The 111,983-nt window shown below is 66.6% G+C and carries 106 protein-coding genes, 3 pseudogenes and 1 riboswitch (2 of these 110 cut by a window edge); of the genes and pseudogenes, 37 read left to right on the plus strand and 72 right to left on the minus strand.

Going from position 1 to position 111,983, the window contains the following annotated elements:
* From ACT3UE_RS00585 to ACT3UE_RS00605, 5 genes are all read right to left on the minus strand, one after another.
* Positions 1-743, minus strand: the 5' portion of a protein-coding gene (locus ACT3UE_RS00585; RefSeq protein WP_444561121.1) for an aminotransferase class I/II-fold pyridoxal phosphate-dependent enzyme. 463 nt of this gene lie to the left of the window's left edge; the window shows 743 of its 1,206 coding nt (coding positions 1-743); its start codon is at positions 741-743; the stop codon falls past the left edge of the window.
* A complete protein-coding gene (locus tag ACT3UE_RS00590; RefSeq protein ID WP_444554762.1) occupies positions 740-1,579 on the minus strand; it encodes an oxygenase MpaB family protein in 840 nt (279 codons plus the stop codon). Before ACT3UE_RS00590 ends, ACT3UE_RS00585 begins: the two co-directional genes overlap by 4 nt.
* Before the next feature lie 81 nt (positions 1,580-1,660).
* Positions 1,661-2,923: a 23S rRNA (adenine(2503)-C(2))-methyltransferase RlmN gene (gene rlmN, locus ACT3UE_RS00595; protein WP_444554763.1), complete on the minus strand. Its 1,263-nt coding sequence runs from the start codon at positions 2,921-2,923 to the stop codon at positions 1,661-1,663.
* Positions 2,924-2,961: 38 nt separating this feature from the next.
* Positions 2,962-3,660, minus strand: coding sequence for a DedA family protein (locus ACT3UE_RS00600; RefSeq protein ID WP_444554764.1), 699 nt, complete (start codon positions 3,658-3,660; stop codon positions 2,962-2,964).
* A 101-nt stretch (positions 3,661-3,761) separates the two neighbouring features.
* Complete coding sequence (locus ACT3UE_RS00605; RefSeq protein ID WP_444566087.1) at positions 3,762-4,286, minus strand: universal stress protein; 525 nt, start codon at positions 4,284-4,286, stop codon at positions 3,762-3,764.
* A gap of 123 nt (positions 4,287-4,409) precedes the next feature.
* Between ACT3UE_RS00605 and ACT3UE_RS00610 the strand changes: the two genes are divergently transcribed.
* Positions 4,410-4,838 carry a pyrimidine dimer DNA glycosylase/endonuclease V gene (locus tag ACT3UE_RS00610; protein WP_444554766.1) on the plus strand — a complete coding sequence of 143 codons (429 nt, stop codon included), beginning with the start codon at positions 4,410-4,412 and terminating at the stop codon, positions 4,836-4,838.
* Positions 4,839-4,945: 107 nt separating this feature from the next.
* Here ACT3UE_RS00610 and ACT3UE_RS00615 read toward each other — a convergent pair whose 3' ends face one another.
* The 10 genes from ACT3UE_RS00615 to ACT3UE_RS00660 all read right to left on the minus strand — a co-directional run bounded on the left by ACT3UE_RS00615 (position 4,946) and on the right by ACT3UE_RS00660 (position 14,755).
* Complete coding sequence (locus ACT3UE_RS00615) at positions 4,946-5,347, minus strand: ectoine synthase (RefSeq protein WP_444554767.1); 402 nt, start codon at positions 5,345-5,347, stop codon at positions 4,946-4,948.
* A gap of 60 nt (positions 5,348-5,407) precedes the next feature.
* Positions 5,408-6,676, minus strand: a complete 1,269-nt coding sequence (gene ectB / locus ACT3UE_RS00620) for a diaminobutyrate--2-oxoglutarate transaminase (protein ID WP_444554768.1) — start codon at positions 6,674-6,676, stop codon at positions 5,408-5,410.
* Between the two features lie 90 nt (positions 6,677-6,766).
* On the minus strand, positions 6,767-7,315 hold the full coding sequence (gene ectA / locus ACT3UE_RS00625; RefSeq protein WP_444554769.1) for a diaminobutyrate acetyltransferase: 549 nt from the start codon (positions 7,313-7,315) through the stop codon (positions 6,767-6,769).
* 169 nt (positions 7,316-7,484) lie between these two features.
* Positions 7,485-8,696: a hypothetical protein gene (locus tag ACT3UE_RS00630; protein ID WP_444566088.1), complete on the minus strand. Its 1,212-nt coding sequence runs from the start codon at positions 8,694-8,696 to the stop codon at positions 7,485-7,487.
* Between the two features lie 121 nt (positions 8,697-8,817).
* A complete protein-coding gene (locus ACT3UE_RS00635) occupies positions 8,818-9,210 on the minus strand; it encodes a VOC family protein (protein WP_086996672.1) in 393 nt (130 codons plus the stop codon).
* A 305-nt stretch (positions 9,211-9,515) separates the two neighbouring features.
* On the minus strand, positions 9,516-9,920 hold the full coding sequence (locus ACT3UE_RS00640; protein WP_086996675.1) for a DUF779 domain-containing protein: 405 nt from the start codon (positions 9,918-9,920) through the stop codon (positions 9,516-9,518).
* A gap of 101 nt (positions 9,921-10,021) precedes the next feature.
* Complete coding sequence (gene adhP, locus ACT3UE_RS00645; protein ID WP_086996678.1) at positions 10,022-11,056, minus strand: alcohol dehydrogenase AdhP; 1,035 nt, start codon at positions 11,054-11,056, stop codon at positions 10,022-10,024.
* A gap of 88 nt (positions 11,057-11,144) precedes the next feature.
* Positions 11,145-12,668, minus strand: coding sequence for an acetaldehyde dehydrogenase ExaC (gene exaC, locus ACT3UE_RS00650; RefSeq protein ID WP_444554770.1), 1,524 nt, complete (start codon positions 12,666-12,668; stop codon positions 11,145-11,147).
* Positions 12,669-12,809: 141 nt separating this feature from the next.
* Complete coding sequence (locus ACT3UE_RS00655; protein WP_444554771.1) at positions 12,810-14,126, minus strand: GAF domain-containing protein; 1,317 nt, start codon at positions 14,124-14,126, stop codon at positions 12,810-12,812.
* A 146-nt stretch (positions 14,127-14,272) separates the two neighbouring features.
* Positions 14,273-14,755: a MarR family winged helix-turn-helix transcriptional regulator gene (locus tag ACT3UE_RS00660; protein ID WP_444554772.1), complete on the minus strand. Its 483-nt coding sequence runs from the start codon at positions 14,753-14,755 to the stop codon at positions 14,273-14,275.
* 164 nt (positions 14,756-14,919) lie between these two features.
* Here ACT3UE_RS00660 and ACT3UE_RS00665 point away from each other — a divergent pair, with 164 nt between their 5' ends.
* The 3 genes and pseudogenes from ACT3UE_RS00665 to ACT3UE_RS00675 all read left to right on the plus strand — a co-directional run bounded on the left by ACT3UE_RS00665 (position 14,920) and on the right by ACT3UE_RS00675 (position 16,815).
* On the plus strand, positions 14,920-15,657 hold the full coding sequence (locus ACT3UE_RS00665; RefSeq protein ID WP_444566089.1) for an MFS transporter: 738 nt from the start codon (positions 14,920-14,922) through the stop codon (positions 15,655-15,657).
* A 4-nt stretch (positions 15,658-15,661) separates the two neighbouring features.
* Positions 15,662-16,354, plus strand: a pseudogene (locus tag ACT3UE_RS00670) (MFS transporter); the annotation flags it as partial.
* A gap of 161 nt (positions 16,355-16,515) precedes the next feature.
* Positions 16,516-16,815, plus strand: a complete 300-nt coding sequence (locus ACT3UE_RS00675; protein WP_444554774.1) for a DUF4193 family protein — start codon at positions 16,516-16,518, stop codon at positions 16,813-16,815.
* A 61-nt stretch (positions 16,816-16,876) separates the two neighbouring features.
* Here the strand turns inward: ACT3UE_RS00675 and ACT3UE_RS00680 are convergent, their stop codons facing one another.
* Both ACT3UE_RS00680 and ACT3UE_RS00685 read right to left on the minus strand, forming a co-directional pair.
* Entirely contained in the window at positions 16,877-17,044 is a 168-nt protein-coding gene (locus ACT3UE_RS00680; protein ID WP_444554775.1) for a hypothetical protein, read from the minus strand.
* A gap of 83 nt (positions 17,045-17,127) precedes the next feature.
* On the minus strand, positions 17,128-18,276 hold the full coding sequence (locus ACT3UE_RS00685; protein ID WP_444554776.1) for a lipid II:glycine glycyltransferase FemX: 1,149 nt from the start codon (positions 18,274-18,276) through the stop codon (positions 17,128-17,130).
* A gap of 165 nt (positions 18,277-18,441) precedes the next feature.
* Between ACT3UE_RS00685 and ACT3UE_RS00690 the strand changes: the two genes are divergently transcribed.
* The 8 genes from ACT3UE_RS00690 (at position 18,442) to ACT3UE_RS00725 (ending at position 27,134) form a co-directional block, all read left to right on the plus strand.
* On the plus strand, positions 18,442-18,783 hold the full coding sequence (locus tag ACT3UE_RS00690) for a metal-sensitive transcriptional regulator (protein WP_444554777.1): 342 nt from the start codon (positions 18,442-18,444) through the stop codon (positions 18,781-18,783).
* A gap of 19 nt (positions 18,784-18,802) precedes the next feature.
* The gene (locus tag ACT3UE_RS00695; protein ID WP_444554778.1) at positions 18,803-19,024 is read left to right on the plus strand and encodes a heavy-metal-associated domain-containing protein; all 222 of its coding nucleotides are present in this window, start codon (positions 18,803-18,805) and stop codon (positions 19,022-19,024) included.
* Between the two features lie 24 nt (positions 19,025-19,048).
* Complete coding sequence (locus ACT3UE_RS00700) at positions 19,049-21,310, plus strand: heavy metal translocating P-type ATPase (protein ID WP_444566090.1); 2,262 nt, start codon at positions 19,049-19,051, stop codon at positions 21,308-21,310.
* A 112-nt stretch (positions 21,311-21,422) separates the two neighbouring features.
* On the plus strand, positions 21,423-21,929 hold the full coding sequence (locus ACT3UE_RS00705; RefSeq protein WP_444554780.1) for a MarR family winged helix-turn-helix transcriptional regulator: 507 nt from the start codon (positions 21,423-21,425) through the stop codon (positions 21,927-21,929).
* Positions 21,926-23,602: an MDR family MFS transporter gene (locus tag ACT3UE_RS00710; protein WP_444554781.1), complete on the plus strand. Its 1,677-nt coding sequence runs from the start codon at positions 21,926-21,928 to the stop codon at positions 23,600-23,602. Before ACT3UE_RS00705 ends, ACT3UE_RS00710 begins: the two co-directional genes overlap by 4 nt.
* A 25-nt stretch (positions 23,603-23,627) precedes the next feature.
* Positions 23,628-24,566 carry an NADP-dependent oxidoreductase gene (locus ACT3UE_RS00715; protein WP_444554782.1) on the plus strand — a complete coding sequence of 313 codons (939 nt, stop codon included), beginning with the start codon at positions 23,628-23,630 and terminating at the stop codon, positions 24,564-24,566.
* A 171-nt stretch (positions 24,567-24,737) separates the two neighbouring features.
* Positions 24,738-26,765 carry a choline BCCT transporter BetT gene (gene betT, locus ACT3UE_RS00720; RefSeq protein WP_444554783.1) on the plus strand — a complete coding sequence of 676 codons (2,028 nt, stop codon included), beginning with the start codon at positions 24,738-24,740 and terminating at the stop codon, positions 26,763-26,765.
* Positions 26,766-26,948: 183 nt separating this feature from the next.
* Positions 26,949-27,134: a hypothetical protein gene (locus ACT3UE_RS00725; RefSeq protein ID WP_444554784.1), complete on the plus strand. Its 186-nt coding sequence runs from the start codon at positions 26,949-26,951 to the stop codon at positions 27,132-27,134.
* A gap of 12 nt (positions 27,135-27,146) precedes the next feature.
* Here the strand turns inward: ACT3UE_RS00725 and ACT3UE_RS00730 are convergent, their stop codons facing one another.
* The 3 genes from ACT3UE_RS00730 to ACT3UE_RS00740 form a co-directional block, all read right to left on the minus strand.
* Positions 27,147-27,365 carry a hypothetical protein gene (locus ACT3UE_RS00730; protein WP_444554785.1) on the minus strand — a complete coding sequence of 73 codons (219 nt, stop codon included), beginning with the start codon at positions 27,363-27,365 and terminating at the stop codon, positions 27,147-27,149.
* Between the two features lie 192 nt (positions 27,366-27,557).
* Positions 27,558-28,394 carry a phosphosulfolactate synthase gene (locus ACT3UE_RS00735; protein ID WP_444554786.1) on the minus strand — a complete coding sequence of 279 codons (837 nt, stop codon included), beginning with the start codon at positions 28,392-28,394 and terminating at the stop codon, positions 27,558-27,560.
* Positions 28,391-29,812 (minus strand): MmgE/PrpD family protein, encoded by a 1,422-nt coding sequence (locus tag ACT3UE_RS00740; protein WP_444566091.1) that lies wholly within the window; start codon positions 29,810-29,812, stop codon positions 28,391-28,393. The genes ACT3UE_RS00735 and ACT3UE_RS00740 overlap by 4 nt, the downstream gene beginning before the upstream one ends.
* A 337-nt stretch (positions 29,813-30,149) precedes the next feature.
* On the opposite strand from ACT3UE_RS00740, the gene ilvA reads away from it, so the two are divergent.
* Positions 30,150-31,403 carry a threonine ammonia-lyase gene (gene ilvA / locus ACT3UE_RS00745; protein WP_444554788.1) on the plus strand — a complete coding sequence of 418 codons (1,254 nt, stop codon included), beginning with the start codon at positions 30,150-30,152 and terminating at the stop codon, positions 31,401-31,403.
* A 5-nt stretch (positions 31,404-31,408) separates the two neighbouring features.
* Here ilvA and ACT3UE_RS00750 read toward each other — a convergent pair whose 3' ends face one another.
* The 3 genes from ACT3UE_RS00750 to ACT3UE_RS00760 form a co-directional block, all read right to left on the minus strand.
* Positions 31,409-32,170, minus strand: a complete 762-nt coding sequence (locus tag ACT3UE_RS00750; RefSeq protein ID WP_444554789.1) for an IclR family transcriptional regulator — start codon at positions 32,168-32,170, stop codon at positions 31,409-31,411.
* Between the two features lie 92 nt (positions 32,171-32,262).
* Entirely contained in the window at positions 32,263-33,483 is a 1,221-nt protein-coding gene (locus tag ACT3UE_RS00755; RefSeq protein WP_444566092.1) for a glycine cleavage T C-terminal barrel domain-containing protein, read from the minus strand.
* Positions 33,484-33,671: 188 nt separating this feature from the next.
* On the minus strand, positions 33,672-34,616 hold the full coding sequence (locus tag ACT3UE_RS00760) for an EamA family transporter (RefSeq protein ID WP_444554791.1): 945 nt from the start codon (positions 34,614-34,616) through the stop codon (positions 33,672-33,674).
* A 131-nt stretch (positions 34,617-34,747) separates the two neighbouring features.
* Here ACT3UE_RS00760 and ACT3UE_RS00765 point away from each other — a divergent pair, with 131 nt between their 5' ends.
* Together ACT3UE_RS00765 and ACT3UE_RS00770 are read left to right on the plus strand one after the other, a co-directional pair.
* Complete coding sequence (locus tag ACT3UE_RS00765) at positions 34,748-35,296, plus strand: CGNR zinc finger domain-containing protein (RefSeq protein ID WP_444554792.1); 549 nt, start codon at positions 34,748-34,750, stop codon at positions 35,294-35,296.
* A 52-nt stretch (positions 35,297-35,348) separates the two neighbouring features.
* Entirely contained in the window at positions 35,349-35,681 is a 333-nt protein-coding gene (locus tag ACT3UE_RS00770; RefSeq protein WP_444554793.1) for a hypothetical protein, read from the plus strand.
* Between the two features lie 10 nt (positions 35,682-35,691).
* Here the strand turns inward: ACT3UE_RS00770 and ACT3UE_RS00775 are convergent, their stop codons facing one another.
* The 16 genes from ACT3UE_RS00775 to ACT3UE_RS00850 form a co-directional block, all read right to left on the minus strand.
* Positions 35,692-35,997, minus strand: a complete 306-nt coding sequence (locus ACT3UE_RS00775) for a hypothetical protein (RefSeq protein WP_444554794.1) — start codon at positions 35,995-35,997, stop codon at positions 35,692-35,694.
* A gap of 37 nt (positions 35,998-36,034) precedes the next feature.
* On the minus strand, positions 36,035-36,601 hold the full coding sequence (locus ACT3UE_RS00780) for a DUF308 domain-containing protein (RefSeq protein ID WP_444554795.1): 567 nt from the start codon (positions 36,599-36,601) through the stop codon (positions 36,035-36,037).
* Between the two features lie 81 nt (positions 36,602-36,682).
* Positions 36,683-38,065: an MATE family efflux transporter gene (locus ACT3UE_RS00785; RefSeq protein WP_444554796.1), complete on the minus strand. Its 1,383-nt coding sequence runs from the start codon at positions 38,063-38,065 to the stop codon at positions 36,683-36,685.
* On the minus strand, positions 38,058-39,302 hold the full coding sequence (locus ACT3UE_RS00790) for an MFS transporter (protein ID WP_444554797.1): 1,245 nt from the start codon (positions 39,300-39,302) through the stop codon (positions 38,058-38,060). The genes ACT3UE_RS00785 and ACT3UE_RS00790 overlap by 8 nt, the downstream gene beginning before the upstream one ends.
* The gene (locus ACT3UE_RS00795) at positions 39,299-40,078 is read right to left on the minus strand and encodes a lysostaphin resistance A-like protein (RefSeq protein ID WP_444554798.1); all 780 of its coding nucleotides are present in this window, start codon (positions 40,076-40,078) and stop codon (positions 39,299-39,301) included. The genes ACT3UE_RS00790 and ACT3UE_RS00795 overlap by 4 nt, the downstream gene beginning before the upstream one ends.
* Before the next feature lie 46 nt (positions 40,079-40,124).
* Positions 40,125-40,916 (minus strand): DeoR/GlpR family DNA-binding transcription regulator, encoded by a 792-nt coding sequence (locus ACT3UE_RS00800; RefSeq protein WP_444554799.1) that lies wholly within the window; start codon positions 40,914-40,916, stop codon positions 40,125-40,127.
* 7 nt (positions 40,917-40,923) lie between these two features.
* On the minus strand, positions 40,924-41,781 hold the full coding sequence (locus tag ACT3UE_RS00805; RefSeq protein ID WP_444554800.1) for a carbohydrate ABC transporter permease: 858 nt from the start codon (positions 41,779-41,781) through the stop codon (positions 40,924-40,926).
* A 3-nt stretch (positions 41,782-41,784) separates the two neighbouring features.
* Positions 41,785-42,744 carry a carbohydrate ABC transporter permease gene (locus tag ACT3UE_RS00810; RefSeq protein ID WP_444554801.1) on the minus strand — a complete coding sequence of 320 codons (960 nt, stop codon included), beginning with the start codon at positions 42,742-42,744 and terminating at the stop codon, positions 41,785-41,787.
* A gap of 124 nt (positions 42,745-42,868) precedes the next feature.
* Positions 42,869-44,122 carry an extracellular solute-binding protein gene (locus ACT3UE_RS00815; RefSeq protein ID WP_444554802.1) on the minus strand — a complete coding sequence of 418 codons (1,254 nt, stop codon included), beginning with the start codon at positions 44,120-44,122 and terminating at the stop codon, positions 42,869-42,871.
* Positions 44,123-44,315: 193 nt separating this feature from the next.
* Entirely contained in the window at positions 44,316-45,173 is an 858-nt protein-coding gene (locus ACT3UE_RS00820) for a class II fructose-bisphosphate aldolase (RefSeq protein ID WP_444554803.1), read from the minus strand.
* A 49-nt stretch (positions 45,174-45,222) separates the two neighbouring features.
* Positions 45,223-46,185: a 1-phosphofructokinase family hexose kinase gene (locus ACT3UE_RS00825; RefSeq protein WP_444554804.1), complete on the minus strand. Its 963-nt coding sequence runs from the start codon at positions 46,183-46,185 to the stop codon at positions 45,223-45,225.
* Positions 46,182-47,123 (minus strand): ROK family protein, encoded by a 942-nt coding sequence (locus ACT3UE_RS00830; RefSeq protein ID WP_444554805.1) that lies wholly within the window; start codon positions 47,121-47,123, stop codon positions 46,182-46,184. Before ACT3UE_RS00830 ends, ACT3UE_RS00825 begins: the two co-directional genes overlap by 4 nt.
* 29 nt (positions 47,124-47,152) lie before the next feature.
* Positions 47,153-48,061 (minus strand): SIS domain-containing protein, encoded by a 909-nt coding sequence (locus ACT3UE_RS00835; RefSeq protein WP_444554806.1) that lies wholly within the window; start codon positions 48,059-48,061, stop codon positions 47,153-47,155.
* A 126-nt stretch (positions 48,062-48,187) separates the two neighbouring features.
* Positions 48,188-48,853: a pentapeptide repeat-containing protein gene (locus ACT3UE_RS00840; RefSeq protein ID WP_444554807.1), complete on the minus strand. Its 666-nt coding sequence runs from the start codon at positions 48,851-48,853 to the stop codon at positions 48,188-48,190.
* Positions 48,854-48,876: 23 nt separating this feature from the next.
* Positions 48,877-50,898, minus strand: a complete 2,022-nt coding sequence (locus ACT3UE_RS00845) for an ABC transporter ATP-binding protein (protein ID WP_444561118.1) — start codon at positions 50,896-50,898, stop codon at positions 48,877-48,879.
* Entirely contained in the window at positions 50,899-52,632 is a 1,734-nt protein-coding gene (locus ACT3UE_RS00850) for an ABC transporter ATP-binding protein (RefSeq protein ID WP_444554809.1), read from the minus strand.
* A 220-nt stretch (positions 52,633-52,852) separates the two neighbouring features.
* Here ACT3UE_RS00850 and bcp point away from each other — a divergent pair, with 220 nt between their 5' ends.
* Together bcp and ACT3UE_RS00860 are read left to right on the plus strand one after the other, a co-directional pair.
* Positions 52,853-53,329 (plus strand): thioredoxin-dependent thiol peroxidase, encoded by a 477-nt coding sequence (gene bcp, locus ACT3UE_RS00855; protein ID WP_444561117.1) that lies wholly within the window; start codon positions 52,853-52,855, stop codon positions 53,327-53,329.
* A gap of 248 nt (positions 53,330-53,577) precedes the next feature.
* Positions 53,578-54,975 (plus strand): annotated as a pseudogene (locus tag ACT3UE_RS00860) (IS1380 family transposase).
* Positions 54,976-55,149: 174 nt separating this feature from the next.
* Here the strand turns inward: ACT3UE_RS00860 and ACT3UE_RS00865 are convergent.
* On the minus strand, positions 55,150-55,728 hold the full coding sequence (locus tag ACT3UE_RS00865) for an NADPH-dependent FMN reductase (protein ID WP_444554810.1): 579 nt from the start codon (positions 55,726-55,728) through the stop codon (positions 55,150-55,152).
* Between the two features lie 157 nt (positions 55,729-55,885).
* Here ACT3UE_RS00865 and ACT3UE_RS00870 point away from each other — a divergent pair, with 157 nt between their 5' ends.
* Entirely contained in the window at positions 55,886-56,140 is a 255-nt protein-coding gene (locus ACT3UE_RS00870) for a hypothetical protein (protein WP_444554811.1), read from the plus strand.
* A gap of 184 nt (positions 56,141-56,324) precedes the next feature.
* Here the strand turns inward: ACT3UE_RS00870 and allB are convergent, their stop codons facing one another.
* The 8 genes from allB to ACT3UE_RS00910 all read right to left on the minus strand — a co-directional run bounded on the left by allB (position 56,325) and on the right by ACT3UE_RS00910 (position 67,137).
* The gene (gene allB / locus ACT3UE_RS00875; protein WP_444554812.1) at positions 56,325-57,698 is read right to left on the minus strand and encodes an allantoinase AllB; all 1,374 of its coding nucleotides are present in this window, start codon (positions 57,696-57,698) and stop codon (positions 56,325-56,327) included.
* A gap of 195 nt (positions 57,699-57,893) precedes the next feature.
* The gene (gcl, locus tag ACT3UE_RS00880) at positions 57,894-59,699 is read right to left on the minus strand and encodes a glyoxylate carboligase (protein ID WP_444566093.1); all 1,806 of its coding nucleotides are present in this window, start codon (positions 59,697-59,699) and stop codon (positions 57,894-57,896) included.
* A 205-nt stretch (positions 59,700-59,904) separates the two neighbouring features.
* Positions 59,905-60,801 carry a 2-hydroxy-3-oxopropionate reductase gene (locus ACT3UE_RS00885; protein WP_444554814.1) on the minus strand — a complete coding sequence of 299 codons (897 nt, stop codon included), beginning with the start codon at positions 60,799-60,801 and terminating at the stop codon, positions 59,905-59,907.
* A gap of 42 nt (positions 60,802-60,843) precedes the next feature.
* Positions 60,844-61,635, minus strand: a complete 792-nt coding sequence (locus ACT3UE_RS00890; RefSeq protein WP_444554815.1) for a hydroxypyruvate isomerase family protein — start codon at positions 61,633-61,635, stop codon at positions 60,844-60,846.
* Positions 61,636-61,973: 338 nt separating this feature from the next.
* The gene (locus ACT3UE_RS00895) at positions 61,974-62,810 is read right to left on the minus strand and encodes a bifunctional allantoicase/(S)-ureidoglycine aminohydrolase (protein WP_444554816.1); all 837 of its coding nucleotides are present in this window, start codon (positions 62,808-62,810) and stop codon (positions 61,974-61,976) included.
* The gene (locus ACT3UE_RS00900; protein ID WP_444554817.1) at positions 62,803-64,116 is read right to left on the minus strand and encodes a DUF6986 family protein; all 1,314 of its coding nucleotides are present in this window, start codon (positions 64,114-64,116) and stop codon (positions 62,803-62,805) included. The genes ACT3UE_RS00895 and ACT3UE_RS00900 overlap by 8 nt, the downstream gene beginning before the upstream one ends.
* A complete protein-coding gene (aceB, locus tag ACT3UE_RS00905) occupies positions 64,113-65,738 on the minus strand; it encodes a malate synthase A (protein ID WP_444554818.1) in 1,626 nt (541 codons plus the stop codon). The genes ACT3UE_RS00900 and aceB overlap by 4 nt, the downstream gene beginning before the upstream one ends.
* Before the next feature lie 10 nt (positions 65,739-65,748).
* Positions 65,749-67,137 (minus strand): NAD-dependent malic enzyme, encoded by a 1,389-nt coding sequence (locus tag ACT3UE_RS00910; RefSeq protein ID WP_444554819.1) that lies wholly within the window; start codon positions 67,135-67,137, stop codon positions 65,749-65,751.
* 259 nt (positions 67,138-67,396) lie between these two features.
* Between ACT3UE_RS00910 and ACT3UE_RS00915 the strand changes: the two genes are divergently transcribed.
* Positions 67,397-68,161, plus strand: coding sequence for an IclR family transcriptional regulator (locus ACT3UE_RS00915; RefSeq protein ID WP_444554820.1), 765 nt, complete (start codon positions 67,397-67,399; stop codon positions 68,159-68,161).
* Between the two features lie 520 nt (positions 68,162-68,681).
* Here the strand turns inward: ACT3UE_RS00915 and ACT3UE_RS00920 are convergent.
* The 4 genes and pseudogenes from ACT3UE_RS00920 to uraD all read right to left on the minus strand — a co-directional run.
* A pseudogene (locus ACT3UE_RS00920) lies at positions 68,682-70,157 on the minus strand (nucleobase:cation symporter-2 family protein); the annotation flags it as partial.
* Between the two features lie 73 nt (positions 70,158-70,230).
* Positions 70,231-71,151: a factor-independent urate hydroxylase gene (pucL, locus tag ACT3UE_RS00925; protein ID WP_444554821.1), complete on the minus strand. Its 921-nt coding sequence runs from the start codon at positions 71,149-71,151 to the stop codon at positions 70,231-70,233.
* A gap of 2 nt (positions 71,152-71,153) precedes the next feature.
* Positions 71,154-71,510, minus strand: a complete 357-nt coding sequence (uraH, locus tag ACT3UE_RS00930; RefSeq protein ID WP_444554822.1) for a hydroxyisourate hydrolase — start codon at positions 71,508-71,510, stop codon at positions 71,154-71,156.
* Between the two features lie 68 nt (positions 71,511-71,578).
* Complete coding sequence (gene uraD / locus ACT3UE_RS00935; RefSeq protein ID WP_444554823.1) at positions 71,579-72,076, minus strand: 2-oxo-4-hydroxy-4-carboxy-5-ureidoimidazoline decarboxylase; 498 nt, start codon at positions 72,074-72,076, stop codon at positions 71,579-71,581.
* 338 nt (positions 72,077-72,414) lie between these two features.
* Here uraD and ACT3UE_RS00940 point away from each other — a divergent pair, with 338 nt between their 5' ends.
* A complete protein-coding gene (locus ACT3UE_RS00940; RefSeq protein ID WP_444554824.1) occupies positions 72,415-72,615 on the plus strand; it encodes a hypothetical protein in 201 nt (66 codons plus the stop codon).
* Positions 72,616-72,955: 340 nt separating this feature from the next.
* On the opposite strand, the gene aceE is transcribed toward ACT3UE_RS00940, so the two are convergent.
* On the minus strand, positions 72,956-75,643 hold the full coding sequence (gene aceE, locus ACT3UE_RS00945; RefSeq protein WP_444554825.1) for a pyruvate dehydrogenase (acetyl-transferring), homodimeric type: 2,688 nt from the start codon (positions 75,641-75,643) through the stop codon (positions 72,956-72,958).
* 208 nt (positions 75,644-75,851) lie between these two features.
* On the opposite strand from aceE, the gene ACT3UE_RS00950 reads away from it, so the two are divergent.
* From ACT3UE_RS00950 to ACT3UE_RS00965, 4 genes are read left to right on the plus strand one after another with little or no spacing between them, the layout of a single operon-like run.
* A complete protein-coding gene (locus ACT3UE_RS00950; protein ID WP_444554826.1) occupies positions 75,852-76,946 on the plus strand; it encodes an exo-alpha-sialidase in 1,095 nt (364 codons plus the stop codon).
* 5 nt (positions 76,947-76,951) lie between these two features.
* Positions 76,952-77,239, plus strand: a complete 288-nt coding sequence (locus tag ACT3UE_RS00955; RefSeq protein WP_444554827.1) for a MoaD/ThiS family protein — start codon at positions 76,952-76,954, stop codon at positions 77,237-77,239.
* Positions 77,240-77,297: 58 nt separating this feature from the next.
* Complete coding sequence (locus tag ACT3UE_RS00960; RefSeq protein ID WP_444554828.1) at positions 77,298-78,425, plus strand: tellurite resistance/C4-dicarboxylate transporter family protein; 1,128 nt, start codon at positions 77,298-77,300, stop codon at positions 78,423-78,425.
* Positions 78,422-79,420: a pirin family protein gene (locus ACT3UE_RS00965; protein ID WP_444554829.1), complete on the plus strand. Its 999-nt coding sequence runs from the start codon at positions 78,422-78,424 to the stop codon at positions 79,418-79,420. The genes ACT3UE_RS00960 and ACT3UE_RS00965 overlap by 4 nt, the downstream gene beginning before the upstream one ends.
* A gap of 26 nt (positions 79,421-79,446) precedes the next feature.
* On the opposite strand, the gene dnaB is transcribed toward ACT3UE_RS00965, so the two are convergent.
* Positions 79,447-80,778, minus strand: coding sequence for a replicative DNA helicase (gene dnaB / locus ACT3UE_RS00970; RefSeq protein ID WP_444554832.1), 1,332 nt, complete (start codon positions 80,776-80,778; stop codon positions 79,447-79,449).
* Positions 80,779-81,343: 565 nt separating this feature from the next.
* On the opposite strand from dnaB, the gene ACT3UE_RS00975 reads away from it, so the two are divergent.
* Entirely contained in the window at positions 81,344-81,766 is a 423-nt protein-coding gene (locus tag ACT3UE_RS00975) for a DUF1801 domain-containing protein (protein WP_444554830.1), read from the plus strand.
* Positions 81,767-81,846: 80 nt separating this feature from the next.
* Complete coding sequence (locus ACT3UE_RS00980) at positions 81,847-82,293, plus strand: hypothetical protein (protein ID WP_444566094.1); 447 nt, start codon at positions 81,847-81,849, stop codon at positions 82,291-82,293.
* A 19-nt stretch (positions 82,294-82,312) separates the two neighbouring features.
* On the opposite strand, the gene ACT3UE_RS00985 is transcribed toward ACT3UE_RS00980, so the two are convergent.
* The 14 genes from ACT3UE_RS00985 to ACT3UE_RS01050 all read right to left on the minus strand — a co-directional run bounded on the left by ACT3UE_RS00985 (position 82,313) and on the right by ACT3UE_RS01050 (position 94,289).
* Positions 82,313-82,819 carry a flavin reductase family protein gene (locus tag ACT3UE_RS00985; protein ID WP_444554428.1) on the minus strand — a complete coding sequence of 169 codons (507 nt, stop codon included), beginning with the start codon at positions 82,817-82,819 and terminating at the stop codon, positions 82,313-82,315.
* A gap of 52 nt (positions 82,820-82,871) precedes the next feature.
* A riboswitch (SAM riboswitch) is annotated at positions 82,872-82,986 on the minus strand.
* A 215-nt stretch (positions 82,987-83,201) separates the two neighbouring features.
* The gene (gene rplI / locus ACT3UE_RS00990) at positions 83,202-83,657 is read right to left on the minus strand and encodes a 50S ribosomal protein L9 (RefSeq protein WP_444554429.1); all 456 of its coding nucleotides are present in this window, start codon (positions 83,655-83,657) and stop codon (positions 83,202-83,204) included.
* A 14-nt stretch (positions 83,658-83,671) separates the two neighbouring features.
* Positions 83,672-83,911 carry a 30S ribosomal protein S18 gene (gene rpsR / locus ACT3UE_RS00995; RefSeq protein WP_007269381.1) on the minus strand — a complete coding sequence of 80 codons (240 nt, stop codon included), beginning with the start codon at positions 83,909-83,911 and terminating at the stop codon, positions 83,672-83,674.
* Positions 83,912-83,979: 68 nt separating this feature from the next.
* The gene (locus ACT3UE_RS01000; protein ID WP_444554430.1) at positions 83,980-84,555 is read right to left on the minus strand and encodes a single-stranded DNA-binding protein; all 576 of its coding nucleotides are present in this window, start codon (positions 84,553-84,555) and stop codon (positions 83,980-83,982) included.
* Between the two features lie 41 nt (positions 84,556-84,596).
* Complete coding sequence (gene rpsF / locus ACT3UE_RS01005; protein ID WP_444554431.1) at positions 84,597-84,902, minus strand: 30S ribosomal protein S6; 306 nt, start codon at positions 84,900-84,902, stop codon at positions 84,597-84,599.
* A 195-nt stretch (positions 84,903-85,097) separates the two neighbouring features.
* Positions 85,098-86,414: a M18 family aminopeptidase gene (locus tag ACT3UE_RS01010; RefSeq protein ID WP_444566095.1), complete on the minus strand. Its 1,317-nt coding sequence runs from the start codon at positions 86,412-86,414 to the stop codon at positions 85,098-85,100.
* Between the two features lie 31 nt (positions 86,415-86,445).
* The gene (locus ACT3UE_RS01015; RefSeq protein WP_086994940.1) at positions 86,446-86,631 is read right to left on the minus strand and encodes a hypothetical protein; all 186 of its coding nucleotides are present in this window, start codon (positions 86,629-86,631) and stop codon (positions 86,446-86,448) included.
* Positions 86,632-86,634: 3 nt separating this feature from the next.
* The gene (locus ACT3UE_RS01020; RefSeq protein WP_241895488.1) at positions 86,635-87,318 is read right to left on the minus strand and encodes a response regulator; all 684 of its coding nucleotides are present in this window, start codon (positions 87,316-87,318) and stop codon (positions 86,635-86,637) included.
* Positions 87,319-87,449: 131 nt separating this feature from the next.
* The gene (locus ACT3UE_RS01025) at positions 87,450-88,754 is read right to left on the minus strand and encodes a sensor histidine kinase (protein WP_444566096.1); all 1,305 of its coding nucleotides are present in this window, start codon (positions 88,752-88,754) and stop codon (positions 87,450-87,452) included.
* A 131-nt stretch (positions 88,755-88,885) separates the two neighbouring features.
* A complete protein-coding gene (locus tag ACT3UE_RS01030) occupies positions 88,886-89,743 on the minus strand; it encodes an ABC transporter permease (protein WP_443349052.1) in 858 nt (285 codons plus the stop codon).
* Positions 89,740-90,693: an ABC transporter ATP-binding protein gene (locus ACT3UE_RS01035; RefSeq protein WP_086994929.1), complete on the minus strand. Its 954-nt coding sequence runs from the start codon at positions 90,691-90,693 to the stop codon at positions 89,740-89,742. The genes ACT3UE_RS01030 and ACT3UE_RS01035 overlap by 4 nt, the downstream gene beginning before the upstream one ends.
* 127 nt (positions 90,694-90,820) lie before the next feature.
* A complete protein-coding gene (locus tag ACT3UE_RS01040; protein ID WP_086994991.1) occupies positions 90,821-91,456 on the minus strand; it encodes a response regulator in 636 nt (211 codons plus the stop codon).
* A complete protein-coding gene (locus tag ACT3UE_RS01045; protein WP_343251906.1) occupies positions 91,449-92,750 on the minus strand; it encodes a sensor histidine kinase in 1,302 nt (433 codons plus the stop codon). Before ACT3UE_RS01045 ends, ACT3UE_RS01040 begins: the two co-directional genes overlap by 8 nt.
* A gap of 9 nt (positions 92,751-92,759) precedes the next feature.
* Positions 92,760-94,289: a glycosyltransferase family 87 protein gene (locus ACT3UE_RS01050; RefSeq protein ID WP_096224542.1), complete on the minus strand. Its 1,530-nt coding sequence runs from the start codon at positions 94,287-94,289 to the stop codon at positions 92,760-92,762.
* A 118-nt stretch (positions 94,290-94,407) separates the two neighbouring features.
* Between ACT3UE_RS01050 and ACT3UE_RS01055 the strand changes: the two genes are divergently transcribed.
* The 7 genes from ACT3UE_RS01055 (at position 94,408) to ACT3UE_RS01085 (ending at position 102,471) form a co-directional block, all read left to right on the plus strand.
* A complete protein-coding gene (locus ACT3UE_RS01055; RefSeq protein ID WP_444566097.1) occupies positions 94,408-95,619 on the plus strand; it encodes a cytidylyltransferase domain-containing protein in 1,212 nt (403 codons plus the stop codon).
* A gap of 26 nt (positions 95,620-95,645) precedes the next feature.
* Entirely contained in the window at positions 95,646-96,542 is an 897-nt protein-coding gene (locus ACT3UE_RS01060; protein ID WP_444566098.1) for an N-acetylneuraminate synthase family protein, read from the plus strand.
* A 15-nt stretch (positions 96,543-96,557) separates the two neighbouring features.
* Positions 96,558-97,583 (plus strand): glycosyltransferase family 2 protein, encoded by a 1,026-nt coding sequence (locus ACT3UE_RS01065; protein WP_443349061.1) that lies wholly within the window; start codon positions 96,558-96,560, stop codon positions 97,581-97,583.
* Positions 97,580-98,989, plus strand: coding sequence for a polysialyltransferase family glycosyltransferase (locus ACT3UE_RS01070; RefSeq protein ID WP_444566099.1), 1,410 nt, complete (start codon positions 97,580-97,582; stop codon positions 98,987-98,989). Before ACT3UE_RS01065 ends, ACT3UE_RS01070 begins: the two co-directional genes overlap by 4 nt.
* Before the next feature lie 49 nt (positions 98,990-99,038).
* Positions 99,039-100,043: a hypothetical protein gene (locus ACT3UE_RS01075; protein ID WP_444566100.1), complete on the plus strand. Its 1,005-nt coding sequence runs from the start codon at positions 99,039-99,041 to the stop codon at positions 100,041-100,043.
* Positions 100,040-101,284 carry a DUF6716 putative glycosyltransferase gene (locus tag ACT3UE_RS01080; RefSeq protein ID WP_444566101.1) on the plus strand — a complete coding sequence of 415 codons (1,245 nt, stop codon included), beginning with the start codon at positions 100,040-100,042 and terminating at the stop codon, positions 101,282-101,284. Before ACT3UE_RS01075 ends, ACT3UE_RS01080 begins: the two co-directional genes overlap by 4 nt.
* 101 nt (positions 101,285-101,385) lie before the next feature.
* A complete protein-coding gene (locus ACT3UE_RS01085) occupies positions 101,386-102,471 on the plus strand; it encodes an inositol-3-phosphate synthase (RefSeq protein WP_444566102.1) in 1,086 nt (361 codons plus the stop codon).
* Between the two features lie 67 nt (positions 102,472-102,538).
* On the opposite strand, the gene ACT3UE_RS01090 is transcribed toward ACT3UE_RS01085, so the two are convergent.
* The 4 genes from ACT3UE_RS01090 to ACT3UE_RS01105 all read right to left on the minus strand — a co-directional run bounded on the left by ACT3UE_RS01090 (position 102,539) and on the right by ACT3UE_RS01105 (position 107,169).
* A complete protein-coding gene (locus ACT3UE_RS01090; protein WP_444566116.1) occupies positions 102,539-104,200 on the minus strand; it encodes a formate--tetrahydrofolate ligase in 1,662 nt (553 codons plus the stop codon).
* 404 nt (positions 104,201-104,604) lie between these two features.
* Positions 104,605-104,757: a hypothetical protein gene (locus ACT3UE_RS01095; protein ID WP_444554448.1), complete on the minus strand. Its 153-nt coding sequence runs from the start codon at positions 104,755-104,757 to the stop codon at positions 104,605-104,607.
* Between the two features lie 365 nt (positions 104,758-105,122).
* On the minus strand, positions 105,123-105,713 hold the full coding sequence (locus ACT3UE_RS01100; protein WP_444554449.1) for a histidine phosphatase family protein: 591 nt from the start codon (positions 105,711-105,713) through the stop codon (positions 105,123-105,125).
* Positions 105,706-107,169: a CCA tRNA nucleotidyltransferase gene (locus tag ACT3UE_RS01105; protein ID WP_444554450.1), complete on the minus strand. Its 1,464-nt coding sequence runs from the start codon at positions 107,167-107,169 to the stop codon at positions 105,706-105,708. Before ACT3UE_RS01105 ends, ACT3UE_RS01100 begins: the two co-directional genes overlap by 8 nt.
* Before the next feature lie 97 nt (positions 107,170-107,266).
* Between ACT3UE_RS01105 and ACT3UE_RS01110 the strand changes: the two genes are divergently transcribed.
* From ACT3UE_RS01110 to trxB, 4 genes are all read left to right on the plus strand, one after another.
* Entirely contained in the window at positions 107,267-107,794 is a 528-nt protein-coding gene (locus ACT3UE_RS01110; protein ID WP_444554451.1) for an NUDIX hydrolase, read from the plus strand.
* A complete protein-coding gene (gene murJ, locus ACT3UE_RS01115) occupies positions 107,784-109,487 on the plus strand; it encodes a murein biosynthesis integral membrane protein MurJ (protein WP_444566103.1) in 1,704 nt (567 codons plus the stop codon). Before ACT3UE_RS01110 ends, murJ begins: the two co-directional genes overlap by 11 nt.
* 98 nt (positions 109,488-109,585) lie before the next feature.
* Positions 109,586-111,214, plus strand: a complete 1,629-nt coding sequence (locus ACT3UE_RS01120; RefSeq protein ID WP_444554453.1) for an ABC transporter substrate-binding protein — start codon at positions 109,586-109,588, stop codon at positions 111,212-111,214.
* 114 nt (positions 111,215-111,328) lie between these two features.
* Positions 111,329-111,983 carry the 5' portion of a thioredoxin-disulfide reductase gene (trxB, locus tag ACT3UE_RS01125; RefSeq protein ID WP_444554454.1) on the plus strand. The gene runs 326 nt beyond the window's last position, so only the first 655 of its 981 coding nucleotides appear in the window; it begins with the start codon at positions 111,329-111,331; its stop codon lies beyond the right edge, outside the window.

The following is a 111,983-nucleotide window of genomic DNA, read 5'->3' on the forward strand; positions in this document are numbered from 1 at the left end:
ATGCCCCAGTATTTGGAGAAGCTGGAGATGACCACGCCGGTGCGCTCCAGTTCCCAGGCGCTCACACCCCGGACGTCGGGGTCGCCGGCGGCGGGGTAGGTGATCCCGTGGTAGATCTCGTCACTGACCAGCCGGGCCCCGTGGGCGGCACACCATTGCGTCAGTGCCGACAGTTCCTCCCGGGAGACCATGGTTCCGGTCGGGTTGGCCGGGGAGGCCAGCATCAGCCCCGAGAGCGGCCCGTGCTCGGCGACGGCCGCATCGAGCTGTTCGGGGGTGGGCTGGTACCGGGTCGCCGGACCGCAATCGAGTTCGACGACCTCGATGCCCAGGGTGCGCAGGATGTTCCGGTACGCCGGATACCCCGGCCGGGCCAGGGCGACCCGGTCCCCGGGGTTGAAGGCGGCCAGGAAGGTGAGCATGAACGCCCCGGAGGATCCGGTGGTCACCGCGACGTTGGCCGCCGGGACCTCGAGGCCGTACCAGCGCAGGTAGTGCCCGGCGATGGCCTGACGGAGTTCGGTGATGCCCAGGGCCGGGGTGTAGGTCAGCGGCATGGCCGAGGCGTGGATGGCCGCGGCCCGTGCCGAGACGTCCGATGGCGCCCCACCGCTGGGTTCACCGGCGCAGAGGGAGATGACGTCGCGCCCGGCGGCCCGCAGGTCGGCCACCCGGGAGAGGATGTCCATCACCTGGAAGGAGGGCACCTGGGCCCGGGAGGCAACGGTCAAGGGCTGGTTCATGGTGCTCCTTCGAGGTCGGGGGTGCCCGCGGCTGCTCCGTCGAGCCGGGTCAGGTAGTAGTGCATCGGGGCGTGGCGGATCCTGGCCGGAAGGCGGGGAAAGACCAGGGCGAGCCCTCGCATCAGGGCCCGGAAGACGGCGTCGTGCCCCGGCCCGTAGCGCAACCCGTAGGCGTGGCGCAGTTCGGGTGTCAGCAGGCCCGCGGTGAGGATCCTGGCCACGGGCATCGCCAGCCGGATCCAGGGCGGGGCGTTGTGGGCCTCCAGCAGGGCACGGCCCACCCGCATGGTGGTCCGATCCACCGTCAGCTCACCGGTCATGGCCTCCCAATAGGCGGCGAAATCGGCGCGGGTGGCCGGCCAGGCCCCTTCCGGGACGCGCAAGGCGGTGCCCAGCACCGAGTACCCGCGGTAGATCTTCTCGGCGGTATCGCCCGGTAACGGCCCGAAGACCGCCTCGTACACAATCATGGCCGAGTCGTAGAGGGTGGCGGCGACCCAGAGCTGGGAGTCCGGGTCATGGGCGTCGTAGGCTGGGTGGCTGCCGTCCGCGGCGGCCTCGGAATGCACGGGGGCGTGGACCCGCTCGACCCAGGTACGGGCGGCCTCGGCCTGGGCGTCGGTGCCGTTGGTGAGGGCGTAGATGTAGGTCAGGGTGCCGTGCAGCCGGGACAGGGGGTCCTGGACGAATCCCGAATGACGGGACACCCCGTGCCCGACCGGCGGGTAGGCCAGTTGCAGCAGGATGGCCCGGCCGGCCCCGGCCAGCATGACCGATTCGGGGGCCAGGTCCGCGATTGACTGTGGCCCGGTGGTGCCACGACTGAAGATCCCCATGACACCGATGCTAGTGCCATTTCACGGGCACGCGATGGCGGGGCCGCATTAGGCCACCGGTTCCTTCGTTCCGGCGCGGCCCTACTCCGAGGCGGCGAGCTGGCCGCAGGCGCCGTCGATCTCCTTGCCGCGGGTATCGCGCAACGTGGTGGGAATCCCGGCGTCGATCAGACGGTTGATGAACTCGTCGGTGATCTCCGGCTCCGAGGACGTCCAGACCGAACCCGGGGTGGGGTTCAGCGGGATCGGGTTCACGTGCACCCAACCGCGGCCGCGCTTATTGAGCTTCTTGGCCAGCAGATCCGCCCGCCAGGCGTGGTCGTTCATGTCCTTGATCAGCGCGTACTCGATCGACACCCGTCGCCCGGTGGCCTTGTAGTAGTTGTAGGCGGCGTCGATGGCCTCATCGGCCTTCCACCGCGAGTTCACCGGGATGAGCTCGTCACGCAGCTCGTCGTCGGGGGCGTGCAGGCTCAACGCGAAGGTGATCGGGATGTCCTCGGCGGCCAGCTTATTGATCGCCGGGACCAGCCCCACGGTGGAGATGGTGATGTTGCGTGCACTCATGCCCAGCCCCTCGGGGGCGTCGTTGATCATCCGGTGCACGGCGTTCATGACCCGCTTGTAGTTGGCCAGCGGCTCGCCCATGCCCATGAACACGATGTTGGTGACGCGTTCGGCGTCGTATCCTCCATCGCGGCGGCCGCCTCCGAGTCCGCCCTCGGCGATGACCCGGTTGGCCTGGACGATCTGGTCCAGGATCTCCGCGGCGGACATGTTCCGGGTCAGTCCGGCCTGGCCGGTGGCGCAGAAGGGGCAGTTCATGCCGCAACCGCATTGGCTGGAGACGCACAGGGTCACCCGGCCCGGATAGCGCATCAGCACGGATTCGACCAGGGAACCGTCGAAGAGCCGCCACAGGAACTTGACCGTGTCCCCGTTGTCGGTGGTCAAGCGCTTCACCTGGGTGAGCAGCGTCGGGAACATGGCGTCCACCAGTTCCTGGCGGCGTTCCTTGGGCAGATCGCTCATCTGCTCGGGGTCGGTGGTGTAGTGCTGGAAGTAGTGCACGGAGAGCTGCTTGGCCCGGAACTTCGGCAGACCGAGTTCGACGAGCTTGGCCTGGCGTTCGGCCAGCGTCAGATCGGCCAGGTGCACCGGCGGCTGGGAAACGCGCGCCTTGGACTTGAACTCCAGCTTCGGCCGGCCGTCGGGGGCCATGGCCTGGGTCCAGCCTTCTGCGGTGGGACGGACCTGGGCGCGGCCTTCCTGCCGGGCGCGGTTCTCCGACTGGCGGGAACGCTCGGTGGAATCGGGGGCTGCGGTCTCTTCAGGGGTACTCATTACACCCATTCTCCCATGCCCGTCCACCCGGCGCCCATTCAGGCCTCGGAGACCGGGTTTTCCGCGGGTGCTTCCTGCGCGGATGCGGCCCGTTTGACGGCACGACGACGGAGTTTCGATTTGCCCGCGACGGTGGGTGCGGGCAGGTTCCGGGTTTCCCACCAACTGATCACGTTGTTGATGGCCCGACCCAGGACCAGCGAGACGACGATGGCCAACAGCACGGCGACCTCGGTGGACAAACCGTCCCAGGCCCCGGACAGCAGGCCCACCCCGACGGAATACACCGACCAGAGGACCCCGGCAATGAGCGAATGCTGGAGGAAGACCCGCCAGGTGTGGGGAACCAAGGCGGAGCCGATGTTCATCGTCAACCGGCCCATGGGGATGAACCGCGAGGTCATCACCAGGGGAAGATCGTGGTCCTTGAGCCTATTGCGCGTCGCGGCCAGGGCCGCCTGCCAACGCCGTCCGGCCAGGATCCGCCAGTTCACGACGTCGAAGCGCACGGCCAACGCGTAGATCGCCGCGTCCCCGGCGATCGCGCCGACGAGCATGGAGGCGGCGAGCAGGAGGGGGTTCAGGGTGTCCGTTTGCGCGGCCAGGGCGCCCAACGCGACATACAGCGTCGTACTGGGCACCGGGGGGATCAGCGCGGACAGGGCCACCATCACCGCCCCGAAGAGATACACCCACGTCCCGTCGAGGGAACGCAGTCCCTCGCCTACTTCATTCACCGGTACTCCCTTGATTGCACGCCGTGGCTTCGCGGCCGAACAACGATCCTAGTGCAGTAGCCGTGGCGACCCGACCCCGCGGCGTCGCTCCGGGGCCCGGCTCAGGAAGCTTCCCACGGCAGCCGGGCGTCCGTGGCCACCGGGTGCAGTGGAACCACCAGGACCGGTCGATCCTGCCGGTGGGCCAGATGCACCGCCACGGATCCGCCCAGGAACTCACGAAAGCCCGAGCTGACGCCCGGCTCCCGCGTGCCGACGACGATCATCGCGGCCTCTTGTTCCGCGGCGAAGGCCGCCAGGGCCGTCGCCGTGTCCCCGACCAGGCAGCGCGTGGACCATTCCACGTCCAGCCCGCCCATGAGGCCTTCGATCCTGCGACGCACCTCGGGGTCGAAAGTGGGTTCGGCTGGTTCGTCGCTGTCCGGGTCGATCGGTGCGGACCACGTCGAGCCGTCGGCGCCGTTAACGGCATATCGGCTGGGATCCACGGTGGCAAACAGTGCCAACGCCCCATACTGCTGGGCGACCTCCGCCGCGGTCCGGATCAGTTCGTCCCGCGGCCGTGGAGGGACCCCGACGACGAGGCAGGCCCGGCGCGGGGACCCGGTGGATGGTGGCGTGCTCACGACGGTCCTCCAGTTCAGCGGATATGCTGCCCACTATCCCAGACCCGGGACAGCGCGTGAAGCGTTCCGGCCGCGTTGTGCGCCGGGAGGGCGGCCCCGGGGGGAATGTGGAACGATACTCTCATGCGACTCTGGTCCCTGCACCCCCGGTATCTGGATTCCAAGGGTCTGGTTGCCTGTTGGCGTGAAACCCTGCTGGCGCAAAAGGTCCTTGGCGGCGACACCGTTGGCTATCGGAACCACCCCCAATTGACGCGGTTCCGTGCCGGTGGCGACCCGATCTCCTTGATCGGCGCCTACCTCGAGGGCCTGGCGGCCGAGGCCGATTCCCGCGGCTACCGGTTCAACCGTGCCCTTGTCCTGGTCCCGCACGTCCCGGCCGGGCCGCTGCTGACGGTGACCGCCGGCCAGCTGGAGCACGAGCGCGACCACCTGCTGGCCAAACTGGCCGTCCGCGCGGTCGAGCTCAGGGGTTCGGTCCCCACGCCACCCGAGACGCATCGCCTTTTCTCAACGATTCCCGGCCCGATCGAACCGTGGGAGGTTCCGTAGCCGGCCGACCGGGTATCGCAGCGAGCTGCCGTGGGGCCGGTCCCGGACACGCAAAAGCGCGGCACACACCGAAGTGTGTACCGCGCTTCGCGGAAATCCGTCGGGACCTAGCCCTCGGCTGGATCCTCGACGACCAGCGGGTAGACGCCGTTCTCGTCGTGGACTTCGCGGCCGGTCACCGGCGGGTTGAAGACGCAGGCCATGCGCAGCTCGGTGGTGGCACGCACGGTGTGCTTCTCGTGGCCATCCAGCAGGTACATGGTGCCGTCGGCCAGGTCGTGGACCTCGCCGGTCACTTCGTTGGTCAGCGTTCCCTCGCCCTGCACGCAGTACACGGCTTCGATGTGGTTGGCGTAGTGGAACGTCGAGGTGGTTCCGGCGTAGATCACGGTGTCGTGGAAGGAGAAGCCGACTCCTTCGCGGGCCAGCACCATGCGGCGGCTGCGCCAGGTCTCCGACTTGATGTCGCGCTCGGTTTCGTTCAGGTCATCGCGGTTGATTACCTTCATCTGGTGTCCTCCTGGGGAAGTTGGGGAAAAGTCGGGGTGGTTATCGGGGTGCTGCGGAGCCTAGGCCGAGGCCAGGGCCGGCTGTCCGGTCACGGTGCGCACGGCGTTGCCGAGCACGGTCAGCCCGCGCTGCAGCTCTTCGGCGGTGATGGTCAGCGGCGGCATGATCTTCAGGACCTCGTCCTCCGAGCCGGAGGTCTCCACGAGGAGGCCGTTGGCGAAGGATTCGGCGGCGACCTTCGTGGCGATGGAGTGGTCCGGGAAGACGACGCCGGAGAGCAGGCCACGGCCGCGCAGTTCCGCGCCGTCGACCAGGGCGACGATCTCGGCCAGGCCATCACGCAGTGCGGTGACGGTGCCGGCGAGCTCGTTCTGGAAGTCGCCGGTGGCCCAGTACTTCTTCAGTGCGGCGGTCGCGGTGACGAAGGCCGGGTTGTTGCCACGGAAGGTGCCGTTGTGCTCGCCCGGGCCCCAGATGTCGAGTTCGCGCTTGAACAAGGTCAGCGCCATGGGCATGCCGTAGCCGGAGATCGACTTGGAGATGCACACGATGTCCGGCTCGATGCCGGCTTCCTCGAAGCTGAAGAACGTGCCCGTACGGCCGCAACCGGCCTGGACGTCGTCGACGATCAGCAGGACGTCGTGGCGCTTGAGCAGCGCGGCGAGGCTGCGCAGCCATTCGGCGCGGGCGGCGCGCAGGCCACCTTCGCCCTGGACGGTCTCCACGATGACGGCGGCGGGCTTGTCGACGCCCGAGCTGCTGTCTTCGAGCAGGTGCTCGAGCCAGACGAAGTCGGCCTGTTCGCCTTCGAGGTAGCCGTCGAAGGGGATCCGCGAGCTGTTGGCCAGCGGGACGCCGGCCCCGGCGCGCTTCATCGAGTTGCCGGTCACCGACAGGGCGCCCAGCGTCATGCCGTGGAACGCGTTGGTGAAGGACAGGACGTTCTGCCGTCCGGTCACCTTGCGGGCCAGCTTCAGCGCGGCTTCGACGGTGTTGGTACCCGTCGGGCCGGGGAACATCACCTTGTAGTCGAGCTTGCGCGGCTCGAGGATGAGGTCCTGGAAGGTCTGCAGGAAGTCCCGTTTGGCCGGGGTCATCATGTCCAGCGAGTGCACGACGCCGCCGCTGGTCAGGTACTCCACGAGCGGCTGGGTCAGGGCGGGGTTGTTGTGCCCGTAGTTCAGGGCACCGGCCCCGGCGAAGAAGTCCAGGTATTCCGTGCCGTCTTCGGCGGTCTGCGTGGCGCCGGAAGCGGTCGCGAACACTGCCGGCCAGCTGCGGCTGTAGGTGCGAACCTCTGATTCGCGGATTTCAAAGATGTCAGTCATGGTCATTCCCTTTCATAGGTCGATGACAGGCTTCAGGAGGGCGCAGGGCATCACGGTGGAGCCCGGGGCGCCGGAAGTCGTGGTGGGGGATCAGCCCTTGGAGTTGCTGGACGCCAGGTTCAGCGTGCGCAGATCGGCATCGAGTCCCAGCGGGGCGATGCGGTACAGGTACTCGGTGTCATGGCCATCCGGGTACATGCCTGGGGTGAACAGCGGCTCACGCTCGCATTCGGCCTCATGGCGTTCGGCGAAGCGCTGGAACAGGTGGTTCGACGCGCCGTTATCGGCCGTGATCGTCGTTTCCAGACGATCGGCATGGGTGCGCTCGGCCAGCTCGTCGAGCATCTTGGCGGCCAGGCCGCGCTTCTGGAAGCCGGCGCCGACGGCGACCTGCCAGATCAGCAGGGTTCCGGGCTCGTCGGGGCGCATGTAGCCGATGACGAAGCCGGCTGGCTGGTCGTCGATGACGGCCATCAGCGAGCTCTGCGCGAAGTCACGGCACCAGAGCAGGTAGTAGTAGGAAGAGTTCAAGTCCAGCACTTCGGAATCCTTGGCCATGTTCCACATGGCTGCTCCGTCCTCGGTGGCTGGGTGGCGAAATGTAGCCTCGGACTGTGTGTTTGCGAGTTCATTTTCCATCCCTACAAACCTAACGCGCTCAGGATTTCGATCAAGCCGGGGTGTGGCGATTTGACACGGATTCTGCCCGAGAGGACACTTTCGCCGCACCGACCCCATTCGGAGGCATCCCAAAGCTGCCAAGGGATGCCGCCGAGCGCCCCGTGTTGTTTTGACCCGCTAGCTATCGTTACCTGTTCGTTATATGACCGGAGCCGTCGTTGCGGGGTTTTTCGTCCTCCAGGGGGCCTGCGGGCAGACCGGGGACCGCGGGCTCGACGCCGGCAGAGGCCACCACGGCGGTGGTATTGCGGATGAAAACCACGAGCCAGGCGAACACGATTCCGGCCGCTGCGAGCTCGAGAGCCGTGAGGTTGTAGTACTGCAGCGGACGCCACAGGGCCGCTGCCGCCACGAGCGCGCCGACCGCCAGATAGGTGAGCAGAAAGAAGGCCTTGGGGAACCCCGGTAGCCACAGCGGAACCCCGGCCAGCAACACCAGCAGGAACACCGCGAGGACCCGCACAAAGAATGTATGCACCGGCTCGAATGTATTGACGGGGAACAGTCCGATGCCGACCATGCACACCCCGCCGGCAACCAGGCAGGTACGCACCACCCCGGGGCGGGGGCGCATGAGCCGTTGAACGCCCAGGGTCCGGTGCCAGCGCCGGGCACCCGATTCGTCGTGGCGTTTGGCGGCGGCGACGACGTCGGCCCATTGCTTCAGGTCACGCGTGATGAACGCGGAGAGAGTGGTCAGGATGATCCCTGAGGTCGTGATGGTGGTGTTGAACGTCCAGAAGGACGTCAATCCGGCTTGCCCGGTGCCCAGCTCGCTGAACATGGAGTGCCACCACAGCGGGTTCTCCGCATACAGCATGCTCACCAGCATCCCGGAGGACATGAAGACCGCCAGCATCACCGACAGGGCGATGGCGGTGATACGCGCCCCGGAGATATATCCGAAGTAGCCAGCGACACCAGCTGAAACAGCCAACATCACCGTTCCGGCCACCGGATCCACGGTCAGGCCCGAGAATGCCTGCTGGAAGAGTCGGAAAAGCACCAAGGCGGACATCGTCGCGATCGAGGCGTGCACCACCAGCAGGGCTGCGACGTCGAGGATCTGCCGGATGACCGGACGCGCACCGAGCCACAGATGGACGGTACGGATGTTCTGGACGTATCCGGCCACGAATCCGGCACCGGCCATCACCCCGGAGACCACCGAGGCATAGATCGCCACCGACCCGTCCCCGGCCAAGGGTGGCCGGTATCCACGAAACTCGATGGCACCGACGATGACAGCCAGGATCCCCGCGACGACACCGGCCCAGATCGACCGGGATTCGATGTCCAGTTGGCGCCGGGCAGCGCCGGGCGTTCCCTGGTCCTTCATCGGTCGGGGGCCTCCTGACGGCTACCACGGGGCGGGGGGGTGTTCACCTCGATTCTGTCATGGTTGCCCCCGCGGGGAGGACGCGCCGGGTCGCCTCAGTGGCCGATGAGTTCGCTGCGGATCAGGAAGCGGGTGCGAAGAACTCGAGCGCGTTTCCGTCGGGATCCGCAAACGAAAGCCCCGAACCATAGTGGGCTTCGACGATTTCGCCGTGCTCGATTCCCCAGGTGTCCAGCTGATCCCGCCAGCGCACGAGTTCTTGATAGTCGGCGCATCCGAAACCGACATGGTCCATCCCCGCTCGTCGGGCGTCGAACCGGTCGTTGGAGTCCGTCACCGGGTGGAAGTGCAGCCCCAGCAGCATTCCGCCGTCCAACGGATAGACCTTGTGCCAGAAACCGCCAGCGTCCTCATCCAACACGGGCGAAACACCCAGGAGCCGTTCGTACCAGGCCGAGCTGCGGTCCAGGTCTGTCACGGTCAACGCGACGTGGGCGATGGGAGGGAAAGTCATGGGAACTCCTTAGTTTGTTGATGGCGGCAGCTTCGTATACCAGCCGTCGGATCCGGTCTGACGGTAAGTGAGGCAAGGAAATTGGTTCCAGCCCAGGCGACTGGAAGAGGTGAGAATACTGGCCGGGTTGTCTCAGCAGGAACACCAGCCTGACGAAACATCTCGCGATTGTGGCCTGCCGGCCACCCGCCGGGGACTTCCCTGTCCCGAGTGATCTGTCCTCGCCAAGGAGCGCGGGTACCGGGTGGCCGATGGTCCCAGGCTCCCTGCGCCACGGGTCGGCCACCGGCTTGCAAGGTCGGGCCTCAGCCGTCGATGAGTTCGCTGCGGATCAGGAAACGCTTGCCTTCCGGAGCCTCGAGAGAGAAGCCCCCGCCCCTTCCATCAACGACATCGACGGTGAGCAGGGTGTGTTTCCAGTATGCGAACTGTTCCTTCGACATCCAGAAATCAATATCACCCAGCGGGGTGCCGTCGTCGTCCTTCAGTCCGAAGACACCCAAGCGGATATCGGCGTCGCCGGTGATGAAGTCCCCTTCCGGGAAGCACATCGGCGATGAACCATCACAGCATCCACCCGACTGGTGGAACATCAGCGGCCCATGGCGGGCCCAGAGGCTGCGCAGCAGCACCTGGGCGTCGGCGGTGAGCCGGACGCGGGTGAAGTCCTCACCTTCTATGTCGGGGCGGGCGTCGAGCACGGTATCCACGGCGTTCTCCTTCTCCTCAGGGGCCGTGACCCCGGTCCGGAACCGCTGGATTGCGGCTCCGGACCGGGGGCATGACGGCAGTGTTCCTTCCCGGAAACCGTTTAGACGGTGGTCCCCGTGTAGTCGATGACCACTCGGCCATCGATCTTGGCGTGGCGCATTTCGTCGAAGACCGCGTTCACGTCCTCGAGCGGGCGAGTGTGGAAGGTGGGCTTGATCTTGCCCGCCGCATAGAACTCCAAGGCTTCTATCATGTCCTGACGGGTGCCAACGATGGACCCCCGGATGGTCAGGCCCTTGAGCACAATGTCGAAGATGGGGGCGGGGAAATCTCCCGGTGGCAGTCCGTTGAAGACGATCGTGCCGCCGCGCCGGGTCATGCCGATGGCTTGACCGAACGCGTCCGGATGCACGGCCGTGACCAGCACTCCGTGGGCACCACCGGTGGCTTCCTGGATGGCTTCGACCGGATCGGCGGCGAAGGCGTTGACCGTCACTTCGGCGCCATGGCTGCGCGCCAGGGCCAGCTTCTCCTCGGCGACGTCGACCGCGGCGACCCGCATGCCCATGGCAACCGCATACTGCACGGCGATATGCCCGAGACCGCCGATCCCTGAGATGACCACCCACTGACCGGGCTTGACCTCGGAGCGCTTGAGCCCCTTGTAGACCGTGACCCCCGCGCAGAGGACCGGGGCGATCTCGTGCGGATCGGAGCCTTCCGGGATATGGGTGGCGAACTTGGCCTCAACCAACATGTACTCGCCGAACGATCCGTCGACGGAGTATCCACCGTTGGTCTGGGATTCGCAGAGCGTCTCCCAGCCAGTGCGGCAGAACTCGCAGTTCCCGCAAGCGTTGGCGAGCCAGGCGTTGCCGACCATGTCGCCGACCTTCACCTCGGTGACGCCTTCGCCGATCTTCTCGACATAGCCGACACCCTCGTGTCCCGGGATGAGCGGAAGCTTGGGTTGGACCGGCCAGTCGCCACCGAGCGCGTGAAGGTCGGTGTGACAGACGCCGGAGGCGATCAGCTTCACCAATGCCTGGCCGGGGCCCGGCTCCGGGACCTCGGCGGTGGTGATGTCGATGTCGTTGCCGAACTCGTGGACGATGGCTGCATTCATGGTACTCATGGTGTTTCCTGCTCTTTCGGGGTTCGGGGTTCGCGGGTTCCGGCGTCGGTGCCGGAACCCGTGGACTGCGGTTGGGGCAATAAATGGTTTAGAAGAACCCCTGCTTTTCCTGCGCGTAGGAGACCAGCAGGTTCTTGGTCTGCTGGTAGTGGTCCAGCATCATCAGGTGGTTCTCGCGCCCGATGCCCGAGGACTTATAGCCACCGAACGCCGCGTGGGCCGGGTAGGCGTGGTAGTTGTTCACCCAGACCCGGCCGGCCTGGATCTCGCGCCCCGCACGGTAGCCGGTGGCTCCGTCGCGGGTCCACACCCCGGCACCGAGACCATAGAGGGTGTCGTTGGCGGTCTTCAGCGCATCGTCATAGCCACTAAAACGGGCCACGGAGACGACTGGCCCGAAGATCTCCTCCTGGAAGATCCGCATCGAGTTGTCCCCGGCGAAGATCGTCGGTTGGACGTAGTAGCCTCCGGAGAGTTCGCCTCCGAGGTCGGCACGGCCTCCACCGGTGAGGATCTGGGCGCCTTCCTGCTTGCCGATGTCGATGTAGGACAAGATCTTCTCCATCTGGTCGTTAGAGACCTGGGCGCCCATCATCGTGTCCGTATCCAGCGGGTGTCCCTGCTTGATGGCTTCTGTCCGTGCGGTGACGTCGCCCATGAACCGGTCGTAGATCGAGTCCTGCACCAGGGCGCGGGAGGGGCAGGTGCAGACCTCGCCCTGGTTCAGCGCGAACATGGTGAACCCTTCCTGTGCCTTGTCGTAGAACGCGTCGTTCTGCGCGGCAATGTCCTCGAAGAAGATATTCGGGCTCTTTCCCCCCAGCTCAAGGGTGACGGGAATGAGGTTCTGCGAGGCGTACTGCATGATCAGCCGGCCGGTGGTGGTCTCACCGGTGAACGCGATCTTGCGGATGCGCTTATTCGACGCCAGTGGCTTGCCGGCCTCGGTGCCGAATCCGTTGACCACATTGAGCACTCCCGGTGGAAGCAGGTCCCCGATCAGCTCCATCAACACCAGAATCGACACCGGGGTCTGCTCGGCGGGCTTGAGGACGACTGCGTTGCCCGCGGCCAACGCGGGTGCCAGTTTCCAGGTAGCCATCAGGATCGGGAAGTTCCAGGGAATGATCTGTCCGACCACGCCGAGCGGCTCGTTGAAGTGGTAGGCGACGGTGTTCTCGTCGATTTGCGAGAGCCGCCCCTCCTGCGCGCGGATGGCCCCAGCGTAGTAGCGGTAGTGGTCGGCTGCCAACGGCAGATCAGCATTAAGGCACTCGCGGATGGCCTTGCCGTTGTCCCAGGTCTCGGCGACGGCAAGCATCTCGAGGTTCTCCTCGATGCGGTCGGCGATCCGGTTCAGTACGCCCGCCCGCTCGGCGGCACTGGTCCTGCCCCAGGCCGGTGCCGCGCCTTCGGCGGCATCGATGGCCGCCTCGATGTCCTCGGACGTGCCGCGGCCGACCTCGCAGAAGACCTTGCCGGTGATGGGGGTGATGTTCTCGAAGTATTCGCCCTTCACGGGGGCCTTCCATTCACCGCCGATGTAGTGCTCGTAGCGCGGCTTGAAATCCAGTAGTGCCCCATCGGTTCCGGGGGTGGCGTAAACGGTCATGACAACTCCTTTGTTGGCCACCGCTGGCATTGCCGGGCCGAGCGGCCCGGAGCCGCGATGGCGGATTCCGCGTGATGTGGATCACGGTACGTGGTCAGGGGTTGCATCGACGTTGCATCGCCGACCGGCCACGGCCGAAGGTCAGGCCAGTTCCGCGTCCAGCCGCTGCAGCCGGGCCACCACGACCGATCGGTGCGGTGAGCGCGCGGGAAGGACCTGCAGGGCGGTGCGCAGGCCCTCGACGTCGGTGCCGGCCTCCGGCAATTCGAGGTAGTCGAGCAACGTGTCGGGATCGGCATCATTGAGCATCGACTCGCGCAGGGCGCCGGCCACCTCGCCGCGGATGTCGATGATCCCGGGCGCCTCGGAGCGGGGCAGGACCGGACCGGTGTAGGCCGCCAGGGCCTGCCGATGGCGCCCCGCCCCGAGATGGCGCAGGACGTCCCGGGCATCGACCGTGACGGCGGGGCCGATGCGGTAGGGACGCGACTCCAACCCGATCCGTCCCGCCTCGGGTCCCAACGCCTTGCGCAGTCGGGCCATTTCGGCCCGGACACTGACTAGTTGTCCGACGTCCCCGAACAGCAGGTCGGCGAGTTCGGAGGCACCCAGCCCACCGCGGTTCCAGCCCAGCAGGGTCAGGATTTCGGCGTGGCGACCGCCCAGCACCCTGGCTGGTGCCGCACCATCGAGGGTTCCGGCCGCGGAGCCCAGGACCTGCAGCCGGGTCGCGGGCGAGGAGGCCCGCGGGGACGGCAGCACGAGTTGATGACCGCGGGCGGCGGCCTGGAGGGCGTCGACGTGCAACTGCGCTTCGGCGGCGGCGACCGCCGCCCGCAGCAGCGTCAACGAGTGGCTGGCCACCGCGTCGTCGTGGCCCGTCAGATCGACCACGCCGAGCAGTCGGCCGGTCACCGGGCAATGGATGGGGACCGCGGAGCAGCTCCAGCGGTGCGCCTCCGGGCTGAAGTGCTCCGCCCCGCTGACCTGCACGCCGGTCCCGGTGACCAGGGCCGTGCCGGGGGCCGAGGTCCCGACGGAGCGTTCGGACCAATCGGCTCCGGGGACGAAGTCCATCCGTTCGGCGGCGTTGCGCACCGAGGTGTCGCCTTCGACCCAGAGGAGGTGCCCGGCGTCGTCCCCCACGGCGACGAGCAGTCCCGTGTCCTTCGCCGGCTGGACCAGCAGGCGGTCGAAGACGGGCATGAGCGAGACCAGCGGGTGGCTGCGTCGGACATCGGCGAGCTGAGGATCGCTCAACCCGTGGCGGGCGGCGGCCCCGGAGGGGTCGTCGTGGAAACCCAACGAACGGATCCATGAGTCATGGACGACCGGACGCAGCCGGGGGAACCCGGGGTCCTGCACCCCCGCGGGCAGGGGTTGCCCCGAGGACAACCGGGCGTGGGCGCGCTCCGCGGAGCGTTGCCATCCCGGCGATGCCGGTGACGTCCAGGCCATGAGGCAATACCACCCTGACTGTGAAGGTGCGCGGCGGTCCGCACTCGCCACGGGCACCGGGGACCAGAACCACGGATGTGGCCCATGACACACAGTCTAGGTTCACGTCCCCGACCTTGTCTAGCGGCGCGGATGCCGAGGGGACTCTACGGCGTGGAACCCCCGTCGGGGTCCTCGGGCGCCTCGGGGTACACGTCGAGAAACCGACGCAAGGTCTGCAGGAAGGTGGCGGCATCGTCGGGTCCCAGCTGCTGCAGTGCTGTTTCGTAGGCGCCCAGGCTCGTGACCAGGTCCTCCTCGAAGGCCGCCACTCCCGCGGGGGCCGAGAAGAAGACGTAGGCGTTCCCTCCTTCCGGGCGTGAACGTCCCAGCAGTCCAGCGGCATGCGCCGCGTTGACCTGACGGTTCACGGTGGATTGCTCCAGCCGGAGGCTGTCGGCAATCTCACGCAGGGTCCGATGCCGGCCGTCGGAAAACAGCCACAGGATGCGCAATTCGGAGGTGCTCAAATGCAGCTGGGCCTCCAGGGCCCGGCGTTGCAGATCAAGGCTCGCGAGATAACTGGCCAGCAGTCGGGCCCGCGATACGCCGCCCGCCTCGGGCAGTGGCCACCGGTCACCCATTCTCATCTCCGCATCGTGTCGATTAGGTACACCTCTTCCAACATGTGTATTCTACATATCTTAGCTTATGTAACTTACACACCCAGGTGGGGTCGGGCCCACGCAACGAAAGAAGTACATGGAAGAATCAACGTCCACCGTCAACACCCCCCCAGGAAGAATCCTCGGGCATGGCCCGGCATCCCCTGCTGGCGGTCGTCGTGCTCGGCTTCTCAAGCCTCTGTGCGGCCCTCACACAGTCGCTGGTCATCCCGATCCAGCCGGACCTGCCCGCCTTGCTGGACACCTCCGGGAGCAACGCCGCCTGGGTCGTCACCGCCACGCTCCTGGGCGGGGCCGTCGCCATGCCGGTGGCCGGCCGCCTGGCCGACATCAAGGGCAGGAAACCCGTTCTGGTGGTCTCCGCGCTCACCTTGCTGCTCGGCTCGCTCGTGGCCGCCGTTTCCAACGCCTTCATCCTCGTGGTCATCGGCCGGGTCCTGCAGGGACTGGCCATGGGATACATCCCGGTGGCCATCAGCTTCGCCCGCGAACTCTCGGCTCCCCGGATGAGGAATGCCGCGGTGGCCGGGATCAGCGCGACCCTGGGCGTCGGGGGCGCCCTCGGCCTGCCCCTGGCCGCGTGGATCTCGCAGGAATACAACTGGCACGCCCTCTTCTGGCTGACGGCCGGACTGGGCCTCGTGGTCACCGTGCTCTCCGCCACGGCGTTGCCCCACCGGGCCATCCAGCACCCCGCCACCTTCGACGCCATCGGCGCCCTGGGTCTGGCGGCAGGCATCGTCGGCATCCTGGTCGGCGTCTCGAAGGGCAACGACTGGGGCTGGCTCTCCATCGGAACCCTCGGCGCGATCGTCGGCGGCCTGCTGGTGCTGGCGTTGTGGGGGGGTCTACGAACTCCGGCATGACGAACCGCTGGTGGATCTACGCTCCACGGCCCGCCGCCCGGTCCTGCTCACGAACATCGCCGCGGTCCTGATGGGCTTCGGCATGATGGCCCAGTCCATCGTGATCCCGCAGCTGCTCGAGATGCCCTCCTCCACCGGCTTCGGCCTGGGCCAGAGCGTCCTGGAAGCGGGCCTCTGGATGGCACCGGGCGGACTGATGATGCTGCTGTTCTCACCGATCTCGGCCGGGTTGATGACGCGGTTCGGCGGGCGCACGACGCTGGCCCTGGGGGCCTTCGTCATGGCCGCCGGCTACGGCTTCGCGTTCCTGCTCACCGACGCCCCCTGGCAGCTCATGCTCGCCTCCTGCATCGCCTGCGCCGGCATCGGCATCGGTTACGCGGCGATGCCGATGCTCGTCATGGACAACCTGCCGGCCGCCGAGGCCGGATCCGGGGTGGGCGTCAATGCCCTGATGCGCTCCATCGGCACCACCAGCGCCGCCGCGGTGATGGCCATCGTCCTGACCAGCAATTCGGTCACGCTGTCCCCGGGGACCACCCCGGTCCCCACGCAGGACGCCTTCAGCCTGTGCTTCCTGATCGGCGCGCTGGCCGCCGTGGCCGCCGGTGCCGTCACCCTGACCATTCGTCGTCGCCCCCTGTTCGAGGCGACGCCCGAGGAGTCCGAAAAGGTCCCGGAACCGGCAGGCGTCTGATCCTGCCGCCGGCAGCCTGCACCGCAGGCCGCCGGCGGCAGGACCCGGGGGGACCACCCACGTCCCCGCCGAGACCCCTGCCCATGAAACCCGGCTTGTGTCGGCCACTTCCCGTCGCCTACCATGTCGCTTTCGATCCGTTGAATGCTCAGGAGAAACACATGGCTGTTGAATACGATGAGGTCCGTCCCGACGTTGCCGAACGTGACGAGGAAACCCTCAAGCAGGTCAAGCAGATTGACGCGCCCAACAAGAAGACCGCGGTCGAGGAGCTGGACGAGGAAGAGCCCCTTGATGGCGACGAACTGCCCGGAGCCATCATCGACGAGGAGCTCGTCGTCCAGGTGCGTCCACAGGCCCAGGACGAGTTCACCTGTGGTGAGTGCTTCCTAGTTCGCTACCGGTCTCAGCTGTCCCGCGAGAAGGACGGCATGATGATCTGCAAGGAATGCGACGGCTGATCACCGCCGGAAGGAATTCCACCGTCCGCGAACGGTGGAGCCGCTGCCCGGAGCGGGTAGCTCAGGCGGTGCAGGCCTCGTTGGAGCACCCCGCATCCCTGCGGATCCAGTGCGCCTCGGCCGATCCGGTGTCCTCCCAGACGACATGTCGATGCTGGCCGCAGGAATCACAGGCCGGAGCCACGTAGGCGGCCTTCTCCGCATCGGTGTATGCACGGTAATCGCCCATTGCTGCCTCCAGGTCTCGGTCGCTATGGCGCCACCATATGCCCGAACTCCGGCGGGCGGTACCCCCTCGGCAGCGGCGGAGGCTCAGCCCCGGTCGCGCAGGCGCATATAAAGATTGAACGCCGCGGCCACTGCCTTGTTCAGCGGGTAGTCCCACTCCCCCAGCGTCTGCACCACATCACAGCCCAGGGTGGTCTTGAACTGCGTCAGGCCGGCCAGGTGGTGTTCGTTGTCCAGCGTCGCAGAGACCCCGCCGAGGTCCAGGAACGTGCATCCTTCCGCCAGCGAATCGGTGATCATGCGGTGGATCAGCGCCTTGGGGGCATAGAGTTTGCGCTCCGCGCTCGAGGAGGCCCCATAGGTGTACCAGGCACCCTGTCCGGTGCGGACTCGGATGGCCGCAGCCAGGTCCCGCCCCTCGTGGACGGCGAAGTAGACCGTGAAGGTGCCTGGCGCGTGGGCGTTCAGGGCCTTCATCATGGTGGTGAAGTAGCTCGCCGGACGCCCGGTGAAACCATCACGTTCGGCTGTTTCCTGGGACAACGCGTGGAACCGTTCGATGTCGGCGATCCCCCCGACCTGGATCTCCAGCGGACCGGCGGCCGCCTTGCGGGCCTGCCGCCGGGAGTTCTGGTTCATCTGGGCCAGCACCCCGTCGAGGTCCAGCGCCTGGCCGTCGGCTGAGATCAACGGGATCCGTCCCGAGAACTCGGGCTGTCCGGCGGTGAAGTCCTCGCTGACCTCCTGCTTGGTCCAGCCCAGTCCGCGCAACTGCTCGGCGAGCGCGGCGGCCCGGTCATCGACCTGCAGAGGTTCGAGCTCGGTCACCAATGAATATCCGCCGGCTGCGAGGGCCTTCCGGACGGCGGCCGTCCCCCAGCTCCGGGTGATCACCGGCGGGCCCATGCGGACCAGGAACACCCGGCTGGCCTTGAAATGGGCCAGCATCGGCGTGGTGATATCCGTCGGATCCAGTACGGACCAATCGGCAACGGGCCCCTCGGGCAGGTAGGCCAAGGTGTACTTCAGGACCGGGACCGGGCGGTGCAGCACCTGCACCGACGCCCGCAGGGCGCCCTGTGGATCAAACCAGCCGAGGTACTCGGCGCGCCATTCGCTCTTGACCCCGGCCCAGGCCGGGAGCTGCATGAAGCTGGTCTCTGGAAATGAAGCAAGGTGCGCGAGGTGGTCGGCTGCGGGAATCTGGCGGACCGAAAGCTGGGTGGATGTCACGCAGGTCAGCATAGCAATGCCTGGCGGCTCGTTTGCGGTCCCACTCCGCACGACGCGGCACCGCGATCCTGGACACCCCGGCGTCCATGCACCGCCGTCACCCCGGGTCCCCATACCCCTATGGGGTACTTGACCAGATACCCTAGGGGGGTATAAATTGGCGTCATGGACACCACCTTGCCGACCGCTGGCCAGCCAGCAGACGAACATCGCGAGCACGGCTACACCGCCGATAAACAGGCCCTGCTCAAGCGGCTGGGCCGCGTCGAAGGGCAGGTCCGCGGGATCGCACGGATGGTGGACGAAGAAAAGTACTGCATCGATATCCTCACCCAGATCTCGGCGATCAACGCGGCACTGCACAAGGTCAGCCTCGGCCTGGTCGAGGAGCACATCGGCCATTGCGTCGTCGGGGCCGCCCAGGATTCGCTGGAGACCGGTGACCCGGAAATCGTCAACGACAAGGTCCGCGAGGCCTCGGCCGCTATCGGCCGCCTCCTCCGCTGACCCCCGAACAGGAGCATAAGTGAGCACCACCATCAGCATCACGGGCATGACCTGCACCCACTGCGTCGCCTCCGTCACCGAGGAACTCTCGGAGATCGAGGGCATCACCGGCGTCGAGGTCGATCTCGTCGCCGGAGGAGTCTCCACCGCACGCATCGAGTCCACCGGGCCGCTCGGTGAAGCGAGCCTCCAGGAGGCCGTCACCGAGGCCGGCTACGCCCTCGTCCCCACGAACACCTAAGTCGTCCCCGCCAGGAGCATCACCATGGAACAGCACGTCGACCGCACCACCGCTGAAGCCCGGGTCCTGGACCTGGACATCCAGGGGATGAGTTGCGCCTCATGCGTCTCACGGATCGAGCGCAAGCTGGGCAAGATCGAGGGCGTGGAAGCCAGCGTGAACCTGCCGCTGGAATCAGCGCGGGTCACCGCCCCGGCCTCGGTCAGCGACGCGGACCTGCTCACAGCGGTCGAGGCCGCCGGCTACGGCGCCTCGGTCAGGCAGGATCCACACCACCACCCCGGGGCCGCTGCGCAGGACCACCCGGGCGACCCCGGCGAAGGCCCCGATCACCTGAACCACGGCGGAAGCGCCGAGGACCTGCGTCCGCGGCTGATCGGCGGGGCGATCTTCACCATTCCGCTGTTCCTGATCTCCATGGTCCCCGCCCTGCAGTTCCCCCATTGGGGCTGGGTGGCCCTGGTCTTGGCGACCCCGGTGACCTGGTGGTCGGCCTGGCCGTTCCACCGGGCCGCGGCGGTCAGCGCCCGGCACTTCTCCTCCACCATGGACACCCTGGTCTCCATCGGCGTGCTGGCCGCCTATCTCTTCTCCCTGTGGCAGCTGCTCCTGGACCCGGCCATGACCGCCGAGACCGGGATGGGCATGTCCGACCACCAGCTCTACTTCGAAACGGCCGGCGTCGTGGCCACCTTCCTACTGCTGGGCCGGTGGCTCGAGGCCCGCGCCAAGACCACCGCGGGCGATGCCCTGCAGTCGTTGCTGAGCCTGGGCGCCAAGGACGCCACCGTGCTGCGCGACGGTGCCGAAGTGCGCATCCCCGCCTCGGATCTGGTTCCCGGCGATGAGATCGTCGTGCGCCCCGGGGAGAAGATCGCCACCGACGGCTACATCCTCGAGGGGGAATCGGCCATCGACACCTCGCTGATCACCGGTGAATCCGCCCCCACCGACGTCGGCCCCGAGGACACCGTCACCGGCGCCACCATCAACACCTCGGGCCGGCTGCTGGTCCGGGCCACCCGGGTCGGCGCGGAGACGACGCTGGCCCAGATGGGCCGGATGGTCTCCGATGCCCAGACCGGCAAGGCGCCGATCGCCCGGCTGGCCGACCGGATCTCGGCGGTATTCGTCCCGATCGTGCTGGCCATCGCCGTGGTCACGTTCATCCTGTGGTTCACCCTGTCCGTGGACCTCCAGTCGGCCTTCACCGCGGCGGTATCCGTCCTGGTCATCGCCTGCCCCTGCGCCCTGGGTCTGGCCACCCCCATCGGCCTGCTCGTGGGTACCGGACGGGGTGCACAGCTGGGCATCCTCATCCGCGGGCCCCAGGTCCTGGAGGACACCCGCCGGGTCGATACCGTCCTGCTGGACAAGACGGGAACCGTCACCGAAGGCCGGCTGGCCTTGGCCGACGTGATCGCCACCGCCGACGTCGACCGGGAAACCATCCTCGCCTTCGCCGGGGCCGCCGAATCCGGGTCCGAGCATCCGATCGCCCAGGCCATCACCGCGGCCGGCCGCGCCACCGGCACCATCTCCGCCTTCACCTCCTCCCCCGGAGGCGGGGTCCGCGCCACCGTGGGTTCCTCCGTCGTGGTCGTGGGTTCACCCGCCTGGCTGGAGGACAACGGGACCGCGCCCGACGCCGCCTCGCTCACCGCCCTGTCCTCGGCCCGGAAACAAGGCACGACGGCGGTGCTGGTGGCCGTGGACAGCTCCGCCATCGGAGTGATCGGGCTGCGCGACACCGTCCGCGAATCCTCCCCGGCAGCGATCAAACGCCTGCGCTTCCTCGGCTTGCGACCCATGCTCCTGACCGGGGACAACCAGGAGGTGGCCGCCCAGGTGGCCACCTCGGTCGGCATCGACCCGGCCGACGTCTTCGCCGGGGTCCTGCCGGCGGGCAAGGTCGACAAGGTGGCCGAAATGCAGGCCACCGGCGCCGTGGTGGCGATGGTCGGCGACGGCGTCAACGACGCCCCGGCCCTGGCCCGGGCGGACCTGGGACTGGCCATGGGATCCGGAACCGACGTGGCCATCGAAGCGGCGGACATCACCGTGATGGGCAACGACCTGGCCCAGATTCCACAGGCCATCGAACTCTCCCGCAGAACGCTGGGCATCATCAGGACGAACCTGTTCTGGGCGTTCCTCTACAACACGATCGGCATCCCGGTCGCCGCCCTGGGGCTGCTCAACCCCATGATCGCCGGCGGTGCCATGGCGGCCAGCTCGGTGCTGGTGGTCCTGAACAGCCTGCGTCTGCGCGGCTTCGGGAAGTAGCCGGGGCCCTCCCTTCCAGGGCTTTGTGCCAGCATTTTCCGACGCGGCAACTTGTTTGCTTACCCTAAACAAGTAAGTTATCGTGGTCCGGTAGCAACGCAAGGAGCCAATAGTGATCAATGACCAAGAAGCCGGCAAGATCCTCTCGGAAATGGTGCAGACCAGTCGGACTTTCCGCCTGGCCGGCCAACGCAATAAGGACCAGAGCTTCACGGGGACCAGGTTCGGATTCCTGCAGCATCTGCGCCACCGTGACGCCCGTTTGGGTGAGCTGGCGTCCCAGCTTTTCGTCTCGGCACCCGTGGCCTCGCGGGCCGTGGACTGTCTGGAAGCCGACGGACTGGTCGGGCGCCGCCCCGATCCCGAGGACGCCCGGGCCCAGCTCATCTCCATCACCGACCACGGGCGAACGAAGCTCACCGACAGTGAAACGCACGCCGTACGCCGGTTCGCCGCCTCCCTGACCGACTGGTCCACGGAGGACGCCGAACAGGCCATCAACCTCCTGCAACGCCTGAACCTGCACCTGGAAGAAATCACCAGGGACCCCGAACTTCATGGACCCCACGGGGCCGACAAGCTAACCACCTCCGACACCGGAAGCGAGTTGATGGGATGACGTCCTCCACCTCCACCACCGCAGCAATCAACACCGAAGAACCACGGGAGTATTCGCATCGCGAAATCCTCCAGGTGATGACCGGTCTGCTCGCCGCACTTTTCACCGCGATGATCTCCACCACCATCGTGTCCACAGCACTGCCCACCATCATGGCCGATTTGGACGGCACCCAGCGTCAGTACACCTGGGTCATCACCGCCAGCCTGCTGGCGATGACAATCGCCACCCCGATCTGGGGCAAACTCTCGGACCTCTTCAACAAAAAGACCCTGGCGCAGATCGCGATCATCATGTTCGTGGCAGGCTCCATCGCCGCCGGACTCTCCACGACCATCACCTTGATGATGACCGCTCGCGCGGTCCAGGGCGTGGCCATGGGCGGGCTCATGGCGCTGGTGCAGTCGATCATGGCCTCCATCATTGCCCCTCGTGAACGTGGACGCTACGCCGGCTACATGGGTGCCGTCATGGCCGTGGCCACGGTGTCCGGGCCGCTGATCGGTGGGGTCATCACCGATTCCCTGAACTGGCGCTGGACCTTCTTCGTCAGCGTCCCCTTGGCCGTCGTCGCGTTGATCCTGCTTCAACTCAAGCTCCATCTGCCGACCATCAAGCGTGCCAACCTCAGCATCGACTACCTCGGCGCCATCCTGGTCTCCGTATCGGCCGCCATTCCGATGCTCTGGGTGACCTTCGCCGGGAGCGAGTATGACTGGATCTCCTGGGAGTCCGGCGTCTTCTTGGCCGCCTTCCTCATCGCCGCCGTCTTGGCGGTGATCGTCGAGTTGCGGGCCCCCGAGCCGATAATCCCCATCCGGGTGCTGCGCAACCCCACTGCTGCGTGGATGATCGTCGCCAGCGTCGGTGCCGGTGTCGGCATGTTCGGTTCCGGCGTGTTCCTGACCCAGTACTTCCAGCTCGGTGACGGGCGCACGCCCACAGCTGCTGGCCTGATGACCATTCCGATGATCCTCGGCCAGACGCTCTCAGCCATGATCGGCGGACTCATCGTCACGCGGATCGGACGGTGGAAGCCGGTGATGATGATCGGCAGCGTCATCATGCTCATCGGCCTCGTCGGTTTGGGCACCATCAACCACGACACCTCCTACCTCTACGTCGCGATCTTCATGGCCCTCATGGGTCTGGGCATCGGCACTCTGGTCCAGAACGTCGTGCTGGCCGTGCAGAACACGGTCGACGTCACCGAGGTCGGTGCGGCCTCAGCGGCCATCGCCTTCTTCCGCTCCTTGGGCGGGGCCATCGGCGTCTCCATCCTTGGCGCCGTGTTGACGAGCCGCGTCAGCACCAACATCTCCGAAGGCCTCGAAAAGCTAGGCATTCCCGCCGGCGCCATGTCAGCAGGAGGCGGGGACACCGAACTGGATATCAGCGGGTTGCCCGCACCGGTTCAGGAAGTGTTCCACAATGCCTACGCCGATGCGTTCGGCCCGATCTTCATGATCGCCGCCATGATCGCCGCCGTCTCTGTCATCGCCATCGCCATCGTGCGCGGCGCCCCGTTGCGCACCACGGTGGCCATGAACCCCTCGCCCAAGACCCCGGTGCCCGACAGGAGTCAGGACGAGGACGGAACCCTGGAGGGCGACGGCGCGACCCAGCCGGGGACATCGCCCACAACACCACCATCCTCGGGTCACCAAGACTGAGAACGAGGAGAAACAGGAGTCGAACATGCAGGACATCAACACGATGAAGGCCTTCGTCCTTCCACATCGTGATGCCCAGACCGTGGAACCGGCCCGCGTGCCGGTTCCACGGATCGGCTCCGACGAACTGCTGGTGCGTGTGCACGCCATTGGCGTCGGGATCCACGATTCCTATTTCCTGCCCGGGGACGCCCAGTACCCCTACCCCATCGGGATCGAGGCGGCCGGCGTCGTCGAGGAAGTCGGCAACGACGTCACAAGCCATGCCGTCGGCGACCGCGTGTCCTTCGTCAGCGCCATGCAGCCGGGCGGAGGCACGTGGGCCCAGTGGACCGCAGTGAAGGCGGAATCAATGATCCTGCCGATACCCCAGGGCATGAGTTTCGTTGCGGCAGCGGCTGTTCCGGTGGCCGGGAACACTGCGTTGAAGGCGCTGCACACCGTGGCCGATGTCCCGTCAGGTGGGTCACTCTTTATCGCCGGCGGATCCGGGGCCATCGGCACGTTCGCCATCCAACTGGCCCGTCAGCGGGGCTTGCGGGTCGCCGCCTCGGCATCGGCTGCCAACCACGGCTACCTTCAGTCGATCGGGGTTGAAAAGGCCGTCGACTACCACGACTCCCGATGGCGCGAAGAGGTGCTGGCCTGGATGCCCGGAGGGGTTTCGGCCGTGATGGCAGTCCAACCCGGCACGACGGCGGACAGTCTGCCAGTGCTCAGGGACGGCGGGACCCTGGTCTCGATTTCCGGTGACCCGCTGGTATCCGAGCGCGGGGCCCACCTGACCGGGCTCCCCTACCAGCTCGACGTCCGGACGGAGCTCGGTGAACTCATGACCCGGATCGCCTCCGGACGGGTCCACCTCGAACTCGAGCGGGTGTACCCGTTCGACGAGGCCCTGGAGGCCCTGGCAAAGGTGCAGACCCGTCGGGCTCGAGGAAAGGTCGTCCTGGAGCTGGTCTAGCCTCCGGCGGCCCCGGCAGGCATGGGCGTGTTTTGGACCGCTCGTATGCCGTTTTGTGGATATGTGACAAAGCCCCGTGTTAACGTGTCCTAAGCGTCGGCCCGGGCTATCTCCGGGCCATGGGGCGCGTGATCCATCGAATAACCCGACTTGAGGAGCGCCAAAAACGCGATGAGCGATCTACATCCGGCACCTGCAGACCAGGCCGACAGCGAATCCGGTGGTGAGCCGCCCAAGGGTTCGGCGCCGGTCAGGTGGCCGGTTTTCATCGCCTCGCTCGTCGGGGTCCTTGCCGTCGCGATCTGGACCCTGTCCGCGCCGGATCAAGCCGAGGCAGTCATCGGTGAACTGGTCGCCTTCGTCTCCACCAGTTTCGGCTGGTTCTACATCCTGCTGGCCACCGTCATCCTGGTCTTCGTGATCTACCTGGGGATGTCCCGGTTCGGGCACATCAGACTGGGACCCGACGATTCCCGCCCCGAGTATTCGACGTTCGCCTGGGCCGCGATGCTCTTCGCCGCAGGCATCGGCACCGACGTGATGTTCTTCTCCGTCTCCGAGCCGGTCTCGCAGTACCTGAACCCGCCGGTCGGCCAGGGCGAAACCATTGATGCCGCGCGGGAAGGAACCTTCTGGACCCTGTTCCACTACGGAATCACCGGTTGGGGCATGTACGCGTTGATGGGCATGGCCCTGGGGTACTTCGCCTACCGGTTGAATCTGCCGCTCGCCGTCCGTTCGGCCCTCTTCCCGCTCTTCGGGCGACGCATCAACGGCGTGCTCGGTCACGCCGTGGACACCGCCACCGTCCTCGGGACGATCTTCGGCGTCGCGACCAGCCTGGGCATCGGCGTGGTGCTGCTCAATGCCGGACTCAACATCATCTTCGGCATCGCCATCGGAACGGCGGCGCAAGTCGGACTGGTGGTCCTGGCCGTGATCATGGCAGCCATCTCGGCGACCACAGGTGTCGACAAGGGCATTCGCTTCCTTTCCCAACTCAACGTGATCCTGGCCATCGCGCTGGCCGGCTGGGTCCTGGTCACCGGAAACACCCGTTTCCTGCTTGATGCGATCGTGATGAACGTCGGAGACTTCATCAGCATGTTCCCGGGCATGACGTTGCAGACCTTCGCCTTCAACGACGTCGACGAATGGATGTCGCTGTGGACGTTGTTCTTCTGGGCCTGGTGGGTCGCCTGGGCTTCCTTCGTCGGCATGTTCCTGGCCCGCATTTCGCGCGGTCGGACGATCCGCCAGTTCGTCCTCGGCACCATGGTCATTCCCTTCAGCTACATCGTGATGTGGGTATCGATCTTCGGAAACGCCGCCCTGTCCCGCGTTCGTGGCGGGGATACGGAGTTCGCCGACACGGCAGCATCGGGCAGCGGCCTGGGCTTCTTCAACCTCCTGCAGCAGTACCCGCTCTCCGGGGTGGTCATTGCCGTCGCAGTCCTGGTCGGCCTGCTGTTCTATGTCACCTCCGCCGACTCCGGCGCCCTGGTCATGGGCAACCTGTCGTCGCGCCTGCGGAGCGTCCAGGAGGATTGTGCCCCCTGGTTGCGCATCACCTGGGCCGGGACCACCGGCCTGTTGACGATGGGCATGCTTCTGGTCGGCGGGATCACCGCGCTGCAATACGCCACGATCATCATGGGCCTGCCGTTCTCGATCGTCTTGATCCTGGTGATGATCAGTCTGTGGAAGGCGTTGCGGGTGGAGGGCCGCAGGGCCGATACGACCACCGGCACCCGGGCCCATATCCTGGCGGCACGGTTCGAAGGCCGCGAAACCTGGAAGACGCGACTGTCCAGGGTCACCAACTTCGTGAGCCCCGATGATGCTCGACGAGATCTCCGGGACCTGGTGCTCCCTGCCTTGCAGGAGGTCTCCAAAGAGCTCAACGAGCGCGGCGTGCCCGCCCGGGTATCGGTGGAAGAGGGCGAGAGGCCGGCAGTACAGCTGACCACCAACGCCTCGTCGGACCCGTTTGTCTACCGGGTGCAATTCGAGCTCGTTCCGGTGCCGGCCTACGGCGGCCGGATGGTCGGGAGCAGGGACCAATACGCCCGGCTGGAGGTCCACCTGTCCGCCGGCGGGCAGGACTACGACGTGATGGGCTTCTCCAACACCCAGCTGATCCACGACTGCCTCGACCACTACGAGGAACATGTGGAATTCCTGAGGACCGCGGACTAGACACCACGGGGCAGGCGCCCTCGCAGCCGCTGCTCAGCGGAGTCCGTTCCCTGCCGAACGGGCTCCGCTGCCCTTTTTAATTGCTGCCCCGCGGAGCATGAACACCCCGGCCAGGGCAATCGTCACGCAGTAGGAGACCGCCGGCGGCTCCTGCGGCCGCAGGGAAGGAGGGGAGTCAACGCGGTGGCGACCGCCCGGGTCGATGCCGACTCATCCGCATGGGTGCGGGTCCTCTACGACGGCCTGTCCCTCGAGGACGCAGGGGTGCAGCTCGACGGTCGGCTCGAGGACGCCCGGACACTGATCGACCAATTCACCACCGCTGGCACAGCGAAGGCCGGGTCGCGAACTCCTCGCGGCCCGGCCTGAGACATCACGGCTCTAGCGCCAGGCGTTGCCCGACTTCTCCTCGTAGCCCGCGAAGGCCTTCTCCAAACCGGCCAGGACTTCGGCGGATGTTTCGAAGAGGGCCTTGAAGCGCGGTTCGTCGACCTTGTCGACGTCCTCGCGTAGATGCTCGGCCAGCTCCGTCAGCCGGGAACGAACCTGCATGGTGTGCCGGCGCGGATCGCTTTCGGGCAGGGACTTCGGGTCGGTCATGGCGTACCTCCATTTCATGGCTCCGGTCGGGAGGCCGGGGCCGAACGAACCATCGTCATCGATGGCCTACCCCCATGATCCCACCGCTCCGGCTCCCCGGACAGGGAACGTCTCGGAGATCACCCGGGGCAAAAAAGCACCGCCGGCGCATGGCCTGGCCATGCGCCGACGGTGTTGATTTCCTTCCGGGGCCTAGGGGGCCGGGTTGATGACACGCCCCCAGGTGGACTTGTTGCCCCAGATGTTCTGCCGCAGGCCCTCCAGCTGGAGGATCTGCGAGTGGTCCACGAACAGGTTCACTTCGTTCCCGTAGTTCTTGATGTACCACTCGAAGACCGGTCCGTCGGCAGCCTCGAACATCACGTTTTCCAGCCCCACCGAGTTGATGATGGATGCGGCGGCACCGGTGTTCCATTCATCGACGTTCTCGGTGATGCCCTCGGATTCGATCATGATGATCTCGGCCCCGGCCTCCAGGCACCGGGTGGCACGGTCCGTCAGGTCGCCGATGTCCTTCATCGACTCCGCCGCCAGTTCCGCCTCCCCGGAGTCCCCTCCGGAACCGACCTGGATGCCCAGCTCCGGTTTGGCCTTCAAACCCGCCTGGGTGACCTTTTCGACCAGACGTAGCAGCCCGGTGGTGTTGAGCATGATGAAGCCGGTGGAGATTTCGATGGTGTCGAACCCCACGTCCTTGGCCTCCTTCAGATACTGGTCCACGGCGTCGTTCCCGTAGCGCAGCACGGTCTCGATCCACCCCCCGGAGGAGACGTAGGATCCGTGGTCGTGGGCGATGTCGCTGAATTTCCTGACCTGTTCGGGTGGCACCAGGGCGAAGGAGCCGCCCGCCCATTTGATGCCGTCCACCCAGGGGCCCGCCACGTCGAAGACGTCCTGCAGATGGCGGGTGCCGAAGGTGGAGTAGTAGGGGGCGCGGATCTCGGTCAGTCCCGTGGTGCGCGGCTTCGCCGGACGGTACGCCCGGGGAACGAAGTTGAATGAAACGTCTTGGGCAATCTGGTTGGTCATGCTGTCTCCTGAGAAAACTCGCGCCGATTCGGGCTCGAGGGTGTACTGGACCGCCGGGTGCCGACCTGGGCCAGCAAGACGGTCAGATCCGTGACCTGGTGTTCGTCGATGGTGTGCACCGTCTCGGCGATGCTGTCGCGCAGCTCGTGGCTGGCGAAGGGTGCGGCGAGGGCATCGAACTTCTCTCGTGCCCCCTCCCAATCCAATGGGTCGTCGTGGAAGCCCTGGTAGGAATCCCGGGCCGAATGCAAGCGGGTTCCATCGGCCAGGATGACTTCCAGGTCCGCCGGCATGTGCTGCGGGAAACGCCGGGAGAATTCCGGGTCCTCGCTGATCTCCACCCGGCCCATCAGATCCTGGACGTCCCGGGCGACGATGCGCTCGGGGGTGTACTGCCCGGGGGTAACCTCACCATCCAACAGGGCGACGGCGAGCATCCACGGCAGGGAATGGTCGGCTTCCTCCTTGGTGGTGATGTTGCGCTTATCGCCTTCCTCCCCACCCCCGATGATGTTCCAGGCGACATCGAAGGTCCGGAGACGGACCGAACCCACCTTGGCGGCGTCGAAGCCTTCCTGGCTGCGGATGTCCAGGGCGGCCTCCAGCGCGGACTGCGAATGGATTTCGGCATTGTGCTTCTTGATGATCGTGCGCAGCACGCTTTCCAGGTCCTCGACCGACCAGTCGATGCTGAAATCGCCGGCGATGGTTTCCTTGAAGCCCTTATTGCCTTCGAAGACCTGGGCCGGGCCGGTGATCCCGCGTGAAGCCAGCAGTGCCGACCAGGTCCCTTCCTTCGCGACGTGCGGGTAGGCCAGACCCTTCCAATGGCTGAGGTCCCCGGTCCGGGTCACCCGCAGGGCGTTGTTGGCGGTGCCGGCCATTGCGATGGCGTTGGCCGTCTGCTCCGCCGTAAGGCCCATCGCCTTGGCGGCGGATGCGGCGGCCGCGTAGGCCCCTTGGGTCGTGTGGTCGAAGCCCTTGTCCCGGACCGGGGCGACATCCGAGAGGCGGGTGTGGACCTGGTAGGCGACCGCCAGGGCGTCCAGGAAGGTCTTGCCGCTGGCCCCGGCCATTTCCGCCGCGGCGAGCGCCGCGCCCAGGTTGTCGGAAGGGTGGTTGGTCTCCTTGGGGGCCAGATACGAATCCATGAAGTCCAAATAGCGTGAAAGTGCCGAGTTGAAGAAGGCCACCCGTTCGGCAGTGGACTTCCCGCCTCCGATCATGGTGGCCTGCTCGGTGCCTCCCAGATCCTCCAACAGGCCCCGGATCGAGGAGATGGGTTCGGCGTCGAGGGCCCCGATCGCGACCCCGAGCGTATCCAGGACATGGATCTTCAGCTGCTCGCGCGCCGCGGCCGACATCCTGGCCGAGTCTGCTTGATGGACGAAGGCTGCTAGTTCCTGTACCTCAGTCATGTGCACTCCCCACTGTTGAAACGGAACCCTAATTATTTATTAGGTTTACCTTACTTAGTTTAGTCACGTCTTTATGCCCTATCAAGGGTGGGGGTGTGTGATGTTGAACGACCCACCGGGGACGCCGGCTGGCCGTCGGCGGGCCGGGGCTCTCGCGCACCCCAAATATTTGATTTATGGTGAAGGGGATTACTCCCGAACGAGGTGGGTGGATCCACGTCGGCCAGGGCGCGGGTGCCGAAGATCCGAGCATCCGACCTCCTGGTCCCCCGCTCCTGCGGACGAGTCGACCCCTGGCCTTCGGGAGTTCCGTTCTTCGAGGTGGAGGAGTTTCATCATGTGCGCATCGGGTCCGGTCAACGACGGCGTCTCGCCGATCGCCCTGTCCGACATCAAACAGGCCAGGGAACTGCTCAGCGGGGTGACAGCCTGCACGCCGATCGAAACCAGCTCCTCGGTCAGCGACCTCGCCGGGGTGCCGGTGTTCCTCAAATGCGAGAATCTGCAGCGGACCGGCTCCTTCAAACTGCGCGGGGCCTTCACCCGGCTCTCGGCGCTCGGCCAGGACGAACGCCGACGCGGGGTCATTGCCGCCAGCGCGGGCAACCATGCCCAGGGGGTGGCCCTGGCCGCCCGCGAGTTGGGGATTGATTGCCTGGTCTACATGCCCGTGGGGGCGGCCCTGCCCAAGGTGACGGCCACCCGCGCCTACGGTGCCGAGGTGCGCCTGGCCGGTGGCGACCTCGCCGAATCCATCGAGTTCGCCCAGGCGGAGGCCGCCACCAGTGGACGCGTCTTCATCCCCCCGTTCGACCACGTCGATATCGTGACCGGCCAGGCCACCCTGGGCCTCGAGGTGTTGGAGCAGGTCCCCGACGTCGGGACGATCATCGTCCCCACCGGGGGCGGGGGCCTGTTGGCCGGGGTCGCCACTGCCGTGCACCTCTCGGGATCCCGGGCCCGGGTCATCGGGGTGCAGGCCGAAGGGGCCGCCGCCTTCCCTGCGTCACTGCTTGAAGGAGCCCCGGTCCGCCTGGACAAGATGTCCACCATTGCCGACGGGATCGCGGTGCCTTCGCCCAGCGAACTCACCCTGGGCATCGTGCGCGATCATGTCGCCGAGATCCGTACGGTGACGGAGGAGCAGATCGGCGAGGCGATGCTGCTGCTGAGCGAGCGGGCCAAACTGGTCGTCGAGCCCTCGGGGGCGGCGGGCGTCGCCGCCGTGCTCGAAGGGGGCGGGGATCTGGAGGGGCCCGTCGTCGTCGTGCTCTCCGGCGGGAACGTCGACACGCTGGTGCTGAACCGGGTGCTGCAGCATGGCCTCGTGGCGGCGGGACGCTTCATGCAGATGATCGTCCGCGTCCCGGACCGGCCGGGGTCGCTGGTCGAACTGCTGACCGTGCTGGCGCGTACCGAATGCAATGTGGTGAACGTCGAACACGACCGCACCACCAGCGGGCTCGCGGCCACCGAGGTGCAGATCGGGGTGAAGGTCGAGACCAAGGGCCAGGACCATAAGGTGGAGATCGTTGCCGAACTCAAACGGCTCGGCTACGAGGTCTCCTACCCGGCCTTCGAAACCGCCTGAGGCCCCTAGACGGAGGCCCGGCGGCCGGCTTCCTGGACGAGGGCGATCGTCATCTCCAGCGCGTCCCCTCCCAACCGGTAGGAGGGGCCGGCGACACCGATCTGGGCTACCATGAGCCCGTCCGCCCCGAAGACCGGTGCCGCCACGGAGGTCAATCCCGCCTCGAACTCCTCCAGCGAGAGTGCATAGCCGCGCTGCGCCGTCGTTCTGATTTCCTCGGCCAGCACCGCACGGTCGGTGATCGTGGAGTCGGTAAAGCGTTTCAACGACCGGCGCAGCAGCCGCTCACGATCCGAGGCGGACTGGAAGCCCAGCGAGACCTTCCCCGGTGACGTGCAGTGCAGCGGGGTGCGGCGCCCCAGCCAGCTGCGCCCCACCACCGAGGACGCGGGAAGGATCTGGTCGATGGTCACCGATTCCCCCGCCTCCGTGACGTTCAACGTGACCGTTTCCAGGCATTCCGCGGCCAGCCAGATGCACGCCTGGTGCACCTGCGGGCTGAAGCTGGCGGTCGTCGGGACGGTTTGGGCCAGTCGGACCAGGCCGTGGCCCAGCTGGTACTCGGTGCTGTCGGAGCGCTGCTCGACCAGACCGTGCCCGGCCAGCGTGTTCAGGATCCTGAAGGCCGTGGACTTGTGCACCTCGAGTTCCTGGCCGACGGCGCTGACGGTGCTGGCCCCTTCGGTGGCAAGGAACTCCAGGATCAGGGCGGCCCGATCGACGGACTGGATGCTTCCCCTGGCGATGCGTTCACTCGGTGCCGTCATGGCGCTCACGCTACCAGCAGGGCTTGCCGCGATGGTGCCGGCGGCTTCTGCTGGTCCACGGCTCCTCCTGACGGTTCCGGGTCGGTGGCCCATCAGGCCTTCGGCGTCTCCTTGGTCGGGTCGATGAAGGGTTTGCGCACCACGGTCCCTTGCCGGGCGCCTTCGGGGGTGTGCACCACCATGGTGGTCCCCTCGGCGCTCAGGCCGATCGGGACCATGGCCAGTCCGATGTTCGCCTCCAGCCGCGGGGAGAAGCAGGCGCTGGTGACCCGGCCGAGTTCGTCGCCCCCGGCCTCGGACACCGGGAAGTGTTCGATCATGGAACCGTCGTTGTAGCTGCCCATGGGTGGACCGTCGATCCGCAGGCCGACCATCAGCCGCTTGGCGCCCGCCGCACGAATCCCGCGCAGGGCCTCCTTGCCCACGAAATCCGCCTGCTGGTCCAGGTTGATCATCCAGTTGTAGTCGTAGCCGACCTCCAACGGGTTGGTGTCCAGGGTGATGTCGCATCCATAGGCGAGCATGCCGGCCTCGATGCGGCGGATGTGGCAGGGGCCGATGACGCGTAGGTCGTGGGCCTGTCCGGCATCCCAGACCAGATCCCAGAGCTTGCCGCCGTCGCGGCTGGCGTTCTCCAGATAGATCTCATATCCGGTTTCCCCGGTGTAGCCGGTGCGGGAGACCACGACCGAGAGGTCTCCGAGCATCCTACGGGTCAGATAGTAGTATCCGAGGTCCAGGATGTCCTCGCCGAAGAGGTCGGCCATCAGGGCCTTGGCCTTGGGGCCCTGGATCTGGATCGGGGCCACGTCGACTTCCTTCACCGACACGTTCCATCCGCCGGCATGGGCCAGACCCATCGCCCAGAGGTGGACGTCGCTATCGGCCAGCGAGAGCCAGAACCTGTCCTCCTCGACCCGGAGCAGTATCGGATCGTTGATGATCCCGCCGTCGGCCGCGGTGATGAAGACGTATTTGCACTGCCCGACGGCGCATTGATGCAGATCGCGCGGGATCAGGTAGTTCGTGAAGGCGAACGCGTCGGGACCACTGATTTCCAGCTGTCGTTCGACCCCGACGTCCCAGAGCGTGACATCGGTCAGCAGCGACCAGTATTCGGAGACCGGATCCCCGTAGTGGCGGGGGTGGTACGTGTGGTTGTAGACGCTGTAGGCGGCCACCCCGTGTTCACGGGATTTCCAGAAGTACGGCGACTTGCGCAGCCGGGTATACAGGGTCACCGCGGGATGCGGATTGACGAGGGACCCCGTGGTGGATGAATGGAAGGCACCGGTATCAATGGTCTCGGACATGATCACTCCCTGATCTGGCCCCCCGGCGCCGACCTGCTGTCGATTGTTGCGCATGGTGCGCGACACTGCGCCATGTGCAACCAGTGTGAACCCGGATCGGGGCTGGGTCAAGGGTCCTTGGCCGCACCGGGCCGCGGCTCCGCCCGGCCGCGGGGAACAGTTTCCGGCGTGGGCCACAAAGGGCCCAGTCAGGGGGTTTTGAGCTCGTCGGCGCGTACCAGCAGGACCCCGGCCACAATGGCGGCGCCTCCCAGCAGTTGGACCGGTGCCGGCAGCTGCCCCAACAGCAGCCAGGCCCACAGCACGGCGAAGAGGACCTCGGTCAGCGAGATGAACGAGGCGACCTTCGAGCCCAGCGCCCGGGCGGCCATGATCCCCGAGACATAGGCCAGTACCGTGGACAGCAGGACCAGCCCGGCCAGTGCGACCCACCAGCTGGTTTCGAAACCGGCGAACCCGACCCGGCCGAAGGTCGCCGTGAACGGCAGCAGACCGCTCACCCCGAAGACCAGCATCAGCAGGGCCCCCACCAGCAGCCCCCCGGTGGCCAGCACCAGCGGCGGCAGCGACTCATTGGCCTTGGCCGTAACGAAGAAGTACACCGCCAGCCCGACCGCGGCGCCGAGCCCCCAGAGCACCCCGATGAAGTCGATCGTCTGCGCTCCGGCCAGATCCAGCACCAGCATCAGCCCACCCAGGGACAGCAGCGTCCCGATGATGGTCAGCGGTTTGGGCATGCGCCGGCTGTTGGCCCAGAGGACCAGGACGATGAGCACCGGCGCCATGAACTCCAGCAGCAGGGCCACCCCCACGCTCAGGCGGCCGACGGCCTGGAAGAAGGCGAATTGGCAGACGCCGACCCCGAAGACCCCGAAGAGCAGGATGGGCTTCCAGTTCGCGGGCACCGAACGCCACCGCCCGCGCAGGGTCAGCACGGCCGGGACCAGCAGGACCAGGAAGGCACCGAACATCCGGGCGGCCACGGCCGCCCCGCTGCTCCACCCCGCCTCGAGCAGCGAGCTGGCAAAGGAGCCGGAGATCCCGAAGACCGCCGAGGAGAACAGCGCGATCCACACCCCCGGGACCCCCGGGCGGGACACGGCGCCGGACCGGGTCCTGACCTGCTCGGTCATGCTGCTCCTCGGGGGTCGTTGCGGATGGGTTCGAAGCCCGGCCTCCGGGCTTCAGCGGCATCAGGAGTAAAACTCCGTATACTAGTGACATACTATACGCCGCCGGGTTCATGCGAGGTAAAAGGAGTCATATGAAGTTTGCCCCTGACACGGAAACGTCGTTGCAGACGGTCGTGAACCTCCTCAATACGGCGCTGCCCGAGATCGATGGGCTGCGCACCGGCGCCGACCTGGACGAGTTCGTGGCCCGGGAGGAATACACTGGTGCCAGGGCCCACGACGAGGCCGAGCTACGCAGCGTCAGGCATTTGCGCGGGACCCTGCGCGCCCTGTGGATCGCCGAGGAGGACGAGGCGGTGGTCATCGTGAACAACATCCTGCGCAATGCCCGCGCCTTGCCGCAGCTGGTCAAGCACGACCACTGGGACTACCATCTGCATGCCACCAGTCCGGCGGCGCCCCTGGCCGAACGGATGGCCGTCGAGGCGGCCATGGCCATCGTGGATGTGTTGCGCTCGGGGGAGAAGCAGCGTCTGCGCATCTGTGCCGGGACGGGCTGCGAGGCAGCGGTCCTGGACCTCTCGCGGAACCGGTCGAAGCGGTACTGCCAGACGGGGAACTGCGCCAATCGCGAGCATGTGCGCGCCTACCGGCAGCGCCGGGCGGCCCTGCGGCCCTAGACTGGTGGCAAGCGGCCTCGTCGCAGGCACCGGCGTCGGAAAGGAAGAGATTGTGAACACCTCTGAACAACCCCAGGAACACCATGCCTCGGAGAACTACGAGGTGGATCTCGAGCATGCCTCGGACGGCACGTTCAAGGCGGCCGGACGGTGGTTCGTCGGGCTGGCGGATGCGGTCCTGGGCGGCGACGGCTCCGATGTCATGGGGGCCACCGCCGTAGTGCGCCGCCTCGACAACGATGCCGAGATCCTGCGGGTGACCGGGAACAACATCGACGAGGCCGAAGGTCTGGCGGCGTTGCTGCGCAAGGACCTGGCGGAGATGACGCGCGAACAGTTCCTGGAGGAATGGAACGGCAAGGACGGCGTGGAGACCACCGACTGAGCCCGGGAGGCTACTCCTGGCCGGGCTGCTTCTGCGTCGGTCGATCCGAGGCCCGGTTCACTCCCGAGCCTTCGCTGAGTTCACTCGGGTTCTCCTTGCTGGCCATGGCCAGCACGGAGATGACCACCAGGCTGGCGACGAATGCCACACCGAAGGCGATCAGTCCGATGTCCACGCGCAGGGGGTTGTCCCCACCGCCGGTGGCCGAGATGGACGCGACCGCTGCGGCGATGATGCCTGCAACCAGCGCGAAGATCAACGGCGATTTGATGCTCTGCTGCCATGTGGTCTTCGGCCGAGACGGGTTGGAACCCACGGGGATGCCTCCTGAAAGAATTTGGAACGACTCCAGTCTACCGCTCCGTGGCTCCCTCGCGTGCATCGTGCCGGTAGCCGAATGCAGCGATGAGCAGGAAGACCGCGACGATGATGGAACCGCCCCCGGCGATCCCGAGGACCCCATGCTGGTCCAGGCCCGGCCAGGCCAGCAGCAGCACGCCGGTGACCAGCGAAACGGCACCGGTGAGCAGGAATTCCCGCACGGGGACCAGGTCCCCCCGATGGCGGAAGTAGGTGGTCAGTTCCAGCAGGCCGGCCACCGCCAGGCCGAGTCCCCCGGCGATCACGGCGGCGGTGGTGCTGGCGAACACGAGCAGGAAGACCGCGCTGAACGCCCCGGCGATCGCGGCGCCTCCGAGCAGCCCGCGGACCGCGAAGGGCACGATGCGGGCCACCGCGAAGTCCCATACGGATTTCGCGCTGAGCACCAGGAAGGCGGCAAAGAGGTAGGCCACCACCGCTTCGCTGGGATCCTGCCAGAAGACCGACAGAGCTCCGAAGGCCGTGGCCACCACGGCGCGGAACATGACTGGTTTCCAGACGGCGGAGGCTTCTTCAGGGGGGGTGGGGATGGCAGGCACCCTACGATCCTAATGGGAATCGGCGCTGGCCTGCTCCACCTCCCCGGGGGCTTCCCGGCTTCTGGTCGGGACGGCGCGGGATCAGGCCGGTGCGCCCAGGGCCATCCAGCGGTCATTGCGGATCCGCCACAGCAGGGTCGCGCCCCGCAGGGCCATGTACCCGAGGCCGAAGGCACACCACAACCACAGGATCGGCAGATCCGGCAGCAGGGGCAGCCAGGCGGCACCGGCCAGCAGGGGAAGGTAGAGCACCAGGGCGATGACCCCGGCCAGGGCCAGATAGCGGGCGTCGCCGGCACCGATGAGGACCCCGTCGAGCACGAAGACCAGTCCCGCCAACGGCTGCGAGGCCGCCAAAACCCACAACCCGATGGCCGCCGCCCGCTGCACGTCGGGATCGGAGGTGAAGACGGCACCCAACACCGGGGCCACCAACGCCAGGACCACCCCGGTGCCCACCCCGAAGATCAGGCCCCACCGGGTCATCAGCCGGGTCAGTGCCGAGGCGGTGGCCCGGTCCCCCGCCCCGAGTTCCTTGCCGATGAGCGCCTGGGCGGCGATGGCCAGGGCGTCCAACGCGAAGGCCATCAACGTGAAGATGGTGAACACCAGTTGATGGGCCGCCAACGTCAACGCCCCGTCGGAGGTGGCGACCCAGACCGTGGCCAGGATGCCGGCCCGCAGGCTCAGCGTGCGCAGCATCAGCCAGCTGCCGACCTTGCCGGTACCCACGACCCCGCCGGGATGCGGGCGCAACGGAACCCCTTCGGCCCGCAGCCGCGGGACCAGCATCGCCAGATACACCACTGCCATCCCCCATTGGGCGATGGAGGTGCCGATGGCCGAACCGGCCACCGATAGCCCGGCCCCGTAGACCAGGGAGAAGTTCAGCACGATGTTCACCCCGAACCCGGCCCCGGCGACGATCAGCGGGGTCCTGGTGTCCTGCAGCCCGCGCAGGACCCCGGTGGCGGCCAGCACCAGCAGCATGGCCGGCAACCCGGGCATGGACCAGCGCAGGTAGTCCAGCGCGAAGCCCAACACCTGGCCCTCGGCGCCCAGGGCGCCCAGCAGTGCGGGCCCGGCGAACCAGCCCGCCACGGCCAGCACGAGCCCCAGGACCACGGCCAGCCAGATCCCGTCCCGGCCCGCGGCCAGGGCGAGGTCCAGACGCCTGGCCCCGAGCCAGCGGGCGACGGCGGGGGTGGTGGAGTAGGCCAGAAAGACCATGAGTCCGACGGCGGTCTGCAACACCGTGGTTCCCAGTCCGGCGCCCGCGAGTTCATTGATCCCCAGATGCCCGACGATGGCGGTGTCGGCCATCAGGAACAGGGGCTCGGCGATCAGGGCGCCCAGGGCAGGAACGGCCAGGGCCAGGATCGTGCGACCGAGCCGGGCCGGGATGCGGGCCGGGCCCTCGGCGGTGGTGCCGGTATCCGGCGTCGTGTCTCGGTCTTCAGTCATGGACCGTCGCTCCCGTCATGGGTCGGCGGGCCCCGGAGGCCCGAAGGAAGATGGCTGCCACCCCGACGGCGACCCCCTGCAGCAGGAGCACGAACAGGACCGCGCCGGCCCAGCCATGGGGGGCGAAAGCCAGTCCCACGGCCCAGCCGAACAGGGAGGAGCCGGTGTAGTAGGCGAGGTTGTAGAGGCTGGCGGATTGGGCCCGGCCCGTGCGTCCGATCAGCGGGACCCAGCCACTGGCGATGGCATGGGCCGAGAAGAAGCCTGCCGTGAAGATCACCAGGCCCACCAGCACGACGGCGATATGCGGCACCAGGGTCACCAGCAGGCCGACCGCCATCACGGCGATGGACCCCAGCAGGGAGGGCAGCCGGCCGAATTTCCCGACCAGGCGCCCGGCCTGCCGGGAGGACCAGGTCCCCGAGAGGTAGGCGAGGAACACCAGTGAGGTCAGCGAGGCGGGGATCAGGAAGGGCGCGGCCTCGAGCCGGAAGCCCAGGAAGTTGTAGACGGCCACGAAGCCGCCCATCAGCAGCAGCCCCTGCGCGTAGAGGGCGAGCAGCCGGACGTTGGCCAGGTTCGTCCATAGTTTCCGCCCCAGTCCGGGGGTGCCCGGGGAGCGGCGCGGGACGGGGGCGAATCCCTGGGGTTTCGGGGCCAACGCGATGAAGACCGCCGCGGCCACGGCAGCCAGCAGGGACACGGCCAGGGTCCCGACCCGCCAGGAGACCAGTTCACTCAGCGGCCCGGCGACCAGCCGTCCCGAGAGCCCGCCCAGCGTGGTGCCCGAGATGTAGGTGCCGGCGGCGATGGCCGAATGCAGCGGATGGATTTCCTCGCTGAGGTAGGCCAGGGCGACGGCGGGGATCCCTCCCAGCGCCACGCCTTCCAGGAAGCGCAGTCCCAGCAGGGCCTGGAAGCCCGGGGAGGCCGGGACCAGCAGGCCCAGGATGACCGCGGCCACCACGGCGCCTTGCATCGCCTTGAGCCGTCCGACCCGGTCCGCGACGGCGGACCAGCCGATGACCGAGACCGCCAGGCCCAGGGTGGCGGCCGAGACCCCCAGTGCCGCCCGGGCTTCGGAGATCCCTTCGGAGCGGGCCAGGGCCGGGAGCACCCCCTGGACCGAATACAGCTGGGAGAACGTGGCGACCCCCGCGGCGAAGAGCGCCAGGATCATGCGTCGATAGCCGGCCGAGCCGCGCTGGTGCCCCGGGAACTGGCCGGTTTCGCTCATGCCCCGGGCACCAGGGGAAGCAGGTAGTAGGCCACCGTCAGGGCGATCAGGTTGTTCAGCAGGTGGATGAGGTAGGAGTAGGCCAGCGAACGGCCGGTCAGCACGTAGGCGACGCTGATCACCGCCCCCAGGCTCAGATAGGGCACCGCTGCCATCGGCTCGAAGGAGCCCGTGCCCAGGAAATGCATGCCGGCGAACAGGATGATCGAGATGGCCACGCATACCCAGACGTTGAGTTTGCGGCTCAGCTTGCCGATCAGCAGGTGCCGGAAGATGTATTCCTCCACGAACGGCCCCATGACCACCGCCATCACCAGCATGGTCGGGAAGGGGACCGTGGTGGTCATCCCCTCGATGGCCAGCTGGTTCTCGCTCTTCACTCCCCCGCCCAGGGACATGATGATGATGGTGGTGACCACCAGGTTCGCCACCCAGGCCCCGGGGATCATGAACACCTTGGCCCAGGGGTTGGATCCGAAGGTGCCGAAGGAGTGTTTCAGCGTGGGGAAGGCCATGATCATGGCCCCGCTGAACAGCACGGCGTAGACGATGAAGTTCATGGCCGCGGAGGCCGTCTCCGCGGTGCTGAAGGTGTCCGTGAAGCCCGGGATGAGCCTCAGCAGCGAGGCGGCCCCGGCGACGAAGAGCACCACGTAGGCCAGGACCATGACCGCATCCCCCACCCGGAAGGCCCCCGGGAGGAACCGTGCGTTCCTGCCGGGCCGCGGCACACGGGGGGAGGGTCCCGGCGCGGCCGGCTGCGTGGTGGGATGCATGGTTCCACCCTAGCGACTGTTGCCGACAGCGACCGTCTCGACCGGCTCAGGTTTCGGGGGCGATGAGGACCTTGTATCCGCTCTCTTCCAACTGCTGCCGCTGCTGCGCGGTGATCCCCGGGTCGGTGATGACGTGGCGCAGATCATCCCCGTCCACCGAGGCGAAGGAGCGCACCCCGATCTTGGAGGAGTCGACCACCAGATAGCTGCGCAGGGCCCGGACGCCCATGAGTTCGTTCACGGCGGCCTCCCCTTCGTCGGCCACGGTGGCCCCGGCCTGCGCATGCAGGCCGCCGACCCCGATGAAGGCCAGATCCAGGGTGACCCGGCCCAGCGTCTGTTCGGCGAAGGGTCCCACGAGTTCGTAGGAGCGCGGGTTGAGCACCCCGCCGGTGACCATGACCTTCACATGGTTGCGCACCGCCAGCGTCGAGGCGATGTTCACCGCATTCGTCACCACGGTCAGGGTCGGCCGGGCCGGCTCCTGCTGCAGGTCGGCCCTCAGCCCCAGGGCGGTGGCGATCGCCGAACTGGTCGTGCCCCCGGAGAGCCCGATGCTCATATCTGCTTCGACCAGCGAGGCCGCGTAGGCCCCGATCCAGCGTTTGCGGGTGGCCGCCGGGTCCCTGTTGTATTTTCCGGGCAGATCGTAGGCCAGGGCATTGGTCGTGGCCCCGCCATGGGTGCGGGTCAGCAACCGCTGGGAATCCAGCGAATCCAGGTCCCGGCGGGCCGTGGCCGGGGAGACCCCGAGCTTGTCCACGATCTCGTCGACCTCCACCTGTCCGTCCTGGGACAGCAGGGCGAGGATGGAGCTGAGCCGCTCGTTGCGTGTCATCCCGGCGCTACTTCGTCGCCCCGGCGGCCAGGCCGCCGATGAGACGCTTCTCGATGAGCATGAACAAGATGATCACCGGCAGGATCGCGACGATCGAGACCCCGAACACGTACTGCCATGCGGTGGAGTACTGTCCCACGAAGCGGGTCAACGCGACCGACAGCGGCTGGTTCTCCGCCGTGGACAGGATGACCAGCGAGGCGGCGAATTCGTTCCAGCAGGCGACGAAGGTGAAGATCAGCGCGGTGACGATCCCCGGCCACACCAGCGGCAGGTTGACCGTGAACAGCACCCGGAGCTTTCCGGCGCCGTCGAGCTGGGCCGCTTCGTCGACCTCCTTGGGGACCCCCGCGAAGAAGGTGTGCATGATCCACACGGCGAAGGCCAGGTTGAAGGCGGCGTTGATCAGGATCATCGCCAACCAGGTGTCGTAGAGGTTGAAGACCAGCATTTCCTTGAACAGCCCGACCGTGAGGATCGCCGGCTGCAGCATCTGGGTCACGATGACCAGGAACATGAAGGCCATTTTTCCGCGGTACTTGAACCGGGCGCTGTAGTAGGCGGCAGGCATGGCCACCAGCAACACCAGCAGGGTCGCCGCGACGGCGATCACCACGGTGGAGATCAGGTTGTAGGCCACCGGGGTCTCGGGGGTGTCCCACATGGTCAGGTAGTTCGACCACTGGGCTCCATCGCGCGGCAGGTAGTCCGGGGGCACGGAGAGGATCTCCGAGCGGGTCTTCAGGGACCCGATGAACATGACGGCATAGGGGATCAGGAAGATGGCGGCCACGATCAGCCCGACCGTCATCCGGCCCACGACGACCCGTCGGCTCGCGTGGTCTTCGGTGGTGAGAAGTGCCACGGTCTAGACCTCCTTCATGGGTTTCACGGCCCAGACGTAGATGGCCACGATGACGACGACGATGCCGAAGTTGACCACCGACAAGGCACTGGCGATGTCGATCTGGCGATCGAACTGCAGGACCTTGAAGATGTAGGTCATCAGGGTGTCGGCGTCGTAGCCGGGGATCGACCCGGTCATGACCTTCAGGATCGGCAGGTTGTTGAAGACGTTGATGATGTTGATCAGTACCGAGACCGCCAGCGCGCCGCGCAACTGCGGCAGCACGACCAGGAAGTACGTCCGCCAGCGTCCGGCGCCGTCGACCTTGGCCGCCTCCAGCGTGTCACCGGGAATGGCCTGGATGCCGGCCAGGATCGTGTAGGTGGTGAAGGGGATGGACACGAAGACGGCCACCGCCATGGCCACCATCAACGCCGATGAGGCGTGCTGGGTGAAGCCGTAGGAACTGTCCAGCAGCCCGGTATCGGTGAGGAACTTGTTGAAGATCCCGTAGTTGGGGTCCATCGAGTAGTAGAACAGCGTGGTGGTCATCACGACGCTGGCCGCCCAGGGGACGATCACTGCCATGCGCACCAGGGTGCGGCCGGGGAACGGCTTGGACAGGAACTGGGCCAGGCCCAGGGAGATCAGCACGGTGAAGAACACCACGACCACGACCCACAGGACCGAGTTCAGCATGATCCTGGGGATGTTCGGGTCGCTGAAGACCTGGCTGAAGTTCGCCAGCCCCACCGAGCCCAGATCGGTGCCGATCTGGCTGATCTTGCGCGTGGAGTTGTAGATCATGTACCCGGCGGGGAACACCACGATCACCAGGATCAGGACCAGCGCCGGGGAGATCCAGGGCAGGGCGGATCTGAAGGAGGAGCCCTCGGCCGACGTGCGCCGTTTGGAGCGCCGGGGTTTCGGGGGCCCGGGGGGATCGGCCACCCCGGTCCTGGCCGGTGCGGTGGTGCTCATACTGGTCTCCTGACCTGGTCTTCGTCTGTTCCGGGCCCCACGAGGCTCCGCGGCCCGCCGGCTATGCCAGCGGGCCGCGGAGTCGGTGGGCCCTTCCGCCGTGGTCGGCGGGTCCGGCCGCGGGCTACTTGGCCGCGTCGGCCTTCTTCTGGATCTCGGCGAGCACGTCGGATGCGGACTTGCCGGTGGCGATCTGGCCCATGAGCGACTTGAAGGCGCCATCGGTGGCGTTCCAGGCCGGGTTCGTCGTCGGGTAGAAGACGGCGTTGGGCAGCAGTTCCAGGAACGGCTTCAGCGTCTCGTCGGAGGACATCTCCTCGGAGACCGAGGTGGTGGTGGGCAGGAAGCCCTCGGTCTGCACCCAGTTGCTGTACACGTCGTCGCTAAAGAAGTAGTCCATGAACTTCTTCACGGATTCGGACTTGCTGCCGTCGTTCTTGAAGGAGAGCATGCGGTCCGCGACGCCCAGCGTTGCCGGGTCACCGGTGTTGGTGGCGACGGGGGCGATCCCGTACTTCAGGTCCGGGTTCTCCTCCTCGATCTGCCCGACGGTCTGCGGCAGCACGTAGGCGAAGCCTAGCTTGCCCTGGATGAAGGTGTTCAGCATCGGGGTGCGCTGCGTGGAGCCGGGGTTCTTCTGCGTGGCGCCTTCCTTGACCATCTTCTGCATGAACTCGGCGGCCTCGACGTTCTTCGGGGTGTCGACCTCGATGGACTTCTCGTCACCGAAGTCCCCACCGTTGCCGGCGAACCAGATCAGCGATTCACCCTGGGCCTCCTCGGACCCCAGCGGCATGCCGTAGCCGTCGGCCTTGGTGTCCTTGCTGATGGCCTTGGAGGCGGTCAACAACTCGTCCCAGGTCGTGGGGACCTCGTCGACGCCGGCTTCCTTCATGAGGTCTTCGTTATAGGCCAGTGCGCGGGCCGAGGCGATCAGCGGCAGACCGTACTGGGTGCCGTCGAACTTCTCGTTGTCGGCGAAGGAGGTCTGGAAGTTCTCCAGCGTATCGGCGGAGGCGATGTCCTCGGCCGGGGCCAACAGGTCCTCTTCGGCGAAGCCGGCGAAGGCGCCGCCGCCGTAGATGTCCGGGGCCTTGTCGCCCTGCAACTTGGTCTTCAGGACGCTTTCGATGTTCTCCCAGGACTGGATCTCCAGATCCACCTTGACCTCGGGGTTCTCCTTCTCGAAGCCGTCGATGACGTCTTGCCACAGCGCCTTGGTGCCATCGGAGTAGCTGGGCACCAGCATGCTCAGCGTGGTGGTGTCCCCGGAGGCGTCCCCGCCCTCGTCGCCGCCGCCGAAGCCGCAGCCGGTCAGGACCAGCGAACCGGCAGCCACGCCGGCCAGCAGGGTTGCGCGTAGTGAACGTTTCTGCATGATTCCCCATCTCGAAGGTGTGCGTCGGCGAGTGATCCGAAGCCAATTCATAATTGAAAATGCTCTAATCGACCTTAAGTCGATCAATAAAGAACATGATTATGACAGTAATGTGACTGGGGTCTCGTCGTCAAGTCCCCTTGTCAACTGCTTTGGCACGACGTTCCGACCCCCTCGAAGCGGCGGGAACGGGCTAGGCCGGTGCGCTTCCGTCGTCCTGCAGGGCAAACAGCCCGAGCATGCGGCCGGCTTCCTTCGCCATGCGGGCCCGACCGGCTCCGACGTATTTGCGGGAGTCGACCACGGTCTCGTCGGCTGCCAGGTACTCGCGGATCCCGGCGGTGAAGAATCCGTTGAGATGGGTGGAGACGTTGATCTTGCGCATGCCTGCACGGATGGCGGCCACGATGTTCTCGTCGGAGACCCCCGAGGAGCCGTGCAGCACCAGGGGAACGTCCACGGCATCCGCCAGCCGGGAGATCAGCTCCACATCCAGTTCGGCGGATCTGCTGGTCATGGCATGGGAGGATCCGACGGCGACCGCCAGGGCGTCGACCCCGGTGGCCGCGACGAAGGCGGCGGCCTCGGCCGGATCGGTGCGCACGCCCGGCGCGTGGGCCCCGCCCTTGCCCCCGACCTTGCCCAGCTCGGCCTCGATGTAGACCCCCCGGTCATGCGCGTAACGGGCCACCCGGGCCGTGGCGGCAACATTGTCGTCATAATCCAGATGGGCGCCGTCGTACATGACCGAGCCGAAGCCCAGCTCCACGGCCTGGAGGGCCAGCTCCTCGCTTTCGGCATGATCCAGGTGCACGGAGACCGGCACGGACGCGCCGCGGGCGATCGCCAGGCAGGCCAGGCCGATCGGCTCCAGGGCACCGTGGTAGGCCACGCAGTTCTCGGAGATCTGCAGGATCACCGGCAGACCCGCTTCCTCGGCCCCGGCGACGAGGGCCTCGGCCGTTTCCAGGTGGATCACGTTGAAGGCGCCCTGCCCCCGCCCGGCGTCGGCGGCGGCGGTCATCAGTTCACGGGTGGTGCTCAAGGCCATGGAGGGTCCGGCTTTCGGTTGAAGGGGTGGTTCTGGGTGGCTGCGGTTTCTAGTGCCGGGTGACCACGAGCCGGCGGGCCAGCTCCGGATGGCTGGGGTGCAGTTCCCCGGCGGCCGGCATGAGTACCGCCGAGGCGGACCAGGCGGCCGCGCGGCGGACCAGGGCCTCGGCATCGAGCCCCTCGGCCACCCCGGAAGCCAGGGCGGCCACGCAGGCGTCGCCGGCCCCCGTGGGGTTGCCGTGAAGGGGTTCGGGTAGCCGGGCCGATATCGACCGTCCGGGGGTTGCGGCCTCGAAGAGGCTCAGCCCGTCTTCACCGGCGCTGACGACCACGCGCCGTGCCCCCAGTTCCAGCAGGAGCCCGGCGCCCCGGGCGATCTCCGATTCCCCGGTGGCCTCGAGGAGTTCGTGATGGTTGGGTTTGAGCACATCGGCCCCGGCCCTGGCCGCGGCCAGCAGTCCGGCCCCCGAGGTGTCGATGAGGCAGGGGACCCCTCCGGCGCGGGCGGCCCGGACCAGCCAGGGGTAGAAACCGGAGCCGTATCCGGCCTCCTGATCGGCTTCGGCCTCCCCGGGCCCGGCGGCCCCACCGGGGAGCGAGCCCGATCCCACGACGACGTCGGCCCCGGGGATCGAGTCCAGGACGGCACGCTGGACGGCGTCCCATTCGGCGGCCTCGAGGCCTCCGCCGTGTTCGTTGAAGATCGTGGTCATCCCGGTCCCGCGGTCGACCAAGGCGAAGCTGCGTCGGGTGCCGGGGGCCACGGGGACCAGCGTGTTCCCGATGCCGGAGGCGTCCAGTTCGGTGGCGAAGGTCTCCCCGGCCCCGCCACCTCGGGTGGCGATGGCGTGGACGGAACTGCCCTGGCGGTGCAGGATGCGGGCGACATTCAGCCCCTTGCCTCCGGCGCGGACGCCCGGGGCGGGGACCCGGTTGGTCCCACCCACGGCGAGATGATCGACATCGTAGGTTTCGTCCAGGGCCGGATTGGGGGTGATGGTCAGGATCACGGGGTCTCCTTGGTTGCGGCCGACCGGGCGGCCTCGGCCCGCAGATACGCCCCACGCAATCCGGCGTCCTGGCCCAGTTCGGCGGTGATGATCCGTGGTGTGCGGTGGAAGGACAGCCGGGCGTCCACGGCGGCGCGCAACGGAACCAGCAGGTCGTCCCCGGCCTGGGCGAGCCCGCCGCCGACGATGACGGCCTCGGGGCCCACGGAGGCACAGAGCTGGGCGATGGAGAAGGACAGGGCCTCGACGGCCGCGTCCCAGCAGTGCGCCGCGTCGGTGTCCCCGGTACGCCGGCGTTCGAGGACTTCGCGGGCACCATCGACTTCCGTTCCGGTGGCCCGCGTGTAGTTCCGGGCAATGGCGGCGGCGGATCCCACGGTTTCGAGGCAGCCGTGGGCGCCGCAGGGGCAGTCCAGGCCCCCCGGGACGGCGGCGTGGCCGATCTCCCCGGCAAAACCTCCGGCTTCGAGCCGGCGGCCGTCGACGAAGAGCGCCCCGGCGATGCCGGTGCCGATGACCAGGACGGCCGTGTTGGCCGCCTGCCGACCCAACACCCGGCCGGCGCCCAGGGCTAGTTCGGCCTCCCCGGCGGTTCCGACGTCGTGGCCGAATCCGGTGGGGATCCCGAAGCGTTCGGTGCACAGCCGACGGAAGGGCACGTTGCGCCATCCCAGGTTCGAGGAGAAGACCCCGGTGCCGGCCTGCTCATCGACGGTTCCGCACACCACGACCCCGGCGGCCACCGGGGTCAGCGACGGGGATCCGGCCAGCAACCGGCCGCGCAGCACGTCGAGCTCGGCCAGGACCGCGGCGGCCTCCGGGTCCCCGGCCTGCGGGGTCGGGGACCTCAGGACCGTATGCAGGGTGCCGTCGGGGGTCGCCAGGGCGGCCTTGATGTCGGTGCCGCCGATGTCGAAGAGCAGGTAAGCCGGTTCCATGGGTGTGGTGCGCCAGACCGGGGCGGACCCTAGGCCTGCTCCTCGAGGATCACCGAACGCGAGAGGTTGCGCGGGGCGTCCGGGTCCAGGCCGCGGTGGCGGGCCCGGTCCAGGGTGACGCGGTGCAGGCGGGCCAGCTCGGCCAACGGGTGGCGCGAGGATTCGACATAGAGGGCCCCGGTGCGTTCCACGTCCGCGGCCAGTCCCTCGGGAGCCGGCCCGAAGGACCAGGTGACCCGGCCGGGGGCGGCGATGGCGATGGGTCCGTGGCGGTAGTCCATGGCCGGGTAGGCCTCGGTCCAGCCCTGGACTGCTTCACGCATCTTCAGGGCGGCCTCATGGGCGAGCCCGACGCTCCATCCCTGTCCGAGGAAGGTGAACTGCTCGGCCTCGAGCAGATCGGTGCCGGTTTCCTGGTCGACGGCGGTGCGGGCCTGTTCGATGGCCTCGCCCAGGTCCATGCCGACACTGCTCAACAGATAGGCCAGCGCGGTGGTGGCGAAGCGCGTCTGCACCACCGACTGCTCGTCGGCGTAGGGCAGTTCCACGACCCGGTCGACCATTTCCACGATCGGCGAGGAGGTGTCCCCGACCAGGGCGATCGTGGTGATGCCCGGTTCGAGTTCCTTGAGCAGCGTCAGGACCTCGGAGGTGGTGCCCGAACGGGTGATGGCCACGACCGCGTCGTAGCCGCGGCCGGCGATGCGGGCCTCGGAGGCGGCGAAGGCGTCGGTCACGCCGTGGCCGGCGGTCTCCCGGGCCGCGGCGTAGGACTCCGCCATGAACCAGGAGGTGCCGCAGCCGACGACGGCGACGCGGGCCCCGGAGGCGGGCAGCAGGTTCTCGGAACCGGCCTGGGTGACGGCGCGCTGCCAGACGTCGGGCTGGCTGCGCAGCTCCTCGTCCATGTGCTGGCCAAGTGATGCGTTCGTGGTCATCGATACTCTCCTGGGGTGGTTCCGCCTGGCGGGATTCGGCATTGATCTCCCCCTATGATCGCTTATGAGCGTTCGCTATGTCTAGTAATCATAGTTGCTCACATTCTGGACGGCCGGTCAGCACGTTTACAGCACCCGCAAACCCGCCTCGGCGGCGAGGAGCGGGGCCAGGTCCTGCAGCTGCAGTTCGCCGACGGTCGCACCCCGCAAACCGCCGACCCCGGACAGTCCCGCCAGCGCGGCCCCGCGCAGGTCCACATCCTTGAGCTTCGCCCCATGCAGGGACAACATGCCGATCCGGCAATCCTGGAACGCCACCCTCTCGGCCTGGACCGCCCCGAGATCGAGCTCGTCGATGATCATCGAGCGGACGAGCACGTCCTTGAGCTTCGCCCCGCGCAGGTTCACCAGATCGAGTTTGCCGCCGTCGAAGAGCACCGAACGCAGGCCGGCCCCATGCAGTTCGGCGGAACCGATGCGGGTGCGGGCCAGGCTGGTGTTCCACCAGCCGCTGTCCGGGGCCCGCAACGAGGCGGCCCCCAGATCGGTGAACTCGCAGTTCCCGAAACTCGCCCGGTTCAGTTCCGCCCCCATGAGCGAGACCCGCCGGAAGGTGCACTCGGTGAAGACGGTGTCTTCGAGGTCCTGCCCGTCGGCGTCGTCGGAGTCGAACAGCAGGCCGTCGCTGCGTCCGTCCAGGTCCAAGCCCGTCAGGTCCCCCGGCGGACGGTTCCCCGGGGCGTTGAAGGAGGGAATCCTGGGCGGTCGGGGTTCAGCGGGCATCCGGTTCATGGGCCGAGACTACCGGGGCCCGCTCAGAGGTCCGAAACCGGCACGGCTCCGGCCCCGTCCCCGGCGTCGGGGTCGATATCTGGGTCCTCGGCAGGTCCGGCGAACTGGGACATGTACAGCCGGTAGTAGGCCCCGCGGGCCGCCAACAGCACCTCGTGGCTGCCTTGTTCGACGATCCTGCCCGCTTCCATCACCAGGATGGTGTCGGCGTCGCGGATGGTCGACAGCCGGTGGGCGATCACGAAGCTGGTCCGGTCGGTGCGCAGCGCGGCCATGGCATGTTGGACCAGCACTTCGGTGCGGGTATCCACCGAGGACGTCGCCTCGTCCAGGATGAGCAGCGACGGGTTGGCCAGGAAGGCCCGGGCGATGGTGATCAGCTGCTTCTCACCGGCGGAGACGTTGGTGCCCTCGTCGTCGATGATGGTGTCGTAGCCCTCGGGCAGCGCCTTCACGAAGCGGTCGACGTAGGTGGCGGTGGCGGCCTCGTGGACTTCCTCGTCGGTGGCATCGAGCCGACCGTACCTGATGTTCTCGATGATCGTCCCGTTGAACAACCAGGCGTCCTGGAGCACCATGCCGACCTTGGAGCGCAGTTCGGCCCGGGACAGTGCCGTGATGTCGATCCCGTCCAGGGTGATGGCCCCGCCGTCGAGCTCGTAGAAACGCATCACCAGGTTCACCAGCGTGGTCTTCCCGGCCCCCGTGGGGCCGACGATCGCCACCGTATGGCCCGGATGCGCCTCGAAGGACAGGTCCTCGATCAGCGGCCTGGCCGGATCGTAGGAGAAGGTGACGTCGGTGAACTGGACGTGGCCTTCGGTGCGGGCCGCCAGCCGGGCGGTGGGGGTTTCCGCCTCCTGCTCCTGGGCGTCCAGCAGCTCGAAGGTCCGTTCGGCGGAGGCGACCCCCGACTGGACCTGGTTGGCCATTCCGGCGATCTGTCCCAGCGGCTGGGTGAATTCGCGGGAGTACTGGATGAATGCGGTGGCATCGCCCAGGCTCATCTGCCCCGAGGCCACCCGCAGGCCGCCGACGACGGCGATGCCCACGTAGGCCAGGTAGGAGATGAACTGCATGACCGGGAAGATGGTGCCCGAGACGAATTGGGCGCCGAAGGAGGCCTTGAACAATTCCTCGTTGCGCTCGTCGAAGCGGGCCACCGATTCCTCCTCGCGGCCGAAGACCTTCATGAGGTCGTGGCCGGAGAAGGACTCCTCGATCTGCCCGTTCAGCGTCCCGGTGGACTTCCACTGCTCGGCGAACAGGCCCTGGGCCCTGGTCCCGATCAGCGCCGCGGCCACCGCCGAAAGCGGCAGGGCGACCAAGGCGATCAGTGCCAGCTGCCAGGAGACGATGAACATCATGATCACGATGCCCACCACGGTCAGGATCGATTCGAGCAGCTGCGAGAAGGCCTGCTGCAGGGCGGTCTGGATGTTGTCCACGTCGTTGGTGACCCGCGAGAGCAGGTCCCCGCGCTGACGGGTGTCGAAGTAGTTCAGCGGCAGTTTGTTGAGCTTGTCCTCCACGTCCTTGCGCAGCCGGTAGACCACGCGCATGACCAGTTTATTCAGCAGGTAGCCCTGGGCCCACATGAAGACGTTCGCCACGAAGTACATCATCAACACGAAGGAGATGATGACGCCGAGCTGGTGGAAGTCGATGCCTGTCCCGGGAACCAGGTCCATCCGCTCGAGCATGTCGGCCAGATTGGTCTTGCCTTGGGCCCGCAGCCCGGAAACGGCCTCCGCCTTCGAGGTGCCCGGAGCCATTTGTGAACCGATGACGCCCGAGAAGATGACGTCCATGGCCCTGCCCAGGATCTTGGGGGCGATGACGGTCAGCACCACGCCGACGGCGACAAATAAGAGTACGACGGCGATGCCGGCCTTTTCGGGGGCCATGAGCCCCATGAGGCGTTTGGTCGCGGGCCAGAACGCCTTGGCCTTGCGCACCGGCCGCTGGTCCCCGAATCCGTCATCGGCGGATACGGCGAAATCCTCGAGATCCTCGACCTGTGCGGCCGGTTTCTTCTCGGCCATCTAGGACACCTCCTCCGCACTGATCTGGGATTCGACGATCTCCAGGTAGGTCGCCGAGCTTTCCAACAGTTCCTCATGGGTGCCGCGCCCGACGATTTCGCCGTCGTCCAGCACCAGGATCTGGTCGGCGTCGATGATCGTGGACACGCGTTGGGCGACGACGATCACCGTGGCCTCACCGGTGGTCTCCTTCAACGCCGCCCGCAGCCGGGAGTCGGTGGTGACGTCCAGTGCCGAGAACGAATCGTCGAAGAGGTAGACCTTGGGCCTGGCGGCCAGGGCGCGGGCGATGCACAGGCGCTGGCGTTGTCCGCCGGAGACGTTCGTCCCGCCCTGGGCGATTCCCGACTCCAGTCCACCCTCCTTCCCGGAGACGAAATCCCGGGCCTGGGCGATCCGCAGGGCCTCCCAGAGTTCGGGATCCGTCGCCTCCCGGTTGCCGTAGCGCAGGTTGGAGGCGACGGTTCCGGAAAAGAGGTAGGGCCGTTGCGGGACGGCGGCCACCCGTTCGGAGAGTTGTTCGCGGGTCAACGCCGACACGGGGGTCCCGTCGATGAGCACCTGCCCGGCATCGGCGTCGTACAGGCGCGGGATGAGGTTCAGGAGCGTGGATTTACCGGACCCGGTGGATCCGATGATCGCGGTCATCCGACCGGGTTCGGCGGTGAACTGGAGATCCTTGAGCACCGGTTCCTCGGCGCCGGGATAGCCGAAGGAGACCCGGCGGAATTCCACGGTGCCATGCGCCGGGGCGTCCACCGTGGTGACCTCGGGGTCGCGGAGCGAGGGTTCGGCCTGCAGGACCTCGTCGATCCGTTCCGCGCAGACGGCGGCGCGCGGGATCATCATGGCCATGAACGTACCCATCATCACGGCCATGAGGATCTGCAGCAGGTACTGCAGGAAGGCGGTCAACGAGCCGACCTCCATGTTCCCGTCGGCCACGCGGTGTCCACCGAACCACAGCACCGCGGCGGTGGCCAGGTGCAGGATCATCCCGATCAACGGGAACATCAGCACGAACAGTTGTCCGACCCGGACCCCCACCTCGGTCAGGCGTTCGTTGGCGGCCCGGAAACGCTCGGTCTCGTAGGGTTCCCGCACGAAGGCCCGCACCACGCGGATGCCGATGATCTGCTCGCGCAGCACCCCGTTGATGGAGTCGATGCGTTCCTGCATCAGGCGGAACAGCGGCATCAGCAACCGGATGAGGAAGCCGACGATCACCACCAGCAGCGGGACCGACACCCATACCAGCCAGGACAGCCCGGCATCCTCACGCAGGGCCATGATGATCCCGCCCACGCACATGATCGGGGCGGAAACCATGAAGTTCAGGCCCATCAGCACCAGCATCTGGACCTGCTGGACGTCGTTGGTGCCGCGGGTGATCAGGGTCGGGGCGCCGAATTCGTTGACCTCCCGGGCCGAGAACCCGGCGACCGAGTGGAAGACGCCACGGCGGATGTCCCGGCCCACGGCCATCGAGGTCTTCGCCCCGAAGTAGACGGCGGCGATCGCGGTGAGGACCTGGATGAAGGCCACCATCAGCATCATCGCGCCGGTGCGCCAGATGAAATCGGTATCGCCCTGCGTCACTCCCTCGTCGATGATCCGCGCGTTCAGGCTCGGCAGGAACAACGTGGCCATGGTCGTTCCGAGCTGGAAGACCAGCACCGCGATGATCCACGGTCGATAGGGTTTCGCGTGCTTGAGGATCAGGCGCAGGAGCATGCAGGGGTGACTTTCTGGACTAACCACACCGGGGGCTGGGTCGCGTCGGCGGGTGATGGCCCGGGCGGCTGTGGCCGTTCGGGGCACTGGCAACTGTACTCGGCGCGTCGGGCCTTTCAATCCCTCCGCCGAAGGATTTGCCCCCGGGCCCTATCGCGACACCCAAACACCCTTATAATGGTAATGGAATACCACCATGCGAAAATCTAAGGAGAATCACATGTCAGAGGCCCCCACCCAGCTTCAGGCCGGCGATCGCGCACCGGACTTCACCCTCACCGACGCCGACGGCGCCACCATCAGCCTGTCCAACTACACCGGCCGTTCGGTCGTGGTCTACTTCTACCCCAAGGCCGCAACCCCGGGCTGCACCACCGAGGCCTGCGATTTCCGGGACAACCTGAGCTCGCTGGCCGGCGCCGGCTACGACGTCCTGGGCATCTCCTCCGACGGGGAGGACGACCTGCAGGCCTTCGCCGATGACCAGTCACTGACGTTCCCGCTGCTGTCGGACCCGGACCACCGGACCGCCAAGGCCTACGGCGCCTACGGGGACAAGGACCTCGGCGGAAAGACCGTCACCGGGACCCTGCGCTCCACGATCGTCGTCAACCCCGACGGGACCGTGAAGTCCGCCGAGTACAACGTCGCCGCGGAGGGCCACGTCTCCCGCCTGCGCGAGCAGCTCGGGGTCTAGGACCCGCGACCGCGGCGCCGCACGACGGCGCAGGCACCGCCCACGCAGAATGCCCATGGGGACTTCGGTCCCCATGGGCATTGTGCGTGGTGGCGCCGACCGGACCGTTCGACGTCCGGGTCTCTAGCCTCGGCATTTCATGAGGTCGTCGCCCCGGAGGCGTGTTTAAGCCCGTAAAGGTGCTCCTGACCTGCGAAAATAGTAGTTACGACACAACTGCTTTCGACAGGAAAAGGAGCACCCTTACGGTGAAGAAGTCTACCCGTTTCTACCCGGACCTCGACGTCGACGACGCAGGGACCGGGATCGTGTCCCAAGCCGGCGCCGTATTGCTGGCCGAGACCGCGAAGGCCGTTGCCCTGCCAGCAGCGTTGAGCACCGCCATGAAACCGTGGCGCAAGCCCTACGCCATCCACGACCCGGGCAAGATCCTGCTCGATGAGGTCCTGTCCCTGGCAATGGGCGGGGACGCGTTCTCCGACGTCGACCGGCTGCGCACCCAGCCCTGGGTGTTCGGCCCCGTCGCCTCCGATCCCACCGTTTCCCGCCTACTCAAGGCCCTCGCCGACGACGCCCCGGCAGTGCTGGAGGCGATCAACACCGCCCGCGCCCAGACACGTGCCCGGGCCTGGGACGCTGCCGGGCACGATTCACCGGTCCACGCCGCCAGCGATGAAAACCCGCTGGTCGTGGACCTGGACGCAACCCTGGTGACCTCCCACAGCGAGAACAAGGAACAAGCGGCCCCGACCTACAAGCGCGGCTTCGGGTTCCACCCTTTGGCCTCGTTCGCCGACCACGGCGCGAAGGGCACCGGGGAGCCGTTGGCGATGCTGCTGCGCCCGGGCAACGCCGGGTCAAACACGGTGGCGGACCACATCACCGTGACCGACGCCTCCCTGGCCCAGCTCCCACCCGGACACCGTACGGGCCGGGCGATACTGGTGCGCACCGATACCGCCGGTGGCACCCACGGATTCCTGGATTGGCTCACCGACCCGGTGCGGGACCTGGCCTATTCCGTGGGCTTCGGATTCTTCCCGGCCATGGAAAAAGCCCTGGGAAGCATCGACAACAACTCCTGAGTGAAGGCCCTGAACAGCGACGGGATCGAACGCGAAGGGGCCTGGGTAACCGAGCTGACCGGCGACCTGTACTTGTCCTCGTGGCCGGCCGGGATGCGGGTGATCGTGCGCAAGGAGGAACCCCACGTCGGGGCGCAGCTGCGCATTACCGACATCGACGGGATGCGCTACACCGCGTTCGCGACGAATCAGGCCGGGGACGATCTGGCCCGGTTGGAAGTCGCACACCGTTTGCGGGCCCGCTGCGAGGACCGGATCCGCAATGGCAAGGACACCGGATTGGAGAACCTCCCGTTGAAGGCCTTTGCCGGCAATGAGATCTGGGTCCACCTGGTGATGCTCGCCCTCGAGCTCACCGCATGGACGCAGATGCTTGCCCTGACCGGGACCGAGGCACGGCGGTACGAACCCAAGCGCCTGCGAACGCGGATCTTCGAAACGGCCGGCAAAATCATCACCACCGGCAGGCGCAAGATCCTGCACCTTGCGGCAACGGCTCCGGAAACACCATTGATCCTCAAAGCCCTGGAGCGACTTCGGAGCCTCCCGGCACCTGGCTGACCAGCCCCCGGACCATCCCGACGAAGCAAGAAGCACATACAGCGGAACCAGTGGAGATTCCGGCCCGATCCGAGGCTATCGGGCAATCCGTCACACCCTCATGCCAGAATCAGTACCGCTAGGCAGAAGGTAAGTCCTGGCCCGCAACCAGCACAGCCCGATGAAAGATCGAGGCTAGGGCCTGGGTCGGGGCCGTGTGGCCACCAGCTCGGCAAAGCGGCTGATGTAGTCCTGCAGGAACCCGACCGTGGACTCCTGGCTGATTCCGCCCTCCTCGTCGATCAGCCCCGGGGACCGGGACAGGAACACCTCGGGCTGGCCCGGGGTGGGCATGTCGAAATAGGACAGCGCCAGCCGCAGGTTCTTCTGTGAGCTGTACCCGCCCATGCGGCCCACCGAGTGGCTGATGATCCCCGCCGGGAGGTTCTTCCATGCGACGTCGGCATTGGGCTTGGAGCCGATGTCCACCGCGTTCTTGAGGCAAGCCGGGATGGTGCGGTTGTTCTCCGGGGTGACGAACAGGACGCCGTCGGAGGCCTTGATCGTTTCGCGGAAGCCGGTGTATTCCCCGGGCAGGGGTTTATCGGCGACCTCGGGGGTGTCGTAGTCGAAATCATAGAGCGGCAGGTCGCGGATCTCGACGATGCGGGCCTGGTAGCCAGCGGGGAAGAGGTCGATGGCGTTCAGTGCGATCTTGCGCGCATAGGAGGCACGGCGCAGGCTGCCGACGATGACGGAGATGTTCCTGGTCATGGAAATGGGGTTCCTTTCGGGACGGTGGGCAGGCCGGGCGGGCGTCGGGACGCACCCGTGGTGCCTGCGACTCCCACCCTGGCCTACGAAGAACCGTACTTGAAAGTTCGATAGACCCAACATTAGGCTGGCCCCACGACATGAAAGGAGGTGCCGCATGCACCGGGACGGCATATGGCTCGAGGCGATCACCCTGTTCCAGGCCATCCGCGAGGGCAATCAGCCTGCGGCCAAACGACTACTGGACTCCTCCGCCCATCGGGACGAGGTCTTCGAGGGGCTGCTGAGCATGCTCGGGATCTTCCTGCGCGGACAGCAGGCCACCGAACTGGACCATTTCATTTCCGCGGCCCACCGCGCCGGCCCTCCCCCGCCCTTCGGGGCCCGCCCGTATCTTCCTCCGTTGAGCTGAACCGTCCGCGGCGTTAAAACACGGTGCCCCCTCCACCGGGAAGAGTGGTGGAGGGGGCACCGTCATGCCCACCCCGGATGGATCGACCATCCCGTCCGGGATGAACACCCGGGCTGCGAGGTAGGAGCTCGTTGGCCCGGGAGCCTACCGGCACCGCGCCGGTCACCGGGCGGTGTCGTGGAGCCTAGGATTCGCCGCGGCGCAACAATTGTCCGTGGGGGGTCGTGAAATCGACCTTCTCCCCGCGCAGCCAGGTGCCGGCGACGACGCCGTCCAGGGTCTTGCCGGCGTAGGCGGACACGGGGTTGCGGTGCTGGAGCTTGGCGACGTCCACGACGAAGTCCTCTTCCGGGGAGAAGATGGCGAAGTCGGCATCGGAGCCTGGCGCCAACTGACCCTTGCGCTCCAGACCGGCCAGCTTCGCCGGCCCCGAGGACATCCAGGCCAGCACCTGATCCAGGGCGATGCCGCGTTTCCGGGCTTCGGTCCAGATCAGCGACAGACCCAGCTGCAAGGAAGCCACCCCGCCCCAGGCGGTGCCGAAGTCCCCGCCTTCGGGATACTTCAGCTCCACCGTGGACGGCGAGTGGTCGGAGACGATGAAGTCGATGGTCCCGTCGATGAGTCCCTGCCAGAGCAGCTCGCGGTTGGCATCCTCACGGATCGGCGGGCAGCACTTGAATGCCGTGGCCCCATCGGGGATCTCCTCGGCGAGCAGGGTCAGGTAGTGCGGGCAGGTCTCGACGGTCAGCCGCACGCCTTCGGCCTTCGCCGCGGCGATCACCGGCAGCGAATCGGAGGAGGACAGGTGCAGGATATGTGCCCGGCCCCCGGTCCGCCGTGCCGCGTCGATGACCCGCTGGATGGCCAGGTTCTCGGCCACCCGCGGGCGTGAGGCCAGGAAGTTGGAGTACTCCCGGCCACCGATCTGCGGCGCTTCCTCGATGGTGTGCGCGTCTTCGGCGTGCACGATCATCAGCGAGTCGAAGGAGGCGAGCTCGGCCATGTCGGCCTCCATCTCCTCCGGCTCCAGGGCGGGGAATTCATCCACCCCCGAATGCAACAGGAAGCACTTGAAGCCGTACACGCCCTCGTCGTGCAGTTTGCGTAGTTCCTCGCGGTTGCCCGGGACGGCACCGCCCCAGAAGCCGACGTCGATGTACGCCTTGCGCCCGGCGACCTCGCGCTTGAGCTCCAGGGCCCCGACATCCACCGTCGGGGGGATCGAGTTCAGCGGCATGTCGATGATGGTGGTCACCCCACCGGCGGCGGCGGCACGGGTGGCGGAGTCGAAGCCCTCCCACTCGGTGCGCCCCGGCTCGTTGACGTGGACGTGGGAGTCCACGAGGCCGGGGATCATCACTTCCCCGGCACCGAGTTCGATGGTCTCGCGTCCCACCAGGCCCTGGCCCGGGCCTTCGATCGCTGCGATCCGTCCATCACGGATGCCGACCTCGTGGGCGCCGATGCCCTCACCGGTGAGGATCCGCTCGCCGCGGACCACCAGGTCGAATTCCTGGTTCTTTCCTGCCGGAGCAGTGCTGCTCTGGTTGCTCATATGCCGATTCCTCCTCGAATCCTGGCTGTCGGGCCCTGGATGTCCCGACTTCTTCCCTGACGATTATCCGCCCTCGCCTCCGCGGGGCGGGAACCGGCCAGGACCTGGGCCCTGCCGGTGGATGGACGCGGAACGGCGGACGGACCCCGTGGAGCATGGCTCCCGGTTCCGCCCGCCGTTGACCGTTTCCGGTGGCTACGCGCCGGCCGTTGCCGCCTCACGGGCCGGCTTCAGCGGAACGAGCGCCGTCGGGGCATCGGCCACGGTCTCGGCCAGATCCTCGAATTCGGTGACGTTGTTCAGCTCGGTACCCATGGAGATGTTCGTGACGCGCTCGAGGATGACCTCGACCACAACCGGCACCGAGTGCTCCTCCATGAGGCTCTTGGCCTCGGCGAAGCCCTTGGCCAGGTCCTTCGGGTCCTTGACCCGGACGGCCTTGCAGCCCAGCCCCTCGGCCACCTTGATGTGGTCCACGCCGTAGCCCTCGGTCTCGGGGGAGTTGATGTTATCGAACGCCAGGGACACGTGGTAATCCATCTCGAATCCACGCTGCGACTGACGGATCAGTCCCAGGTAGGAGTTGTTCACGACCACGTGGATGTACGGCAGCTTGAACTGCGCGCCGACGGCCAGCTCCTCGATCATGAACTGGAAGTCGTAGTCACCCGAGAGGGCGGCGACCGGCTTGCCGGGCTTGCCGCGGACGACGCCGAGTGCTGCCGGTCCGGTCCAGCCCAGCGGGCCTGCCTGTCCGGCGTTGATCCAGCGGCGCGGGCCGAAGACGTGCAGCATCTGTGCCCCCTGGATCTGGCTCAGGCCGATGGTGGAAACGTAGGTGGTTTCCGGACCGAAGGCCGAGTTCATCTCCTGGTAGACACGCTGCGGCTTGACCGGGACGTTGTCGAAGTTGGTCTTGCGGTGGCCCTCGCCCTTGCGGTCCGCGGTGGTCTGCGCCCACTCGGAGTAGTCGGGCAGGGTGCCGGCGTCGCGACGCTCGGTGGCCACCTCGATGAGAACCCGCAGGGCCTCACCGGCGTCGGAGACGACGCCGAGGTCGGGGGAGAACACGCGGCCGATCTGCGTGGGCTCGATGTCCACGTGCACGAACTTGCGTCCGGCGGTGTAGGTGTCCAGGCCACCGGTGTGGCGGTTGGCCCAGCGGTTCCCGACACCGAGGACGAAGTCCGAGTCCAGGTAGTTCACGTTGCCGTAGCGGTGGTGGGTCTGCAGGCCCACCATGCCGGCCATCAGGCGGTGGTCATCGGGGATGGCACCCCAGCCCATCAGCGTGGGCTGGACCGGGACGTTGAGCAGTTCGGCGAGGCGGACCAGGTCGTCGGAGGCATCGGCGTTGATGATGCCGCCGCCGGCGATGATCACCGGGTGCTCCGAGGCGAAGAGCATGTCCAGGATCTTGCCTGCCTGCTTGCGGCTGGCCTTGGGCTTCTCGACGCCGAGGGGCTCGTAGGCATCGATGTCGAATTCGATCTGCGCCATCTGGACGTCGATCGGCAGGTCGATCAGCACCGGGCCGGGACGGCTGGAGCGCATGAGCTGGAAGGCCTTTTGGAAGGTCCCGGGAACCAGTCCCGGCTCCAGGACGGTGGAGGCCATCTTGCACAGCGGCTTGGCGATGGACTCGATGTCCACTGCCTGGAAGTCCTCCTTGTGCAGCTTGGCAACCGGGGCCTGACCCGTGATGCAGAGCATCGGGATGGAGTCGGCCTGGGCGGCATACAGGCCGGTGATCATGTCGGTGCCGGCGGGCCCTGAGGTACCCAGGCAGAGCCCGATGTTCCCGGCGGCAGCGCGGGAGTAGCCGTCGGCCATATGCGAGGCGCCCTCGACGTGGCGGGCCAGGGTGTGGCGGATGCCGCCGTGGGCCTTGATGGCCGAGTACAGCGGGTTGATGGCCGCCCCGGGAAGGCCGAAGGCCTCGGTGGCGTTCTCCTTCTCGAGGATGAGGACGATCGCGTCCACGGTGCGCATCTTGGTCATGGTGTTCTCCTTGGTGGAGGGCCCCGGAGGGGGGCCGGAAATAGTGAAGTTTGGGCGGCCGCCGGTACGAACCGAACATAGGTACCGGCGGCCGGGCTGTGGGGACCGCCCCGTGCGGGGCGGAAGCCGGCCGGTGAGCGACGTGCGGCGGACGCCGCCTAGCTGGCGGAGGAAGCGCGGGGCCCGGTGCCGGACCCCGGGCCACTTACTTGGAGTCGGAGCTACCCGACAGGCGCTCGACACCACGGAACAGACCCGAGTGGTCCAGCGAGCCGTCGCCGCTGGCGACGGTGGAGGCCACGAGCTGGGCCACGAGGGCCCCCTGCGGGAGGACGACGCCGGCTTCGCGGGCTGCGGAGGTGACGATGCCCATGTCCTTGTGGTGCAGGGCCAGGCGGAAGCCCGGGTCGAAGTTGCGGTCCAGGATCTTCTGGCCCTTCTGGTCCAGGACCTTGGAGCCGGCCAGGCCGCCACCGAGGACCGATAGCGCGGCCTGGGTGTCGACGCCGTAGGCCTCCAGGAAGACCACGGCCTCGGAGAGTGCCTGGATGTTGGAGGCCACGATCAGCTGGTTGGCGGCCTTGACCGTCTGGCCGGATCCGGAGGGACCGACATGGACGATCGTCTTGCCGATGGCATCGAGCACGGCCGCGGCATCGTCGAAGTCGGCCTTCTCGCCACCGACCATGATGGACAGCACGCCGTCGACGGCTCCTGCCTCGCCACCGGAGACCGGTCCGTCGAGGGGGCGCAGGCCGGCGGCGCGGGCGTCATCGGCCAGGACCACGGCGACATCGGGGCGGATGGTCGAGTTGTCGATCCACAGTGCGCCCTTCTTGGCGTTGGCGAAGACCCCGTCTTCACCGTGGACAACTGCTTCCACGTCCGGGGAGTCCGGAACCATGGTGATCACGACGTCGGCATCGGCGACGGCTTCGGCGACGCTGGCTGCGGCGGTTCCGCCGGCCGACGCCAGATCCTTGGCCTTTTCGGGGCTGCGGTTGAAGCCGGTCACCTGGAACCCGGCCTTGACCAGGTTCTTGGCCATGGGCAGGCCCATGATCCCCAGGCCGATGAAGGCAACGTTCTTGTTTTCGCTCATGTTGTTCTCCTTGAAGTTTTGGTGGTGCGTACCGGTCGGGGCCTAGGCGCCCTGGCGAATCAACCAGTCGAAGGCGACATCGGAGGAGGCCTTGTATTCCAGGCCGATCGGTCCTGTGTAGCCCTTGGCCCGGCTGCTCTCGATCCACTCGCCCAGCGGCAGGTTCCCGGTTCCGGGAGCCCCGCGTCCCGGGTCGTCGGCGATCTGGATGTGGCCGAAGTCGGCGGCGTGCTTGTTCACGACGTCCGCGACATCATCGCCGTTGACTGCCATGTGGTAGAAGTCGGCCAGCAGCTTGACGTTGTCCACGCCGGCTTCCTGGGTCTTCGCGATGACGCCCAGAGCGTCGGCGGCGGTCTTCAGCGGGTAGGCCTCGGTGCCGGAGACCGGCTCCAGCAGGACGGTGCCGTCGATCTTGGCGACCCCGCGCGCGGCGGCCACGAGGTTGGCCAGGGCCAGCTCGTCCTGCTCGGCGGCCGACTGGCCGTCCTGGCGGTTGCCGTAGAGGGCGTTGAAGCCGCGGCAGCCCGTGGCCTGTCCGATGGCGGCGACGACGTCGATGTTGTCGGCGAATTCCTTCTCGCGGCCGATCCAGGAAACAATCCCGCGGTCTCCGGCGGGCATTTCGCCGGCCAGGAAGTTCAGTCCGGTCAGCTGGACGCCGGCGTCGGCGAGCGAGCTGACGAACTTTTCCACCTCGGCGTCGGCCGGAACGGCCTCGGCGAAGGGCCACCAGAACTCGACGTTGTCGAAACCGGCCTTCTTCGCTGCCGCCGGGCGCTCCAGCAAGGGGAGCTCGGTCAGCAGGATGGAGCAGTTGACGGTGTAAGCCATGTGGATTCCTTTCGGAACGGTCATTTCCAGATTGTGGAAGTTTACTTCTGCCTACTGAAAACATTAGGTGAGTCCCGCATCACCTGTCAAGACTTCGGGGTCACGGCCGGTCGGCGCGCGGACCGGCCGTCCGGGAGCACCGGACGCTGCCCCCGGCACCTTCAGGGGGCGTGGGAGGGCTGGATTCGGCCTCTGATCAGGGCCTCGGCTGAAATGGGTGTGGGCCTCCGCGGTGGTGGGGCCGCGGGCCAGTGGCCCGCAGCCCAACCACGGTCGGTGGCCCACGAAAAAACCGGCCACCGGGACGAAGCCCCGACGGCCGGTTTGTTCATTGGTCGCTACAATGCAATCTGGCGATTGACGTCCTTGTAGAGCAGGTAGCGGAAGTTCGCCGGCCCACCGGCGTAGCAAGCCTGCGGGCAGAAGGCGCGCAGCGACATGTAATCGCCTTCCTGCACCTCGACCCAGTCGGCGTTAAGCCGGTAGACGGCCTTGCCTTCCAGGACGTAGAGGCCGTGCTCCATGGTGTGGGTCTCCGCGAACGGGATCGAGGCGCCGGGCTCGAAGGTCACGATGTTCACGTGCATGTCGAACGCGAGGTCCTCGGGGTCGAGCATGCGGGTGGTGCGCCATTTATTGTCGGTACCCGGCATGGCCTTGGGCTCCAGATCGCGCTCGTTGCCGACGACCGGACGGGCCGTATGCCCCTCGAGCGGCTGGTAGCGCTTGCGGAACCAGTGGAAGCTGGCAGCCTCCGTGCCGTCGTTGTTCACGCTGTAAGCGGTCCCGGCGGGGATGAAGGCAAAAGCACCTTCGCTGAGCTGGTGGGTCGTTCCGTCGATCACCAACCGCAGCGATCCCTGCATGACGAAGAGGAATCCCTCCACCTCGGGCTGCGGCTCGGGGTTCTGCGAGCCGCCGCCGGGGGACACCTCGACGATGGTCTGGGAGAACGTGGTCGCCCCACCGGACACCGGACGGTTCAGGACCCAGGAACGGGTTCCCGTCCACTCCGGAAGAACCGAGGTCACGATATCGCGCAGGACCCCGCGCGGGATGACCGTATAGGCCTCGGTGACCACGGCGCGGTCGGTCAACAGATCCGTCTGGGGCGGATGACCACCCTGGGCCGTGTAGTAGGGGGCCTCCACCGGAGCGGTGCTGGTTTTAGACATGGGTTTCCTTTGCGTTGATCGCGGGACGACCCAGAGCCAGGGCCCCGAGTTGTGCCTGGGTGATTTCGACGCCGTTCTCGACTTCGCTGGCCGTCAACGCACCGCAGGTCAGACCGCGGTAGATGAACATGGCCAGGGCCCGCGCGGTGGCCGGCTCGTCCATGATCGAGGATTCGACCTGGTGCACGTAGTTGCGCAACCGGTTGGCCGCTGCGTCGAAACCGTCGCGGTAGAAGGCGTAGGTCGCGAGGTAGCGGGTGGCCAGTTGGGCCGGGTGGAGGTCCCACCCCTGGTAGATCCCCCGCTCCAGATGCCGGCGCACCAGCCGGGCGTGCAAGGCAAACGCCTTGCTGACATGGTCCGGCTCGCCGATGGGCAGGATGTTCGTGGACCCATCGGAGAGATGGACCCCCGTTCCGGCGACCGCGACCTGGAGCACGTTCTTGGCGTGATCCGCAGCGGGGTGCTCCATCGACTGGTACTCCGCGGCGATCCCCAGCGACGCCGAGTAGTCGTAGGTTCCGTAGTGCAGCGACGAAACCCTTCCCCGTCCTGCGTGGATCAGCTGGGCCGACGGCACCGTGCCTTCGGCCGAGAGGATCAGCTGCGGGGTTTCCATCTGGACCTCGAAGCGCAGCCGCCGTGCCGGCAGCCCGTGGGCGGCCTCCAGCTTCTCGCATACGAAGACCATCGCCTCGACCTGGGCCACCGTGGTCACCTTGGGCAGCGTCAGGACCAGCCCGTCGGGCAGTCCCCCGGTGTCCATCAGCGAGCCAATGAACAGGTCGAGGGTGCGAAGGGCACGCTGCCGGGTGGGCAGCTCGAAGCATTTGAAGCGGATCCCGATGAACGGCGGGGCGATGCCCGCGGCAACGGCCCGGTTCACTTCCTGGGCGGCCCGGATGGCGTGGGCGTCCTCTTCCTCGTCGGGCCGGTCCCCCAACCCGTCTTCGAAGTCGATGCGCAGGTCTTCAATCGGCTCGTTGTCCAGCTTCTGGGCCACGAGCTCGGCCAGCAGATCGGCGCGCGACCCGGCGGTGACGTCGGCGCCGCCTTCGGCGTCGAGGCCCACGGAGCGGGCCAGCACGGCCAACCCACCGAACTCGCGGGCGGCCGCCAGGGCCTGCCGGCCCCACTGGGCCGGCGTGTCGGCCGTGAACTTATCGGCGGGGACGTAGGCGGTATGCACCGGCTGACGGACTCCGCTATCCCCCGGGTAGGAACGCTCCAGGAGCTTGTCGGTGGCCGCGAGCCGGGTTTCGACCGTCTTGAGGATGGTCTCGTCCAGGACCGGGCTTACGCTCATCGGTTCACCAACTCGGTGGACAGGAGGCGGTAGGCCGGCAGCGTGAGGAAGTCTTCAAAGTCCTCATCGCGCCCGGAAACCAGACGACCGATGAGCTCGCCCGCCGGAACGTAGTACTTCTCGAAGGTTTCCTTGTCGTCGACTTCGGTGCGCAGCCGCTCGATCTCCTCGGCCAGGGCGGCCTTGACGAGTTCGGCGGTGATGGTGTTTCCGGTGTCGTCGGCCACGACGCCGTTGCGGATCTGCTGCCACACCTGCGAGCGGGAGATCTCCGCCGTGGCGGCGTCCTCCATCAGGTTGTGGATCGCCACCGCACCATTGCCCGAAAGCCAGACGGCGGTGTAGGCGACCGCGACATACAGGTTCGCGTGGACCCCCTGCTCGGTGACCTGGCCCGGAGCAGAAGCGACATCCAGGAGGTCCTCGGCGCCGACGGAGACCTCGGGACGCTGCTTGTCCAGCTGGTTCGGGCGATCGCCCAACACGGATCCGAAGACCTCGGAGCAGATCGACACCAGATCCGGGTGCGCCACCCATGAACCGTCGAAGCCGTCACCGGCTTCACGGGTCTTGTCGGCCCTGACCTTCTTGAAGGCGGCCTCGGTGGTTTCCGGTTCGCGGCGGTTCGGGATGAAGGCGGCCATGCCGCCCATGGCGAAGGCACCACGCTTATGGCAAGTCTGCACCAACAGGTCGGTGTAGGCACGCATCATCGGGGCCGTCATCGCCACATCGGCGCGGTCCGGCATGATGAACTTATCGCCGGAGGAGCGGAAGTACTTGATGATGCTGAACAGGTAGTCCCAGCGTCCGGCGTTCAGGCCCGACGCGTGGTCGCGCAGTTCGTAGAGGATCTCGTCCATCTCGAAGGCGGAGGGGATCGTCTCGATCAGCACGGTGGCCCGGACGGTCCCGTGCTCGATGCCCAGTTCTGCCTCGGCGAAGGTGAAGACGTCGTTCCACAGCCGTGCCTCGAGGTGGGATTCCATCTTGGGCAGGTAGTAGAAGGGCCCGTCGCCCTTGGCGGCCAGCTCCTTCGCGTTGTGGAAGAAGTGCAGGCCGAAATCAACCAGCGCACCGACGGTGGGGGCGCCATCGACGAGCACGTTGGCTTCGGGAAGGTGCCAGCCGCGCGGGCGCACCACCACGGTGGCCAGCTCGGCATCGGTCCGCAGGTTGTATTCCTTGCCTTCGGGCGAACGGAACGACAAGGTTCCACGAGCCGCCTCGCCCAGGTTGACCAGTGCGTCGACGACGTTGTGCCAGGTGGGGGTCGACGCGTCTTCGAGGTCGGCCAGCCAGACCTTGGCGCCGGAGTTCAGCGCATTGATGGCCATCTTGGCCGGTGAGGCCGGTCCGGTGATCTCCACACGGCGGTCGCGCAGCTTCTCGGGGGCTTCGGCGACCTTCCAGTCTCCGGCGCGCACCTCTGCGGTCTCGGGAAGGAAATCGATGGTCCCCTTCTCGGAGGCGGCCTGCTGGGCCGTCTGACGTGCGGTCAACAGCTCGTCGCGGGTCGCCGCGAAACGACGCTGCAGCTTCTCCACGAAGGCCAGGGCCTCGTCGCTCAGGACGTCCTGGGCTCCGTCTACGTCGGGAACGTGCGTTAGTGAAATGCTCATGATGATCCTCCTACTTGCTGCCGCGTGCTGCGGCGACTACGGCGTCGGCCACGTCTCCGGCGACGTGCGGGTCGAACACGCTGGGAATGATGAATCCGGAGTTCAGCTCGTTGTCGTCCACCCGCGCGGCGATCGCGTCGGCTGCGGCAACCAGCATTTCCGGGATGATATCAACCGCGTGGGCGTCGAGCAGGCCACGGAAGAAGCCCGGGAACGCCAGCACGTTGTTGATTTGGTTCGGGTAGTCACTGCGGCCGGTGGCCACCACTGCTGCGTGGCGGCCAGCAACGACCGGGTCGACCTCGGGGTCGGGGTTGGCCATGGCAAAGACGATCGCGCCGTCGTTCATGGACTCGATGTGCTTCTCCTCGAGGATATTGGGGGCGGAGACACCGATGAAGACATCGGTGCCGACCATGGCCTCGTGGAGGGTGCCGCTGAAGTTCTCCGGGTTGGTGTTCTCCGCCAACCAGGCGCGGTGGGAATCGCTGTGTTCGGTGTTGCGGTCGATGGCACCATTGCGGCCACAGGCAATGACGTTCTTCGCCCCACGGGCCAGCAGCAGCTGGACGATGGCGTTGCCCGCAGCGCCGACACCCGAGACGACGATGCGCACGTCCTCGATCTTCTTGTCCACCACACGCAGCGCATTCTGCAGGGCCGCCAGGGTGACGATGGCCGTCCCGTGCTGGTCATCGTGGAAGACCGGGATGTCCAGTTCCTCCCGCAGGCGGGCCTCGATCTCGAAACAGCGCGGTGCGGCGATGTCCTCGAGGTTCACGCCCCCGTAGACCGGGGCAAGGGCCTTGACGATGCTGACGATTTCATCCGTGTCCTGGGTATCCAGGCAAACCGGCCAGGCATCGACGTCGGCGAACTGCTTGAAGAGGGCCGCCTTGCCCTCCATGACCGGCAGGGACGCCTCGGGGCCGATGTTGCCCAGCCCCAACACCGCGGAGCCGTCGGTGACCACGGCGATGGTGTTGCGCTTGATCGTCAGGTTGCGTGCCTTGGAGCGGTCGTCGGCGATGGCCTGGCAGACGCGGGCGACGCCGGGGGTGTAGGCACGGGAGAGGTCATCGCGGTTGCGCAGGGCCACCTTGGGAACCACTTCGAGCTTGCCGCCCAGGTGCATCAGGAACGTGCGGTCGCTGACGTTGCGGACCGTGACGTTCTCGAGGTCGTCCAGTGCCTCGCGGATGCGTTCGCCGTGCTCGGCGTCCGTGGTGTTGCAGCTGACGTCGATCACCATGATGCTGTGGGTTGATTCAGTGACATCCAGCGCCGTGATCGCACCGCCTGCAGCACTGACGGCTGCGGCAAGATCGCTCGTGGCCGTGAAGCTGGCCGGTGCCTCGACCCTCAGGGTCATTGAATATCCGGGGCTGGGATTCGCCATGAATTCCTCCTACTAGAACTGATGGTCGGTCTGCTTTTGCAGTACCTGCCATAAAAAACATTTCCGTATAGTGGATAATATTATTTGTACTACGGAAAATCAAGGTCAGCGTACAGATTCGTTCCTCGAACGCTGGATGAACTTTCTCGGCTAACGGAAAAAGTTTTCCCACTTCAAGTACTCTGGATCAAAACGCCGCTCCATATCCGGCCAGACCGTGCGGCATCCCCGGCCGGCGACCACGTTTCAAGGAGAAACCATGCCCACCAAACCAGCCACCGGTGTCCAATCAGTGGAGCGCGCCTTCGATTTGCTAGAACTCATCGCCCGGGCCGGCGGGGAATGCACCCTGAGTGAGTTGGCGGCCGAAACCCCGATGCCGCTGCCGACGATCCACCGGCTGCTGCGCACGCTGGTGGGCATCGGGCATGTCCGCCAGCTGCCCAACCGCCGCTACGCGCTGGGCCCGCGCCTGATCAGGTTGGGCGAGGTCGCCAACCGCCAACTGGGCTCGGTCGCGGCGCCGCTGTTGAAGACGCTCGTCAACGAGCTGGGCGAATCGGCGAACCTCTCGGTGCTCGACGGCGACATGATCACCTACATCAATCAGGTCCCCTCCCCGCACAGCGTGCGGATGTTCACCGAGGTGGGCCGCCGGGCCAACCTCCACGACACCGGGGCCGGCAAGGCGATCCTCTCGGTCATGGATACCGAGCGCGTCGACCGCCTGGTCGGCCAGGCCGGCATGCCGACCCCCACGCCCCACAGCATCGGGACGTTAAAGGAACTCCACGCCGAGCTCGACCGCATCCGCAAGGCGGGCTATTCGATCGACGAGGAGGAGCAGGAGTTGGGAGTGCGTTGCTTCGCCATGGCCGTTCCGGGCGCCCCGACCCCGATGGCCGTTTCCATTTCCGGCCCGACCACCCGTGTCGATCGTGATTTCGGTGATCGCGCCGTTCCTGCCCTGCAGCGGGTGGCCGATGCCATCGCCACTGCCTTGCGCGGCTCCAACGGCTCCTAGGCCCACGGCACCGGCTGCGGGCCCGGCTGCGGGCCCGGCTGCGGGCCCGGCTGCGGGCCCGGCTGCGGGCCCGGCTGCGGGCCCGGGCTTCCCGCCTCGAGGCCCGGGGCCCGCAGCCGGTCAGCCAGGGCCCGCGCACTGCGACTGCGCCACCACGGCAGGATGATCCGGGGTTACAGAGCCGCATCGGACAAAGAACAGCCCGCCTTCACCAGGTTTCCCTGGTGAAGGCGGGCTGTTCTCATTCGTGGGGCGGCGGGGCCGGACCCTAGGCCCTATGGGCCCCGTGTTCCGAGGAACCCGTCTCGCCCTCGTCCTGCTCGTGGAGGGCGTCGGCACGTAGTTCCTGGCCAGCAGCCTCGGGCTGCGCGGCAGTGGCTTCCGTGGCACCGTTCTCACGCACGGCCTTGACGTTCTCGGCTTGGCGCTTGACCTCCTCCGGCTCCATGCCCTCGGGCAGGGCCGCAGGGATGCCTTCGGCCTCACAGGCCTTCACATGCTCGGCCATGACCACGGTGTACTCATCGACGCTGACCACCGGGATCTCGTCGCCGTCCACCGAGATCAGCTTGCCGGATTCGTAGTGGTCCCCGTCCTGCAGGCTGTGCACCTGGTCCTCACGGACCATACGCGGCGGGGACGCAGCGAACACCGAGGCGTTCTTGGAAGGATTACCCAGCTTGAGCTCGTTGAACAGGATGTTCAACAGCACGGCCATCAGGGCTGCGGAGCTGATGCCGGAATCCAGGATCGTGGCCAGCCAGGTGGGGAAGGCATCGTAGAAGTCGCCCTTGACCACGGGGATCAAGCCGAAGGCCAGCGACGCGGAGACGATGATCATGTTCATCCCCTTGTCGTAGTTGACCTTCGACAAGGTACGGATGCCGCTGGCTGCCACCGTGCCGAAGAGCACGATGCCGGCGCCGCCGAGTACGGGAAGCGGGATGGCTGCCACCACGCGCCCCAGGATGGGCAGCAGGCCCAGGACCACCAGGATGCCGCCGCCGGCAGTGACCACGAAGCGGCTCTTGATGCCGGTGATGGCGACCAGCCCGACGTTCTGGGCGAAGGCACTCTGCGTGAACGTGTTGAAGAACGGTGCGACGAAGCTGGAGATCATATCGGCGCGCAGGCCGTCTCCGATGCGCTTGGAGTCGACACGCGTCTTGGCGATTTCGCCGACGGCCAGGATGTCTGCCGTGGTTTCGGTCAGGATCACCAGCACCACGATCGTCATGGAGATGATGCCACCGATTTCGAAGACCGGCATGCCGAAGGCCAACGGCTTGGGGATCTCGAAGATGGGGCCGTCTCCGACCGTGGCGAAGTCGGCAATGCCGACCGCCCAGGCCACCAGGGTCCCGATGACGATGGCCAACAGGATCGACAGGCGTGAGATCGCGGCATTGCCGACCTTGCTCAACAGGAGCACGATGAGCAGCGTCAACGCGGCCAAGCCGATATTGGCCAGGGAGCCGTAGTCGTCCGTCGTATCGTCGCCACCCATGGACCAGTTCGCCGCCACCGGGGTGAGCGAAAGGCCGATCATGGTGATGACCACACCGGTGACCACCGGCGGGAAGAATCTGATGATGCGGGCAAAGAACGGTGCCACAAGGAAACCGATGGCCGCGGCGACCATGACGGCCCCGAAGACCGCTTGGATGCCACCATCACCCTTGACGATGGTGACCAGCGTCGCGACGGACGCGAAGGACGTGCCCTAGACCAGCGGCAACTGGGCGCCGAAGAAGGGGACGCCGACCGTTTGCAGGATCGTGGCCAGACCGCCGATGAACAAGCAGGATGCGACCAGCGGGGCCAGATCGGTGCTGTCCATGCCCGCGGCCGCGCCGATGATCAGTGGCGGAGCAATGATGCCGCCATACATGGTGAGCACATGCTGCAAGCCATAGGCGAGGGTGCGCCCCAGTGGTAGCTTCTCGTCTTCCGGACGGGCTACTGCTGTGGCGTTTCGATGTTGCTTGGCTTTCACGGCTGACCTCCTTGTGCACTTCCGTGAGGGCCGGGCGCCCGCAATGCTGCGGGCGCCCGGCGTGTACTACCGCTTAGCAGAAGCCTGCGGCATTTTCCCAGATCGGGTGCGTGGGCGAAACGCCTTCACGCTGGATGGTTGCTTCAATGAGGCCGTACGGGCGATCCGCCGCGAAGAAGACCTCGTTGGGGTTGTCCTGGCCGAACGGCGACAGGTCCACCAGGAAGTGGTGGCTGTTCGGCAGCGAGAAACGGATTTCCTCGATCTCGGGATGCGTCTCGAGAACCAGGCGGCCCATTTCGTACATCGTCTGCTGCAGGGCCATCGAGTGGGTCTCGGCGAAGGCCTTGAGCAGCAATTCACGCACGGAGGCGTAGATGCCGTTGAAATCGGTGTCCTCCGAGGTCGAAGCCTCGGTGTTGTAGCGCCACCGGGTGTTGACATCCGTGGCGAGAACGCGCTCGGAGGTCTCCTTCAAGGTCGTGTACTTGTCGACCGGGAAGCCGTGGAACTCGCTGCCCGTGGACTTGAGCACGGTCAGTCCGGAGATGCCGGCCAGGATGCTCTTCTGTCCGTCGGCGATCTCCAGGATCGCCGTGCGGACCTCGCTCATGTTGCGCGAGAAGGAGTGGTCGTGGTCCTGGATGCGGTCCCAGAAGTACTGTTCCGCGGCCCAGCGCCCACCGGTCACCCAATCGAACTCGGAGACGAAGTGGTCACCGAGACGCTTGATGAACTTCTCCGGGGACCCGACTCCGTCACGGGCGAAGCCATAGACGGTGTTCTTCTGCGTGTCGGTGGGGACGACGTGGCCGTTGTCTCCCTCGGTGTGCGCGGCTTCGAAGTCGCCGTGCAACTGCGAGGAGACGTTGAGGTCCTCGATCTCGTGGCGGGCGGTGTCGCGGGTGATCTTGACCAGGCGGACCTCGGCCTTGCCGTATTGATTCTTTGCCAGGACGATCTTGGTGCTGGGCTTAGAAGCGGTGGTAGACATGTCTAGCTCCCTCGGTATGTCGAATATGCAAACGGGCTGATAAGAAGAGGTACGTGGTAGTGCTGGCCTTCGTCGGCGATGACGAATCCCAGCGCGACCTCGGGGAAGAAGGTTTCCGTTCCCGTCTTCCCGAAGTAGGCCCCGGTATCAAAAGTGATTCGGTATTGCCCTACTTCAACCGCGACCGGCCCGAGGTTGTTGATCCGACCATCCTGGTCGGTGCTTCCTGAGCCGATTTCTTGCCAGCCGGACGCCTGCTTGGCTTCCAGCGTGGCCTTGACACCGGAGGCGGGCCTCCCGGTCCCGGTGTCGAGAATGTGGGTAGTGATGTGACTGCGTTCGGACGCTGCTGCGCTCATCGAATTGCTCCTTGGGATGGGTCGCTGGGTGCGGGGGCGGGCCAAAGACGGGGGCCCGGCGCCGATGCTTAGGTGGTGGCGAAGAGTCCGCGGAGACGCAACAGTGCGATCTCGCGCAATTGCACGGCGACCTCGGCACTCTCGGCCTCCTCGGAGTTCGCCTGGCGGCGTTCCAACTCGGCCAGGATCTCTTCCGCGCTGCGACCTGCAGCACGGATGAGGAACACCCGGCCGAACTTCTGCTCGTACTCCTTGTTTCCCTCCAGGATCCTGCGTGCCGTTTCCGACTCCGCATCCACCGCTGATTGTTCGTCCCGGCTGAGCGTGGCTTCGGCCGACTGGCCCTTGGCCTTCTCCCCGATGCGGGGGTGATGCGCCAAGGCGGCATCTACTTCACCGGCACTGAAGGGGGTGGCCTCCGCTTCGGCGCGGGCGAGGAGGTCCTCGACCCCGGCATACGGCCGGTTGTCGACGACGCCCTGGATCCAGCGGTCGATGTCTGCGCAGGGGCGCAACGTGGCAACGGCCTGCTCGGCAGTGGCATTGTTGAATTCCTGGAGATCCATTGGTGTCAGCTCTTTCACAGTCAGACTGCTTCCACCTTGGCGCTGAACACCCTTACCGTCGAGGGTTGGCCCTCAAGTTGACTCGATGTTTCTGTATGGTGGAATTTTTATTTCGTTATCTACTGTAACCCCGCTCACATATCGATTGTCAAGACGCAGGGCGGATCATTCTTCACCCCTTCCGCCCGCCGGCGGCTTGACCTGGGCGCAGAACTTGCCGCGCCATTCGAAAAAATCCCAGCACCCCTTGCCAGACCATCAAATCGAGTCCATACTTATTCCATATCCCAAAATAGTTTTTCCGACTACCGGAAAACGAGCATATCGAGGAGGACCGCATGACCACAGATCAGGATCGCCGGGACGACACCGGGCACCAGCCGCGGGTCAGCCACTCGACGCCACGCCCCTGCACCGAGCCCTTCTACGCCGTCGGAGGCCTCGACCCCGACTTCGCCCCGCCGCTGCACACCCCCAGCAAGCCGGGCCTCTTCTCCCGGCTGGGCGCCAGCTGGCGCCGCGCCACCACCACCCGCTAGGCGTTCACGGGCAGGACCGGGCAGAGGACCGGCCCCCAACGGAACCGGAGCGGCACAGACGATTATTCGGACAGCGAAGCGCTGGCCGGGGAGCACTCGACCCCGACCAGCGCTTTATTGCGTCCAGGGCACGGGCCCCGGCATCTTGCGGCGGGGCCCAGCGGGCAGCGACGATGACCCTTCGCGCCCCCTCCGACGGCGGTCCCCTCCACGAGGGACGCGGACCCGCCACCAGGACCCTCGCCCGACGCCAGCCGTCTGTCCCGTCGCCCACGCCCCTGCCCCCACACATGACACCGCCGCCCGCCCCCAAGGGGACGGGCGGCGGTGCTGACGGTCTCTATTCGGCGTTCTGGTCGAAGCCGTAGTGCTCGTGGGCCTGGCGGGCGACCGAGGCATCGATCTCCCCGCGGCGCGCCAGCATCTGCAGCGTGCGCACCACGACCGATTGTGCGTCGATCCCGAAGAAGCGTCGAGCCGCGGGACGGGTGTCCGAGAAGCCGAAGCCATCGGCCCCCAGCGTCGCGAAGTCGTTCGGGACGAACTGTCGGATCTGGTCCGGAACCTGACTGGCATAGTCGCTCACGGCGACCACCGGCCCCTGGGCCTCGGCGAGCTTCTCGGTGACGTAGGCCTGCCGCGCCTCGTTTTCGGGGTGGAGGAAGGAATCACGTTCGGCGGCGACGCCGTCGCGACGCAGTTCGTTCCAGCTGGTCACCGACCAGACATCGGCGGAGACGCCCCACTCCTCGGCGAGGAGCTGCTGGGCCTCCAGGGCCCACGGCACCGAGACGCCCGAAGCCAGCACCTGGGCCTTCGGGCCCGCGGTTTGGGAGGGCGATAGGAGGTAGATGCCCCGCAGGACCCCCTCGACGTCCAGGCCCTCGGGCTCGGCAGGCTGCGCAATCGCCTCGTTGTAGACCGTGAGGTAATACATGACGTTGGGGTCTTCGTGCTCGCCCCCGTACATGCGCTCCAGGCCGTCCCTGATGATGTGCCCGATCTCGTAGCCGTAGGCCGGATCGTAGGTGACCACTGCCGGGTTGGTGGAAGCCAGGATCGGGGAGTGCCCGTCGGCGTGCTGTAGGCCCTCGCCGGTCAGCGTGGTCCGCCCGGCGGTGGCTCCGATGATGAACCCGCGGGCCATCTGGTCACCGGCAGCCCAGAAGGCGTCGCCGGTGCGCTGGAAACCAAACATCGAGTAGAACACGTAGACGGGGATCAACGGTTCGCCATGCGTGGCGTAGGAGGTCCCTGCCGCGGTGAAGGCAGCCACCGCGCCGGCCTCGTTGATGCCCGGATGGATCAACTGGCCTTGCGGGGATTCCTTATAGGCCAGCACCAGATCCCGGTCCACAGACAGGTATTCCTGCCCGCCGGGGTTGTAGATCTTCGCGGTCGGGAAGAAGGCATCCATGCCGAAGGTCCGGGACTCGTCGGGGACGATCGGGACCACCCGGTTGCCGAACTTCTTATCGCGCATGAGGTCCTTGAGCAGACGCACGAAGGCCATCGTGCTGGCCGCCTGCTGCTTGCCGGAACCGCGTTTGGCGACTTCGTAGGCCTTGTCCTCGGGGAGATGGACTTCTGCATGCTTGGTCCGGCGTTCGGGAACCGCCCCACCCAGGGCCGCCCGGCGATCCATCATGTACTTGATCTCCGGGGCGTCCATGCCCGGGTGGTAGTACGGCGGGGTATACGGATCGGCTTCGAGCTGCTCATCGGTGATCGGGATCCGCAGCAGGTCGCGGAAGGCCTTCAGGTTGTCGGCCGTGAGCTTCTTCATCTGGTGGGTCGCATTGCGCCCCTCGAAGCTCGTGCCCAGGCCGTAGCCCTTGACCGTCTTGGTCAGGATGACCGTGGGCTTGCCCTTGAACTCGGTGGCGGCCTTATAGGCGGCATAGACCTTGTGGTAATCGTGACCGCCACGCTTGAGGTTCCAGATCTGGTCGTCGCTCAGATCCGCGACCATCTCCTTGGTCGCCGGGGTCTTGCCGAAGAAGTGCTCGCGCACGAATCCGCCGGATTCGGCCTTATAGGTTTGGTAGTCCCCATCGGGGGTGGTGTTCATGATGTCCACCAGGGATCCGTCGACGTCCTTCTCCAGGAGGTCGTCCCATTCGCGGCCCCAGACCACCTTGATGACGTTCCAGCCGGCACCGCGGAAGAAGGCCTCCAGCTCCTGCATGATCTTACCGTTGCCCCGCACGGGGCCGTCGAGGCGCTGGAGGTTGCAGTTGATCACGAACGTGAGGTTGTCCAGCTTCTCGTTGGCCGCCAGCTGCAGGAAGCCGCGGGATTCCGGCTCGTCCATTTCGCCGTCGCCCAGGAACGCCCAGACGTGCTGGTCGGAGGTGTCCTTGATGCCACGGTTCTGCAGGTAGCGGTTCGACTGGGCCTGGTAGATCGCGTTCGCCGGGCCGATGCCCATGGAGACGGTGGGGAATTCCCAGAAGTCCGGCATCGAACGGGGGTGCGGGTAGGAGGGCAGGGCATGGCCCTTCTTGGACTTCTCCTGCCGGAAACCGTTGAGGTCCTCTTCGCTCAGCCGGCCTTCCATGAAGGCGCGGGCGTACATGCCGGGGGAGGCGTGGCCCTGGAAGAAGACCTGGTCGCCGCCGCCGGGGTGGTCCTTGCCACGCCAGAAGTGGTTGAACCCGACCTCGTACATCGTCGCGGCACCGGCATAGGTGGAGATGTGCCCGCCGACCCCGATGTCGGGGTGCTGGCCGCGGTGGACCATGATGGCGGCATTCCAGCGCATCCAGGCGCGGTAACGACGCTCGATCTCTTCATCGCCGGGGAACTCCGGCTCACGGTCCACCGCAATGGTGTTGACGTAATCGGTGGTCTGCGGCCGCGGAACCTCCACGCTGCGGTTGGAGGCCCGTTCCCAGAGGCTGCCCATGATGTCCGAGGCGTGCCTCGTCCCCCTGGCCTCCACCAGACCGTCGAAGGACTCCAGCCATTCGGCGGTCTCCTCCGGATCGGATCCGGCGGCGGTGGGCGAATCGTCGATGATACTCATGCATGCCTCTCTGACGTGTCCGGAACGGGTGACATTCCGCGGTCAACACCATCTAAAATAAATCTCGCCTTGTGGAAGTTTCTTCTCACAGAGCAATATCAAGTGAACGCGGTCACGGCCACGCTGTCAATCCATCAACGAAATATTGATTCTCCATCCCGGTGGAACAACTATTGCCCACGCCCTCTTCCGGTGATGCACTTCTCCCATGACCACCACCATGATTGCCATCGGAACGAAGAAGGGCCTCTGGATCGCCACAAGCGGGAACGGGCGCGACTTCACCCTGGGCGAGCCACATTTCCTGAACCAGGAAGTAGCCTCCGTCGCCATCGACAGCCGCGGCCCGCAACCGCGGATCCTCGCCGGACTCAACGACTGGCACTGGGGCCCGACCGTGGTCCATTCGGATGATTTCGGGGCCACCTGGTCCGAACCCGAAGACGGAGCCATCGCCTTTCCCGCAGATACCGGCGCCGCACTGGAGCGGGTCTGGCATCTACGTCCCGATACCCCGGAGCGGCCCGGCGTCATCTGGGCCGGCTGTGAACCGACCTCCGTCTGGAAATCCACCGATGGCGGCGAGAGCTTCGAATTGAATCGTGGCCTCTGGGACCATCCACACCGCCCCGAATGGGGAGCGGGATTCGGCGGTGCCGCCGTCCATACGATCGTCCCCCACTCCACCGACGCGGGGACCGTCCACGTGGCGATGAGCACCGGCGGGGTCTACCGCACCCACGACGGGGGCAGCACCTGGCAGGCCAGGAACCGGGGGATCTCCGCAGGGTTCCTGCCCGCCGAGGAACCGGAGTTCGGCCAGTGCGTCCACCGGATCACCGCCGATTCGACCAATCCCGACCGGCTCTACGCGCAAAACCATGGCGGCGTCTACCGCAGCGACGACGGCGGCGACCACTGGGCCGATATCGCCTCCGGCCTGCCCTCCGACTTCGGCTTCACGTTCCTGACCCACCCGCACCGTGCCGATACGGCCTGGACGCTGCCGCTGGAGGCGGACATCCAACGCATCCCACCCGGAGGCAGACTCAGCCTGTACCGCACCACCGATGCCGGTTCCACCTGGACCGAACAGCACCGCGGACTACCGGACCACGAATACAACGTCGTGCTGCGCGACGCCGCCGACGTCGACGTTCCTGACCCCGAGGGCCCCGCTTGCCTCTATCTGGGGACCCGCGGAGGCGAGGTCCACACCAGCAGTGACGAAGGTGGGAGCTTCCACCAGGTGGCCTCCCGTCTGCCCGACATCCTCAGCCTGCGCGCCGGCTCGGTGCGGTGACGGCCATGGCCCACGCCAACCTCGAGATCCCCGCGACGTTGGCCCCCCTCTGGGGCCGGCAACGCCGGGCCGTGATCGAGTACGACGCCGGAACCCGGCTGGAGGGGTTCCTGGACCTCGCAGGGCAGGGACACCCCCGATTCGCCCGGCGCTTGCGCGACGAGACCGGAGCGATCCGCCGCTACGTCAACGTGTTCATCGACGGGGAGAATGTCAGGGTCCTGGAAGGTCTGGACACGGTGGTCCCCGACGGGGCGAACGTATTGATCATCCAGTCCGTCGCCGGAGGCTGAATCCAGCGGCCAAGGATAAGCTGACAGCACCCGCCAGCAGCCCGAAGGGATCCAGACCATGCCAGCCGCACCCCTGACCTCGCCACGGCCCCCCACCCCCGGCACCACACCGGCGGGCCTCCGACGCAGATTCGCGGCGACGATCTCCGATCTCCCACCCTCGTGCTTCGCCTTCGTGATGGCCACCGGCATCGTCTCGGCGGCCCTGCTGAAGTCCGGCCGACCGGTGCCGGCGGAGATCCTGTTCTGGGTGGCGATCACGGCGCTGGTGATCCTGATCGCCGCAACACTCTGGCGCGCCATCGCCCACCCCGGGAAGTTTGCCGCGGACATCATCTCCCCGGCCAAGACCTTCGGGTTCTTCAGCTTCGTCGCCGGGCTGGACGTCCTGGGGCTGCACTACGTGATGACCGACCGGGCGGACATCGCCCTGGTCCTGGGCTGCCTGGCAGCCCTGGCCTGGCTGGTGCTGACGTACCTCATTCCCGGCGTACTGCTGCTGCGCCCGCAAGGCACCCCCGTCCTCAACGCGGCCAACGGCAGCTGGTTCCTCTGGGTCGTCGCGACCCAATCGCTGGCGTCGGCCGCCGCGGGCGTCGCCAGCGCCCATTCCAGCAACGGACTGGCAACCCTGGCGGCGGCGCTGTGGGGGGTCGGGGTGATGCTGTACATGCTGATCGGCACCCTGATCACCCTGCGGCTGATCACCCGGGCCAACCGGCCCGCCGATCTGAGCCCCACCTATTGGATCTTCATGGGGGCGACAGCCATCTCGGTATTGGCCGGTAGTGCCCTGTTGAAGCTGCCGGACAGCTTCGAGGCCATCGCCGCGACGCGCGGCTTCATCAGCGGAACCAGCTTCATCCTCTGGTCCCTGGGCCTGTGGTGGGTCCCGCTGCTCATCCTCTTCGGGATCTGGCGCCACGTCGTGCACCACCACAACATGCGCTACGAAACCGCCCTGTGGTCCATCGTCTTCCCCCTGGGGATGCTGGCCACATCGTCCATGATGTTCGGTCAGGGTCAGGGGATCGGGATCATCGACCGGATCGGCCACGTGACCGTCTGGGTCGCGGTACCGGCCTGGAGCATCGCCGTGATCCTCATGGTGGTCGCGGCGGCCCGGTGGCTGCGCACGCCGCCCGGGGAACCCACGCCGCCGGTCCAAGAACCCGGCATACCGTGAGTAACTTCGAGAAGGACCCCCCGGAAATCCTCTGCGCGGACCGTCCCACCACCGGGTCCGGAACCACCACACCCGAACTTCTGGTTCCCCGCGACGTCCCCCTGGGAGGGCCCCGAGGCATGAACGTGCGACGGACGCTCCCCCAACGCCGCCGCAGTCTCATCGGCTCCTGGTGCTTCCTTGACCACTACGGTCCCCGGGATCTGACGGACAGCCAGGGAATGAACGTTCCCCGCCACCCGCATACCGGCCTGCAAACCGTCAGTTGGCTATTCTCCGGGGAAATCGAACACCGCGATTCCACCGGAACACTGGCCGTTGTCCGCCCCGGGGAACTGAATCTCATGACGGCCGGCAGCGGCATCAGCCATTCGGAGTTCTCCACGCCCGAGACCACCATCTTGCATGGAGCCCAACTTTGGATTGCCCTACCGAATACTTCCCGCGACACCGCACCCGCGTTCGAGCACTACCGCCCCGACCCCATTTCGGGTCAGGGCTGGGTCGCCAGGGTTTTTCTCGGATCATTGCTCGGTGACAGCGCCCCCAGCGCCGTGCACCGCCCATTGGTGGGCGCCGAGCTCCGGCTCGAGGAAGGCGCCACGCTCGTCGTAGATACGGAACCGGGTTTCGAATACGGGCTCCTGCTCGACGCCGGGAGCCTCCTGGTAGATGAAACCGAGGTCCCGATGGGCCATCTGGCCTACCTCCCGCAGGGTTCGACATCGATGTCGTTGCGGGGGCTCGACGGCGGGGCCCGCCTGCTCCTCATCGGCGGGGAACCGTTGGGTGAACAAATCGTGATGTGGTGGAACTTCGTGGGGCGTTCACACCAAGAACTCGTCGACTTCCGGACCGCGTGGCAGCAGCAAATCGACCCTGAAGCCTCTCAGTGGTCGTCAGATGGCCACGATTTCGGACCCTTCCCAGCCGGGCAGCCAGCGGCTCTGCCGGCACCGGAAATGCCCAACGCCCGGCTGAAACCGCGGAGCTAGGGGGAGCGGCAACCCGCCCTTGCGGGTTAGAACCCCCCGCCGCCTTCGGTGGCCATGTTGTTGAAGCGCTGGTAATGGCCCTGGAAGGCTACGACGATGTTCTTGGTCGGACCGTTGCGGTTCTTGGCCACGATGATGTCCGCTTCGCCGGCGCGTGCGGATTCCTTGTCGTAGATATCCTCGCGGTGCAACAGGATCACCAGGTCGGCGTCCTGCTCGATCGAGCCCGACTCACGCAGATCCGAGACCATCGGCTTCTTATCGGTGCGCTGCTCGGAACCACGGTTGAGCTGCGAGAGGGCGACGACGGGAACATCGAGTTCCTTGGCCAACAGCTTCAGTGCCCGAGAGAACTCCGAGACTTCCTGCTGGCGCGATTCCACGCGTTTGCCCGAACTCATCAGCTGGAGGTAGTCCAGCACCACGAGCTTCAGGTCGTGCCGCTGCTTCAGGCGCCGGCACTTGGCCCGGATCTCCATCAGTGACATGTTCGGGGAGTCGTCGATGAACAACGGCGCCTCGTTCAACCGCCCCATGGTGGTGGCGATCTTGCCCCACTGCTCGTCCTTGATGGTGCCCTTGCGCAGATCCTGCAATCCGATGCTGGCTTCGGCCGACAGCAGACGCATGGCGATCTCGTTGCGCCCCATCTCCAGGGAGAAGACCACGGTGGTCATGTTGTTCTTGATGGATGCCGAACGGGCGATGTCCAGGGCGAAGACCGACTTGCCCACCGCGGGTCGGGCGGCCACCACGACCATCTGTCCTCCGTGGAGGCCCTGGGTCAGTTCGTCGAGTTCATAGAGGCCGGTCGGCACCCCGATCATTCCCTCGCCACGCTGGCCCGCCGATTCGATCTCGTCTACGGTGCCTTCGATGATGTCGCGGAGCGGGACGTAGTCCTCCGAGGTGCGTCGTTCGGCCACCGCGTAGATCTGGGCCTGCGCATCGTTGACGATCGCGTCGACCTCGCCGTCCTGGCTGTAGCCCATCTGCACGATCTTGGTGCCCGCTTCAACCAGCCGGCGTAATACCGCCCGTTCACGGACGATCTCCGCGTAGAACCCGGCGTTGGCCGCGGTCGGCACCGACTGGATCAGTGTGTGCAGGTAGGCGGGTCCTCCGACACGGGAGATCTCCCCGCGTTTGGTCAAGTGGTCGGACACCGTCACCGCGTCGGCGGGTTCGCCCCGGCCATAGAGGTCCACGACGGCCTCGTAGATCGCCTCATGCGCGGGCCGATAGAAATCGACGCCCCGCAGGACCTCGACACAGTCCGCGATGGCATCCTTCGAGAGCATCATGCCACCGAGCACGCTTTGCTCCGCCACGAGGTCCTGGGGCGGGGTCCGCCCCATGTCCGATGAATTCGACGACCCTGATTCGGTGTGCGTGAGCGTCACGTCCGGTTCCTTCCCTCTCAGCGCGGCGCCGGTGATGCGGCGCAGCCACGTCCCTCTAGTATCCCAGTGAATGCGACCCACCGACACAATGGTGCCGCGGGTGACGAACGGGGAATCCAGCCCGGTTGGAGCCGGGGACCCTGTCACCCTATGCCCCCGACGGGCAGAACCAAAGAGAGTTATCCACAGCCCATGTGGAGAACCTGTGGGTGACGCGGCGTGTTGTGTGCACAGTCTGGGGACGGGCTTGTGGATTACTTTTATTTTCCTTCAATAACCCTGCTCTGACTAGGCATTTTACTTGTGGATAACAACTGATGGAAGAAAACTTTTCGTCAACATTCACCCCCTACTTGCAGGTTGCCAAGCAGCACACATGTGTGCAGGCGCCACTTATCCACAAGTTGGCCATGGTTCTCCACAGACACGCCGCCAGCTGTGGGTAGCTTTGACTTTCGCGTCCTCGGGCCGGGCCGGGACATCCATTGCCGTCGCCGAATCGCACTGGCACGCTGGCACGATGTCAGCAGCGAAGACCCGACCGACAGAGGTGGATCCACGTGATTTCCTCGCTGCCATCGAGCACCCCGCGCGGCGGGACGACGCCCACGCACTTCTGTCGATGATGCAGGAAGCCAGCGGTCGGCCCGCGATGATGTGGGGAACCAGCATCGTCGGGTTCGGCTCCTACCATTACCGCTACCCCAGCGGGCGTGAAGGAGATACCCCGGCGATCGGGTGCTCTCCCCGCGCCTCCTCGCTGGCCCTCTACGGGCTGACGGACCCCCCGGCCGCGGCCGGGCTCCCGGCTGGACTCGGCAAGCACCGACTGGGCGCTTCGTGCCTCTACGTCAACAAGTTGGCCGACGTCGGGCTCGGGATCCTGCGTGAACTCATGGATACTGGACACCACCACGTGATGACCGAACTTCACCAGCCCTGAACGGGTCCGGAGCCAAGGCACGTGAAATAATGGAGGAAAGACCGTCGCCCGCGCGGCGGCCCCGAACCCCAGGAGGGGACATGTCTGAAATCAGCGGTTCCGAACTGCTGACGGCGATCGTCGCGATCGTCGTCCTTTTCGCGGTGTTCGGTGCCTTGACCTGGATCTTCAAGACACGACCCTCGGGCCACCCCAGCGATGCCGAGCAATACATCGCCCGCCTCAATGCCACGGCGGCCCACCAACAGCAGATCGACACGGAGAAGGCGGAAAAGCTCCGGGCGGCGACGACGGCTCGGGCGGCCCAGGCCGCCCGCAACTCCCCCGGACGCACCGGCCAGAGCACCGGGTTCGACCTCGAACATCCCCCGGGGATGGCGCCCGGTCCGGGAAACCCCAATTTCGACCGCGTCATGCAGCTGATCAATCAAGGAAACTACGTCGGCGCGGTACGTAAGATCAGGCAGGACACCGGCCTGGGGCTGCTCCAGGCCAAACGATACGTGGACACCCTGCGGGGCATGTAGCCACCCCCCCCCAGCGGTCCTAGACCAGGGCCTCCGCCTGCAACGTGCGGAAGGCCGAACCGTGGAAGACCAACGGGTCATGGGCCCCGTCGTGTCCGGCATGGCCGTGGACCCGCAGGAGGACCACATGGTGGTCCCCGGCGGGGAATTCGCGTTCCACGCTGCAGTCCAACCACAGGGAGGCCTCGTTCAGGAACAGGGCCCCTTCATCGGTGGAGTCCAGCCGCAACCCGGCAAACCGGTCACCCGATTTGGAGGCGATCTGCCGGCAGACCCGCTCATGGGCCTCGCCGAGAACCGACACGCCGATCCGGCCCGCGGCCCGCACGATGGGCCAGGTCCGGGAGCTGTTCTGCACCGCGAACATCACCAACGGAGGGTCCATGGAGACCCCGACGGTGAAGGAGGAGGCGACCAGGCCCTGGGCCTCGCCATCGATGATCGCGCACAGGGCGGCGATTCCCGAAGGGTGGCGCGCGAAGGCCTGGCGGAGTGCGTCGGGTTGAAGATCATGGGACAGTGTCATCTGCTCTGCTTCCGGCGTATGGCACACCGGTGGATCCCGGGATCCACACGGGGTGCGGTACTTGCCGCCCGGGGAGCCGGACGGCCGAATCATCACCTGGAGCACCCCACTACCGTGAGAGGGTTGCCGGCCACCCAGCCAGGGCTTGGAAGGTGGCGCTCTTGATTCATGGTCCACGCTAGGGCCGGTGGGTCCCCGGGGTCAAAGATCTCCGCAATATTTCGCAAGATCGCCTCCCGGGGGCCACAGCCGGAGGCACATGGGCCGCCGACGATGTCGGGCCTTAACGACCGAGGGGCCCTGCGCTTACGCGCAGGGCCCCTCGGGTCCACCGTGGTCGGCTCCACCTCCCGTGGGGAGGGTAGCCGGTTCGCGGTGGTGGCTACTTCTTCGCGGCGACGACCTGCAGGTCGATGGTCGCGGAGACGTCCTCGTGCAGACGGACGGTTGCCTGGTAGTTGCCGGTCGACTTGATGTGCTCGGGGATTTCCACCGTGCGCTTGTCGATCGAGCCGAGGCCGGCGGCCTCGACTGCGTTGGCGATATCGGCGGTCTTGACGGTGCCGAAGAGGCGACCACCCTGGCCGGCCTTGACCGTGATCTTGACCGCCTGGGCGGACAAGTTCTGGGCCAATGCCTGGGCATCCTCGAGGGATGCGATGGCGCGAGCAGTGCGGGCGGCCTTGATGGACTCGACCTGCTTCTCACCACCCTTGCTCCAGAGCAGCGCGAAACCGCGGGGCAGCAGGTAGTTACGTGCGTAACCATCCTTCACCTCGACGACCTCGCCAGCGGTACCAAGACCGGTTACTTCGTGGGTCAGAATCAGCTTTGCCATGGTGTTATCCCTTCCTAGCCGCGGCCAGCGCCGGAGTAAGGCAGCAGGGCAACTTCACGCGCGTTCTTGATGGCCTGGGCGATCTTGCGCTGCTCCTGGACGGAGACGCCTGTCACGCGACGGGCACGGATCTTTCCGCGGTCGGAAATGAACTTGCGCAGCAATGCTACGTCCTTGTAGTCGATGACGGTGATGTCAGCGGCCTTCAAGGGATTGGACTTTGGTTTGGGCTTACGGAGTTCAGCCTTAGCCATCGTGGAGCTCCTTTATCTGGTGGAGCCCGCAGAATTTTTCCGCGGGATGGTGAATAAGAGGTGTTGCTTTAGAAGGGTGGTTCGTCGGACCCGCCGGCATTGCCCCATCCACCGTTATTGGAGGAGGAGGCCCAGGGGTCCTGAGCCGGAGCGTTCCAGGTGCCGCCCTGGTTTCCGCCGGGGTTTCCCCCACCGAATCCAGCGTTGCCGCTCTGGTTTCCGCCACCGAAGTTTCCTCCGGCATTACCGCCGCCGAAGCCGCCACCACCCGAGTTGTTGCGCTGGGTGCGGGTGACCTTGGCGGAAGCGTAGCGAAGCGAGGGGCCGATCTCGTCGGCATCCAGCTCCATGACGGTGCGCTTCTCGCCTTCCTTGGTTTCGAAGGAACGCGACTTCAACCGACCCTGGGCGACGACGCGCATGCCCTTGGTCAGCGTCTCGGCGACATTTTCGGCAGCATCGCGCCACACCGATGCGCGAAGGAACAGCGTTTCGCCGTCCTTCCACTCACTGGTCTGGCGGTCGAAGGTCCGCGGGGTCGAGGCAATGGTGAAGTTCGCCACTGCAGAACCGGACGGGGTGAAACGCAATTCCGGGTCAGCGGTGAGATTTCCGATGACCGTGATGACGGTTTCGCCTGCCATGGTGCCTCCTTGAGTCGGTTTCTACGAAAAGTCGACGCAGACTACTCTGCGACGACCTTCTGGTCTTCCGGGCGGGTGATCTTGGTGCGCAGGATCGTCTCGTTGAGCGAGAGCTGGCGGTCAAGTTCCGCGGAAGTGGCCGGGGTAGCGGTGAAGGTAACCACCGCGTAGATGGCTTCTGCCTTCTTCTTGATCTCGTAGGCCAGCCGGCGGCGGCCCCAGATATCAACATTGTCGACGGTGCCACCATCGTTGCGGACGACATCAAGGAACTTGCCAAGAGTCGGTTCCACGGTACGTTCGTCGACCTCGGGGTCGATCAGTACCATCAGTTCGTATGCACGCATGTGAACCCACCTCCTTTGGGCTAAACGGTCACGGTCTTTCCGTAACAGGAGGTTCTGTGCGTTGGCCGAAGTCGTTTCAGGGGTCAGAAACGGCACAAACAGCCTGACACATCCTACCCGATGCCGGTTCCACCACCCTAACCCGCGCCTGCGGCGAAGCGCAGGGGGCCCCTGGGGCCTGTGGACGGCGGCGGCTCAGCCGGCGAAGAACCCCCGGGTCACGCGGGCCAGGGCCAACGGATCCTCGACCGCACACATTTCACGGGCCGAGTGCATCGAGAGCAAGGCGATGCCGACGTCGACGGTGCGGATGCCCAACCTGGTCGCGGTCAGCGGTCCGATGGTCGATCCGCAGGGCATGACGTTATTTGAGACGAACTCCTGATAGGGGACGTTCACGGCTTGGCAGAGGGCAGCCCAGAGGCCGGCGCCTACCGCATCGGTGGTGTACCGCTGATTGGCGTTGATCTTCAGCAACGGGCCGCCTCCCAGAACCGGGCGGTTGGCCGGGTCATGGCGTTCCGGGTAGTTCGGGTGGACCGCGTGACCGGCATCGGCAGAAATGCAGACGGAGTCGGCGAAGGCCCGGGCCCGTTCTTGGACCCCGCCGCCGGCAGCGTCCACGATGCGTTCAAGCACATCCTGCAGGAAGGGCCCGCTGGCCCCCGAACGGGAGGCCGAACCGACCTCTTCGTGGTCGAAGGCGGCCAGCACCGCAATATGTCCTGGGCCGTCGTCGTTCTCCGACGTGGCTTCAGGACCCCAGCCACGGCGTTCTGCATGGTCGATCAGTGCGACCAGTGAGGCGTGCACCGAGGAGAGGTTGTCCAACCGCTGGGAGGCCAGGAACTCGCCCCGGCCACCGAAGAACGCGGGTTCCTGGGCAATGGTGGTGACGATGTCGTATCCGGTGATCGTTTCCGGGTCGACCCCCGCATCCGCTGCCAGGATGGCGAGCAGGTCCGCTTGGCTCGGGTCCCCGAGGCCCCACACGGGGTTCATATGTTGCTGCTTATCCAGGGTGAGCCCGTCGTTGACCGCCCGGTCCAAATGAATGGCCAGCTGCGGGAAGCGCAGCAGGGGGCCGGTCCGCACCAGGTGTTCGGCGCCGTCGGAGGTGACCACCCGGCCGGAGAGGATCAGTTCTCGATCGAGCCAGGAGTTCAGCAGGGGTCCACCGTAGATCTCGACTCCTGCCTGCAGCCAGCCTTCACGTCCGGTCGTCGGTTTGGGTTTGAGTTTGAACCCGGGGGAGTCGGTATGGGAACCCAGGATGTGGAATCCGGTGGTGGCGGTGGCTCCTGCGGGAATGAACCAGGCGATGACCGCACCGTCACGCACCGTGTAGTAGCCGCCGGGGGTGTGGTCCCAGGTATCGGACTCTGCCCGGGCACTGAACCCGGCGGCGGCCAGCCGGCGGGCGACCTCGGCGGCGGCATGGAAGCTCGACGGCGATGCCGTGACGAACGCCCCCAGATCATTGGCGTGTTCCTGTGCTTCCGACGTGGCCATACCCATCCTTAGGTGTTGTGTGTTCCGTAACTCATCCGCGGTTCCTGCCATTCCACCCGCCGTGACGATAAACGGCAAATGCCACCGCCACCACGCCGACGCCCATCACGACCGGTCCGGCCACCGGCTGGTGGAGTACCGCGACGAGGAAGGCCCCCGAGGCAAAGAGCACCACGGCCAGCATGAACCACGGATTGCGCAGGAATTCTATGTTCATGTTCTAGTAGTCCAGACCCTGGCTCGGGACCACCAGGCCGGTCTCGTAGGCGTAGACGACGGCCTGGACGCGGTCGCGTAGATGCAGTTTCGTGAGGATCCGCCGCACATGGGTCTTCACCGTGGCTTCGGAGAGGAAGAACCGGTGGGCGATCTCCGCATTGGAAAGACCCTCGGAGATGGCGCCGAGGACCTCGAGTTCGCGGGGGGTCAGATCCTGCAGGAGGGGGTCGCGTTCGGGGTGTCCGGCGGACGTGGCCCCGGTTCCCGCCCCGTGCTGTTTTGTGCCATCCGACGGAGCACCATCGGGACGTCTGACATAGGTTTCGAGCAGCCGGGCGGTGATCCGCGGGGCCACGACGGCATCACCGCTGGCCACCAGCCGGACGGCGTTGACCAGTTCGGCGGGGGCCACGTCCTTGAGCAGGAACGCCGAGGCGCCGGCCCGCAGACCGGCAAAGGCATATTCGTCCAGGTCGAAGGTGGTCAGGATGATGATCTTCGCGCACGGGACCTGCTCGGCGATGCGACGGGTGGCCTCGATCCCGTCCACCTTGGGCATCCGCACGTCCATGAGCACCACGTCGGGGGTGGTTTCCAGCGCGAGGGCCACCCCCTCCTCCCCATCGGAGGCCTCCCCGGTGATGAAGAGGTCATCTTCGCCTTCGAGGATGAGCCGGAATCCCATGCGCAGTAGCGGCTGGTCATCGACCAGCAGGATGCGGATGGGGTCCCCGGGACGACGTTCGGGAATTTCCACCTCGGGCGTCTGGGATTGAGGCTGCGGTTTTTCGGTGCCGGATGGCATGGGGCTCTCGTTCATCGTGTGGCTTCCCCCAGGGATGGCTGGTGTTCGGTGGCCTGTTCGGGAACGGTCAGAATCGCGTGGACGACCCACCCTCCGCGTGGTCCGGGGCCGGCGTACACGGACCCGTCGTAGATGGCTGCGCGTTCGCTCATGCCCTTGAGGCCCTGGCCGCTGCCGATGGCATCACGTTTGGCGCCCAACAGTTGGCCATTATCGGTGACCTTGATCCGCACGGTGTCCTCATCGCGGGAGAGATCGACGTGGACCCGGGTCACCGCTCGCCCATAGCGCAGCACGTTGGTCAACGATTCCTGCACGATCCGGTACACGGTCAGCTGGAATGCGGCATCCACCGGCAGGGCGGAGCCGGTATGAGTGATCTGCAAGGGGAGCCCGGCGACCCTGAACCCCTCGAGCATGTCGCTCAGTGAGGACGACGCCGGTTGGGGCGCCAAGGGGGCATTGGAGCCATCGCGGAGCACACCGATGACCCGGCGCATATCGGCCAGGGCGCTACGGCCCGTGGAGGAGAGTTCGTCCAGCACCCCGGCGGCCCGTTCGGGGTCGCGACGCAAGACGACCCGTGCCCCGTCGGAGAGGGCGATCATCACCGACAGTGAGTGGGCGACGACGTCGTGCATTTCCCGGGCTATGCGGTTGCGTTCTGCCACTTGGGCCAGTCGTTGGACCCGGGAACCCCAGTTGGCCAGCTCGGCTTCGTGGAGCCGCTTATTGCGCACTGCGGCGCCGATGCCCACCACCGAGAAATTCGACAGGACGGTCAGCGCAGCCATCATCCAGACGAACGTTTCCGCCGGAGGGGTGTCTTCGACCAGGAACCGGGTGGCCGCCTCGGGGACTTGGAAGGCCGGCAGGACGACGACGAACTGCACGAGGAGCTGCATGGCACTCAGCAGCGCAGCCATCGTGAACATACGCCGAGCGGTATATAAGGTTGCCGTTGTATAGAGGACGAGCCAAACGGCGATGCTCGTCGCCGAAAAGTAGGGGTCCACGAGTTGCATCCCGACTTCAATCAGGAAGACGACCCCCAAGACGGCCATGGGCCAGCGCCGCCGGACGACGAGCAGAACCGCAATGAGCAGCACTCCGGCCCACGGCAGCCACCGGCCGTTGAGCGCCGATTCCAGCCCCGAGGCGGCGGTGACCAGGAAGTAGGTGACGGCCAGCAGGACGTCCATGAGCGTGCGGTGTGAACGCATGAAACGGCGCAGCGGACCTCGCCGTTGTTCGGTGAGCTCGGCAAAGGTCTGCGCCGGTGTCTCCGGGGCCTCCCCCAGCGGTGCTGTGCTCATGTTCTCAGCTTAGCTTTCGGTCTCGACGGGTGGGTGGACCCACGAAAACCGCGGGCGGTGGCGGCCGTTCGTTCCGCCACCACCCGCGGTGGTTCGTGAGGCAGGTGGGGGCCCCGGCCTGCGGTTTCCCTCTAGACGTCGCGACGCCGAATGACCAGCAGGGTGACGACGACCGGAATCAGCGCCCACAGCCCCAGGACCACCCCTGCCTGCCACTGCTCCAGGGCACCCTCGGCGGGCGTGGCCCCGACGAGGTTGCCGAAGGCGGCATCCGGCAGGAAGCGGCTGGCGTCCTGGATGAAGTCGTTGGTAATGAGGGCCAGGACATTCGGTAGGACGAAGACGATGCCGACGAGCGTGACGATCGCCCCTGCCGAGTTGCGCAGCAGACCACCCAGCGACATGCCGAGCAGGGCAATGACGGCCACATAGGCGGCGCCGATCCAGAGGTAGCGCTGGAACGTCTCACTGGAAAGGTCCTGTTCCAGCGAATAGTTGGACAGGATCGGCATGATCACCAGGGCCGCCAGCAACGTCGAGACCACGGTGACCACGAGGGACACCACGGCGACCAGCAGGGTCTTGGCCAGGACGACAGGGAACCGTTTCGGGATGGCGGCGAAGGTGGCCCGGGCCATGCCGGTGGTGAATTCCGAACTCATGACCAGCACGCCGATGGAGCCGACGATGAGCTGGGAGAACATAATGCCCGAGGAGGCAATCGAGTTGCCGAGCGCTTCCATATCTCCCATGGCCGCCGCGGCTTCGGGATCACTGCTGATGGCCTCCTGCGAGGAGCCGATGCCCCAGGCTGCCACTGCGGCGATGCCGATCATGATGACCAGGGTGGTCAGCAGCAGGATGAGGGAGGAGGGCACCGAGGTGAATTTGATGGTCTCGGAGCGGACGGCCCTGCCGAAGGAAGTTCCCTTACCCTCGGTGGTGCGGGGCTGCTGGGCCGCAGGTGCCTGGTGGGTTTCGGTGCTCATTTGCTGGCCCGCCTTCCGGTTTCACGTTCTGGCTCGGCTCCGGTGACCGGGCCTGAGTGGTATTCGACGTCGTCGCGGGTCATATCCATGTAGACGTCCTCCAGGGAGGCCTGCAGCGGGGTGAGTTCATAGACCAGCACGTTGGTATCCAGCGCCCTGCGGGCGATGTCGCGGGGGGTGATGCCCTGGATTTCGAGGGCATCGGGGCCCGTGGTGGTAACCGTGACTTCCGGTGCTGCCAGCGATCTGACCAGTTCGTCGGGGGTGTCGGTGCGCACCCTGGTGCGGGCCCCGCCGGCCCCGGAAAGGACGTCGGCCATGGGGGCGTCGGCTAATAATTTGCCGCGTCCGATGACGATCAGGTGGTCTGCGGTCTGCGCCATTTCGCTCATCAAATGTGAGGAGAGGAAGACGGTGCGGCCCTCGGCGGCCAGGCCTTTGGCCATGTTCCTGACCCAGAGGACGCCTTCGGGGTCCAGCCCGTTGACCGGCTCGTCAAGGATCAGGGTGTGGGGGTCCCCCAGCAGGGCGGCGGCGATGCCGAGGCGTTGGCCCATCCCCAGGGAGAACCCGCCGACGCGTTTGCGGGCCACGGGCGCCAGCCCGGTGAGTTCGATGACCTCGTCGACCCGGCGGTTACCGATGCCGTGGGTGGCGGCCAGAGTGCGCAAATGGTTGCGGGCGGAGCGCGATTTATGCACCGCCTTGGCCTCGAGCAGCGCCCCGACTTCGCGCAGCGGGGCGGCGTGCTCCGCATAGCGTTTGCCGTTGACGGTGACGTCGCCGCCCGAGGGGCGGTCGAGGCCCACGATCATGCGCATCGTCGTGGATTTGCCGGCGCCGTTGGGGCCAAGGAAGCCCGTGACCTTACCGGGCTGGACGGTGAAGGACACGTCGTCCACCGCGCGTTTCGAGCCATAGTTCTTGGCGAGAGAAGTTGCCTGGATCATGCTTCCACGCTACGCACCCGCGCCGGTGCCGTCGCCGCCCCTACGGATGATCTTCGGCCGTGGCGGTGTACGACTTCAGGAGGATGCCCCGTCTCCCGTCAGTTCCCCGGACCGGCCGCTCAAGGTTTCACCTGATGAGCCGTAGCGTGCGGGCCTGGTCGATGGCGGCGGTGCGCGTATCCACCCCGAGTTTGGCGTAAATGTGAATGAGGTGGGTCTTGACCGTCGATTCGGAGATGAACAATTCCTTGGCGATCTGCCGGTTGACCAGCCCGCGGGAGAGCAGGCCGAGCAGTTCGAGTTCGCGCGGGCTCAAATCGGTGGCCGCGTTGCGGGCCGCGGGGTCCATTCTGGCGGCCACGTCTTCGGAGAGGACCCGACGCCCCCGGGCCGCATCCCTGACAGCAGCGGTCAGCCGTTCCAGCGGGGCATCCTTGAGCAGGTAGCCGGCGGCCCCGGCGTCGAGGGCGGTCCGGATATCGGAGTCCGAGTCATAGGTCGTGAGGATGAGGACGGGCGGTCCGCCGGCCGTGCGGATCCTGCCGGTGGCCTCGACACCGTCCATTCCGTCCATCTGCAGGTCCATCAGCACCACGTCCACGTGTTCGCCGAGGGTTTCCAACCGGTTCAATTGGGCGATCGCCGCCGCACCGTCGGCGGCTTCCGCCACGACGTGTAGTCCTGCCTGTTCGGTCAGGACGGCTTTGAGCCCGGCCCGGACGACCGGGTGGTCGTCCACCAGCAGCAGATTTAGTTCATCCATGTCCATCCTCCGTTGCGCAGGGGATCCTTACGGCCACCACGGTGCCCTCCCCGGGCGCCGATTCGACCTCCACGGTTCCGTTGAGGGCACCGATCCGCGCCTTCAGTCCGCTGAGCCCGAATCCCGTCCCATCGTTCCTCGGCGCGGCGGGCAGCGTGTCGGGATCAAAGCCGACCCCATCGTCGTACACATCCAAGGTGACCTCCCCGGCCAGGTAGCCCAGACTGAGGATGGCCCGCGAGGCGCGGGCGTGGGCCAGGACGTTGGCCAGACAGGATTGGGCGGCCCGCAGCAGGGCGCCGGCGACGTCGGGGCTGAGGGCCTGTGCCTCGCCATCCTCCCGGAACCGGCATTCCAGCTCATCCCCGGAGGCCTGTGCGGTGCGTTCGGTGGAGGCGCAGAGCCGGGCGAAACGTCCGGCGAGTGCCCCGGCGGCAGCTTCGGCGGTTCCTGCGGACAGTCCGCGGACGAAGTCGCGGGCCTCACCCAGGTTATCGGAGGCCGTCGTGGCCACCGTTTCGAGGCGTTGGCCTGCCAGTTCCGTATCCCCGGCGTCCAGGGCGGCGCGGGCCGACCGGGAGACCAACACAATGCTGGAGAACCCCTGGGCGAGGGTGTCGTGGATATCGCGGGCGAGTCGCTCGCGTTCGGCCAGGACGCCGGCCCGGTGCTGTTCACCGGCCAACGCTGCCCGGGTGCGGCGCAGTTCATCCAGGGCCCGGCGCTGGTTGACGCCCTCGGTGTAGAGGGCCTGGTAGGCGAATCCCATGACCACGGAGAACGTTGCCCCGAAGACCGGCCCGAGGATGCCGGCCACGGTGACCGACCCGGCGTGCGCCCATTGGGCGCCGATGACGACCAGGGTCAGCCCGATAATGGCGAAAAGTGCGGTGCGGGTGCGCAGCAGGTGCATCTGCAGGAAGAACAGCGGGAAAGCGAGCCAGCTGAAATCCGGGTGCAGGGCCATCAGCGCCAACCAGAGGACGACGACGATGAGCAGCCAGCTCCGTGAAAACCGGTTGGGGTCCGAGGTCAGGCCGCGGGCGAACCGGTTTTCCCAGGTGGTGCCCCAGAGGTAGATCGCGGCCAGGACCCCAGCCAGCAGAATCGAAGCCAGGCGCGTGGAGGCGCTGGTATCGGTGACCAGGACCCTGATGACGCCCACGCCGAGCAGCAAGGCGAAGCCCACATGCAAGGACACCCTCAGCACGCGCAGGACGACACCACCGGGGGTCGCCGGCAGCGCGGTGGCCTCGGAGCCCGGTGGGTTGGCCTGCTGATTCGGTGCGTTCACGTTCCCAGCCTAGGGCGATTGAGCGGCAGGTGGTTCAACCGTTTGGTGGACCCGCTTCCGCCGCGGCCTGCCGATCCACCGGAAGGCCGGCAGCGGATCACGTTCTGCCCCCGCATAGGGTCCTGCCTGCGGGTCGTCCTGGCCGACCCGTCGCACCGGATCGGTCTGCGGATCCCAGATGCTGCGCGCGACCCGATACATCAGGTACGCGGTGGCCAGCATATGGGCGGCTACCGCCAGGACGTAGAACGCCTCGGGGAAGGTGTTTTGCTCCTTGACGCTGGTACTGCCCGTATACAGATACATCCAGATCGCCCAGAAGTGCAGGGCCTCAACGAGCTGCCAGATCAGGAAATCGCGCCAGCGCGGCCAGGCCAAGGCAGCCAGCGGGATGAGCCAGACCACGAATTGGGGCGAGTAGACCTTATTGAAGAGCACGAAGGCAGCGACCACGAGGAAGAGCAGTGAGGCCACCCGTGGCCGCCGGGACGCCAGCAGCCCCAGCACCGCGATGCCTGCGCAACTGGCGGCAAAGAGCCAGAAGGCTGCCGAGTTGATGACCTCCGAGGTGAAGGTGGGGGCACCGGGAAGCACGGTGGCCGTGACGTTCCAGGCATGCCAGAGGGAGGACAACCCCGCCCCGCGATCACGCGTGAATTCCAGGAAGTAGCTCCAGGCCCCGAAGTTGGCGATCATGAACGGCAGGTTCACCAGCAGCCAGGAACCCGCGGTACCGGCGCTGACGATCAGCAGGGGGCGCCATCGCCCGGTGCGCAGGGCCAACACCAGCACGACGCCCAAAAAGAGGATCGGGTAGACCTTCATGGAGGCGCCCAAACCAATGAGAATTCCGGCCAGCAGCGGTTTCTCCCGGGCGAAGGCCAGCAATGCGAGGGCCAGGAACGCGACCGCCCACAGATCCCAGTTGATGGTGGAGGCCAGGATCATTCCGGGGGCCAGGGCGACCATGGCAGCATCCCAGGGCCGTCGCCCCGCGGCTCGGGACGTGGCAATGACGATGATGAACCAGAGCACCACCACCATCAGCAGGTTCACGTCGAAGAAGGCCAGCGTCCGGTCATAATCCCCGGGTACCACCAGTAGTGCCGCGAAAGAGGCGACCGCCGACATGAGCACCGGGTATTCGAAGTGGGCGCCGTCGGCGAAGGGGGCGAAGGCGTTGGTGTCGAAGCCGCGGGCGGTAAAGAGGGCCGACCAATCCGAATAGCAGGCCCAAATATAGGCGTTGGAGCCGCCCCACCCGAGGGTGCGGCACATGTTTTTGGCGAGGATGGCCACGATGGCGGCGACGATCGTCAGGGCCACGAGGACCCGTTCGATGGTGAAGAATCCCGGAGACACCCGCCCCGGGGAGCTGAATCGTCCCAAGGGCCCGCCCATGACCTCGGTCAGCCGGCGCAGCAACGGATCATTGCGGCTGGGTACGGTGATCCGCAGCGGCCCACGGCGGGACCCCCGGGACGTGGAGGATCCCCGGTCCGTTCCGTGGCGGGCCGGGGGCCTGGGCTTCTCGCTCATGGAATCAGCCTATCCGGCACGACCGCACCGAGGATCGCCCCCGGATGTATTGCACACCACACTTTGCGTTAACCCACTGGTCGGTCTGACGACACCTCGGCTCCCTAGCGTCGAAGACATGCAGAAGCCACAGAGTGAAACCGTCCTGGTCGTCATCCCGGCCCGTGGCGGATCGAAGGGCCTCCCGTTGAAGAACCTCCGTCCGGTGGGCAGCAAGTCGCTGTTGGCCCGCGGCATCGACGCCGCCCTGGCCGCCCCGTCGGTCACCGATGTCGTGGTCAGCACCGACCATTCGCAGATCCGCAATGAGGCCCACGCCCAGGGTGCCCGGGTCATCGACCGTCCGGCGGCGTTGGCCTCCGACGGGGCCAGCAGCGAATCGGCTCTCGGCCACGCCCTGGACACCCTCGAGTCCCTTCCCGCCGTCGTCGTCCTCTTGCAATGCACCTCCCCCTTCATCAACCCGGCCCATGTGGAGGCCGCCGTCAGGGCCGTGCTTCAGAACGAGGCGGATGTCTGCTTCAGCGTCACCGAGGACCATTCATTCATCTGGTCGGCGAATCAGGGGACCGTTCATGCCGTGGGCCACGATGCCGGGTACCGCCCACGACGCCAAGACCGGGCCCCCCAATACCGTGAAACCGGTGCCTTCTACGCCATGCGCACCTCGGGATTCCGCCGAGCCAACCACCGGTTCTTCGGCAGGTTGAAGTTCCAGGTGGTCCCGGCCTCCGACGCCCCCGAAGTCGATTCGCCCGAGGACCTGGAGCTTGTGTGCGCGCTGGCGGCCCGCCGCGCGGGCCGGCCGCCTGGCCCGCCACTGCCGGGCATTGACGTTGACGCGCTGGTCACCGACTTCGATGGCGTCCACACCAACGATGCGGCCCTGCTGGCCTCCGACGGTTCCGAATCCGTCACCGTTTCCCGCTCCGATGGGCTGGGCGTCGCCCGGCTGCGCCGGGCGGGAGTGCCGATGCTGATCCTCTCCACCGAAACCAACACCGTGGTCGCCACCCGGGCCGCCAAGCTCGGCGTCAACGTCGCCCACGGTGTGCAGGACAAGGCCAGCCGGCTCGACGCCTGGATCGCTGAACACGGCCTGGATCCGGCCCGAGTGGCCTACGTCGGAAACGACGTGAACGATGTGGCGGCCATGGACTCCGTCGGATGGCCGATCGCGGTCGCCGACGCCCGCCCCGAAGCCCTGGCCGCTGCCCGCATCGTGCTCCAGAAGCCCGGCGGCAGTGGAGCCGTCCGTGAGGTCTGCGAACGCATCCTCGAAACCCCCAACCGTCCAACGGCCGCACGGCTGTTGGTCTCAACCCCCTGAAACACCTCCAACGAAAGGGAAACACCATGACCACCGAAGCGATTAAGCAGGACGCCCCCGTGAGCATCGGCACCGAGAAGATCGGCACCGGCCAGCCGGTCTACGTCATCGGCGAAATCGGGATCAACCACAACGGTGATGTCGACGTTGCCAAGCAGCTCATCGACATCTCCGCAGCTGCCGGCGCCAACGCCGTGAAGTTCCAGAAGCGGACCCCCGAGATCTCCACCCCGCAGGATATGCGCGATAAGATCCGTTCGACCCCCTGGGGCGAGATGACCTATTTGGACTACCGGTACAAGGTCGAATTCGATGCCGCACAGTACCGCGACATCATCTCCTACGCCCGCAGCCAGGGTCTGGAGGCCTTCGCCTCCCCGTGGGATGTCCCCTCGGTCGAATTCATGGAGGTGCAAGGCGCAGCAACCCATAAGGTGGCCTCCGCCTCGGTGACCGACCTGGAGTTGCTGCGTGCCCTGCGCGAGACCGGCAAGCCGATCATCCTGTCCACGGGTATGTCCACGATCGAACAGATCGACACGGCAGTGGAGACGCTGGGCACCGAGAACCTGGTCCTGATGCACGCCACCTCCACGTACCCCCTGCCCCCGGAGGAAGCGAACCTGCGCATGATCCCGACGCTGCAGGAACGCTACGGCGTCCCGGTGGGCTATTCGGGACACGAGCGCGGCCTCCAGATCTCCTTGGCCGCTGTCGCCCTCGGCGCCGTGACCGTGGAACGGCATATCACCCTGGACCGCACCATGTGGGGTTCCGACCAGGCGTCCTCCTTGGAACCGAAGGGCTTCGAATCGCTCATCCGTGACATCCGCATCCTGCAGGAAGCCATGGGCGACGGCGTGAAGAAGGTCTTCCCCGGCGAGCTCGCCCCGCTGTCCCGCCTGCGCCGCGTCGACGCATAGTCCCGGCCCGTCGAGATGAACACCCCCTTGCTCAGCATCGTCGTTCCGGCGAAGGATCAGTCACCCTTCATCCGCGACACGATGACGAGCCTGACGCACCAGTTCGAGGATCCGCGCGCACTGGAAGTCATCTTCGTCGACGACGGCTCCCGGGACGGCACCGGGGAGCTGGTCGAGGCCTTCGCCGGCCGGCTCCCTGGCCTGAGGATCCTCCGCAACCAGGAGGCCAGGGGCCTGGCCACCGCCCGGAACCAGGGCCTCGAAGCCGCCACCGGCACCACACTGGCCTTCTTGGACGGCGACGACTGGTTGGCTCCCGGGCATCTACAGGCCTGTTGGGAAGCGAGGGACCGGCTGGATGTGGACTTTTTGCGGGTGGACCATGTCAGGGTCACCGCAGGGCGTCGATCGATCCACCGGGCCCCACAGGCCCGGAGGAATACGGTCCTGGACCCGCGGGCCTCGATCCTCCCGCAGACCGAAACCACCCTGATCGATTACCCGTATGCATGGGCAGGAATATTCCATCGTCGGTTGGCCGACGCCGGCCTCCTGCAGTTCCCCGATGGGTTGTTCACCGCCGAGGACCGCCCCTGGATCTGGAGATTGCATTTGCAGGCCGAGTCCTTTGCCGTCGTGGAGGCCCCCGGAGTGCTCTATCGGCGCGGCGTGACCACCTCCCTGACGCAGATCCAGGATCGTCGGCAACTCGATTTCGCGCGGGCCTTCGCCCTCGCCTTCGCGATCGTGGCCGCCGACCGCGAAGCCTCGACCTACTGGCCGAAAGTGATCCGCCAATTCATGGCGGTTTCCTGCCACCACCTCTCCCGCAGCGCGGGGATGACCGCGACGGTGACAGCGGAGCTTCAGGCGGCGATCACCACCACGTTGGCGGCAGCACCCGAGGCCTTCCTCGCGGCGGCCTTCGCAGGACTCGATGCCCGACGACGGCGCCTCCTGCTGCCCTTGTACCCCACCACCACACACCCCGAAAACCCCACGGGACGGGACCGAGACCTGGTCCCCGGAGGAACCAGATGATCCAACTGCTCACCGCTTCAACACTGTTCCAGGTGGCCTCCCTGGCGGCCATGGTCGATGCTGGAGCGCTGCCGAAACCCGAGGGGGAACGCGTGCTGCTGCTCGTTGACGGTTCCCAGCAGCCCGAACTGACCGGCAGCATCGCCGACACCCCCGGATTCGGGGACCTCGCCGCGCGGTTTGACCGGGTGCTGGATTTCGGTGAACTACTGTTGCCACGCCGGCCCGCCCAATTCAATCCGCGCGAGGAGGAGCTGTATCTGTGGCAGCGCCTCCTCCGGCAGTGCTTCGGGCTCGGTGACGAGGAGCTGCAGCTGGTTGTCGATTCGATCCAAACCAATCCGAGCCGGGCGATCCTGCGGATTTTCCACGACTCACCGTTCCTGGTCCATTCGGACGGGCTGATGTCCTACGGTCCCACCCGCAACCTGCTTCCAGCGTCCATCCATCAACGTCTCGACGGGTTGGTCTACCTCGATCTGGTTCCCGGTCTGAAGCCGCTGCTCTTGCGCGAATTCTCCCCGCAGCTCAGCCCGGTACCGCCGCAGCCGTTGGCTGAGATCATCAACGATCTCGCCGGCTCCGCCGAGCTGGTGCTGCCACTGCCCGCCCAGGCCCGGCCGGCGCCGGAGATCGGAGCACCCAAAACAGCGGTGGTCCTCGGCCAGTACCTCGCCCACCTGGGGCTCATGGACGACGAGGAGGAACGGATTCTGCATCGCGAAATGCTGCGCGAAGCCGAACGCCGTGGGGCCACCACGGTGATCTTCAAACCCCACCCCTCAGCCGGCCCGGCCTCCGGACGCCAACTCGAGCGCGACGCCGACGCCCTGGGACTGCAGTTCACCCAACTCGGGGAGCCGATGCTGGCCGAAACAGCGGTCGCCCTGCTGCGCCCCGACGTCGTCATCAGCTGCTTCTCCACGGCACTGCTGAGCATCCGTGCCCTCTTCGGCACCGAATGCGCGGCGGTGGGCACCGAAATGATGCTCGAACGGCTGAGTCCCTACGAAAACTCCAACCGGATCCCCGTCACCCTCATCGACGCCCTCTTCCGTCGGGGCCTGCCACTACCTGGCGAGGACCCCCTTGGCTCCGAGGGGGCTCTGACACAGCTGGTCACCGCCGTCGGCTACTGCATGCAGCCGCAACGCCTGGCCGCAGAGGAAGCGGGCGCCCGAGGATTCCTGGCCGGCCACTACCCGCGCTTTGCCAAGTATTTCAAGCGTCGTCGGCTCACCCGCCTGGACCTTCCCGGGGCCCTCCCCCCGGGCAGGCCTGCCACGGGGCTGGCCTCCCGGTGGGGACGGCGTCTGCCGGCCTCTGTGCGTCGCCGGTTGAACCGTGGCATGCGTCGGATGCCACGCCGGCTGGTGAAGGTGGCCAGACGTGTCCCCCGCAGTTGACCTACCGGGCAATTCCGGAAGGGCGGGCCGGACCCGCAGGGTGGAGCTGGTGCCTCAGGTCCAACGGCCCCGCTTCGGACGGGCCGACGTCTGGGTGGAATCCCCGCTGCAGCTGCTCAGCGCCATCGAAGCCCACGGGGCGGGGCTTCTGGGCCGCCACTCAACGATCCACTCGCGGGGAGGAACCGCGGCAATGGACACCACGGTGCGCACACTGATGGCCCAGGCCCCCGCCGGTGTGACCTTCGACGAGGCCAACGCCCAGGAACCCTCGACCCCCGACCGCCCCGCGGACCGCTGGGTCACCGGCGACGCGTTCTCCGGCAGAATGCAACGTCGCCTCATCGGGCCGGTGCGCGCCGACGAGTTCGTGATCATTGATGACGGGTTGGCGACGGTAAAACTCTTGCAACTGCTCACCGGGGACCGTCCGACCCCTCTCGTGCGGTCCCGCGCCCCCCGCAGCACCTCACGCAACGCCCTGGGTGTGGCCAGCTGGTACCGGTTGCGTTCCCTGGCCCGTCAGGGACGCCTGCTGGCCTGCACCGCACTGCCCATCGGTCGGGAGGTCGAACGGGCGTTCAGGGATCTCGGCGGACATCTGGAGCACCACCGGTTCGAATGGTTGGGGACCCAGCCGGTGACCGAGCAGTTCCCTGAACCGACGATCGTCATCGGCTCGGCGCTGGCCGCCGACGGTCTGATTGGTGAAGCACCCTATTTATCCTGGGTTCTGAAACAGACCGACGACGGACCGGTCGGCTATTTCCCGCATCGCCGCGAGGAACCGGGGTTCTTGGCCGAACTGGCTCGCCACCCGCTGATCACCGTGCACCCGAACACCCTTCCCGTGGAGATGCGCCTGCGGGGTCTTCGCCGAGGCCAAAAGGTCAGTGCCCTACCCTCCACCGTGCTGCCCTCGTTGCGTTTGCTGCTGCGCCCCCACCGGGTGAGGATCACCGGTCATCCGGTCCCCGAGCGCTGGTGGACCGAGGCAGCCTCCCCGGCACTGCGCACCCACCTGGGAACGTCATTGGAGGACCCCACCGCGTGAAGATCCCCCCGGACGCCCCACCGCGCATTCTCGCCGTCGCCGACAGCGACTCGTACTTCAAATTCGCCTGCGCGACCCTTGACGGGCTCGGCCCCGGCTGGGACCGCACCGTGGTTTTGGCCCGTACCCCCCTCCTGCCCACCGCCGAACAACGGGTCGGCGCGGTGACCGGGACCTTCCTGCAGGACGCCGATCCCACGGCCGTCGTCCCCCTCCACCGCCTCGGCCCCCTGCTCGACTCCGCCGACGTGGTGCTGGGTGCCGCCACGGGCCCCGTGGTCCAGGAAGTCTTCCGTCGCGCGGCGTCCCGCCAGCGGGGAACCGGAAGAAGCACGGCCCTGGTCTCCGCGCTGCCAGGAGTCGCCTACCCGGCCACGGCGAAGGCCATGGGTTTTCGTTCCCTGGGTGATCTCTTCCTCACGCATGGCCGGGCCGAGGCCAGGGATTTCGGCGGCCTCTTGGCCCGGCTGGGGAGTGACCAGTCGGTTCTGGCCACCCGGCTGCCCTTCCTGGTGTCCACCGGGGAACCGGCCAAGGATACGACGCCGGTGCATTCGGTGGTCTTCGCCGCCCAGGCCAAGTTCCCGATCCACCGGCACGAACGGGAACAGGTCCTGCGGGCGCTGGCCCGCACCCAGCGGGCGAACCCCGGGGTGGAGGTCATCGTGAAACTGCGGGCCAGGGACGGCGAACCGCAAACCCATCATGAACGCCACCCCTATGACAGGCTCTGGGCCGAGCTGAGCGCCGGCGGGGCCGTGGCAGGAGATGAAGTGCGTTTCGCGACCGGGACGATGGCCTCCGTGTTGCGACCGGGGACCCTGCTCGTGACGGTTTCTTCCACCGCGGTGTTGGAGGCCATCGACCGGGGGCTTCCCGCCGTCGTCCTGACCGACTTCGGCCTGGACCGTGACCTCTACAATCTGGTGTTCGAGGGCAGCGGGCTGACCGGGTCGTTGCAGGACGTGGAGGAGTTGAAGGTGCTGCGGCCGGAGCCCACCTGGCTGGCCGAGCACTACTTCCACCCGCCCGACGCGGTGGCCTCCGGGGCCTTGGAACAACTGGCCCGGCGCGCCCGGGCAGGCGCCTTGACGACCTCCCCGGAGGCCCTGGCCCGCACCGGTCGGATGGCCCTGCACCACCGGTTGCGCACCAGGCTTCCACGGCCCCTCCTGCGCCTGGTCCGTGGCCTGCCCCACCGGCGGTTCCCGGCCCGCGCCGACCCCCCGAACGGCCGCTGAAGGACCCGGGGCAAACCACCCGGGAATAACCGGGCCGCCGCGTCACTTAGAATCGTTGTGGCCTTCGGCCGCCCAAGAACCGTTCTGCTGTAGGAGTCACTGTGTCGGGAAACCCCATTCGGGTCGCAATCATTGGTGTGGGGAACTGCGCCACCTCGCTCATCCAGGGCGTTGAATACTATAAGGATGCGGACCCGGAGACGAAGATTCCCGGTCTGATGCACGTCCAGTTCGGCAAATACCATGTCCAGGACGTCTCGATCGTCGCCGCCTTCGACGTCGACGCGAAGAAGGTCGGACTGGATCTCGCCGAGGCCACCACCGCCAGCGAGAACAACACCATCAAGATCGCCGACGTGCCCACCACCGGCGTCACCGTCCAGCGCGGGCACACCCTGGACGGCCTGGGCAAGTACTACCGCGAGACCATCGAGGAGTCCGACGCCGCCCCGGTCGACGTCGTCGCCGCGCTGAAGGAATCCGGCGCCGATGTGCTGGTCTGCTATCTTCCGGTCGGTTCCGAGCAGGCAGCGAAGTTCTACGCCCAGTGCGCCATCGATGCCGGCGTCGGCTTCGTCAACGCCCTGCCCGTCTTCATCGCCGGGACCAAGGAATGGGCCGATAAGTTCACCGCGGCCGGGGTGCCGATCGTCGGAGACGACATCAAGTCCCAGATCGGGGCCACCATCACCCACCGCGTGATGGCCAAGCTCTTCGAGGACCGCGGTGTGACACTGGACCGGACGTACCAGCTCAACGTCGGCGGCAACATGGACTTCAAGAACATGCTCGAGCGTGAACGCCTCGAATCCAAGAAGGTCTCCAAGACCCAGGCCGTCACCTCCAACACCTCGGCACAGCTCGGCGCCGACGACGTGCACATCGGCCCCTCGGACTATGTGGCCTGGCTCGATGACCGCAAGTGGGCGTATGTGCGCCTGGAAGGCCGCAACTTCGGTGACGCCCCCGTCTCGCTGGAGTACAAGCTCGAGGTCTGGGATTCGCCGAACTCCGCCGGAGTGATCATCGACGCCATCCGTGCCGCCAAGATCGCACTGGATCGCGGCATCGGCGGCCCGCTGCTCTCGGCGTCCTCCTACTTCATGAAGTCCCCGCCGGAGCAGTTCAACGACGAGGCGGCCCACGAGAGCGTCGAGGCGTTCATCCGCGGCGACATCGAGCGCTAGGAACCACGGCCCAGAATGCGACGGCGGCCGGCCCCTTGAACAGGGGCCGGCCGCCGTCGTCGTCTGCTCAGAAGAGTCCTACGGCATTCCCGTTCCCGTCCACATCCATGCGCATCGCCGCCGGGACCTTGGGCAGACCCGGCATGGTCATGACGGCCCCGGTCAGCGCCACGATGAACCCGGCCCCGGTTTTGGGGATCAACTCACGCACCTGGAGGGTGAACCCCTCGGGGGCGCCCAGCAGTTTCGCGTCGTCGGAGAACGAATACTGGGTCTTGGCCATGCACACCGGCAGCGAATCCCACCCGTTCTCCACGATCCCGGCCAGTTGCCGGCGCGCGCTGGCCGAGAATTCGACGTCGGCACCACCGTAGATATCGCGCACGATGGTGCGGATCTTCTCCTCCACCGGCAGCTCCAGGTCATAGAGGTGGTGGAAGTCCGAGGGCCCTTCCACGGCGGCCAGCACCTTGGCGGCCAGTTCCCCGGCCCCCTCGCCACCACGGCCCCAGACGTCGGCCACTGCCGCCTCGACCCCTTCGGCGGCGCACCAGTGGAGCACGGCGTCGAGTTCGGCCTGCGTATCCGTGGCGAACTGGTTGATCGCCACGACCGGGGCCAGCCCGAACCGTCCGATGTTGCGCACATGCCGGGCCAGGTTCGGCAGCCCCCCGCGCACGGCCTCCACGTTTTCCGGTCCCAGCCCATCCTTGGGGACTCCCCCATGCATCTTCAACGCCCGGATGGTGGCCACCAGCACCACGGCGGACGGCGGGCAATCCGCATAGCGCGCCTTGATGTCCATGAACTTCTCGGCCCCCAGATCGGCGCCGAAACCCGCCTCGGTGACCACCACGTCGGCCAGCCGGCGGGCGGTGTTGGTGGCGATGGCCGAATTGCAGCCGTGGGCGATGTTCGCGAAGGGGCCGCCGTGGACCAGTGCGGGGGTCCCGGCGATGGTCTGGACGAGGTTGGGTTCGATGGCGTCCTTGAGTAGCAACGTCAGCGCCCCCTGGACGTCGAGTTCGGACACGCTGACCGGCCGGCGGTCGAAGGTGTACCCGACCGTCATCCGTCCCAGCCGCTCGCGCAGGTCGTCGAGGTCGGTGGCCAGGCAGAAGACCGCCATGACCTCGGAGGCGACGGTGATGTCGAAACCGTCCTGCCGGGGCATTCCCTCGGTGGGTCCACCGAGACCGATGACGATGCTGCGCAGGGCCCGGTCGTTGACGTCCATCACGCGTTTGAAGGTCATGCGCCGCGGGTCGATGCCCAGCTCGTTGCCCTGCTGGATGTGGTTGTCGACCAAGGCCATCAGCAGGTTGTTGGCACTGGTGATGGCGTGGAAGTCACCGGTGAAGTGCATGTTGATGTCCTCCATCGGCAGCACCTGCGAATATCCACCGCCGGCCGCCCCGCCCTTCATCCCGAAGATCGGCCCGAGCGACGGTTCCCGCAAGGCGATCATCGTGCGGGTTCCGGTGGCGGCCAGGGCGTCACCGAGACCGACGGTGACCGTGGACTTGCCTTCCCCGGCCGGGGTGGGGGACATCCCGCTGACCAGGACCACCCGTCCCGGACCCGAGCTGGCCTCGGGCAACCCGGCCCGATTGATCTTGGCCTTGTACCTCCCGTAGTTCTCCAGCGCCTCCGCCGGAATGCCGGCCGCTGCGGCGATCTCTTCGATCGGCTTCAACGTCGCCCGCTGGGAAATGGCCAGGTCGTTCATGGCCTCCGGGGCACTATCGGGTTGCTCGGCGGTACTGCTCATCTGCTCACGGACCTTCCCGGCCATCGGCCGTCATGTCGTCCGGCGGACCACCTTGTCACGCCGGTGACCCCCAAGCTACCAGCGATCCATGGCGCCGTCCCGGGATCGCGGGCCACGTTTTAAGCGGCAAAGCCCGCCGGTGAAGCCGGCGGGCTTTGCGGTGGGGGCGGATAACCCGTTCATGCTCTTCCTCCTGGGGGTCGGTCGCTGATCTGGCCGGATGAACCGGCGGCGTACCGACTTAGCGAAAGCGGAAAAGCATTTCCGGGGGGAGCTGGGATTCGAGGCGGGTCCTGGGCTCGGGGTTATACAAGGTGTTCAACCATTGCGGGCCCAGGGGCTTCCTACGTCTGTTCTGCACGTCATTCACCTCCCCGGTACACATCGGGGCGGGTGGGCTGGCGGGCAGCCGAGTCGTTCATCAGGGGCCGGGCGCGGAGGACGTCGGGGCCGGTGACGAAGAGTTCGGCGGAGCGGGGGCCGGAAGGGCCGGTGGTGCTGGATTGCGCGGACATCGCTGTTCCTTCGTTCGAAACCTCGGGGTGGGGAGGCCTGGAACAGCTGCGCTGGTGTCTAGCGGTTCGCCGTTCCGGGGGCGGGGATCAGGGCACGATGACGGGGTCCGGCAGCGTGCGCAGTGGTAGCCACTGCCTGCGTGTTCTGGATGATCATCACGATTCCCACCTCCTTCGGTGAACGGGCCGAGCGCATCGGCGGTCAATAGGTCCACGGGTCGAAACATCTCATTGAGATCTCTCAATCACCGTTAACAAACTAACCCGGGATCGGCCTCGAGCGCCAGCCCGGGCCGGAAATTTTCTGTGATTCGTGCTGGAACCCGGCGCGTCGGCGACGACACGCCGGGTTCGTCGGCGGGCGGTTACAGTCCCCAGGCCTCGACGGCGGGGGTCTTCTTATCCCAGCCCAACCGGCAGACTTCCGCGGTGCCCAGCAGGAAGTGGCGTCCCTGTCCTGCTCCGAGCCCCAACCAGGTCGCCGCGAGGATGCGGGAGAAGTGGCCGTGGGAAAAGAGCACGGCGTTCCCGCCATCCGCCAGCTCGCTGCGCACCCGTTGCACGATCCTCTCGGCGCGGACCCCGACCTGCTCGATGGTTTCCCCGGCCGGGACCCCGTCATCCCAGATCAGGTAGCTGGGGTTCCTTTCGCGCACCTCGGCCGAGCGGACGCCTTCGTAGTCCCCGTAGTCCCACTCATGGGCGTAGTCCACGACTTCGGCACCGGGGAATCCTGCGAGTTCGGCGGTATGCCAGGCGCGTTGGGACGGGCTGGTCATCACCAGGTCGAAGGAGGTACCGGCCTGCTGGATGCTGGTCAGTTTCGCGCCGGCGACCCGGGCTTGCTCCTCGCCATGGGGCGTCAGCGGAAGATCCGTCAGCCCGGTGTACTGGCCGCTGCGCGACCATTCGGTTTCCCCGTGGCGGACCAGCCATAGGCGCGGCAATTCACTCATCGTTCATCCTCTTCTCGTCCGTTTCCTGCTCGGGTCCCTGCCCGGACCACCACTCGACCAGCGCCTTCGACGCGGCCTCGGGCCCCATCGGGCCATGGTCCAACCTCAGGTCCAACAGAAACTTATAGGCCCGCCCGACCTCAGGGCCGGGCCCGATCCCCAGCAGTTCCATGATCCGTCCACCGTCGAGGTCGGGACGAATGGCGTCCATCTGTTCCTGCTCGGCCAATTCCTCGATCCGGCGTTCCAGGTCGTCGCAGGCGAAGGCCAGGTATTCGGCCTTGCGTCGGTTGCGGGTGGTCACGTCCGAGCGGGTCAGCCGCAACAGGCGTGGCAGCACCGATCCGGCATCGGTGACGTAGCGGCGCACCGCAGAGTCCGTCCAGCCGGCGTCCCCATACCCATAGAACCGCATATGCAGTTCCACCAGGCGGGCCACCGACTTGATGGTGTCGTTGTCGAAGCGCAGCGCGCGCATCCGCTTCTTGGCCAGTTTGGCGCCGACGGCATCGTGGTGGCGGAAGCTGACCGCCCCGTTGGGTTCGAAGCGTCGGGTCGCCGGTTTGCCGATATCGTGCAGCAGCGCGGCGAAGCGCAGTACGAAGTCGGGTCCGGGCACCTCGCCCTCCGCTCCGGTCTCCAGCGAGGCTGCTTGGTCCAGGACCTGGAGGGAGTGTTGGTAGACATCCTTATGCCGGTGGTGTTCGTCGACCTCCAGGCGCAGAGCGGAGACCTCGGGCAGCACGTGGTCGGCCAATCCGGTGCGCACCAGCAGGTCGACGCCCTCCCGCGGGTGGCGGCCGGTCATCAGCTTGATGAGCTCGTCGCGGACCCGTTCGGCGGAGATGATGTCGATCCGTGCCGCCATATCGGTCATCGCGGCTTCGACCTCGGGGTCCACCGTGACCCCCAGCTGGGCGGCGAACCTCGCGGCCCGCATCATCCTCAGGGGGTCATCGGAAAAGGACGACGCCGGGGTTCCGGGGGTGCGGATCAGCCCCTGTTCCAGGTCCTTGAAACCCCCGTAGGGGTCCACCAGTTCCAGCTCGGGCAGGCGCAGCGCCATCGAGTTCATGGTGAAGTCCCGACGGTACAGGTCCTCCTGGAGCGAGGTTCCGAAGGCCACCACCGGCTTGCGGGAAGCCGGGTCATAGGCGTCCGCCCGGTAGGTCGTGACCTCGATCGTGTGTTCGGCACGGCGCAGGGCGATGGTGCCAAAGGCCCGGCCGACCTCCCAGGTGGCGTCCGCCCATCCGGCGACCACGGCCAGGGTCTGGTCCGGATCTGCGTCGGTCGTGAAATCCAGGTCCGGTGAGACGCGGCCCAGGAACAGGTCCCTGACCGGGCCCCCAACCAGGGACAGGGCGTGGCCGGCCGCGGTGAAACGGTCGGCCAGTTCGAAGACGACGGGGGGAAGGAGCGTCCTGAGGGCGGATGGTGCGGGTAGCTGCTGCATAGTCCGTTAAGCTTGTCAGATTTTTCCGCCGGCGCCTGACGCGCGGCGTACGCGGGGCGGGCACATGTGCACAGCAAAGATGGATAGAGTGGTTTCCATGGCCCATCCAGTACCTCGCGCTCCGAAGCGCACACCGCTGAACGCCTCCATGGCGTCTGCGCAGCCGGGCCAGCATTCCCTTCCCACCGTCGAGGAAATCTCCTCCGGCGGAGTCATCGTCGATACGGCGCTGCCCGGACTCCCGGTGGCAATCATCGCCCGCTACAACCGGGGTGGCCGGCTTGAATGGTGCCTGCCCAAGGGCCACCCCGAGGGCGAGGAGACCAATGAAGCGGCCGCCGTGCGGGAAGTGGACGAGGAAACCGGCATCGCCGGACGGATCCTCGCCCCGCTGGGCAGCATCGACTACTGGTTCACCGTGACGAACTACCGCGTGCACAAGACGGTCCACCATTTCCTGCTCGAAGCCACCGGTGGAGAGCTGACCGTCGACAACGATCCCGATCACGAGGCAGTGGATGTCGCGTGGATCCCGATCGCCGAACTCGGCAGGAAGCTCTCCTTCCCCAACGAGCGCCGCATCGCGGAATTGGCCCGGGACGTCCTCGCTCAACATGGCAACTGAGACCACCACGGACCAGAAAGCTGGTTCGAACGCCAAGGCTTATCACCTCATGGCCTCGGGGACCATTGTGTCCCGGGGTCTGGGCTTCGCCCGGACGGCCCTGTTGGCCTTCGCCATCGGATCGAATGCCATGGTGGCGGACATCTTCGAAAAAGCCAACGTCATCCCCAACATCATCTTCATGCTGCTGGCAGGAGGCATCTTCAACGTCGTGCTGGTCCCGCAGCTGATCAAGGCCTCGCGGGCCGCGGACAAGGGCTCGGACTACACGAGCCGGCTCATCACGCTGACCATGGTCGTCATGGGTGCCTTCACCGTGCTGTTGACCCTCGGGGCCGGCCCCATCATCACCATCCTGACCAAGGACTGGTCGGAGCCGATGCTCACCCTGGGCACCGCGTTCGCCTATTGGTGCCTACCGCAGATCTTCTTCTACGGCGTCTACGCCGTCGTCGGACAGGCCCTGAACGCCCACGGACGCTTCGGCGCCTACATGTGGGCGCCGGTCGCCAACAACGTCGTGCAGATCCTGGTCATCATCGGGTTCATGATGTCCTTCGGCAAGTACGACGGCGATCCGGACCAGTTGGCGAACTGGACATCGATGCAGACCCTCTGGATCGCCGGCGGTTCGACCCTGGGCATCGTGGTCCAGGCGCTCGTGCTGTTCATTCCGCTGGCCCGTTCAGGTCTGCGGATCCGTCCCAAGTTCAACTGGCGGGGCATGGGGTTGCGCCATGTCGGGAAGCTGGCGATCTGGACGCTGGGTTCGATGACCATGGGCAACGTCGCATCGTTGATCTACGCCCGGCTGGTTTCCAGCGCGGCGAACGCGCGCAGCTCCCTGCCCCCGGGGGAACGGGCGGGCGTTCCGGGCGAACAAGCGCTGAACGCGATGCAGCTGGTCACCGTCCTACCGCACTCCATCTTCGCCTTGTCGCTGGCCACCGTCCTGTTCAATGAACTCTCACGGGCCTTCGCCGACAATAAGCGGGAGAAGGTCGCTCCCGCCCTTTCCCAGGGACTCCGCACGACGGCGGTGCCCGTCGTGTTCGCCACGGTCGCCTTCATCGTGCTGGCCGGACCCCTGGGCCTGCTCTTCGCCGGCGGCGGGAAGTATTCGGTGGTGGCCGGCGCCGCGATCGGGCAGCTGCTGCTCCTGACGGCGCTGGGTCTGCCCTTCAAGAGCATCCACTTCTTCCTCATCCGGGTCTTCTTCGCCGAGGAGGACACCAAGACGCCGATGATCATCCAATCCTCGATGGCCGTCGTCGGCGTGCTCATCGCCTACGCCCTGGCCGCGGCCCTGCCGGCGGCCAAGATCGCCTTGGGGATCGCACTGCTCTACGGGGTCACGAACATCATTTCCGCCGTGATCGCCCATGTCCTGGTCGTGCGCCGCTACGGCGACTACGGCACCAGGGAGGTCGTGAACACGTATATCCGGATCGGCTGGTACTCCGCCATTTCGGGGGCCGTCGGGGCCCTGGTGCTCTGGTTCATGGGCGGATACACCAGCGGATTCGCCTGGGATTCAATCTTCTCCGCCCTGATCAGCATCGCCGTCGTCGGCAGCGTGATGGCCGTGGTGTACCTGCTGTTGTTGAAGGCCGCCAACGTGCCGGAACTGGACGATTTCATCGGCGGGGCAGCCAAACGCATCCCGGACCTGGGCAGAAGGTTGCGCCGCTAGGACACAATGTCCCGCCCGCCGGGCGCGGACACCGGTAACATGGTCGAAGCACAGCAGCAGCGTGCCCAGCTACACACCACCAAACCCGGGAGTAAATAGTGTCGCAGCCCATCGATGTCGGAGCCGTTCTTGGGGGCCGGTACAAGGTCACCGAACTGGTTTTGACCTCCGCCGACGGCGACGCGGTCCTGGGCGGGATGGATCAGGTGCTGAACCGTTCGGTGAGCATCCTCGTGGCTTCACCGGAGAACGCGAGCCAGGTGGCGACCAGCGCCCGGGAGATCGCGACGGGCGAGCGTTACGGGACCATGCAGGTCCTGGACCTGGGCATCTCCGACGGCAGCACCTACCTCATCACGAACACCGCCAGCCCGGCCGATCTGCTCGACCTGGTCATCCAACGCGATGCCCCCTTCATCGAACCCTTCTACACCGACACGCTGGGTTCGGAGATCTTCGGGGTCACGCGCAGCGCGGAACCGGAAGTCTACGACGACGAAGAAGAATACTGGGAAGAACTCCAGGCCAATGAAGAGCGCAATGTCGGAGGCCGGGTCGCCAAGAAGCTGACCGGGTTCACCAGCCGTTGGGGGCGTGGTCGGAAGGATTCGGCATCCCCCGAGGCGGACGAAGAGGCCGAAGGGTTCGCTGCGGCCGCCGACGAAGCAGCCGCCACCGACGCGGAGGACCACGAGCCCACGGATTCCGCCCCACCGACGGCGGCAGCCAATGTCCCGCCGCGGCCGCAGATACCACCCACGTCCCCCGCGTCCCCGACGGACTCACCCGATCCCGCCGACGACGACGCCACCGGTGAAACGGAGAAGGTCTCCCTCTGGGGCACCCCCGCAGATGATGTTTCGACTCCCGCTCCCCAGGGTGACGATGCCGGCGACGCCAGCCTGGCGGCAGCGGGTGCCGCGGCCGCCGGAACGGCAGATCACGAGAGCCAACCGGTCGAAGCGGAACACTACGAACGTCCCGCAGCGGTCTTCCCCGCCGGAGCCCGTCACTTCTCCGCCCCCGATGAAGAGGCCGACGAGGGGGACCCGGAGGAGAAGGCCGCAGGAGGTGGCCTCAGCCGCCTGCTTGTCGGTGCCTTGCTGGTGGTGGTGCTGGTCGTCGCGGTCGTGATCGCCTTCAACACGTTGGGCTCCAACGACGCTCCCAAGACGGCCGCGGAAACCAGCCAGGCAGCCTCCTCGCAGGAGGCTTCCTCCAAGAAGGCCGAGTCCCAGGAAGCGACCCCCGAGGCGGCGGCCACCCCCGAGGTCACCGGGATTTCCCGGGTCGTCCCCGGCAACCAGGAGTTGAACTCCGAAACGGACTCCACATTGTCCAACGCCATCGATGGCAACCAGGGCAGTTTGTACCGTTCCTATTCCTTCACCACCCCGCAGTTTGGCGGCTTCGCCTCCAACATGATCCTGGTGGTCGAGCTGAAGGAGGAGGCCACGATCTCCGAGGTCGAATTGTCGGGGCTCAATGGCACCGGCGGGGCCTTCCAGATCAGCGTCGGTGATTCCGACGACCTGGGCTCGGCCACTGAAGTCACCTCGGGATCCTTCACCGGCCCCACGGTCACCGTTCCCGTCGCCGGGGACGATGACCAGAAGGTGACCGGCAAATACGTGTTCTTGAACATCAACGAGCTTCCCCGTTTGGCCACGACATCCAATAGCTCCCGCCCCTACGGGCTGCAGGTCGCGGAGATCAAGGTGTCCTAGCACCACCGAGGGAATAGAGCCCTGCACCGCTTCGTTGTGCAGGGCAAGAGATCATCAAAACCCCGTGCATCGCACCTGCGAGACCCCACGGGCTGAGAGGGAGGGACACACCGCGTGGCAACAGATACACCCGATGCCGTTCGCGACGTCATCATCATCGGTTCAGGACCCGCCGGGTACACGGCAGCCGTCTACACGGCACGGGCCAATCTGGCCCCGCTCGTGGTGGCCGGATCCGTCACCGCCGGTGGCGAGCTGATGAACACCACTGACGTCGAGAACTTCCCCGGATTCCGTGAGGCAATCCTCGGACCGGACCTCATGGACAACATGCAGGCCCAAGCCGAGCGCTTCGGCGCGGAGATCCAGTACGAAGACGTCTCCACCGTCGACTTGGAGGGTGACATCAAAACCGTCATCCTGGCCAGTGGCGAGGTCTACCGCGCCCGCGCCGTCATCATCTCCACCGGTTCGGCCTATCGTGAATTGGGCTTGCCGAACGAGAAGCGGCTTTCCGGACACGGTGTGTCATGGTGTGCCACCTGCGACGGCTTCTTCTTCCGTGAACAGGAGATCGCCGTCGTGGGCGGAGGCGACTCCGCCATGGAGGAGGCGCTCTTCCTTACGAAGTTCGCTTCGAAGGTCACCGTGATCCACCGGCGCGATGAGTTGCGGGCTTCACGGATCATGGCGGACCGCGCCTTGGCCCACCCGAAGATCGAATTCGTGTGGAACTCCGCAGTCGATGATGTGCTGGGCGCCGAAAAGG

It is taken from the genome of Arthrobacter sp. 179 (assembly GCF_052379645.1).
In the GTDB taxonomy this organism is placed as follows: domain Bacteria; phylum Actinomycetota; class Actinomycetes; order Actinomycetales; family Micrococcaceae; genus Arthrobacter_H.

What these genes read in the sequence shown, in the direction of transcription:
- ACT3UE_RS00655 (WP_444554771.1), bottom strand. Translation starts at nt 14,126, where the DNA reads ATGGCCTGGACGTCACCGGCATCGCCGGGATGGCAACGCTCCGCGGAG.
- ACT3UE_RS00815 (WP_444554802.1), bottom strand. Translation starts at nt 44,122, where the DNA reads ATGCAGAAACGTTCACTACGCGCAACCCTGCTGGCCGGCGTGGCTGCC.
- ACT3UE_RS01100 (WP_444554449.1), bottom strand. Translation starts at nt 105,713, where the DNA reads ATGAGTGAATTGCCGCGCCTATGGCTGGTCCGCCACGGGGAAACCGAA.
- rpsF (WP_444554431.1), bottom strand. Translation starts at nt 84,902, where the DNA reads ATGCGTGCATACGAACTGATGGTACTGATCGACCCCGAGGTCGACGAA.
- ACT3UE_RS00980 (WP_444566094.1), top strand. Translation starts at nt 81,847, where the DNA reads ATGTCTGAAATCAGCGGTTCCGAACTGCTGACGGCGATCGTCGCGATC.
- uraH (WP_444554822.1), bottom strand. Translation starts at nt 71,510, where the DNA reads ATGAGCGCAGCAGCGTCCGAACGCAGTCACATCACTACCCACATTCTC.
- ACT3UE_RS00885 (WP_444554814.1), bottom strand. Translation starts at nt 60,801, where the DNA reads ATGAGCGAAAACAAGAACGTTGCCTTCATCGGCCTGGGGATCATGGGC.
- ACT3UE_RS01020 (WP_241895488.1), bottom strand. Translation starts at nt 87,318, where the DNA reads ATGGGATTCCGGCTCATCCTCGAAGGCGAAGATGACCTCTTCATCACC.
- ACT3UE_RS00610 (WP_444554766.1), top strand. Translation starts at nt 4,410, where the DNA reads ATGCGACTCTGGTCCCTGCACCCCCGGTATCTGGATTCCAAGGGTCTG.
- aceE (WP_444554825.1), bottom strand. Translation starts at nt 75,643, where the DNA reads ATGAGTATCATCGACGATTCGCCCACCGCCGCCGGATCCGATCCGGAG.
- ACT3UE_RS00715 (WP_444554782.1), top strand. Translation starts at nt 23,628, where the DNA reads ATGCAGGACATCAACACGATGAAGGCCTTCGTCCTTCCACATCGTGAT.
- ACT3UE_RS00890 (WP_444554815.1), bottom strand. Translation starts at nt 61,635, where the DNA reads ATGGCTTACACCGTCAACTGCTCCATCCTGCTGACCGAGCTCCCCTTG.
- rlmN (WP_444554763.1), bottom strand. Translation starts at nt 2,923, where the DNA reads ATGAGTACCCCTGAAGAGACCGCAGCCCCCGATTCCACCGAGCGTTCC.
- rplI (WP_444554429.1), bottom strand. Translation starts at nt 83,657, where the DNA reads ATGGCAAAGCTGATTCTGACCCACGAAGTAACCGGTCTTGGTACCGCT.
- ACT3UE_RS01030 (WP_443349052.1), bottom strand. Translation starts at nt 89,743, where the DNA reads ATGAGCACCGAAACCCACCAGGCACCTGCGGCCCAGCAGCCCCGCACC.
- ACT3UE_RS01000 (WP_444554430.1), bottom strand. Translation starts at nt 84,555, where the DNA reads ATGGCAGGCGAAACCGTCATCACGGTCATCGGAAATCTCACCGCTGAC.
- ACT3UE_RS01090 (WP_444566116.1), bottom strand. Translation starts at nt 104,200, where the DNA reads ATGAACGACCTGGCCATTTCCCAGCGGGCGACGTTGAAGCCGATCGAA.
- ACT3UE_RS00760 (WP_444554791.1), bottom strand. Translation starts at nt 34,616, where the DNA reads ATGACCGAGCAGGTCAGGACCCGGTCCGGCGCCGTGTCCCGCCCGGGG.
- ACT3UE_RS00700 (WP_444566090.1), top strand. Translation starts at nt 19,049, where the DNA reads ATGGAACAGCACGTCGACCGCACCACCGCTGAAGCCCGGGTCCTGGAC.
- ACT3UE_RS00690 (WP_444554777.1), top strand. Translation starts at nt 18,442, where the DNA reads ATGGACACCACCTTGCCGACCGCTGGCCAGCCAGCAGACGAACATCGC.
- ACT3UE_RS01010 (WP_444566095.1), bottom strand. Translation starts at nt 86,414, where the DNA reads ATGGCCACGTCGGAAGCACAGGAACACGCCAATGATCTGGGGGCGTTC.
- ACT3UE_RS00795 (WP_444554798.1), bottom strand. Translation starts at nt 40,078, where the DNA reads ATGCATCCCACCACGCAGCCGGCCGCGCCGGGACCCTCCCCCCGTGTG.
- ACT3UE_RS00750 (WP_444554789.1), bottom strand. Translation starts at nt 32,170, where the DNA reads ATGACGGCACCGAGTGAACGCATCGCCAGGGGAAGCATCCAGTCCGTC.
- uraD (WP_444554823.1), bottom strand. Translation starts at nt 72,076, where the DNA reads ATGGATCTCCAGGAATTCAACAATGCCACTGCCGAGCAGGCCGTTGCC.
- dnaB (WP_444554832.1), bottom strand. Translation starts at nt 80,778, where the DNA reads ATGGGGCGGACCCCGCCCCAGGACCTCGTGGCGGAGCAAAGCGTGCTC.
- ACT3UE_RS00635 (WP_086996672.1), bottom strand. Translation starts at nt 9,210, where the DNA reads ATGACTTTCCCTCCCATCGCCCACGTCGCGTTGACCGTGACAGACCTG.
- ACT3UE_RS01095 (WP_444554448.1), bottom strand. Translation starts at nt 104,757, where the DNA reads ATGTCCGCGCAATCCAGCACCACCGGCCCTTCCGGCCCCCGCTCCGCC.
- ACT3UE_RS01015 (WP_086994940.1), bottom strand. Translation starts at nt 86,631, where the DNA reads ATGAACATAGAATTCCTGCGCAATCCGTGGTTCATGCTGGCCGTGGTG.
- allB (WP_444554812.1), bottom strand. Translation starts at nt 57,698, where the DNA reads ATGAGCAACCAGAGCAGCACTGCTCCGGCAGGAAAGAACCAGGAATTC.
- pucL (WP_444554821.1), bottom strand. Translation starts at nt 71,151, where the DNA reads ATGTCTACCACCGCTTCTAAGCCCAGCACCAAGATCGTCCTGGCAAAG.
- ilvA (WP_444554788.1), top strand. Translation starts at nt 30,150, where the DNA reads ATGTGCGCATCGGGTCCGGTCAACGACGGCGTCTCGCCGATCGCCCTG.
- ACT3UE_RS00850 (WP_444554809.1), bottom strand. Translation starts at nt 52,632, where the DNA reads ATGCTCCTGCGCCTGATCCTCAAGCACGCGAAACCCTATCGACCGTGG.
- ACT3UE_RS00910 (WP_444554819.1), bottom strand. Translation starts at nt 67,137, where the DNA reads ATGGCGAATCCCAGCCCCGGATATTCAATGACCCTGAGGGTCGAGGCA.
- ACT3UE_RS00590 (WP_444554762.1), bottom strand. Translation starts at nt 1,579, where the DNA reads ATGGGGATCTTCAGTCGTGGCACCACCGGGCCACAGTCAATCGCGGAC.
- ACT3UE_RS01055 (WP_444566097.1), top strand. Translation starts at nt 94,408, where the DNA reads ATGCAGAAGCCACAGAGTGAAACCGTCCTGGTCGTCATCCCGGCCCGT.
- ectB (WP_444554768.1), bottom strand. Translation starts at nt 6,676, where the DNA reads ATGACTGACATCTTTGAAATCCGCGAATCAGAGGTTCGCACCTACAGC.
- ACT3UE_RS00895 (WP_444554816.1), bottom strand. Translation starts at nt 62,810, where the DNA reads ATGTCTAAAACCAGCACCGCTCCGGTGGAGGCCCCCTACTACACGGCC.
- ACT3UE_RS00740 (WP_444566091.1), bottom strand. Translation starts at nt 29,812, where the DNA reads ATGACTGAGGTACAGGAACTAGCAGCCTTCGTCCATCAAGCAGACTCG.
- ACT3UE_RS00800 (WP_444554799.1), bottom strand. Translation starts at nt 40,916, where the DNA reads ATGACACGCAACGAGCGGCTCAGCTCCATCCTCGCCCTGCTGTCCCAG.
- ACT3UE_RS00810 (WP_444554801.1), bottom strand. Translation starts at nt 42,744, where the DNA reads ATGAGCACCACCGCACCGGCCAGGACCGGGGTGGCCGATCCCCCCGGG.
- exaC (WP_444554770.1), bottom strand. Translation starts at nt 12,668, where the DNA reads ATGACCGTTTACGCCACCCCCGGAACCGATGGGGCACTACTGGATTTC.
- murJ (WP_444566103.1), top strand. Translation starts at nt 107,784, where the DNA reads ATGGCAACTGAGACCACCACGGACCAGAAAGCTGGTTCGAACGCCAAG.
- ACT3UE_RS00665 (WP_444566089.1), top strand. Translation starts at nt 14,920, where the DNA reads ATGGCCCGGCATCCCCTGCTGGCGGTCGTCGTGCTCGGCTTCTCAAGC.
- ACT3UE_RS00950 (WP_444554826.1), top strand. Translation starts at nt 75,852, where the DNA reads ATGACCACCACCATGATTGCCATCGGAACGAAGAAGGGCCTCTGGATC.
- ACT3UE_RS01025 (WP_444566096.1), bottom strand. Translation starts at nt 88,754, where the DNA reads ATGAGCACAGCACCGCTGGGGGAGGCCCCGGAGACACCGGCGCAGACC.
- adhP (WP_086996678.1), bottom strand. Translation starts at nt 11,056, where the DNA reads ATGAGTACCATGAATGCAGCCATCGTCCACGAGTTCGGCAACGACATC.
- ACT3UE_RS00865 (WP_444554810.1), bottom strand. Translation starts at nt 55,728, where the DNA reads ATGACCAGGAACATCTCCGTCATCGTCGGCAGCCTGCGCCGTGCCTCC.
- rpsR (WP_007269381.1), bottom strand. Translation starts at nt 83,911, where the DNA reads ATGGCTAAGGCTGAACTCCGTAAGCCCAAACCAAAGTCCAATCCCTTG.
- ACT3UE_RS01110 (WP_444554451.1), top strand. Translation starts at nt 107,267, where the DNA reads ATGGCCCATCCAGTACCTCGCGCTCCGAAGCGCACACCGCTGAACGCC.
- ACT3UE_RS00840 (WP_444554807.1), bottom strand. Translation starts at nt 48,853, where the DNA reads ATGAACCGGATGCCCGCTGAACCCCGACCGCCCAGGATTCCCTCCTTC.
- ACT3UE_RS00975 (WP_444554830.1), top strand. Translation starts at nt 81,344, where the DNA reads ATGTCAGCAGCGAAGACCCGACCGACAGAGGTGGATCCACGTGATTTC.
- betT (WP_444554783.1), top strand. Translation starts at nt 24,738, where the DNA reads ATGAGCGATCTACATCCGGCACCTGCAGACCAGGCCGACAGCGAATCC.
- ACT3UE_RS01070 (WP_444566099.1), top strand. Translation starts at nt 97,580, where the DNA reads ATGATCCAACTGCTCACCGCTTCAACACTGTTCCAGGTGGCCTCCCTG.
- aceB (WP_444554818.1), bottom strand. Translation starts at nt 65,738, where the DNA reads ATGAGCATTTCACTAACGCACGTTCCCGACGTAGACGGAGCCCAGGAC.
- ACT3UE_RS00790 (WP_444554797.1), bottom strand. Translation starts at nt 39,302, where the DNA reads ATGAGCGAAACCGGCCAGTTCCCGGGGCACCAGCGCGGCTCGGCCGGC.
- ACT3UE_RS01040 (WP_086994991.1), bottom strand. Translation starts at nt 91,456, where the DNA reads ATGGATGAACTAAATCTGCTGCTGGTGGACGACCACCCGGTCGTCCGG.
- ACT3UE_RS00835 (WP_444554806.1), bottom strand. Translation starts at nt 48,061, where the DNA reads ATGACCACGAACGCATCACTTGGCCAGCACATGGACGAGGAGCTGCGC.
- ACT3UE_RS00710 (WP_444554781.1), top strand. Translation starts at nt 21,926, where the DNA reads ATGACGTCCTCCACCTCCACCACCGCAGCAATCAACACCGAAGAACCA.
- ACT3UE_RS00955 (WP_444554827.1), top strand. Translation starts at nt 76,952, where the DNA reads ATGGCCCACGCCAACCTCGAGATCCCCGCGACGTTGGCCCCCCTCTGG.
- ACT3UE_RS00915 (WP_444554820.1), top strand. Translation starts at nt 67,397, where the DNA reads ATGCCCACCAAACCAGCCACCGGTGTCCAATCAGTGGAGCGCGCCTTC.
- ACT3UE_RS00845 (WP_444561118.1), bottom strand. Translation starts at nt 50,898, where the DNA reads ATGGCCGAGAAGAAACCGGCCGCACAGGTCGAGGATCTCGAGGATTTC.
- ACT3UE_RS00735 (WP_444554786.1), bottom strand. Translation starts at nt 28,394, where the DNA reads ATGACCAACCAGATTGCCCAAGACGTTTCATTCAACTTCGTTCCCCGG.
- ACT3UE_RS00630 (WP_444566088.1), bottom strand. Translation starts at nt 8,696, where the DNA reads ATGAAGGACCAGGGAACGCCCGGCGCTGCCCGGCGCCAACTGGACATC.
- ACT3UE_RS00660 (WP_444554772.1), bottom strand. Translation starts at nt 14,755, where the DNA reads ATGAGAATGGGTGACCGGTGGCCACTGCCCGAGGCGGGCGGCGTATCG.
- ACT3UE_RS00820 (WP_444554803.1), bottom strand. Translation starts at nt 45,173, where the DNA reads ATGGCCTTGAGCACCACCCGTGAACTGATGACCGCCGCCGCCGACGCC.
- ACT3UE_RS00985 (WP_444554428.1), bottom strand. Translation starts at nt 82,819, where the DNA reads ATGACACTGTCCCATGATCTTCAACCCGACGCACTCCGCCAGGCCTTC.
- ACT3UE_RS00940 (WP_444554824.1), top strand. Translation starts at nt 72,415, where the DNA reads ATGACCACAGATCAGGATCGCCGGGACGACACCGGGCACCAGCCGCGG.
- ACT3UE_RS01035 (WP_086994929.1), bottom strand. Translation starts at nt 90,693, where the DNA reads ATGATCCAGGCAACTTCTCTCGCCAAGAACTATGGCTCGAAACGCGCG.
- ACT3UE_RS00900 (WP_444554817.1), bottom strand. Translation starts at nt 64,116, where the DNA reads ATGAGCGTAAGCCCGGTCCTGGACGAGACCATCCTCAAGACGGTCGAA.
- bcp (WP_444561117.1), top strand. Translation starts at nt 52,853, where the DNA reads ATGTCAGAGGCCCCCACCCAGCTTCAGGCCGGCGATCGCGCACCGGAC.
- ACT3UE_RS00765 (WP_444554792.1), top strand. Translation starts at nt 34,748, where the DNA reads ATGAAGTTTGCCCCTGACACGGAAACGTCGTTGCAGACGGTCGTGAAC.
- ACT3UE_RS00755 (WP_444566092.1), bottom strand. Translation starts at nt 33,483, where the DNA reads ATGTCCGAGACCATTGATACCGGTGCCTTCCATTCATCCACCACGGGG.
- ACT3UE_RS00960 (WP_444554828.1), top strand. Translation starts at nt 77,298, where the DNA reads ATGCCAGCCGCACCCCTGACCTCGCCACGGCCCCCCACCCCCGGCACC.
- ACT3UE_RS01065 (WP_443349061.1), top strand. Translation starts at nt 96,558, where the DNA reads ATGAACACCCCCTTGCTCAGCATCGTCGTTCCGGCGAAGGATCAGTCA.
- gcl (WP_444566093.1), bottom strand. Translation starts at nt 59,699, where the DNA reads ATGACCAAGATGCGCACCGTGGACGCGATCGTCCTCATCCTCGAGAAG.
- ACT3UE_RS00675 (WP_444554774.1), top strand. Translation starts at nt 16,516, where the DNA reads ATGGCTGTTGAATACGATGAGGTCCGTCCCGACGTTGCCGAACGTGAC.
- ACT3UE_RS01050 (WP_096224542.1), bottom strand. Translation starts at nt 94,289, where the DNA reads ATGAGCGAGAAGCCCAGGCCCCCGGCCCGCCACGGAACGGACCGGGGA.
- ACT3UE_RS01060 (WP_444566098.1), top strand. Translation starts at nt 95,646, where the DNA reads ATGACCACCGAAGCGATTAAGCAGGACGCCCCCGTGAGCATCGGCACC.
- ACT3UE_RS00730 (WP_444554785.1), bottom strand. Translation starts at nt 27,365, where the DNA reads ATGACCGACCCGAAGTCCCTGCCCGAAAGCGATCCGCGCCGGCACACC.
- ACT3UE_RS00870 (WP_444554811.1), top strand. Translation starts at nt 55,886, where the DNA reads ATGCACCGGGACGGCATATGGCTCGAGGCGATCACCCTGTTCCAGGCC.
- ACT3UE_RS00680 (WP_444554775.1), bottom strand. Translation starts at nt 17,044, where the DNA reads ATGGGCGATTACCGTGCATACACCGATGCGGAGAAGGCCGCCTACGTG.
- ACT3UE_RS00615 (WP_444554767.1), bottom strand. Translation starts at nt 5,347, where the DNA reads ATGAAGGTAATCAACCGCGATGACCTGAACGAAACCGAGCGCGACATC.
- ACT3UE_RS00785 (WP_444554796.1), bottom strand. Translation starts at nt 38,065, where the DNA reads ATGACTGAAGACCGAGACACGACGCCGGATACCGGCACCACCGCCGAG.
- ACT3UE_RS01105 (WP_444554450.1), bottom strand. Translation starts at nt 107,169, where the DNA reads ATGCAGCAGCTACCCGCACCATCCGCCCTCAGGACGCTCCTTCCCCCC.
- ectA (WP_444554769.1), bottom strand. Translation starts at nt 7,315, where the DNA reads ATGGAAAATGAACTCGCAAACACACAGTCCGAGGCTACATTTCGCCAC.
- ACT3UE_RS00830 (WP_444554805.1), bottom strand. Translation starts at nt 47,123, where the DNA reads ATGGAACCGGCTTACCTGCTCTTCGACATCGGCGGCACCGACATCAAG.